88 protein-coding genes, 1 tRNA gene, 1 other RNA gene and 11 pseudogenes (2 of these 101 cut by a window edge) are annotated in these 115,343 nt (G+C 64.2%); 60 read left to right on the plus strand and 41 right to left on the minus strand.

Annotated elements, in window-relative coordinates:
- The 3 genes from CBP34_RS08030 to CBP34_RS08040 all read left to right on the plus strand — a co-directional run.
- Window positions 1-562, plus strand: the 3' portion of a protein-coding gene (locus CBP34_RS08030) for a hydroxymethylglutaryl-CoA lyase (RefSeq protein WP_094097725.1). Its footprint begins 380 nt before the window's first position; only the last 562 of its 942 coding nucleotides appear in the window; its start codon lies beyond the left edge, outside the window; the stop codon is at window positions 560-562.
- A gap of 210 nt (window positions 563-772) precedes the next feature.
- Window positions 773-1,528 carry an electron transfer flavoprotein subunit beta/FixA family protein gene (locus tag CBP34_RS08035; protein WP_094097726.1) on the plus strand — a complete coding sequence of 252 codons (756 nt, stop codon included), beginning with the start codon at window positions 773-775 and terminating at the stop codon, window positions 1,526-1,528.
- Window positions 1,529-1,540: 12 nt separating this feature from the next.
- Window positions 1,541-2,473, plus strand: a complete 933-nt coding sequence (locus CBP34_RS08040; protein WP_094097727.1) for an electron transfer flavoprotein subunit alpha/FixB family protein — start codon at window positions 1,541-1,543, stop codon at window positions 2,471-2,473.
- A gap of 246 nt (window positions 2,474-2,719) precedes the next feature.
- Here the strand turns inward: CBP34_RS08040 and CBP34_RS08050 are convergent, their stop codons facing one another.
- A complete protein-coding gene (locus CBP34_RS08050) occupies window positions 2,720-3,163 on the minus strand; it encodes a LexA family protein (protein WP_094097728.1) in 444 nt (147 codons plus the stop codon).
- Window positions 3,164-3,448: 285 nt separating this feature from the next.
- Between CBP34_RS08050 and CBP34_RS08055 the strand changes: the two genes are divergently transcribed.
- Window positions 3,449-4,180, plus strand: a complete 732-nt coding sequence (locus CBP34_RS08055) for a DNA/RNA non-specific endonuclease (protein WP_094099110.1) — start codon at window positions 3,449-3,451, stop codon at window positions 4,178-4,180.
- Between the two features lie 127 nt (window positions 4,181-4,307).
- Here the strand turns inward: CBP34_RS08055 and CBP34_RS08060 are convergent, their stop codons facing one another.
- Window positions 4,308-5,201 (minus strand): DUF72 domain-containing protein, encoded by an 894-nt coding sequence (locus tag CBP34_RS08060; protein WP_094097729.1) that lies wholly within the window; start codon window positions 5,199-5,201, stop codon window positions 4,308-4,310.
- Between the two features lie 60 nt (window positions 5,202-5,261).
- Between CBP34_RS08060 and CBP34_RS08065 the strand changes: the two are divergent.
- Window positions 5,262-5,549, plus strand: a pseudogene (locus CBP34_RS08065) (transposase); the annotation flags it as partial.
- A 205-nt stretch (window positions 5,550-5,754) separates the two neighbouring features.
- On the opposite strand, the gene istB reads toward CBP34_RS08065, so the two are convergent.
- Complete coding sequence (gene istB / locus CBP34_RS08070) at window positions 5,755-6,576, minus strand: IS21-like element helper ATPase IstB (protein WP_087745763.1); 822 nt, start codon at window positions 6,574-6,576, stop codon at window positions 5,755-5,757.
- Window positions 6,566-8,110 carry an IS21 family transposase gene (gene istA / locus CBP34_RS08075; protein WP_087748263.1) on the minus strand — a complete coding sequence of 515 codons (1,545 nt, stop codon included), beginning with the start codon at window positions 8,108-8,110 and terminating at the stop codon, window positions 6,566-6,568. The genes istB and istA overlap by 11 nt, the downstream gene beginning before the upstream one ends.
- Before the next feature lie 153 nt (window positions 8,111-8,263).
- Here istA and CBP34_RS08080 point away from each other — a divergent pair, with 153 nt between their 5' ends.
- Together CBP34_RS08080 and CBP34_RS08085 are read left to right on the plus strand one after the other, a co-directional pair.
- Window positions 8,264-9,349 carry an IS630 family transposase gene (locus CBP34_RS08080; protein WP_094099064.1) on the plus strand — a complete coding sequence of 362 codons (1,086 nt, stop codon included), beginning with the start codon at window positions 8,264-8,266 and terminating at the stop codon, window positions 9,347-9,349.
- A 256-nt stretch (window positions 9,350-9,605) separates the two neighbouring features.
- Window positions 9,606-9,866: pseudogene (locus CBP34_RS08085) on the plus strand (IS1595 family transposase); the annotation flags it as partial.
- 174 nt (window positions 9,867-10,040) lie between these two features.
- Here the strand turns inward: CBP34_RS08085 and CBP34_RS08090 are convergent.
- Window positions 10,041-10,589, minus strand: coding sequence for a phasin family protein (locus tag CBP34_RS08090; protein WP_087745329.1), 549 nt, complete (start codon window positions 10,587-10,589; stop codon window positions 10,041-10,043).
- Window positions 10,590-10,790: 201 nt separating this feature from the next.
- Between CBP34_RS08090 and CBP34_RS08095 the strand changes: the two genes are divergently transcribed.
- The 7 genes and pseudogenes from CBP34_RS08095 (at window position 10,791) to CBP34_RS08125 (ending at window position 19,380) form a co-directional block, all read left to right on the plus strand.
- Complete coding sequence (locus CBP34_RS08095; RefSeq protein ID WP_094097731.1) at window positions 10,791-11,732, plus strand: histone deacetylase family protein; 942 nt, start codon at window positions 10,791-10,793, stop codon at window positions 11,730-11,732.
- Window positions 11,729-12,241 carry an acyl-CoA thioesterase gene (locus CBP34_RS08100; protein WP_094097732.1) on the plus strand — a complete coding sequence of 171 codons (513 nt, stop codon included), beginning with the start codon at window positions 11,729-11,731 and terminating at the stop codon, window positions 12,239-12,241. The genes CBP34_RS08095 and CBP34_RS08100 overlap by 4 nt, the downstream gene beginning before the upstream one ends.
- 202 nt (window positions 12,242-12,443) lie before the next feature.
- Window positions 12,444-13,652: a nicotinate phosphoribosyltransferase gene (pncB, locus tag CBP34_RS08105; protein ID WP_094099111.1), complete on the plus strand. Its 1,209-nt coding sequence runs from the start codon at window positions 12,444-12,446 to the stop codon at window positions 13,650-13,652.
- Window positions 13,653-13,732: 80 nt separating this feature from the next.
- Window positions 13,733-15,150, plus strand: a pseudogene (locus CBP34_RS08110) (sodium:proton antiporter).
- 170 nt (window positions 15,151-15,320) lie between these two features.
- Window positions 15,321-16,310, plus strand: coding sequence for a 2-hydroxyacid dehydrogenase (locus CBP34_RS08115; protein ID WP_094097733.1), 990 nt, complete (start codon window positions 15,321-15,323; stop codon window positions 16,308-16,310).
- Between the two features lie 71 nt (window positions 16,311-16,381).
- On the plus strand, window positions 16,382-18,196 hold the full coding sequence (locus CBP34_RS08120; protein ID WP_094099112.1) for a DNA recombination protein RmuC: 1,815 nt from the start codon (window positions 16,382-16,384) through the stop codon (window positions 18,194-18,196).
- Between the two features lie 19 nt (window positions 18,197-18,215).
- Window positions 18,216-19,380, plus strand: a pseudogene (locus CBP34_RS08125) (MFS transporter).
- A 33-nt stretch (window positions 19,381-19,413) separates the two neighbouring features.
- On the opposite strand, the gene CBP34_RS08130 reads toward CBP34_RS08125, so the two are convergent.
- Together CBP34_RS08130 and crcB are read right to left on the minus strand one after the other, a co-directional pair.
- The gene (locus CBP34_RS08130) at window positions 19,414-20,277 is read right to left on the minus strand and encodes an LOG family protein (protein WP_086912117.1); all 864 of its coding nucleotides are present in this window, start codon (window positions 20,275-20,277) and stop codon (window positions 19,414-19,416) included.
- Window positions 20,278-20,474: 197 nt separating this feature from the next.
- Window positions 20,475-20,860, minus strand: a pseudogene (crcB, locus tag CBP34_RS08135) (fluoride efflux transporter CrcB).
- A 211-nt stretch (window positions 20,861-21,071) separates the two neighbouring features.
- Between crcB and CBP34_RS08140 the strand changes: the two are divergent.
- Window positions 21,072-24,738: pseudogene (locus CBP34_RS08140) on the plus strand (hydantoinase B/oxoprolinase family protein).
- A 99-nt stretch (window positions 24,739-24,837) separates the two neighbouring features.
- On the opposite strand, the gene CBP34_RS08145 reads toward CBP34_RS08140, so the two are convergent.
- The 16 genes and pseudogenes from CBP34_RS08145 to gyrA all read right to left on the minus strand — a co-directional run bounded on the left by CBP34_RS08145 (window position 24,838) and on the right by gyrA (window position 43,635).
- Window positions 24,838-25,209 carry a monovalent cation/H(+) antiporter subunit G gene (locus CBP34_RS08145; RefSeq protein ID WP_094097734.1) on the minus strand — a complete coding sequence of 124 codons (372 nt, stop codon included), beginning with the start codon at window positions 25,207-25,209 and terminating at the stop codon, window positions 24,838-24,840.
- Entirely contained in the window at window positions 25,206-25,442 is a 237-nt protein-coding gene (locus CBP34_RS08150) for a K+/H+ antiporter subunit F (protein WP_236748566.1), read from the minus strand. The genes CBP34_RS08145 and CBP34_RS08150 overlap by 4 nt, the downstream gene beginning before the upstream one ends.
- A 41-nt stretch (window positions 25,443-25,483) precedes the next feature.
- A complete protein-coding gene (locus CBP34_RS08155) occupies window positions 25,484-25,972 on the minus strand; it encodes a Na+/H+ antiporter subunit E (RefSeq protein WP_086912121.1) in 489 nt (162 codons plus the stop codon).
- Window positions 25,969-27,702 (minus strand): monovalent cation/H+ antiporter subunit D, encoded by a 1,734-nt coding sequence (locus tag CBP34_RS08160; RefSeq protein ID WP_094097735.1) that lies wholly within the window; start codon window positions 27,700-27,702, stop codon window positions 25,969-25,971. Before CBP34_RS08160 ends, CBP34_RS08155 begins: the two co-directional genes overlap by 4 nt.
- A 70-nt stretch (window positions 27,703-27,772) precedes the next feature.
- Window positions 27,773-28,138, minus strand: coding sequence for a Na+/H+ antiporter subunit C (locus CBP34_RS08165; protein ID WP_086912123.1), 366 nt, complete (start codon window positions 28,136-28,138; stop codon window positions 27,773-27,775).
- Window positions 28,138-31,089 carry a monovalent cation/H+ antiporter subunit A gene (locus CBP34_RS08170; protein WP_094097736.1) on the minus strand — a complete coding sequence of 984 codons (2,952 nt, stop codon included), beginning with the start codon at window positions 31,087-31,089 and terminating at the stop codon, window positions 28,138-28,140. Before CBP34_RS08170 ends, CBP34_RS08165 begins: the two co-directional genes overlap by 1 nt.
- A gap of 292 nt (window positions 31,090-31,381) precedes the next feature.
- A pseudogene (locus CBP34_RS20350) lies at window positions 31,382-31,531 on the minus strand (ComEA family DNA-binding protein); the annotation flags it as partial.
- A 101-nt stretch (window positions 31,532-31,632) separates the two neighbouring features.
- A complete protein-coding gene (gene lapB, locus CBP34_RS08180; protein ID WP_086927132.1) occupies window positions 31,633-32,790 on the minus strand; it encodes a lipopolysaccharide assembly protein LapB in 1,158 nt (385 codons plus the stop codon).
- Window positions 32,780-33,094, minus strand: a complete 315-nt coding sequence (locus CBP34_RS08185) for a LapA family protein (protein ID WP_086912127.1) — start codon at window positions 33,092-33,094, stop codon at window positions 32,780-32,782. The genes lapB and CBP34_RS08185 overlap by 11 nt, the downstream gene beginning before the upstream one ends.
- A 155-nt stretch (window positions 33,095-33,249) precedes the next feature.
- Window positions 33,250-33,555 carry an integration host factor subunit beta gene (locus CBP34_RS08190; RefSeq protein ID WP_086912128.1) on the minus strand — a complete coding sequence of 102 codons (306 nt, stop codon included), beginning with the start codon at window positions 33,553-33,555 and terminating at the stop codon, window positions 33,250-33,252.
- A 90-nt stretch (window positions 33,556-33,645) separates the two neighbouring features.
- The gene (gene rpsA, locus CBP34_RS08195; protein ID WP_008905636.1) at window positions 33,646-35,331 is read right to left on the minus strand and encodes a 30S ribosomal protein S1; all 1,686 of its coding nucleotides are present in this window, start codon (window positions 35,329-35,331) and stop codon (window positions 33,646-33,648) included.
- Between the two features lie 207 nt (window positions 35,332-35,538).
- Window positions 35,539-37,570: pseudogene (locus tag CBP34_RS08200) on the minus strand (bifunctional 3-phosphoshikimate 1-carboxyvinyltransferase/cytidylate kinase).
- 132 nt (window positions 37,571-37,702) lie between these two features.
- Window positions 37,703-38,575, minus strand: coding sequence for a prephenate dehydrogenase (locus tag CBP34_RS08205; RefSeq protein WP_094097737.1), 873 nt, complete (start codon window positions 38,573-38,575; stop codon window positions 37,703-37,705).
- 9 nt (window positions 38,576-38,584) lie between these two features.
- Window positions 38,585-39,682 carry a prephenate dehydratase gene (pheA, locus tag CBP34_RS08210; protein WP_086912132.1) on the minus strand — a complete coding sequence of 366 codons (1,098 nt, stop codon included), beginning with the start codon at window positions 39,680-39,682 and terminating at the stop codon, window positions 38,585-38,587.
- Between the two features lie 41 nt (window positions 39,683-39,723).
- Window positions 39,724-40,833: a 3-phosphoserine/phosphohydroxythreonine transaminase gene (serC, locus tag CBP34_RS08215; RefSeq protein WP_094097738.1), complete on the minus strand. Its 1,110-nt coding sequence runs from the start codon at window positions 40,831-40,833 to the stop codon at window positions 39,724-39,726.
- 99 nt (window positions 40,834-40,932) lie between these two features.
- Window positions 40,933-43,635, minus strand: coding sequence for a DNA gyrase subunit A (gyrA, locus tag CBP34_RS08220; protein WP_094097739.1), 2,703 nt, complete (start codon window positions 43,633-43,635; stop codon window positions 40,933-40,935).
- Window positions 43,636-43,859: 224 nt separating this feature from the next.
- Here gyrA and ompA point away from each other — a divergent pair, with 224 nt between their 5' ends.
- From ompA to CBP34_RS08260, 8 genes are all read left to right on the plus strand, one after another.
- Complete coding sequence (gene ompA / locus CBP34_RS08225) at window positions 43,860-44,501, plus strand: outer membrane protein OmpA (protein WP_086912135.1); 642 nt, start codon at window positions 43,860-43,862, stop codon at window positions 44,499-44,501.
- A 90-nt stretch (window positions 44,502-44,591) separates the two neighbouring features.
- A complete protein-coding gene (gene ubiG, locus CBP34_RS08230) occupies window positions 44,592-45,302 on the plus strand; it encodes a bifunctional 2-polyprenyl-6-hydroxyphenol methylase/3-demethylubiquinol 3-O-methyltransferase UbiG (RefSeq protein ID WP_094097740.1) in 711 nt (236 codons plus the stop codon).
- Between the two features lie 8 nt (window positions 45,303-45,310).
- On the plus strand, window positions 45,311-45,976 hold the full coding sequence (locus CBP34_RS08235; RefSeq protein WP_086927140.1) for an HAD family hydrolase: 666 nt from the start codon (window positions 45,311-45,313) through the stop codon (window positions 45,974-45,976).
- Between the two features lie 12 nt (window positions 45,977-45,988).
- Window positions 45,989-46,375: a transfer-messenger RNA gene (ssrA, locus tag CBP34_RS08240) on the plus strand.
- Window positions 46,376-47,051: 676 nt separating this feature from the next.
- On the plus strand, window positions 47,052-47,294 hold the full coding sequence (locus CBP34_RS08245) for a hypothetical protein (protein WP_094097741.1): 243 nt from the start codon (window positions 47,052-47,054) through the stop codon (window positions 47,292-47,294).
- Between the two features lie 59 nt (window positions 47,295-47,353).
- The gene (locus CBP34_RS08250; protein ID WP_094097742.1) at window positions 47,354-56,020 is read left to right on the plus strand and encodes a glycoside hydrolase family 94 protein; all 8,667 of its coding nucleotides are present in this window, start codon (window positions 47,354-47,356) and stop codon (window positions 56,018-56,020) included.
- Between the two features lie 134 nt (window positions 56,021-56,154).
- Window positions 56,155-56,874, plus strand: coding sequence for a Crp/Fnr family transcriptional regulator (locus tag CBP34_RS08255; RefSeq protein ID WP_208616382.1), 720 nt, complete (start codon window positions 56,155-56,157; stop codon window positions 56,872-56,874).
- Window positions 56,875-57,050: 176 nt separating this feature from the next.
- Window positions 57,051-57,752 carry a Crp/Fnr family transcriptional regulator gene (locus CBP34_RS08260; protein WP_094097743.1) on the plus strand — a complete coding sequence of 234 codons (702 nt, stop codon included), beginning with the start codon at window positions 57,051-57,053 and terminating at the stop codon, window positions 57,750-57,752.
- Between the two features lie 157 nt (window positions 57,753-57,909).
- On the opposite strand, the gene CBP34_RS08265 is transcribed toward CBP34_RS08260, so the two are convergent.
- Together CBP34_RS08265 and CBP34_RS19395 are read right to left on the minus strand one after the other, a co-directional pair.
- A complete protein-coding gene (locus tag CBP34_RS08265; RefSeq protein ID WP_094097744.1) occupies window positions 57,910-58,827 on the minus strand; it encodes a GGDEF domain-containing protein in 918 nt (305 codons plus the stop codon).
- Between the two features lie 121 nt (window positions 58,828-58,948).
- Window positions 58,949-59,122 carry a hypothetical protein gene (locus tag CBP34_RS19395; RefSeq protein WP_157896448.1) on the minus strand — a complete coding sequence of 58 codons (174 nt, stop codon included), beginning with the start codon at window positions 59,120-59,122 and terminating at the stop codon, window positions 58,949-58,951.
- 43 nt (window positions 59,123-59,165) lie between these two features.
- On the opposite strand from CBP34_RS19395, the gene CBP34_RS08270 reads away from it, so the two are divergent.
- Together CBP34_RS08270 and CBP34_RS08275 are read left to right on the plus strand one after the other, a co-directional pair.
- Window positions 59,166-59,678 carry a BON domain-containing protein gene (locus CBP34_RS08270; protein ID WP_094099114.1) on the plus strand — a complete coding sequence of 171 codons (513 nt, stop codon included), beginning with the start codon at window positions 59,166-59,168 and terminating at the stop codon, window positions 59,676-59,678.
- A 368-nt stretch (window positions 59,679-60,046) separates the two neighbouring features.
- A complete protein-coding gene (locus tag CBP34_RS08275) occupies window positions 60,047-60,256 on the plus strand; it encodes a hypothetical protein (protein WP_086927541.1) in 210 nt (69 codons plus the stop codon).
- A gap of 46 nt (window positions 60,257-60,302) precedes the next feature.
- Here CBP34_RS08275 and asd read toward each other — a convergent pair whose 3' ends face one another.
- Window positions 60,303-61,154 (minus strand): archaetidylserine decarboxylase, encoded by an 852-nt coding sequence (asd, locus tag CBP34_RS08280; RefSeq protein WP_094097745.1) that lies wholly within the window; start codon window positions 61,152-61,154, stop codon window positions 60,303-60,305.
- Between the two features lie 332 nt (window positions 61,155-61,486).
- On the opposite strand from asd, the gene CBP34_RS08285 reads away from it, so the two are divergent.
- The 4 genes from CBP34_RS08285 to CBP34_RS08300 all read left to right on the plus strand — a co-directional run bounded on the left by CBP34_RS08285 (window position 61,487) and on the right by CBP34_RS08300 (window position 64,192).
- Window positions 61,487-62,638: an HPP family protein gene (locus CBP34_RS08285; RefSeq protein ID WP_094097746.1), complete on the plus strand. Its 1,152-nt coding sequence runs from the start codon at window positions 61,487-61,489 to the stop codon at window positions 62,636-62,638.
- Between the two features lie 225 nt (window positions 62,639-62,863).
- On the plus strand, window positions 62,864-63,112 hold the full coding sequence (infA, locus tag CBP34_RS08290) for a translation initiation factor IF-1 (RefSeq protein ID WP_024815327.1): 249 nt from the start codon (window positions 62,864-62,866) through the stop codon (window positions 63,110-63,112).
- 96 nt (window positions 63,113-63,208) lie between these two features.
- A tRNA-Pro gene (locus CBP34_RS08295) sits at window positions 63,209-63,285 on the plus strand.
- 127 nt (window positions 63,286-63,412) lie between these two features.
- Window positions 63,413-64,192, plus strand: a complete 780-nt coding sequence (locus tag CBP34_RS08300) for an acetyltransferase domain-containing protein (protein WP_157896449.1) — start codon at window positions 63,413-63,415, stop codon at window positions 64,190-64,192.
- Between the two features lie 126 nt (window positions 64,193-64,318).
- On the opposite strand, the gene CBP34_RS08305 is transcribed toward CBP34_RS08300, so the two are convergent.
- From CBP34_RS08305 to CBP34_RS08325, 5 genes are all read right to left on the minus strand, one after another.
- The gene (locus CBP34_RS08305; RefSeq protein WP_086927537.1) at window positions 64,319-65,104 is read right to left on the minus strand and encodes a foldase protein PrsA; all 786 of its coding nucleotides are present in this window, start codon (window positions 65,102-65,104) and stop codon (window positions 64,319-64,321) included.
- Window positions 65,105-65,171: 67 nt separating this feature from the next.
- Window positions 65,172-65,447: a BolA family protein gene (locus tag CBP34_RS08310; protein ID WP_094097748.1), complete on the minus strand. Its 276-nt coding sequence runs from the start codon at window positions 65,445-65,447 to the stop codon at window positions 65,172-65,174.
- Window positions 65,444-65,998 (minus strand): septation protein A, encoded by a 555-nt coding sequence (locus CBP34_RS08315; protein ID WP_086912197.1) that lies wholly within the window; start codon window positions 65,996-65,998, stop codon window positions 65,444-65,446. Before CBP34_RS08315 ends, CBP34_RS08310 begins: the two co-directional genes overlap by 4 nt.
- A 34-nt stretch (window positions 65,999-66,032) precedes the next feature.
- Window positions 66,033-66,446 carry a peptide-methionine (R)-S-oxide reductase MsrB gene (gene msrB / locus CBP34_RS08320; RefSeq protein WP_086927535.1) on the minus strand — a complete coding sequence of 138 codons (414 nt, stop codon included), beginning with the start codon at window positions 66,444-66,446 and terminating at the stop codon, window positions 66,033-66,035.
- Window positions 66,443-67,927 (minus strand): protein adenylyltransferase SelO, encoded by a 1,485-nt coding sequence (locus CBP34_RS08325; RefSeq protein WP_094097749.1) that lies wholly within the window; start codon window positions 67,925-67,927, stop codon window positions 66,443-66,445. Before CBP34_RS08325 ends, msrB begins: the two co-directional genes overlap by 4 nt.
- A 426-nt stretch (window positions 67,928-68,353) precedes the next feature.
- On the opposite strand from CBP34_RS08325, the pseudogene CBP34_RS08330 reads away from it, so the two are divergent.
- From CBP34_RS08330 to CBP34_RS08370, 9 genes and pseudogenes are all read left to right on the plus strand, one after another.
- A pseudogene (locus tag CBP34_RS08330) lies at window positions 68,354-69,996 on the plus strand (3-(methylthio)propionyl-CoA ligase).
- A gap of 155 nt (window positions 69,997-70,151) precedes the next feature.
- Window positions 70,152-71,384: a branched-chain amino acid ABC transporter substrate-binding protein gene (locus CBP34_RS08335; RefSeq protein ID WP_086912201.1), complete on the plus strand. Its 1,233-nt coding sequence runs from the start codon at window positions 70,152-70,154 to the stop codon at window positions 71,382-71,384.
- A gap of 68 nt (window positions 71,385-71,452) precedes the next feature.
- Window positions 71,453-72,406, plus strand: a complete 954-nt coding sequence (locus CBP34_RS08340; protein ID WP_086912202.1) for a branched-chain amino acid ABC transporter permease — start codon at window positions 71,453-71,455, stop codon at window positions 72,404-72,406.
- Window positions 72,407-72,410: 4 nt separating this feature from the next.
- Entirely contained in the window at window positions 72,411-73,733 is a 1,323-nt protein-coding gene (locus CBP34_RS08345; RefSeq protein ID WP_086912203.1) for a branched-chain amino acid ABC transporter permease, read from the plus strand.
- 2 nt (window positions 73,734-73,735) lie between these two features.
- The gene (locus CBP34_RS08350) at window positions 73,736-74,518 is read left to right on the plus strand and encodes an ABC transporter ATP-binding protein (RefSeq protein ID WP_086912204.1); all 783 of its coding nucleotides are present in this window, start codon (window positions 73,736-73,738) and stop codon (window positions 74,516-74,518) included.
- Window position 74,519: 1 nt separating this feature from the next.
- Window positions 74,520-75,215, plus strand: a complete 696-nt coding sequence (locus tag CBP34_RS08355; RefSeq protein ID WP_094097750.1) for an ABC transporter ATP-binding protein — start codon at window positions 74,520-74,522, stop codon at window positions 75,213-75,215.
- A gap of 210 nt (window positions 75,216-75,425) precedes the next feature.
- Entirely contained in the window at window positions 75,426-77,525 is a 2,100-nt protein-coding gene (locus tag CBP34_RS08360; RefSeq protein ID WP_094097751.1) for a 3-hydroxyacyl-CoA dehydrogenase NAD-binding domain-containing protein, read from the plus strand.
- A gap of 89 nt (window positions 77,526-77,614) precedes the next feature.
- Window positions 77,615-78,790, plus strand: a complete 1,176-nt coding sequence (locus tag CBP34_RS08365; protein ID WP_094097752.1) for an acetyl-CoA C-acyltransferase — start codon at window positions 77,615-77,617, stop codon at window positions 78,788-78,790.
- A 433-nt stretch (window positions 78,791-79,223) separates the two neighbouring features.
- Window positions 79,224-80,489, plus strand: a complete 1,266-nt coding sequence (locus tag CBP34_RS08370) for an IS256 family transposase (protein ID WP_094097753.1) — start codon at window positions 79,224-79,226, stop codon at window positions 80,487-80,489.
- Between the two features lie 44 nt (window positions 80,490-80,533).
- Here CBP34_RS08370 and CBP34_RS19400 read toward each other — a convergent pair whose 3' ends face one another.
- A complete protein-coding gene (locus CBP34_RS19400) occupies window positions 80,534-80,740 on the minus strand; it encodes a hypothetical protein (RefSeq protein WP_157896450.1) in 207 nt (68 codons plus the stop codon).
- Window positions 80,741-81,307: 567 nt separating this feature from the next.
- On the opposite strand from CBP34_RS19400, the gene CBP34_RS08375 reads away from it, so the two are divergent.
- Window positions 81,308-83,173 (plus strand): acyl-CoA dehydrogenase, encoded by a 1,866-nt coding sequence (locus CBP34_RS08375; RefSeq protein ID WP_094097754.1) that lies wholly within the window; start codon window positions 81,308-81,310, stop codon window positions 83,171-83,173.
- A gap of 9 nt (window positions 83,174-83,182) precedes the next feature.
- On the opposite strand, the gene CBP34_RS08380 is transcribed toward CBP34_RS08375, so the two are convergent.
- The 3 genes from CBP34_RS08380 to CBP34_RS19740 form a co-directional block, all read right to left on the minus strand.
- Window positions 83,183-84,355 carry a VanZ family protein gene (locus CBP34_RS08380; protein WP_094097755.1) on the minus strand — a complete coding sequence of 391 codons (1,173 nt, stop codon included), beginning with the start codon at window positions 84,353-84,355 and terminating at the stop codon, window positions 83,183-83,185.
- A 233-nt stretch (window positions 84,356-84,588) separates the two neighbouring features.
- On the minus strand, window positions 84,589-85,011 hold the full coding sequence (locus CBP34_RS19980; protein ID WP_236748541.1) for a PEP-CTERM sorting domain-containing protein: 423 nt from the start codon (window positions 85,009-85,011) through the stop codon (window positions 84,589-84,591).
- Window positions 84,963-85,262, minus strand: coding sequence for a hypothetical protein (locus CBP34_RS19740; RefSeq protein ID WP_208616384.1), 300 nt, complete (start codon window positions 85,260-85,262; stop codon window positions 84,963-84,965). Before CBP34_RS19740 ends, CBP34_RS19980 begins: the two co-directional genes overlap by 49 nt.
- A gap of 404 nt (window positions 85,263-85,666) precedes the next feature.
- Between CBP34_RS19740 and CBP34_RS08390 the strand changes: the two genes are divergently transcribed.
- From CBP34_RS08390 to CBP34_RS08440, 11 genes and pseudogenes are all read left to right on the plus strand, one after another.
- Window positions 85,667-86,458 carry an SDR family oxidoreductase gene (locus CBP34_RS08390; protein ID WP_086927524.1) on the plus strand — a complete coding sequence of 264 codons (792 nt, stop codon included), beginning with the start codon at window positions 85,667-85,669 and terminating at the stop codon, window positions 86,456-86,458.
- 179 nt (window positions 86,459-86,637) lie between these two features.
- Window positions 86,638-87,063 (plus strand): PaaI family thioesterase, encoded by a 426-nt coding sequence (locus tag CBP34_RS08395; protein ID WP_094097756.1) that lies wholly within the window; start codon window positions 86,638-86,640, stop codon window positions 87,061-87,063.
- Window positions 87,064-87,180: 117 nt separating this feature from the next.
- Window positions 87,181-88,197, plus strand: coding sequence for an NADP-dependent oxidoreductase (locus CBP34_RS08400; RefSeq protein WP_094097757.1), 1,017 nt, complete (start codon window positions 87,181-87,183; stop codon window positions 88,195-88,197).
- Window positions 88,198-88,199: 2 nt separating this feature from the next.
- Window positions 88,200-88,667, plus strand: a complete 468-nt coding sequence (locus CBP34_RS08405; protein WP_094097758.1) for a GNAT family N-acetyltransferase — start codon at window positions 88,200-88,202, stop codon at window positions 88,665-88,667.
- A gap of 55 nt (window positions 88,668-88,722) precedes the next feature.
- Window positions 88,723-89,658 (plus strand): glutathione S-transferase family protein, encoded by a 936-nt coding sequence (locus tag CBP34_RS08410; protein ID WP_094097759.1) that lies wholly within the window; start codon window positions 88,723-88,725, stop codon window positions 89,656-89,658.
- Window positions 89,655-90,560 (plus strand): SDR family oxidoreductase, encoded by a 906-nt coding sequence (locus CBP34_RS08415; RefSeq protein ID WP_094097760.1) that lies wholly within the window; start codon window positions 89,655-89,657, stop codon window positions 90,558-90,560. Before CBP34_RS08410 ends, CBP34_RS08415 begins: the two co-directional genes overlap by 4 nt.
- 55 nt (window positions 90,561-90,615) lie before the next feature.
- Complete coding sequence (locus tag CBP34_RS08420; protein ID WP_094097761.1) at window positions 90,616-92,037, plus strand: MFS transporter; 1,422 nt, start codon at window positions 90,616-90,618, stop codon at window positions 92,035-92,037.
- 398 nt (window positions 92,038-92,435) lie between these two features.
- Window positions 92,436-93,227, plus strand: coding sequence for a LuxR C-terminal-related transcriptional regulator (locus CBP34_RS08425; RefSeq protein WP_094097762.1), 792 nt, complete (start codon window positions 92,436-92,438; stop codon window positions 93,225-93,227).
- A gap of 141 nt (window positions 93,228-93,368) precedes the next feature.
- On the plus strand, window positions 93,369-94,151 hold the full coding sequence (locus tag CBP34_RS08430; RefSeq protein WP_236748542.1) for a sensor histidine kinase: 783 nt from the start codon (window positions 93,369-93,371) through the stop codon (window positions 94,149-94,151).
- A 220-nt stretch (window positions 94,152-94,371) separates the two neighbouring features.
- A pseudogene (locus CBP34_RS08435) lies at window positions 94,372-96,761 on the plus strand (Tex family protein).
- A 48-nt stretch (window positions 96,762-96,809) separates the two neighbouring features.
- Entirely contained in the window at window positions 96,810-97,637 is an 828-nt protein-coding gene (locus tag CBP34_RS08440) for an HDOD domain-containing protein (RefSeq protein WP_094097764.1), read from the plus strand.
- Between the two features lie 79 nt (window positions 97,638-97,716).
- Here CBP34_RS08440 and CBP34_RS08445 read toward each other — a convergent pair whose 3' ends face one another.
- Window positions 97,717-98,853 carry an iron-containing alcohol dehydrogenase gene (locus CBP34_RS08445; protein ID WP_094097765.1) on the minus strand — a complete coding sequence of 379 codons (1,137 nt, stop codon included), beginning with the start codon at window positions 98,851-98,853 and terminating at the stop codon, window positions 97,717-97,719.
- 59 nt (window positions 98,854-98,912) lie between these two features.
- Here CBP34_RS08445 and CBP34_RS08450 point away from each other — a divergent pair, with 59 nt between their 5' ends.
- From CBP34_RS08450 to CBP34_RS08460, 3 genes are read left to right on the plus strand one after another with little or no spacing between them, the layout of a single operon-like run.
- A complete protein-coding gene (locus CBP34_RS08450) occupies window positions 98,913-99,782 on the plus strand; it encodes a 2-keto-4-pentenoate hydratase (protein ID WP_094097766.1) in 870 nt (289 codons plus the stop codon).
- Between the two features lie 54 nt (window positions 99,783-99,836).
- Window positions 99,837-100,799 (plus strand): alpha/beta hydrolase, encoded by a 963-nt coding sequence (locus tag CBP34_RS08455; protein ID WP_094097767.1) that lies wholly within the window; start codon window positions 99,837-99,839, stop codon window positions 100,797-100,799.
- Between the two features lie 8 nt (window positions 100,800-100,807).
- Window positions 100,808-101,668 carry a YbgC/FadM family acyl-CoA thioesterase gene (locus tag CBP34_RS08460; protein ID WP_094097768.1) on the plus strand — a complete coding sequence of 287 codons (861 nt, stop codon included), beginning with the start codon at window positions 100,808-100,810 and terminating at the stop codon, window positions 101,666-101,668.
- A gap of 120 nt (window positions 101,669-101,788) precedes the next feature.
- Here CBP34_RS08460 and CBP34_RS08465 read toward each other — a convergent pair whose 3' ends face one another.
- From CBP34_RS08465 to CBP34_RS08480, 4 genes and pseudogenes are all read right to left on the minus strand, one after another.
- Window positions 101,789-103,072 (minus strand): O-acetylhomoserine aminocarboxypropyltransferase/cysteine synthase family protein, encoded by a 1,284-nt coding sequence (locus tag CBP34_RS08465; RefSeq protein ID WP_094097769.1) that lies wholly within the window; start codon window positions 103,070-103,072, stop codon window positions 101,789-101,791.
- A 111-nt stretch (window positions 103,073-103,183) separates the two neighbouring features.
- Window positions 103,184-105,913, minus strand: a complete 2,730-nt coding sequence (locus CBP34_RS08470) for a cation-translocating P-type ATPase (RefSeq protein WP_094097770.1) — start codon at window positions 105,911-105,913, stop codon at window positions 103,184-103,186.
- A 213-nt stretch (window positions 105,914-106,126) separates the two neighbouring features.
- Window positions 106,127-107,155: an IS30 family transposase gene (locus CBP34_RS08475; protein ID WP_094097771.1), complete on the minus strand. Its 1,029-nt coding sequence runs from the start codon at window positions 107,153-107,155 to the stop codon at window positions 106,127-106,129.
- A 141-nt stretch (window positions 107,156-107,296) separates the two neighbouring features.
- Window positions 107,297-109,232 (minus strand): annotated as a pseudogene (locus CBP34_RS08480) (peptidase U32 family protein).
- On the opposite strand from CBP34_RS08480, the gene CBP34_RS19985 reads away from it, so the two are divergent.
- From CBP34_RS19985 to CBP34_RS08505, 6 genes are all read left to right on the plus strand, one after another.
- Window positions 109,116-109,418, plus strand: a complete 303-nt coding sequence (locus tag CBP34_RS19985; RefSeq protein WP_236748611.1) for a hypothetical protein — start codon at window positions 109,116-109,118, stop codon at window positions 109,416-109,418. The pseudogene CBP34_RS08480 and the gene CBP34_RS19985 overlap by 117 nt on opposite strands.
- A 93-nt stretch (window positions 109,419-109,511) precedes the next feature.
- A complete protein-coding gene (locus tag CBP34_RS08485; protein ID WP_094122703.1) occupies window positions 109,512-110,660 on the plus strand; it encodes a branched-chain amino acid ABC transporter substrate-binding protein in 1,149 nt (382 codons plus the stop codon).
- An 83-nt stretch (window positions 110,661-110,743) separates the two neighbouring features.
- Window positions 110,744-111,385 carry an FMN-binding negative transcriptional regulator gene (locus CBP34_RS08490; RefSeq protein ID WP_094097772.1) on the plus strand — a complete coding sequence of 214 codons (642 nt, stop codon included), beginning with the start codon at window positions 110,744-110,746 and terminating at the stop codon, window positions 111,383-111,385.
- A gap of 1 nt (window position 111,386) precedes the next feature.
- Window positions 111,387-111,638, plus strand: a complete 252-nt coding sequence (locus tag CBP34_RS08495; protein WP_094097773.1) for a hypothetical protein — start codon at window positions 111,387-111,389, stop codon at window positions 111,636-111,638.
- A gap of 65 nt (window positions 111,639-111,703) precedes the next feature.
- Window positions 111,704-113,098, plus strand: a complete 1,395-nt coding sequence (tadA, locus tag CBP34_RS08500) for a tRNA adenosine(34) deaminase TadA (protein WP_094097774.1) — start codon at window positions 111,704-111,706, stop codon at window positions 113,096-113,098.
- A gap of 70 nt (window positions 113,099-113,168) precedes the next feature.
- A complete protein-coding gene (locus CBP34_RS08505; protein WP_094097775.1) occupies window positions 113,169-114,146 on the plus strand; it encodes an LD-carboxypeptidase in 978 nt (325 codons plus the stop codon).
- Window positions 114,147-114,153: 7 nt separating this feature from the next.
- Here the strand turns inward: CBP34_RS08505 and CBP34_RS08510 are convergent, their stop codons facing one another.
- Window positions 114,154-114,504, minus strand: coding sequence for a hypothetical protein (locus CBP34_RS08510; RefSeq protein WP_086912234.1), 351 nt, complete (start codon window positions 114,502-114,504; stop codon window positions 114,154-114,156).
- A 266-nt stretch (window positions 114,505-114,770) separates the two neighbouring features.
- On the opposite strand from CBP34_RS08510, the gene CBP34_RS08515 reads away from it, so the two are divergent.
- On the plus strand, window positions 114,771-115,343 hold the 5' portion of the coding sequence (locus CBP34_RS08515; RefSeq protein WP_094097776.1) for an adenylate/guanylate cyclase domain-containing protein. It continues 357 nt past the right edge of the window; 573 of the gene's 930 nt are visible here — the first part of the coding sequence; it begins with the start codon at window positions 114,771-114,773; its stop codon lies beyond the right edge, outside the window.

Below are 115,343 nucleotides of genomic sequence, written 5' to 3' on the forward strand. Positions count from 1 at the left end.
CAGCCTGCGCGACAGCAGCGGATCGGCCTGCCTGATCGAAGTAGGCATGAGCACCGCATTCGGTTGCACGATCCAGGGCCTGGTGGACGAGAGCGAGGTCATGCGGTTGGTACAGGCCGTGCTCGATGCAGGCGCCGACCGGGTGGGCCTGGCCGACACGGTGGGCTACGCCGATCCGCTGCAGGTCAAGCGCCTGTTCGAAAAGGGCTTTGCCGTGGCCGGCCACCGCCTGGCCTGCGGGCACTTCCACGACACACGCGGGCTGGGCCTGGCCAACGTCTTCGCTGCCTGGGAGACCGGCATCCGCCGTTTCGACACCTGCACTGCAGGTATCGGCGGGTGCCCCCATGCGCCAGGTGCCAGCGGCAACGTGTCGACGGAAGATGTGGCTTACCTGTTCGCCAGCATGGGCCAACCTACGGGACTGGACTTCGACAGCTTGATCGCGCTGCGGGCCCGCGTCACCGGTTGGCTGGAGGGCGAGGCGTTCTACGGGTCGGTCTGGCGGGCAGGGCTGCCCAAGACCATGCAGCCGCAGGCCGTTGGCACGGCCTGCGCATAAGACTGGACGCGCGTCAATCGGCCAGGAACCGGTGCGCGTCCAGAGCGGCCATGCAACATTGCACCGCGTCCGTCGACATCACCGTCGTCGGCACGGGCAAAAAATTCGAGTGCCACTTCCGCGCCGTTTCCTTGGACGGGTGTCGACCATGCTTCCAACACTGTGCGCGGCAAACTGGTTGGCATGTCATTCAATAGTAGAAAAATGCCCATGAAAATCCTAGTCCCCGTCAAGCGCGTGGTGGACTACAACGTCAAAGTCCGCGTCAAATCGGACGGCACGGGTGTGGACACCGCCAACGTCAAGATGAGCATGAACCCCTTTGACGAAATCGCCGTCGAAGAAGCCGTGCGCCTGAAAGAAAAAGGCCTGGTCACCGAAGTCATCGCGGTCAGCTGCGGCGTGCAGCAGTGCCAGGAAACCCTGCGCACCGCCATGGCCATCGGTGCCGACCGCGCCATCCTGGTGGAAACCCCTGCCGATCTCGACCTGCAGCCCCTGGCCGTCGCCAAACTGCTCAAGGCCCTGGTCGACAAGGAACAACCCGGCCTCATCATCCTGGGCAAACAAGCCATCGACGACGACGCCAACCAGACCGGCCAGATGCTCGCAGCCCTGGCCGACCTGCCCCAGGCCACCTTTGCCAGCAAAGTCGAACTCACGGCCGACAGCGTCAGCGTCACCCGCGAAGTCGACGGCGGCCTGGAAACCCTGGCATTGAGCCTGCCAGCCGTCATCACCACCGACCTGCGCCTGAACGAGCCCCGCTACGTCACCTTGCCCAACATCATGAAGGCCAAGAAAAAGCAGCTCGACACCGTCAAACCAGAAGACCTCGGAGTGGACGTCACCCCGCGCCTGAAGACCCTGAAGGTCACCGAGCCCGCCAAGCGCGGTGCCGGCATCAAGGTGGCCGACGTGGCCGCCCTGGTCGAAAAGCTGAAAAACGAAGCCAAAGTCATCTAAGGAGTACAAGAAATGACCACCCTCGTTATTGCTGAACACGACAACGCCACCATCAAAGGCGCCACCCTCAACACCGTCACCGCCGCAGTCGCCTGCGGAGGCGACGTCCATGTGCTGATCGCCGGCCACAACGCCAGCGCCGCCGCCCAGGCCGCCTCCAAAATAGCCGGCGTCGCCAAAGTCATCCACGCCGAAGCCCCCGGCCTGGAACATGGCCTGGCAGAAAACGTCGCCGCCCAGGTCCTCGCCATCGCCGGCAACTACAGCCACATCCTCTTCCCCGCTACTGCCAGCGGCAAGAACGTGGCCCCCCGCGTGGCGGCCAAGCTTGACGTCGCCCAGATCAGCGACATCACCAAGGTCATTACCGCGGACACCTTCGAGCGCCCCATCTACGCCGGCAACGCCATCGCCACCGTGCAAAGCGCAGACAGCGTCAAGATCATCACCGTGCGCACCACCGGCTTTGACGCCGCAGCGGCCACCGGAGGCAGCGCAACGGTTGAAACCACCGCCGCCACGGCAGACAACGGCAAAAGCCGCTTCATGGGCAGCGAAATCGCCAAGAGCGACCGCCCCGAGCTCACCGCCGCCAAGATCATCGTCTCCGGTGGCCGGGCCCTCGGGAGCAAGGAAAAGTTCGACGAAGTCATGACCCCGCTGGCCGACAAGCTCGGAGCGGCCCTCGGCGCCAGCCGCGCCGCGGTCGACGCAGGCTATGCCCCCAACGACTGGCAAGTGGGCCAGACCGGCAAGATCGTGGCGCCGCAGCTGTACATCGCAGCGGGCATCTCGGGCGCCATCCAGCACCTGGCGGGCATGAAGGACTCCAAGGTGATCGTGGCGATCAACAAGGACCCGGAGGCGCCGATCTTCAGCGTGGCCGACTATGGGCTGGAGGCGGACCTGTTCACGGCAGTGCCGGAACTGGTCAAGGCGCTCTGACCCAAGGTGTTGAGTTTGGCGCAGCATGCGTGCTTCATCCGCCGTGCGCAGGTGCGACTGCAGGCGGCTGCGCAGATTGACGCTCTTGCCTATGTACAGCGGCAGGTCACCCTCTTGCCCATGAAAGATGTACACCCCGGGCGCCGACGGCATGTCCGAGATGGCCTCACGCAGGTGCACGGGGTATTCGTAGAACCGGGCCTCGTCGAATTCAGGCCGGCGGCGGGCAGGAATGTGCATGGCAGCTCAGGTCTTGAATTGCTTGATGCTGGCGATCACAACGCCCCAGACCTCAATGGTCTGGCCATCCTGGGGAATGATGTCCTCATAGGCTGGATTGGCGGCTTGTAATTTGAGTCTGCCACCCTGCAGCCACAGCTTCTTGCAGGTGTAGGCCCCGTCAACCACCGCCACGACGGTCATGCCATGGCGTGGCTTGATGGCCCGGTCCACCAGGATGATGTCGCCATCGAAAATGCCTTCGTCGCGCATGGAGTCTCCCCGCACTCGCAGGGTGTAGGTGGCCTGGGGATGCAGGATGATGTGCCGCAGCACGTCAATGCGCTCTGCCTGTAATTCCTCGGCCGGGGACGGAAACCCCGCATGCACGCAGGTATCAATCCCCAGGGCCGACAGGCCAAGGACATAGGGCTCGGGAGCCAGGCAGGGCAAATCAAGAACCGGGAGCATGGGGGCAGCGCCAGGGCGAGCGGGAAGAGGCACAGAAAGGAACGGAGAAGGCTGAACGCCAGAGAGGTATCAGTACTGTGATTAACAACAGTATATTGCCTACTGTCGTTCCAGAGCGATTCCCGACCATCGTGGTCTGCCCATCTTCCAAACCAGCGCGTTTCGACCCGAACCAAAGTAAGGGGCATTCCTGACCCGTATGCTCTCGCCCCTTTGATGAACCGACGAATTGAAGTGAAACAGACCACGACCTGGTCGCGCATGTTGCGCCTGACCGCTTTCTTCATGCTGGCCGTTGCCAGCACGGCCCATGCCCGTATCCCGATCTTTGAAGCCCTGGACAGTGCATCCGGCCACCCCACCAGCTTTGCGCAATGCCCGCAGTTCTTCGCACAAGGCAAGCCGCCAGCCGTGTCGCCACGACCCCAACTTCGTGAGCTGTGCTACGAGGCCTTTGCCATCCTGCACAGTGAAGAAACCAAGACCCCGGTCTTCGTGGCCCAACGCCTGAACCGCGAGAGCATCGAGGATGCCGACGAAAAGCGTGCGACCAGGTTCTTTGCCGATGCCCGGCTACCCCGGCGGGAGCGCGCTGAATTGGAGGACTACAAGCGCTCCGGCTATTCCCGGGGCCATATGGCACCAGCGGGGGATATGCCGACACCAACGGCCATGGCCCAGAGCTTCAGCCTGGCCAACATGGTTCCCCAGAACGCCCAGCACAACGGGGGTGCCTGGGCCAAGATCGAGCAGGACACGCGGCACTACGTGCGCCGGGCCAAGGGGGATGTGTATGTGATTACCGGGCCGGTGTTCACCGAGGGTTCGCCTCGTATCGGCAACAACGGGGTGATGGTGCTGACCTACCTGTTCAAGTTGGTGTATGACCAGCACACGAACAGGGCCTGGGCACACTGGCAGCAAAACCAGGAAGGCGAGCGAGTCGGCCGGCCTATCAGTTACGAGGAACTGGTGAAGCGCACGGGCGTGGAGTTCTTGCCGGGTGTGGGGATGTAGGGTTTTGGGTGCTAACGGGCGCCACGCTTTTGCACCCGGAATGCGAATGTCCTGGTTCGAACCGGAACGCTAACGGGCGCGGCCAGCGCGACGCGGTAGCAGTCGACATACCGCAAATGACCTGCGCTTAGTTCATCCCCATGAGCAGTGCCCGAAACGCTTTGGCATTGAGCTGCGACTTGTCTTCCATGCAGTTGTTGAACACGGAGTGGGCGTACTTCACTGACCGGGTAATGGGATTGAAGCGTTGGGCCAGGGCCTGCAGTTCATCAGCCGTGTAGGCGTAGTCGAATCGCTCGGCGGCCGTCTTGGCCGGCATCACGTAAGCCTGCACATTGCGCCCATGCAGGCGCAGCAGGGCGTGCTCCGGGTGGGTGGTCTCCCAGATGGCCGGCACGCTGTAGGGTGAGCCCTGTGGTCCATCCACGATGGTGTGCACCATGCCGAGCTCGCGCAGCATGGCCAGGGTCTCTGCCGTGGTCTCTGCGTTCTCCCACCAGCTGGGGTTGCGAAACTCGATGCTCAGTGTGTGGCCCGGGAGGTGCTCCAGGCAATGCTCGATGTGTTCGACGGCCGCTTTATGGCGGGACACCTTGGGTGAGAACTGAAAGTGAACCAGGCCCAGCTTGCTGTTGGCCCTGAGGGGCACCAGACAGGCAGCAAATCGGCGCCACAGTTCTTCCCTGAGCTCCTCGGCCATGTCCTTGTAGACCATCCTGCGACCGGCACCCAGGGCCTGCTTGATGTCTTTCGGCAGCACGTCCGTACTGGTCCACTGCCCGGTGAACAGGCTGAAGGCCTTCACGTTGAACACGAACCCTGGTGCCGTGCGTTCAGCCCAATGCTGGGCCGTGGTCACGGAGGGGATGGCGTAGTAACTGGTGTCCACCTCGACCAGGTTGAACTGCGAGGCGTAAAAGCGCAGACGCGCCTCGGGCGACTTCACGCTCTCGGGGTAGAACGTGCCGCTCTCCAGGAGCGTCCTGTCTGTCCAGGATGCCGTTCCGACCAGTAACGTCATGGGTGCCTCCGTGGGGTCATCCTACATTGAGGAAGCTCTTTTCTCTGAGAGGATTGAGCCATGAAGAAGTCGAACAAGTTCTTGCCCGAGGTCCGCGAGCGGGCGGTGCGGATGGTGCAGGAACACCGGGGGGATTACCCATCGCTGTGGGCAGCCATTGAATCTATTGCCCCCAAGATTGGCTGCGTGCCGCAGACGCTGCATGAATGGGTCAAGCGATTCGAAGTCGATGCTGGCGTGCGCGAAGGCGTCACTACCAGCGAGGCGCAACGGGTCAAGAATCTGGAGCGCGAGGTCAAGGAACTGCGCCGGGCCAACGAGATACTGAAGCTGGCCAGCGCGTTTTTCGCCCAGGCGTGTCGGCGCCGATCCAAATCTGAGCCACCGTGCCGACTGAATATTGAGCCAGGGGTGGAAGCCGACGTTTCAAGGGTCGGCTGTGGATAAGTGTAGGTGCTATCCTGGTTTGCTGATCTCCTTGCTGATGTGTTGAAGGCGCTGGGCAAGCCGCGAAGGGCGTAGCCCGTAGCGGCTTGCCCTGCGCGGTGCCTGCTCAGAATGGGTCGGGCTCAGCCTGCGTTGAGGCACTCTTTCGGTCCTGTTCCCGGGCCTTGATCCGCTTCTTCGCAGCGGCCGTGCTGCGGCTGAACCGGATCGACTCGTTGCCCGTCTCCACGATGTGGCAGTGGTGCGTGAGACGGTCCAGCAGCGCGGTGGTCATCTTCGCGTCGCCGAACACGCTGGACCATTCGGCGAAGTCCAGGTTGGTCGTGATCATCACGCTGGTGTGTTCGTACAGCTTGCTCAGCAGGTGGAACAGCAGCGCCCCGCCGGCCTGGCTGAACGGCAGATAACCCAGCTCGTCCAGGATGATCAGGTCCATGCGCAGCAAGCTGGTGGCGATGCGACCGGCCTTGCCCTGCGCCTTCTCCTGCTCCAGTGCGTTAACCAGATCGACCGTGGAGTAGAACCGCACCCGCTTGCCATGGCGGGTGATGCCCGAGACGCCGATGGCAGTGGCCAGATGGGTCTTGCCCGTGCCCGGGCCGCCCACCAGCACCACGTTGTGCGCCTCGTCGGTAAAGGCAGTGCCGGCCAGCGTGGTGACGAGCTTTCGGTCCACCGGCGAGACCGAGAAGTCAAAGCCCGCCATGTCCCGGTGCACCGGGAACTTCGCCGCGTGCATCTGGTGGCTGATCGAGCGCATCGCCCGGTCCGTGCCCTCGGCCTGCAGCAGGTGCTCGATCAGCCAGCGCGAGGTCTCGATGCCCAGGCCGCCGCCATCGCCACCGCCTTGCTCGACCAGATCAGCCCAGGCACCGGCCATGCCGTGCAGGCGCAGCGCCTTGAGTTCGACCAGCACATCAGTCTTCATGGCGGGCTCCTTCGGTGGTGGCGCCCACGGCACTGTCCGCGGTGTCGGCCCGAAGGCTGTCGTAGCGGGCCGTGTTTGCCAGCGGTGGCGTTGTCACCTTCAGCCGTGTGGCCGCCGTGGGAGGTGCCGGCTGCGCGTTGAGCCGGCTCAGCACGTTGACCACATGCTCCACGCTCACCTTGCCTGGCGCACCGCTCTCCAGCGCCAGCTCGATGGCCACCAGCACCGCGTCCAGACCGGCGCCAAGCACAATCGCCAGCACTTGCGCCATCACCCGGTCGCCTCCCGGGTTACGCAATAGCCCGCGGCGCAGCCGCTGCAGTGGCTCGGGCATGTCCGCAAAGGGCGCTCCGTTTCTCAGCGCCCCGGGCTTTCTCTGCAGCAGCGGGATGTAGTGCTGCCAGTCGTACCGGGTCTCGCCCGCGTTGCTCAGACGTTCGTGGCGGGCGATGACCTCATCATCGGCCACGATGACCACGCGGCCCGGGTACAGCCGCGTGCTCACCATCTGGCCCACGCGTTCGCACGGCACCGAATACCGGTTGCGCGCCACAGACACCAGGCAGGTGCTGGAAACCCGCGCGGGTTTCTCGACGTAGCCGTCGAAGGGCAGCGGCATGGGCATGAGGTGCGCCCGCTCGTGTTCGAGCATCTCCGACACGCTGAACTGCTTGTGCTCGGGGTGGCGTACCTCGTCCCACAACGCGCGGCAGCGCTGGCCCAGCCAGGCGTTGAGTTCGGTGAAGCTGCCGAACTTGATCTGCGCCGCGTCGATCCAGATGCGTCGGCGGCTGTCCTGCACGTTCTTCTCCACCACCCCTTTCTCCCAGCCGCTGGCCACGTTGCAGAAGTCCGGGTCATAGAGGTAGTGCGCGCACATGGTGGCAAAGCGCTCGTTGACGATGCGTCCCTTGCCCTTCTTGACCTTGTCTACAGCGGTCTTCATGTTGTCGTAGATGCCCCGGCGTGCCACGCCGCCCAGCGCGGCGAACGATCGGGTGTGGGCATCGAACAGCATCTCGTGACCCTGGCTGGGGTACGCCACCAGCCAGAAGGCCCGCGAAGCACACAGCTTCATATGCGAGACCTGCACCCGGTAGTAGATGCCGCCGATCACCATGCCTTCCTCGCTCCAGTCGAACTGGAAAGCCTCTCCCAGCTCGAAGGCCAGCGGCACGAAGGCATTGACGGCCGCCCCCTGACCCTCGCTCTGGCGCCACGCCCGGATGAAGTCGGTCACCCGCGTGTAACCCCCTTCGTAGCCCGCTTGCCTGATCTCGGCGTACAGCGCCTTGGCCGTGCGCCGCTCGTGTTTGGGCCGCCGTGCATCGGCCTTCAAGGCCAGCATGAGCGCGTCATGAAACGCCGTCAGTTTGTTGGGCTGTTCGCTGCGGCGGTACCTCGGTGGGCCGTCCACCTCGCCGTGCAGCCACTTCGCCACCGTGTTGCGCGATAGCCCTGTCATGCGCGATATCTCGCGCTCCGATTTGTTCTTGCGGGCATACAAATGCCGGATCCTGCCAATCATGTCCATGGTGATCACTCCTTGTCCTCTGCTGCACAAAAAAGCAGCAGATTAAGTTGTTCACCTGGCTCAGTTTTGGGTCGGCACTACCCTCAAAAGTGGCTCAGTTTTCGGTCGGCGCCAACAATCAGTCGTGTGGTGTCATTGCACGATGAGGTGGCCATGAGCGGAAGACCAAAGACTCCATTGGTGTTGAGCGTGACGGAGCGCGAACAGCTGATCGCGCTGACCAAGCGTCGCAAGACGGCGCAGGCTCTGGCGTTGCGAGCGCGCATCGTGCTGGCCTGTGCCGAAGGTTCGGATAACAAAGTGGTGGCAGCGCGCCAGCGGGTCACGCAGCAGACGGTATCGAAGTGGCGCGGTCGGTTTGTCCAGCTGCGGCTGGACGGTCTGCTTGACGCACCGCGCCCGGGTGCACCGCGTACGATCGACGATGCCCGAGTCGATGCCGTCATCGCCAAGACGCTGGAGTCCGTGCCCGCTGGTGCCACGCACTGGAGCACGCGCAGTATGGCGCGCGCCATGGATGTGTCACAGACGGCTGTGAGTCGAATCTGGCGGGCTTTCGGCTTGCAGCCGCACCGCCATGAAACCTTCAAACTCTCCAGTGATCCGCTGTTCGTCGAGAAGGTGCGCGACATTGTCGGCCTGTACATGGATCCGCCGCTCAAGGCGATGGTGTTGTGCGTGGATGAGAAGAGCCAGATCCAGGCGCTGGACCGTACACAGCCGATCCTGCCGCTGGCACCGGGCATCCCCGAGCGGCGAACCCACGACTACATGCGCCATGGCACGACGACGCTGTTTGCGGCGCTGGACATTGCCACGGGCGAAGTGATCGGGGAGTTGCATCGGCGCCATCGCAGCACGGAGTTCCTGCAATTTCTGCGAACCATCGAAGCCAACGTGCCTGCTGGCTTGGACGTGCATCTGGTGATGGACAACTACGGCACGCACAAGACCCCCTCAATCAGGGCATGGTTCGGCAGACATCCCAGGTTTCACGTGCACTTCACGCCCACCTCTGCATCCTGGCTGAACCAGGTCGAGCGCTGGTTCGCCACCCTGACCGAGAAGTGCATCCGTCGCGGCACGCACAGATCAACAAGACAGCTCGAACAAGCAATCCGCGAATACCTCGAACTCAACAACGCGGATCCAAAACCATTCGTCTGGGCCAAGTCCGCCGACGACATCCTTGCAAGCATCGAAAGATTTTGTCTGCGAATTTCTAACTCAGGACACTAGCTTGCCCAGCACAAACCCCGGATTCCGTGCGTACCGGCCTGCGCACCAGGTGATGCGTACCGGCTGAAAACATGGGTTTCCGTTGAAGCACCTTGGAAACCTGCGGCTGGAAACTGAGGTTTTCTCAGGCTCCAGAAATGCGCTGTTCGCTGTTACAGCGCCTGTTACGTGCTCTCCAGAAAAGTGCGCTTTCGCTGGTAACCGGCTTGTTAACCATGCGCTGGTAACCATCCAGCAAATGCCCGATTGCGTGGATTCCAGTGGCATCACGCATTGCGTTGTACATCCCCGACCGGGGCAGCGGGTTCTAGAGGGTGCTTTGCACATCCAGAACGTCAATGCCTATCACGGCAGGCTAAAGAACTGGATGGCCCGCTTTCATGGGGTGGCAACCAAATACCTTGCCAATCATCTGGGGTGGCGACGCATGCTCGAGCGGTATCGGCAGTCCATCTTGCCTGCGCATTGCTTGCAAGAAGCCCTGGGGCGCGCTTCGCAACACGTAATTGGGGCATAGCCAAAAAAAAGCCCGATCCTGAGATCGGGCTTTAAAGGGATCCCTGAAACGGGGGTTTCGAGAGGATCCAAGGAGACAACTGGCGGTCCCTGGCGCGGGACCATTGTTCAATTATCAGGGTAATCCCTGAACGCTGGCTAGAGTTCGCACTCAAAGCGCAGCGCGGTGCTCTGCTTAGCGCTTGCGGGGAGCGGCCGACTTGGCGGCGTCGGCAGCGGTGCTAGCGACGGCGTTGAAGTTGGCTTCTGCCACGTCAGAGGCTTGCTTGACAGCCTTTTGCACCGATTCAAATGCATTGTTGGCAGCGGCCACGGCGCTCTTCATCACGGCAACGGCGGTTTCGGAACCGGCGGGGGCGTTCTTGGCAGCGCTGTCCACCAGATTGGCGAATGCCTTTTGTGCGTCGGTGGTCTGGGTTTCCAGAGCCTTGCCAAATTCGGCGCCCGTGCCCGAAGCGATGTCATACAGGTGACGGCTGTAGGCGGCGGTCTTTTCAGCCAAGGGCTGGAACAGGCCAGCTTGCAGGGCCAGCAGTTCTTGTGCGTCCTTCACGCCCAGAACGGCCTGGGTGTGCTGTGCGGCTTCCGACAGGGCAGCGCGCGTAGCGGTCACGTTCAGTTCAACCAGCTTTTCCACGCCTTCGAAAGCCTTGGTGGTCAGGCCGAACAGGGTTTCGATGTTGGCTTTGTGGGATGCCAGGATTTGTTCTGCGGTCAGCGACATGTCATATCTCCTAAAAATGGAACCCGGATGGGTCAAGGTGGCTTACGAACATCTGCGCTGACCTTGACTCGGTAAAGTCATGTTGCAGTGCAGCATGGAATGAATTTTAGAGGGTTGCTGACCAATTGCAAGCAGTTTTTGCTGCAATGCAGCATATTAGGGGCGACTCCCCAGCGGCCGTGGGGTTGCCACAATCCCGTCATGCATGCCTATTACGCGGACCATTTTGTGTTGCCCCTTCCTGAGGGGCACCGCTTTCCCATGGCGAAATACCGGTTGTTGCGGGACCTACTGGCGCAGCAGTTGCCCCAGGTGCTGCTGCAGGTGGCCTCACCGGCATCGGATGGCGAACTGGCGCTGGCGCACACGCCGGGCTACATCCAGGCGATTGCTGCTGGCACCTTGCCCGCAGCCGCGCAGCGGGAGATCGGCTTTCCGTGGAGCGAGGCGATGGCCGAGCGTGCCCGGCGCTCCGTGGGGGCCAGCATCGCGGCATGCCGCGTGGCCCTGCGGGAAGGGCTGGCGGGCAATCTGGCGGGTGGCACGCACCACGCCTATACAGACAAGGGCAGCGGGTTTTGCGTGTTCAACGACATCGCCGTGGCTGCGCGTCTCATGCAGGCCGAAAGGGCGTCTGATCTCGACGGTGGCACGGGGCAGCCGCTGCGGGTGGCGGTGATCGATCTGGATGTGCACCAGGGCAATGGCACGGCACATATCTTTCGCAGCGATGCCAGTGTGTTCACGCTGTCACTGCACGGGGCTCGCAACTTTCCGTTCCGCAAGGAGGCCAGCGATCTGGATGTGGAGTTGCCCGACGGCTGCGCGGACGACGAATATTTGCATGCGTTGGAGCAGGCGCTGGACACGCTGGACCAGCGCTTTGCGCCCGGGCTGGTGCTGTATTTGGCGGGCGCCGACCCGCATCTGGGCGACCGGCTGGGCCGCCTCGCGCTGAGCCACGACGGCCTGGAGGCGCGTGACCGCCGGGTGTTCGACTGGGCCTGGCAGCGCCGCGTGCCGCTGGCCTTCACCATGGCCGGGGGCTATGGCCGTGACATGGCCGACACACTGCAGGCGCAGCTGACGACCTGGCGGGTGGCGCAGCAATACCATGCGCGCTGGCAGAATGCTCGGCCATGACCACTGCCGCCACTGCCGCCACTGCCACCACTTCCCAGGCTGACCAGCCCGCCCAACCCACCCAGTCAGCAGCGCGCCCCGCGCCGCAGCCGCGCAGCGCCTACCGGGCCTTCCGCCCCATAAGCACCCGCTGGGCCGACAACGATGTCTATGGCCATGTGAACAACGTCGTTTACTACAGCTGGTTCGACACGGCTGTGAACGCGCACCTGATCGAGCACGGCGTGCTCGATATCCACACCGGTGAAACCATCGGCCTGGTGATCGAAACCCAGTGCAATTATTTTGCCCCGCTGGCGTTTCCGCAGACCGTGGAGGCGGGCATTCGCGTGGCGCGGCTGGGTGGCTCCAGCGTGCGTTACGAGGTGGGTTTGTTTGCCCAGGGCGAGCCGCTGTGCGCCGCCGCCGGGCATTTCATCCATGTGTACGTGGACCGCGCCACGCGCCGGCCCGTGCCGGTGCCTGAGCCCTTGCGTGCCGTGCTGCAGGCGCTGGTGGTGGGTGGGTGAGTATTTTGCTATATAAAATATAGCTACTTGCGCTTTATGCGTAAGCACTAGAGCAATATTTGACATATATTTGCAACCGGGAATGTTCTGGGTCCTTTGGACAGTGGCTGCATGCGCCTGATGGCCTACACTCTGGAGCCCCTGGCTTCGCCAGCGATGGTTTTTGCATCCCCAGGCCGCCCTGCCGTGGCCCCGCCTCACCATGATCATCACCAGTCTGCTCGACACCGACCTGTACAAGTTCACCATGATGCAGGTGGTGCTGCACCAGTTTCCGGGTGCGCAGGTCGAATACAAATTCAAATGCCGCAACCCCGGCGCGCAGCTGGCGCCTTATGTGGCTGAAATTCGCTCGGAAATCCGCTCGCTGTGCAGCCTGCAGTTCCAGGACGACGAGCTCGATTACCTGCGCTCGCTGCGCTTCATCAAGAGCGACTTTGTCGATTTTCTCGGCCTGTTCCGGCTGAACGAGAAATACATCACCGTCACGCCGCAGCCCTCGGGCGAGATCGACATCACCATCCGTGGGCCCTGGCTGCACACCATCCTGTTCGAGATTCCGGTGCTGGCCATCGTGAACGAGGTGTACTTTCGCAACACGCAGAAAGTGCCCGATTTCCCCGAGGGGCGCCGGCGCCTGGACGACAAGATGGCGCTGCTGCAGGCCGAGGGCCTGGCCGACCTCAAGATCGCCGACTACGGCACGCGCCGGCGCTTCAGCCGCGCGTGGCACGAAGAGCTGCTGCGCGTGCTGGTGGCCCGTCTGGGCACCGGCGACCGCCGTCCGGGCGCGCCGCCCGGCCCCGGCCAGTTTGCCGGCACCAGCAATGTGCTCTATGCCATGAAGCTCGGTGTGACGCCGCTCGGCACCATGGCGCACGAATACCTGCAGGCCTGCCAGGCGCTGGGCCCACGCCTGCGCGACAGCCAGGTGTTCGGCTTTGAAATGTGGGCCAAGGAATACCGGGGCGATTTAGGGATCGCCCTGTCGGACGTGTATGGCATGAGCGCCTTTTTGCGCGATTTCGACCTGTATTTCTGCAAGCTCTTTGACGGCGCGCGGCATGACAGCGGTGACCCGTTTGCCTGGGGCGAGCGCCTGCTCGACCACTACCGCAAGCACCGCGTGGACCCGCTGACCAAGACGCTGATCTTCAGCGACGCCCTCACGGTACCGCGCACCATCGAGCTGTACCAGCAGTTCCGGGGGCGCTGCCAGCTGGCATTCGGCATTGGCACCAACCTCACCAACGATCTGGGTTACGAGCCGCTGCAGGTGGTCATCAAAATGACGCGCTGCAACGACCAGCCCGTGGCCAAGGTGTCTGACACGCCCGGCAAGGGCATGTGCGACGACGAGAAATACCTGGCCTATCTGCGCCAGGTGTTCGAGATTCCGTCGGTGCCCTGACTACGCTGTTGACGCTGCCCGCGCGGTGCGCGTGGCCCAAGCCCATCCAGCCCAACCCTCGACAAGAAGGAGACAAACCCATGACGATTTCCCGCTGGCTGACCGCAGCCGCCCTGTGCATGCTGCCCGGCCTGGCCTGTGCCGCCGATATCGACGGCAGCCGCCTCTCGATGCTGTGGGGTGTGCCGTTTGCCGGCATCTTGCTGTCGATTGCGCTCGTGCCCCTGCTGGCGCCGATTTTCTGGCACCACCATTTCGGCAAGGTGGCGGCGGCCTGGGGGCTGGCGTTCCTGGTGCCGTTCGCGTTGGTATTCGGGCCGGGCGTTGCGGGCGCAAGCTTCGTGCATGCACTGCTGGCCGAATACGTCCCTTCGTCATTTTGCTCACGGCGCTGTTTGCGGTGTCGGGCGGCATCTACATCCGCGGCAACCTGCATGGCAGTCCGGGGCTTAACACGGCCATTCTGGCCATTGGCGCCGTGCTGGCCAGTTTCATGGGCACCACGGGGGCATCCATGCTGCTGATTCGCCCGCTGATCCGCGCCAACGACAACCGCAAGCATGTGGCCCATGTGGTGGTGTTCTTCATCTTCATCGTCTCCAACGCGGGCGGATCGCTCACGCCGCTGGGCGATCCACCGCTGTTCCTGGGCTTTTTGAAGGGCGTGGATTTCTTCTGGACGGTGGCCCATATCTTTCAGGAGACGCTGTTCCTGGTGGGCGTGCTGCTGGTGCTGTTCTATGCGCTCGACAGCTGGTATTACCGCCGCAACAAAGAGATGACGCCGCAAGACCCGACCCCCGACACCCGCGACGCCCGCGATATCGGCTTTGATGGCAAGGTCAACTTTGCCCTGCTGGGCGTGGTGGTGGCGCTGGTGCTGCTCAGCGGTTTCTGGAAATCGCCGGTGGTGTTCAGCATTGTGGGCACCGAGGTCGGGTTGCCTGGCATCGTGCGCGATGTGGGCCTGGTCCTCGTCACGCTGGCCTCGCTTTGGCTCACGCCCAAAACAGTCCATGCCGACAACCAGTTCGGCTGGGGCCCCATGCAAGAAGTGGCCAAGCTGTTTGCGGGCATCTTCCTGACCATCATTCCCGTGATCGCCATGCTCAAGGCGGGCGTGAACGGGCCGTTTGGCGCCATCGTCGCCGCCGTGACCCGGCCCGACGGGTCGCCCGACCCGGCCATGTATTTCTGGGCCACCGGCGCGCTGTCGTCGTTTCTGGACAACGCCCCGACCTACCTGGTGTTCTTCAATACCGCCGGGGGCGACCCTGCGGTGCTCATGACCACGCTGGCCCCCACGCTGGCGGCCATCTCGGCCGGCGCTGTGTTCATGGGCGCCAACACCTACATTGGCAACGCGCCCAACCTTATGGTCAAGGCCATTGCCGAAGACCGCGGCGTGAGGATGCCCAGCTTCTTCGGCTACATGCTGTGGTCCTTCGGCATCCTGGTGCCGCTGTTCGTGGTGATGACCTTCATCTGGTTCAAGTGAAGTACATCCCCCAGAGCGACTTGGTCGCTTCCCCCTTCTCTCGCATCGCTACGCGCTGCGGGAAGGGGGACGCCGCCCTCGCTGCAGGGCGGCCCTTGCTCGGCGGCCCTGGCCTGGGTCGCGCCCGTTTCATCAGCTGTGATCGACGCACAACACATTGGAGATAAAAAATGAGCAAACCCCGCATCCTGGTCGCCCGCGCGATTTTTCCTGAAGTGGTTGCGCGCCTGGCGCAGCATTTCGAGGTCGAGGCCAACCCCGATGACGTGATCTGGTCGCCGCAGGAGCTGGCCGCGCGGCTGGCCGACAAGGACGGCGCCTTCACCACGGGCAGCCAGCGCATCGACGCGGCGCTTCTGTCCGCAGCGCCGAGCCTGAAAATCGTCGCCAACATGGCCGTGGGCTACAACAACTTTGACGTGGACGCCATGACCGCCGCCGGCGTGCAGGGCACCAACACGCCCGATGTGCTGACCGAAACCACGGCCGACTTCGGCTTTGCGCTGCTGATGGCCACGGCCCGGCGTGTTGCCGAGAGCGAGCATTTTCTGCGCGCCGGCAAGTGGACCACCTGGCGCTACGACATGTTTGCGGGCTCCGACATCCATGGCAGCACGCTCGGCATCATCGGCATGGGACGCATCGGCCAGGGCATCGCCAGGCGCGGCGCACACGGCTTTGGCATGAACGTGGTCTATCACAACCGCTCGCGTCTGCCTGCCGCGCTGGAGGCCGAATGCAAGGCCCGCTATGTCGAGAAGGATGAGCTGCTGCGCACGGCCGACCATGTGGTGCTGGTGCTGCCGTACACCCCGGCATCGCACCACACGATCGGTGCGGCCGAGCTGGCGCTGATGAAGCCCACGGCCACGCTCATCAACATTGCGCGCGGCGGCATCGTGGACGACGCGGCATTGGCCGTGGTCCTGCGCGAGCGGCGCATCGCGGCGGCGGGCCTGGATGTGTTCGAGGGCGAGCCCAGCGTGTACCCCGATCTGCTCACGGTGCCCAACGTGGTGCTCACCCCGCACATCGCCAGCGCCACGGTGCCCACGCGCCTGGCCATGGCCAACCTGGCCGCCGACAACCTGATTGCGTTTTTCGACGGGCGCGGCCCGCTCACACCGGTGAATCAGCCGGCTGCAGCGCGATCTGCCTGAGTTTTGAATGAAATCGGCCTCTGGCGCTTATTGGATAAGCGCTGGCAGCTATATAAATAATAGTGAATGCCTTGACTACTGACACGCTCGTTTTGCTGGTCGCGCTGGCCCTGGTGCTGGTGCTTTTGGTGCTGCTGCTGGTGCGCCGCCCGCGTGTGGACCTGCCGCCCGAATGGCTGGCGCGCCTGCAGGCGCTGGAGGGCACCACACAGGCCACGCAACTGGCCGTGGCCAAAAACGATGGCGCCATGGATGCGCTGGCTCACCAGCTCAGCGGCTTCACGCAGGCCACGCAAACCACGCTCGAAACCCTGCGCCACGCCGTGGACGAGCGCCTCGCCCAGGCCGTGACCGAGTCGCGCAACGGCCGTGCCGAGCTGCTGGCCGCGTTTGGCGTGTTCGAGGCGCGGCTGGAGCAGCGGCAGACAGCGCTCGATGTCTCGCTGGCCCAGCGCTTCGATGGCCTGCAGCAGGCCGTGGCCGGGCGCCTGGAAGAAAGCAGCAAGGCGCTGCTGGCGCACTTGGCGCAGGGCCAGGCCGATGCCGCAGCAGCGCGCACCGAGCTGTCGGCCACGCTGGTGGGCTTTCGCACCGAGCTCACCACCACCACGGCCGCGCTGGCCGCCGAGAGCGTCAAGTCGCGCGAGGCCATGGGCGAGAGCGCGGCGCTGTTTGAAAAGCGCATCCAGGAGCGCTTCGAGGCGCTGACGGCCGCCACGCGCCTCACACTCGACTCGCTCAAGACCGACATCCAGGCCCAGCTGGGCACCATGTCGAATGCGCTCAAGGACCAGCTCGAAGGCAACAGCTACCAGATCAAGAACCAGTTCTCGGTGCTGCAAGACGCGGTGTCGCAGCAGCTCACCGGCCTGGTGCAGGGCAGCCAGCACAACGCCGAGCAACTGCGCACCGCGCTGAACGAGCGGCTCGGCGCCATCCAGGCCGACAACGCCACCAAGCTCGAAGAAATGCGCCGCACCGTGGACGAAAAGCTGCACGCCACGCTGGAGCAGCGCCTGGGCGAATCGTTCAAGCTGGTGAGCGACCGGCTCGAACAGGTGCACAAAGGCCTGGGCGAGATGCAGACCCTGGCGGGCAGCGTGGGCGACTTGAAGCGCGTGATGACCAACGTGAAGTCGCGCGGCACCTGGGGCGAAATGCAGCTGGGCGCCATCATCGACAACGTGCTCACGCCCGACCAGTTCGCGCGCAACGTCAAGACCGTGCCGGGCAGCGACGAGCTGGTCGAATTTGCCATCCGCTTGCCCGGCAAGAGCGACGAGCACCCCGTGTGGCTGCCCATCGACTCCAAGTACCCGGTGGAGCAATACCAGCGCCTCATGGACGCGCAGGACGCCGCCGACAAGGCCGCCATTTTGTCGGCGGGCAACGCGTTCGAGACCTCGATCAAACTCGAAGCCAAGAAGATCTTCGCCAAATACGTCTCGCCCCCGCACACCACCGACTTTGCCGTGCTGTATTTGCCCACCGAAGGCCTGTTTGCCGAGGTCATGCGCCGCCCCGGCCTGGTCGAAGCGGTGCAGAACGACTGCCGCGTGATGATCACCGGCCCGGCCAACCTGGCCGCCATGCTCAACAGCCTGCAGATGGGTTTTAAAACGCTGGCGATCGAAAAGCGCTCGTCCGAGGTGTGGAGCCTGCTGGGCATGGTCAAGACCGAGTTCGCCAAGTTTGGCGATGTGGTCGAGGCCACCAAAAAATCCATCGACGCGGCGGCCCGCAAGTTTGACGAGGTGGGCGTGCGCACCCGCGCCATCCAGCGCCGGCTGCGCGATGTGCAGGACCTGCCCGCACCCGACACGGCCGTGCCCCTGGCGGGCACCAGCACGGCTGTGCTGCCCGGACTGGACCCCGAGGACGATTAGTGCACAACACGCTTTCACCGTGAACTGGGCGTTGGCGCGCCTGATTGCGGGCCAGATCTGCGTGCACGCCTGCATGGCGGGCATGCGCATGGCCGCGCCGCTGCTGGCGCTGCGCGAGGGCTATAGCGCTGCGGCCGTTGGGGTGCTGCTGGCGCTGTTTGCGCTCACCCAGGTGTTTCTGGCCCTGCCGGCAGGTCGCTATGCCGACCGCCACGGCTTGAAGCGCCCCGTGGGCCTGGCGGTGGCGGTGGCGTCGGTGGGGCTGCGCTGGCGCTGGTGTTGCCGGTCTTTCCCGTGCTGTGCCTGGCCGCGCTGATGACCGGGGGCGCCAGCGGCGCGGCCATCATTTCGCTGCAGCGCCATGTGGGCCGTGCCGCGCACGACGCCACGCAACTCAAGCGCGTGTTCAGCTGGCTGGCCATCGGGCCGGCTGTGTCCAATTTCATTGGCCCTTTCTGCGCCGGCTTGCTGATCGACCATGCCGGCAGCACCGCAGGCAGCCTGGAGGGCTACCGGGCCGCGTTTGCGCTGATGGCGCTGCTGCCGCTGGCCACCTGGTTCTGGGTGCGCGACACCGTGGAACTGCCTCCGGTGATTGCCGCCGCCGGCGGTGCCCGCAGCGGGCATGGGATCTGGTGAACGAACCCCGGTTTCGGCGCCTGCTGCTGGTCAACTGGTTCCTGTCGTCGTGCTGGGACGTGCACACCTTTGTCGTGCCGCTGCTGGGGCATGAGCGCGGCCTGTCGGCTTCGGTGATCGGCACCATCCTGGGGGCGTTTGCCATCGCGGCGGCCTTGATCCGGGTGCTGATGCCGCTGGTGGCAGAACATCTGCGCGAGGCGACTGTGGTCACCACCGCCATGCTGGTCACCGCGCTGTTGTTTGGCGTTTATCCGCTGTTGCCCACGGCGCTGGCCATGGGCGCCTGCTCGGTGCTGCTGGGCTTTGCGCTCGGGTCGGTGCAGCCCATGATCATGAGCATGCTGCACCAGATCACGCCGCACCACCGCCACGGCGAGGCGCTGGGGTTGCGGCTCATGACCATCAACGCCTCCAGTGTGCTCATGCCCGTGCTGTTTGGCTCGGCGGGGGCGCTGATTGGCGTGGCCGGCCTGTTCTGGGTGGTGGGCGCCAGCGTGGCTTTTGGCGCGCGGCAGGCGTGGCTGATGGGGCGGGACTCCTGAAGGGGCGGCCCCGTACCGGTGCCGGGGGCGCCTTCAGAGCTTGTAGAAAGCCCTGATCAGCCCCCAGGCCTCCTGCGGGTCGTCCGTGTAGTGGAACAGCTGCAGGTCCTTGGCCGAGATGGTGCCTTCTTCCACCATCACGTCAAAGTTGATCAGGCGCTTCCAGTAGTCGGTGCCAAACAGCACGATGGGCACCGGCTTGGCCTTGCCGGTTTGCACCAGGGTGAGCACCTCGAACAGTTCATCGAGCGTGCCAAAGCCGCCGGGGAACGCCACCAGGGCCTTGGCGCGCATCATGAAGTGCATCTTGCGCAGGGCAAAGTAGTGGAACTTGAAGCTCAGCGAGGGCGAGATGAAGCGGTTGCCGCTTTGCTCGTGCGGCAGGCCGATGTTCAGGCCCACGTTCAGTGCGCCCGCCTCGTGGGCACCCCGGTTGGCCGCCTCCATGATGCCGGGGCCGCCGCCCGTGCAGATATAGATGCGGTCGGTCGGGCGCTGGCGTTCGCTGTAGTCGGCCACATGGCCGGCAAACTGGCGCGCGAGGTCGTAATAGCGGGCATTGCGCACGGCCTGGCGTGCGCGCTGCAGTTGTGCTTCGTCGCCGCTGGCTTCGGCTGCGCTCAACTGGGCAGCCGCCTCGTCGGGCGCCTTAAAGCGGGCGCTGCCATACACCACCACCGTGTTCTCGATGCCTTGCTCGGCCTGGCCCAGGTCGGGCTTGAGCATTTCCAGCTGGAACCGGATGCCGCGCGTTTCACGGCGGAACAGAAACTCGGGGTCGGCAAAGGCCAGCCGATAGGCATCAGCGTGCAAGGGGTTGTCGTTGTTGGCGTGCGCGTGCAGTTCGGCCCAGGCATCGGCCAGGCGGCGTTCGTTGAGTTGGGTGTTGGCTTCCATGGGAATTCCAGACGTCGCGGCGGCTGCCGGACTGTGAGAGTGGGGTGTTGACAAGGGCCCGACCGTTGCGTTGGGAACTCTGCGGGAGTTTACAGGTGAAAGGCGCTGTTACGCTTTGCCGTTCTGCGCTGGAAGCTATGAAAACGATAGTAACCCAAGGTGCGGAAAGACCGGAGAATCACCGCGTGGGCAGCCCGTCAGGGCCGGGTGGCCAGCGCCAGCGCCACCGTCTGCAGGCCCAGCAAGGTCATGAGCAGCGAGCCCCCAGGTGCAGCCCGGTGGTGCCGGCCGCCAGCAGGTAGCGCTGCTGCTGCAGCATGGTTACCACCTCGGCCGAGAAGCTGGAAAACGTGGTCAGCGCCCCCAGAAAGCCAGTGACCAGCGCCAGTCGCCAGGCGGGGTCGATCTGGGGCAGGGCCTGGAAGGCCGCCACGCACACACCGATGAGGTAGCCGCCCACCAGATTGGCCGCCAGCGTGCCCCAGGGCAGCAGCGCACCGGGGCCGCTGAGCCACAACCCCAGCCGCCAGCGGGCCAGGGCGCCCAGGCTGGCGCCGATACAGATGGAAAGAACATTCAGCATGGCGCCATTGTCCACATCCGGTGGGCCGCAGCTGCCAAAATCTGCGCGAGCATGCAGACTGGTGCCGGGCGTTGCTGCGAGCGGCGTCGGCCCGCCACGGGTTTCAATCCACCCGCTTGAGCCGGTGGTTGTCGGGTTCCGTTTTTTTGATGAAACAAGGCTATGGCGCTTATGTGTCAAGCGCCAATAGCTATAAATTGAGTAGCAAAAAATGCCTATCCAAACTTCTTTCTCTCCCCGCTGGCAGTTCTGGATCGACCGGGGCGGCACCTTCACCGATGTGGTGGGCAAGCGCCCCGATGGTGCACTGGTCACGCACAAGCTGCTTTCCGAAAACCCCGGGCAATACAAGGACGCGGCCGTGGCCGGCATCCGCCACCTGCTGGGTTTGAAGCCCGGCGAAGCGGTCACTTCCGATCTGGTGGAGTGCGTGAAGATGGGCACCACCGTGGCCACCAATGCGCTGCTCGAGCGCAAGGGCGAGCCCACGCTGCTCATCACCACCAAGGGCTTCAAGGATGCACTGCGCATTGCCTACCAGAACCGCCCGCGCCTGTTTGACCGGCATATCGTGCTGCCCGAGCTGCTGTACAGCCGCGTGATCGAGGCGCATGAGCGCGTGGGCGCGCAGGGCGATGTGATCGAGCCGCTGGATGAGGCGCATCTGAAAGAACGCCTGTGGGCGGCCTACGATGCGGGCCTGCGCAGCGTGGCCATCGTGTTCATGCATGGCTGGCGCTACACCGCCCACGAGCAGGCGGCCGGCCGACTGGCCGAGCAGGCGGGTTTCACGCAGATCAGCACGTCGCACGCCACCAGCCCCATGATGAAGTTCGTGAGCCGGGGCGACACCACGGTGGTGGATGCCTACCTCTCGCCCATCCTGCGCCGCTATGTCGAGCAGGTCGCGGATGAGATGCCTGGCGTGCCGCTGTTCTTCATGCAGTCGTCGGGCGGGCTGGCGGATGCGAACCACTTTCAGGGCAAGGACGCCATCCTCTCGGGCCCGGCCGGCGGCATTGTGGGCATGGCACGGACAGCGGAGCTGGCCTTCGGCAGTGCGTCCGCGGAGCTGGCGGGGCACGCGCGTGTGATCGGCTTTGACATGGGTGGCACGTCCACCGATGTGAGCCACTATGCCGGCGCATTCGAGCGCGAGTTCGAGACGCAGGTGGCCGGCGTGCGCATGCGCGCGCCCATGATGGGTATCCACACCGTGGCGGCCGGTGGCGGCTCGGTGCTGGGCTTTGACGGCGCACGCTTTCGCGTGGGCCCGAGAGTGCCGGCGCCAACCCCGGCCCGGCCAGCTACCGCCGGGGCGGCCCGCTGGCCGTGACCGATGCGAACGTGATGGTGGGCAAGATCCAGCCCGCGCATTTTCTGCAGGTGTTCGGCCATGCCGCCAACGAGCCGCTCGATGCCGATACGGTGCGCGCCCAATTCGGCGTACTCGCCGTGCAGACCGGGCGTGCCCCCGAGGAAGTGGCCCACGGCTTCATCCAGATCGCCGTGCAGCAGATGGCCAATGCCATCAAGAAGATCAGTGTGGCGCGCGGCTACGACGTGACGCGCTACACCCTGCAGTGCTTTGGTGGCGCGGGCGGGCAGCACGCTTGCCTGGTGGCCGATGCCTTGGGCATGGAGCGTGTTTTTGTGCACCCGCTGGCGGGGGTGTTGAGCGCCTATGGCATGGGCCTGGCGGACCAGAACGTGATGCGCGAGCAGGCCGTGGAATGCACGCTGGTGCCCGAGGCGCTGGCGGGCATCGAAGCCACGCTGGATGCGCTGGCTGCTACTGCGCTGGCCGAGCTGCAGCGCCAGCAGGCGGGCAGCGGCAGCGCCGTGGTGCACCGCCGCGTGCATGTGCGCTACGAGGGCAGTGATTCCGCGCTGATGGTTCCGTTTGGCACCCCGGCCGAGATCACCGCCGCATTCGAGAACGCCTACCGCCAGCGTTTTGCCTTTTTGATGCAGGGCAAGGGTCTGGTGGTGGAGGCCGTGTCGGTCGAGGCCGTGTTGCCCGGCGATGCGCCGGTGGAGCCGCGCCACGCGCTGCAGCCGCTGCGCGAGGTGCCGCGCCGCAGCACTGTGCGCATGTACACCGTGGGCACCAGCGGCGCCCCGGGTGGCACGAGGCCGCGCTGGTGGAGCGTGAGGACCTGCGACCCGGCGATGTGATCCCCGGCCCGGCCATCATTGCAGAGAAGAACGCCACCACCATCGTGGAGCCCGGCTGGGAAGCGCAGGTGACCGACCTCAACCACCTGCTGCTCCAGCGCCGCGTGGCGCGCGCCGCGCAGCATGCGGCGGGCACGACGGTCGACCCGGTGCTGCTCGAAGTGTTCAACAACCTGTTCATGAACATCGCCGAGCAGATGGGGCTGCAGCTGCAAAACACCGCCTACTCGGTCAACATCAAGGAGCGGCTTGATTTCAGCTGTGCGCTGTTCGACGCGGCAGGCCACCTGATCGCCAATGCGCCGCACATGCCGGTGCACCTGGGCTCGATGGGCGAGAGCATCCAGACCGTGATCCGGGAAAACGCCGGCTGCATGCAGCCCGGCGATGTGTATGTGCTCAACGACCCCTACCACGGCGGCACGCACCTGCCCGACATCACGGTCATCACGCCGGTGTACCTTGCCGATGAGGCGCAGCCCAGCTTCTACGTGGGCAGCCGGGGCCACCATGCCGATGTGGGCGGCATCACGCCGGGCTCGATGCCGCCGTTTTCCACGCGCATCGAAGAAGAGGGCGTGCAGATCCACAACTTCAAGCTGGTCGAGCGCGGTGTTCTGCGCGAGGCCGAGATGATTGCCTTGCTGCAAAGCGGTGAATACCCTTCACGCAACCCGCAGCAGAACCTGGCCGACCTGAAGGCGCAGATCGCCGCCAACGAAAAGGGCGTGCAGGAACTGCGCAAGATGGTGCAGCAGTTCAGCCTGCCCGTGGTGCAGGCCTACATGGGCCATGTGCAGGACAACGCCGAGGAGTCGGTGCGCCGCGCCATCACGCGCCTCAAGGACGGCGCCTTCACGCTGCCGCTGGACAACGGCGCGCAGATCAGCGTGGCCGTGAAGGTGGATGCGGCGAGCCGCAGCGCCACCATCGACTTCACCGGCACCAGCCCGCAGCAGAGCAACAACTTCAACGCGCCCACGGCGGTGTGCATGGCGGCGGTGCTGTATGTGTTTCGCACGCTGGTGCAGGATGACATCCCGCTGAACGCCGGGTGCCTGAAGCCGCTGAAGGTGATCATCCCGCCCGGCTCCATGCTCAACCCGAACCCACCGGCCTCGGTGGTGGCCGGCAATGTGGAAACATCCACCTGCATCACCAATGCCTTGCTGGGTGCGCTGGGCGTGATGGCTGCCAGCCAGTGCACCATGAACAACTTCACGTTCGGCAACGCCCGCTACCAGTATTACGAAACCATTTCCGGCGGCAGTGGCGCGGGCGGCGTGTTCGATGCCGCAGGTGCCCTGGTGGGCGGCTTTGGCGGCACAAGCGTGGTGCAGACCCACATGACCAACTCGCGCCTGACCGACCCGGAGGTTCTTGAATTCCGCTTTCCGGTGCGGCTGGAAAGCTATGCCATCCGTGCCAACTCGGGCGGCGGCGGCCGCTGGGCGGGCGGCAACGGCGGGGTGCGGCGCATCCGCTTTCTGGAGCCGATGACGGCCAGCATCCTGTCGAACGGCCGCCTCCACGGCGCGTTCGGCATGGCCGGTGGCAAGGCCGGAATGCCCGGCGTCAACAAGGTGGTGCGCGCCAATGGCCGGGTCGAGCTGCTCGGCCACATCGGCCAGGCCGAGATGCAGCCGGGCGATGTGTTCGAGATCCACACCCCGGGTGGTGGCGGGTTTGGTGCTGCGTAAGCAATTTGTGCATCAAATATGTTGAAAACGCTTGATGGTAAAGCGCTTGCAGCTATTTAATCAGGAGCAAATCGTGGCAAGAACATGCCACGGAATCCATCACGAATCGCGCTCGACCGAGGCCGTGCTGCGGCTCAGGCTGGGGGGCACATCGCTGCCCGTACGCCGCGCGCGGAACAGGGCGGCACGCATGAGGAAGATGTTGGTCACGGGCACCGTGATGGCCACGAACAGCGCGATCAGCAGGGAGTGCAGTGCCAGGCCCTCTCCCTGTAGCGAAAAATACACGATGGTGCCGTGCATGATGCACCAGCAACCCATGGTGGCAATGATGGACGGCGCGTGCACGCGCTCGAAATAGGTTTGCAGGCGCAGCAACCCCCAGGAGCCCAGTAGCGCAATGGCTGCGCCCGCCAGCACCAGTACCGCGATGGTGATTTCTGCCCACAGCGGCAGCGCGGCATCGGTCATTCGATCACCTCGCCGCGCAGCAGGAATTTGGCCATGGCCGTCGTGCCGACAAAGCTGAACAGCGCGATCAGCAGCGCCCCCTCGAAATACGCGCTGCTGCCATAGTGAATGCCCAGCACCAGCGCCAGCAGCATGCCGTTGAGGTACATGCAGTCAAGGGCCAGCACGCGGTCTTGTGCCGAGGGGCCCTTGAGCATCCGCACCAGGGCGAGCACCATGGCCAGCACCAGCATGCCCAGGGCAATGGGCAGGGCCCAGGAAAGAACGGGGTGGTTCACTCAAAAATCTCCATCAACGGCCGCTCGTAGTACTGCTTGACGTGGTCGATCAGGGTCTGCGGGTCGTCCACCTCCAGGGCGTGCAGCATGAGCATCGAGCGGTCCAGCGAGAGCTCGGCCCAGGCCGTGCCGGGCGTGATGCAGACGATCATGGCCAGCACGGCCAGCGCATTGGGGTCGCGCAGTTCCAGCGGAATAAGCACAAAGTTGGCGCCATGGCGCGGTCGCCGGGGAGAAAGCAGCAGGCGCGCTACGGCAATGTTCGATGCCACCGTGTCGGCCACCACCGTAAAGCCCAGCCGCAGCACCGTGCCCGGGCGACGGATACGCACCGGCAACGGCCGCAGCCCGCGCGTGAACAACGGGATCAGCCATGCCAGCAACAGCGCCAGCACCAGGTTGCCGGGGCTGAGTGACTGGTTGAGCAGCAGCCATAGCAAGAACAGCGCAGCCGACAGCAGGGGGGCGGGCAGCAGGCGCTTCATGGGGCCTCCCGGGGCAGATTGGCACGGTCCGGTGTGACCGGACCAGGAACCGGCTTTGCCTGCATCACGGCGCGGATGTAGGTGCCCGGCGAATGCAGGGCGTCGGCCGTGGCCTGGGTGAACTGCATCACGGGCCCGGCGATCACGGTCAGTGCAATGCACAGCGCCAGCAGCACGGCGATGGGCAGGCCTTCCAGCACCCGGAGCTGCGGTGCAACGCGTTCATGGGTGGCCCAAAAGTGGCGGATGCCGGCCCGCGAGAGGGCAATCAGCGCCAGCAGGCCGGTGGCAATCATCAGGGCAAACAGCGTCCAGCCCGGCACGCCCGGCTGGGTTCCCGCCGAAGAGGCCAGGCCCAGCGGGTTGAGCAGGGCGCTGAGCATGGCGACCTTGCCGACAAAGCCCGACAGCGGCGGCAGGCCGGCAATCACCAGCGTGCAGACAAGAAAGGCCAGGCCCAGCAGGGCGGCGGCAGCGGGGATCACGCGGCCGATCAGCACTTCCTCATCCTCGTCGAGGTTCAGCCCCTCGGTGGGGACGAGTTCGGCGTTGAGAAAGGGTGCGTTGTCGGCCTGCTCGAACGGTGCGTAGCTGGCGCCGTCGTTGCGCCAGCGGTCGATCAGGTCGGCAGTCAGGAACAGGGCGCTGACGGCCAGCGTGGAGCTGGGCAGGTAATACAGCAGCCCGGCCGTGAGCAGGTTCTGGCCAAAGCCCGCCGCGGCCAGCAGGGTGCCGGATGACAGGATGGCCGCAAACCCCGCCAGGTGCGTCAGGCGCTGCGAGCCCAGCATGCCCACGGCACCAAAGCCCATGGTCAGCATGCCGCCGACGATCAGCCACAGGCTGCCGAACAGGGCCGAGGCGCCGGCCTCGCTGCTGAACAGCAGGGTCCACAGCCGCAAGATGGTGTAGATGCCTACCTTGGTCATCAGCGCAAACAGCGCGCCCACCGGCGCTGTGGCGGCGCTGTAGGCGGGCACGAGCCAGAAGTTGAGCGGCCACACGGCGGCCTTGATGAGGAATGCCGTGGCCAGGATGGCGGCGGCCGCGTGCAGCAGGCCGCGGTCGGCAGCGGCCACCAGTGGAATGGTCTGCGCCAGATCGGCCATGTTCAGCGTGCCGGTGATGCCGTACAGCATCGACACGCCCACCAGGAACAGCGAGGACGCTGCCAGGTTGATGGCGATGTAGTGCAGCCCCGCCTGCACACGCGGCCGGCCCGAGCCATGCAGGAGCAGGCCGTAGGACGCGGCCAGCATGATCTCGAAGAACACGAACAGGTTGAACAGGTCGGCCGTGAGAAAGGCGCCCGCCAGGCCCATGAGCTGGAACTGGAACAGCGGATGGAAATGCACGCCCGCACGGTGCCAGCGGGCCCCCGCAAACACGATGGAGGCCAGGGCAACCACGCTGGTCAGCACCAGCATCATGGCCGAGAGACGGTCCAGGGCCAGCACGATGCCGAACGGCGCCTGCCAGTTGGCCGCCAGGTACACGCCCATGCTGCTGGTGGCACCGGGCTGGTCGGACCACAGCAACAGGGCCAGCGCCACCAGCAGGCCAAGCGCGGTGGAAAGCACGTTGAGGGTGAGCTTCAGGCGATGGTGCTCCTCGCGCATCAGCAGCATGAGTGCGGCCGTGAGCAGGGGCAGGGCGATGGGGGCCAGCATCAGGTGCGGCATCAGTGCCGAGGTTGCTTGCACCACCAGTGCGGTCAGGCCTTCGGTCATGGGGTGACCCCGGTGCGCGGCGCGGCGGCGCGGGCAGGGCGCCGAGCGTGCGGGGAATGCGGCGCGGTGTTCATGGCATCTCCTGCAGGTCGCGGGCGCTGCTGCCGTCCACATGGTCGGTGCCCGACATGCCGCGGGAGGCCAGCAGTACCACCAGAAACAGGGCCGTCATGGCAAAGCCGATGACGATGGCCGTGAGCACCAGCGCCTGCGGCATGGGATCGGCGTAGTGCGCCAGATCATGCGGCAGGCCGGGCCGCAGCACCGGCTCCTTGTCGATCGCCAGGCCCAGTCGGCCCATGCTGAAGATGAACAGGTTGACGGCATACGACAGCAGCGACAGCCCCATGATGACCTGGAAGGTGCGTGGGCGCAGCAGCAGCCACACGCCCGAGCCTGTGAGCACGCCGATGGCGATGACCAGAACGATTTCCATCAGCGGGTGGCCTCCTGTGCGGATGTGTGGTCGGCATCGCGCTCGGCCGCTTCTTCGGCCAGGCGGGCGTGATAGCGGTGGCCGCGCACCGATTGGTGGGCAATGGCTGTGAGGATCAGCAAGGTGGAGCCCACCACCAGCGTGAAAACGCCGATGTCAAAGAACATGGCGCTGGCGACATGGATGTCGCCCAGCAGCGGCAGCGTCAGGTGGAAGGTGTGGCTGGTGAGAAACGGATAGCCCACCACGATCGCGCCGAGCCCCGTGGCCAGGGCGAAGAGCAGGCCGGTGCCGATCCAGCGCCGGGGGAGCAGCGGCATATGGGCCTCGACCCAGTGTGTGCCCGAGATGATGTATTGCAGCAGCAGCGCCACCGAAATCACCAGCCCCGCCACAAATCCGCCACCGGGTTCGTTGTGCCCGCGCATGAACAGGTAGAACGCCACCACGGTGGCAAAGGGCAGCAGCAGGCGCACCAGCACGGCAGGCACCATCAGATAGCCCACGGCAGTGTCGGTGGCGTGGCGCGGATTGAGCAGGTCGGTTTGCAGGTCGGCCGGCAAGTTGCGCTGCTGCTCGGGCAGGTCCATCGTTTCGCGCGCGGGGCGAAAGCGCCGCAGCAGTGCATATACGGTGAGGGCCACCACGCCCAGCACCACGATTTCACCAAAGGTGTCAAAACCGCGAAAATCCACCAGCATCACGTTGACCACGTTGGTGCCGCCGCCCTGGCTCAAGGCATTTTCCAGGAAGAAGGTGGACGTGCTGTCGGGAAAGGGGCGGCTCATCATGGCAAAGGCCAGCCAGGCCATGCCGCCGCCGGCTGCCAGCGCCAGCGCCATGTCGCGCTGGCGGCGCCAGCGGGTGGTGGCCTGCTCGGCAGAGGTGGCAACACGCAGGGTTTCGTCGCGTTTGGGTAGCCAGCGCAGGCCCAGCAGGATGAGCACCGTGGTCACGATCTCGACCACGATCTGTGTCAGTGCCAGGTCGGGCGCCGAGAACCACAGAAACGTGATGCAGGTGCAAAGTCCTGCTCCACCCGCCAGCGTGAGCGCCGCCAGGCGGTGGTATTTGGCCTGCCAGGCGGCCGCTACGGCGCAGACCATGCCCACGGCCCAGAGCAGCGCGAACGCGGGCGACAGCGGCAGCATGCTGCGCTGGCCCAGTTGCACACCCTGGCTCCACAGCGGAAGAGCGCCCGCGGCCAGCGCCGCGCTCACCAGCCACAGCATCTGCCACTGCAGGCGCTGGGTGGACAGCATGCGCCGGCCGTTGCGCCCCATTTGCGTGAACAGGGCCAGGCCGCCGTCAAACAGGCGCCGCCCCTGGATGTGGTGCATGAGCGGCGGCGCATCCACCTGGCCGGCGGCTCGCAGCGCCCGCAGCGCCAGATACAGCACGATGCCGCCGCCCAGGGCCACCAGGCTCATGACGAAGGGCGTGTTGAAGCCGTGCCACACAGCGAGGCTGAAGGCCGGCAGTTCTCCGCCCACCACGGGCCTTGCCGCCGCATCCAGAAAGCGGCCCACGGACCAGGCCGGCAGCATGCCCACCACGAGGCAGGCCAGCACCAGCAATTCGACCGGCACGCGCATCCAGTGCGGGGGTTCGTGCGGCGGGTGGGGCAGATCGGTGGCCGGCGGGCCAAAGAACACATCGACCGTGAAGCGCAGCGAATAGGCCACGCTGAACATGCCCGCCACGGTGGCGGCAACGGGCAGCAAAGCGGCTACCAGCGGCGTGGTGTCCACGAACACCGTTTCGGCGAAGAACATCTCCTTGGACAGGAAGCCATTGAGCAGCGGCACGCCCGCCATCGCGGCGCTGGCCACCATGGCCAGCGTGGCGGTGACCGGCATCATGGTGCGCAGCCCCGACAGGCGCCGGATGTCGCGCGTGCCGCTTTCGTGGTCCACGATGCCGGCGGCCATGAACAGCGAGGCCTTGAAGGTGGCGTGGTTCATGATGTGAAAGACGGCGGCCACGGCGGCCAGCGGGCTGTTCAGGCCCAGCAGCAGGGTGATGAGGCCCAGGTGCGAAATGGTCGAGTAGGCAAGCAGGCCCTTGAGGTCGTTCTGGAACATCGCCGCATAACCGCCCACCAGCAGCGTGGCCAGGCCCGCGCCGCCCACCAGCCAGAACCAGGGCTCGGTGCCGCCCATCACGGGCCACATGCGGGCCAGCAGAAACACGCCGGCCTTCACCATGGTGGCCGAGTGCAGATAGGCCGAAACGGGCGTGGGCGCGGCCATGGCATTGGGCAGCCAGAAGTGAAACGGAAACTGCGCGCTCTTGGTGAAGGCGCCCAGCAGCAACAGGACGAGGGCCGTGAGGTACAGCGGATGGTTGCGCACCTGCTCGCCGGCTGCGAGCACATGATCGAGGTCGTAGCTGCCCACGATGCGGCCGATGACCAGCATGCCGCCCAGCATGCACAGGCCGCCCGTGCCGGTCACGGTGAGCGCCATGCGTGCGCCGCGCCGCGCATCGCGCCGGTGGTGCCAGTAGCCAATCAGCAGGAAGGAAAACAGGCTGGTCAGTTCCCAGAAGAACGCCAGCTGGATGATGTTGCCCGCCAGCACCACGCCGGTCATCGCCCCCATGAAGGCGAGAAAAAACGAGAAGAAACGCGGCACCGGGTCGGCAGGCGACATGTAGTAGCGCGCATACAGCACCACCAGTGCGCCGATGCCCAGCACCAGCATGCAGAACATCCACGCAAAGCCATCCATGCGGATGACCAGGTTCAGCCCCAGCGCCGGGAGCCATTCAATTTCCTGGCGCAGCACGCCGCCGTCGGCGATCTGGGGAAAGTAGAGCGCGGCCTGCACGGTGCAGAACAGGGCAATCAGCCCCGCCACGGTCGATTCGGTGTTGCGGGCATTTGCAGGCAATACCGCCGCAAGGAAGCTGCCGATGAAGGGAAGAAGAATGAGGGTGATCAGGGGCATGCGCGGGCAATTTTACGGGGCGGCCTGCTCCCGTCATTGAAAAGACCATGCGTGCCCAGGCGTTTGCCCCGGGGTGCCGGTCCCCAAAGAAAACCCGCCGCAGCGGGCTTGGTGCCTGCGTGGGGCGCTTATTGTTTGGGAGCGCTGGCGGCAGCCCGCGTGGGGCCGCAGCAGAGGCCTTGAAGCCCCGGCCGTTCACCGTCATGCCTTCGGCAGAAAATTTGCCGGCATTGGCCTCGCCTACACCGCGCACCCGCTGGATGAAGTCGTTCCAGTCCTTGAACGCACCGTGCTTGCGCTCTTCGATGATCTTGCCCGACAGGCCCGGCCCGATGCCCTTGATGCCGTCCAGTTCAGCGGCCGTAGCCTTGTTCACATCGACCGCTGCAAACGAGGCGGCGGCATAAAGCATGGCGACAAGGGCCAGTATTTTCTTCAGCATGGATGGAGCTCCTGATGGATGAAGCGGCACGATGAAGCCGCGTGGTCATCATAGCCATGCCCGCCGCACACGCTGGATGACCACCTGCTCGTGCAGCCGGCTCAGAGCTCTTCGACCCGGCGCGCGGGGTAGCTGTCCCAGGTCTGGCAGCCCGGGCATTGCCAGAAATGCTGGCGGGCCTCGAAGCCGCAGGCTGCGCAGCGGTAGCGTGTGAGCGGTTTGACGGCATGGTCAAGCGCCCGCTGCACCTGGGGGTGGAACTCTTCGTGCTCCAGCCTTTCTTCTGCCAGCCACTTGGCGGCCGCCACCAGGGATTTTTCTTTGTCCAGATGCCGGACATACCACTGTCGCGCTGTGGCCTGCGCTGTGGCATCACGGGTCTGTAAGGCCACGATGCCTTCCAGAACATCCAGCGAAGGCGCCTCGGCGTAATGCGCTTGCAGCAATGCCTGCATCTCCGGCGCTGTGCCCGCTGCGATGGCCGCTTCGACCATCAGGGGCGTGGCCAGGGGCAGCGCGGCGGGAGACAGCCGGCTGAGTGCCTGCAGGGTGCCCAGGGCCGCACCGGTGTCACCCATCAGCTGCTGCAGCCGGGCGAGGTCGATGCGGGCGCGGGCAGCGTCGGGCGCGGTGTCCACGGCCTGGTTCAGCAGGGCCAGAGCGCCAGCGCGGTCGTTGCTGGCAATGCAGGCTTGCGCCTGTTCGCACAGGTAATGCGCCTGACGGGTGCTGAAATCGCCTTGGCTGGCGTCGTGCATCTTGCGGGCAATGCCGGCGGCGTGGGGCCAGTCGCGCGAACGTTCGTAGATGGCCAGCAAGGCAAGGCGGGCCTGGCTCTCGAAGGGCGTGCCTTCCAGCTGGTTTAACGCCGCTTCGGCCCGGTCGAGCAGGCCGGCTTTCAGAAAATCGAGCGCCAGGGCGTGTTGGGCGCGCTCCCGGTCAGCGCGGGACAGGTCGCCGCGCGACAGCAGGTGTTCGTGCACCCGCACTGCGCGGTCGTATTCGCCCCGGCGGCGAAACAGGTTGCCCAGGGCAAAGTGCAGTTCGGAAGTGTCGGGGTCGTTCTGCACCGCTTCGATGAAGGCATCGATGGCCTGGTCCTGCTGCTCGTTGAGCAGAAAGTTCAGTCCCTTGAAATAGGCCTTGGGAGCACGGCGGTTTTCCGCCCGCAGCTGGCGCAGGTCAAAGCGCGACGCCAGCCAGCCGAGTACAAATGCCAGGGGCAAACCCAGCAGGATCCAGCTGATATCAAATTCCATGGGGGGGCAGCATTTCGGCGGACGATGGCGCGGTGGTTGGTGCGGGAGCGGTTGGCGCAGGCGATGGGCTTGCAGACACATCGGCGCGGCGCGCCGCCCGGCGGTGCTTCCACCAGCGGGGCACCATGCCCAGAACGCCCACCACCAGGCCGGCAGCAAACGCGGTCAGCACCACCAGCACCAAAGGCGCACGCCACTGCGTGCCGAAGAAAAAATGCACGGTGGCGTCTTGCTGGTTGTTCAGCGCGAACGCAAACAGCGTAAAAAAAATGGCTGCCTTGAGCAGCCACAGGAGGTATTTCATGGAGCTCCCCGGTGGTGGGGAGATTCTAAGAGCTTGCTCATGGGACCTGGCCGCAATGGTGCGCGGCGGAGGTTACTCACGGGTTAAGCATGATTTGTGCCGCAAGCGCTTATCCATCAAGCGCAAGCCGCTATCAAATTTGAAGTAATGGTCTCTCAAAGACCTTTTTCCAGCTCGGCCGTGCGCTGGTCCACGGATTCGCGAAGTGCCTTTCCTGGCTTGAAATGCGGCACGCGCTTTTCCGGAATGGCCACCGCCTCGCCACTGCGCGGGTTGCGGCCCATGCGGGGTGGGCGGTGGTTCACAGAAAAACTGCCAAAGCCCCGGATCTCGATGCGGTGCCCCCGCACCAGGGCGTCACCCACGGCGTCCAGTATGGTCTTGACGGCGAATTCGGCATCTCGGTGCGTCAGTTGACCAAAGCGGGCGGCCAGTTCTTCAACGAGGTCGGAGCGGGTCATGGAGTCTTGGGGCATGGCGGGGAATCAGGGGCTGAAAGAGAAGCGGGCGCACAAGGCGCCCGCTGTCTGACCGTTTAACGGGTCAGCGCTTTACTTTTCCGAGTTGTCCAGCTTGGCGCGCAGCAGGGCGCCCAGGCTGGTCGTTCCGGCGCTTTCGCGGCTCGATTGCTGGCTCAGGTTGGCCATGGCGCCTTGTTCGTCGGCCATGTCCTTTTGCTTGATCGACAGCTGGATGTTGCGGGTCTTGCGATCCACATTGACCACCACAGCGGTGACTTCGTCGCCTTCCTTGAGCACGTTGCGGGCATCTTCCACGCGGTCGCGGGAGATTTCCGAAGCGCGCAGGTAGCCCACGATGTCTTCGCCGAGGTCGATTTCAGCGCCACGGGCGTCCACGGTCTTGACCTTGCCGGTCACCGTCTGGCCCTTGTCGTTCACGGTCACGAAGGTGGTGAACGGGTCGCCGTCGAGCTGCTTGATGCCCAGGGAGATGCGCTCACGGTCCACGTCCACGGCCAGCACGATGGCTTCGACTTCCTGGCCCTTCTTGTAGTTGCGCACGGCGGCTTCGCCGGCTTCGTTCCACGAGAGGTCAGACAGGTGCACCAGGCCGTCGATGCCGGCAGCCAGGCCCACGAACACGCCGAAGTCGGTGATCGACTTGATAGGACCCTTCACGCGGTCGCCGCGCTTCGTGTCCTGTGCGAATTCTTGCCATGGGTTGGCCTTGCACTGCTTCATGCCCAGGCTGATGCGGCGCTTGTCTTCGTCGATTTCGAGGACCATGACTTCGACTTCGTCGCCCAGCGAAACCAGCTTGGCGGGAGCGATGTTCTTGTTGGTCCAGTCCATTTCAGACACGTGCACCAGGCCTTCGATGCCGGGTTCGAGTTCGACGAACGCGCCGTAGTCGGCAATGTTCGTGATCTTGCCGAACAGGCGGGTGCCTTGGGGGTAGCGGCGGTTCACGCCCATCCATGGGTCGTCGCCCATTTGCTTCAGACCCAGCGAGACACGGTTCTTCTCGGTGTCGAACTTGAGGATCTTGGCGGTGATTTCCTGGCCAGCGGTCACCACTTCGGAAGGGTGACGCACGCGGCGCCATGCCATGTCGGTGATGTGCAGCAGGCCGTCGATGCCGCCCAGGTCCACGAACGCACCGTATTCGGTGATGTTCTTGACCACGCCCTGAACGATGGAGCCTTCCTTCAGGGTTTCCATCAGCTTGGCGCGCTCTTCGCCCATGGACGCTTCCACCACAGCGCGGCGGCTCAGCACCACGTTGTTGCGCTTGCGGTCCAGCTTGATGACCTTGAATTCCATGGTCTTGTTTTCGTACGGCGTCAGATCCTTGATCGGACGGGTATCGATCAGCGAACCGGGCAGGAATGCGCGGATGCCGTTGACCAGGACAGTCAGACCGCCCTTGACCTTGCCGCTGGTCGTGCCAGTGACGAATTCGCCGGATTCCAGGGCCTTTTCCAGGCTCATCCAGGAAGCCAGACGCTTGGCGGTGTCGCGCGACAGGATGGTGTCGCCGTAGCCGTTTTCGATGGAGCCAATGGCCACCGACACGAAGTCACCCACTTGGACTTCGACTTCGCCCTTGTCGTTCTTGAACTCTTCCAGCGGCACGTAGGCTTCAGACTTGAGGCCAGCGTTCACGACCACGAAGTTGTGCTCGACGCGCACGACTTCAGCGGTGATGACTTCGCCTGGGCGCATTTCCGTGCGCGTCAAGGATTCTTCAAAAAGGGCGGCAAAAGATTCGGACATGTGTTTCCTTGCCACAAACAGGATTCCGGCAGCACCATTGCTGTCGTTTTTATAGCTGTTTGCGGTGGTTTTTTGCGGTAGAACCGCGGGTTAGGTTATCGATCCAGGCAACCTGTGCGCTGGCGCGCGAAAGGGGCTGCATGGGCCTGTTGCAAGGCCTTTCGGCATTGCTTGCGGGGCCCACTTTTAACAAAGGCCCCGTACGTTTCAGCCCGGCGCAGAGACTGCGAAAGGCTGCCGCTCCTGCCACCAGGCCAACACCTGATTGACGGCTTCATCAATCGTCAAGGTGGAGTTGTCCAGGACCAGAGCGTCTTGCGCGGGCTTGAGCGGTGCGACGCTGCGGGTACTGTCCCGGGCGTCGCGTGCTTCGAGGTCTGCGCGAAGATCTTCGATACTAGCTGAAAAACCCTTTGAAATCAACTGTTTATGGCGGCGTTCTGCCCGACAGGCGGCGCTGGCCGTCAAATAAACCTTCAAAGGGGCGTCCGGGAAGATCACCGTGCCCATGTCGCGGCCGTCCGCGACCAGCCCCGGCAGACGCCGAAAGCTGTGCTGGAGTTGAACCAGGGCCGTGCGCACGGAGGGCAGGGCAGAGACGCGGGACGCGTTCATGCCGGCTTCTTCGGTGCGGATGGCATCGGTCACGTCGTCGCCACCGAGCAACACCCTGCCGCCTTCAAAGCGCACAGGCAGGTTCTGGGCCATCGCCGCAATGCGCGTTTCGTGGTCTGCTTCGATCGCCAGCCCAGCGCGCAGCGCGGCCAGTGCGGTGATGCGGTACATCGCCCCCGAATCCAGGAACCGGTAGCCCAGCCGCTGTGCCACGGCCGCCGCCACCGTGCCTTTGCCCGAGGCCGTGGGGCCATCGATGCATATCACCGGAATGTGATCCGTGGCTGTCTGGGTGACAGAGAACAGGGCTTCAAAGTAGTCCGGAAAGGTCTTGGCCACGCACTTGGGGTCTTCGATGCGCACGGGCAGGTGCGCCGGGTTGAAGGCTGCCAGCGAGAAACACATGGCCATGCGGTGGTCGTCATAGGTGTGGATGCTGGCGGGTTTCCAGACTTCCACACGGTCGGGTGGGGTCACGCGGATAAAATCGACACCCTCCTCGACCGTGGCGCCAAGCTTGCGCAGCTCGGTGGCCATGGCGGCGATGCGGTCTGTCTCCTTCACGCGCCAGCTGGCAATGTTGCGCAGCGTGGTGGTGCCATTGGCATACAGCGCCATGACGGCCAATGTCATGGCCGCGTCGGGGATGTGATTGCAATCCAGGTCGATGGCCTGGAGGGGCCATGCACCGCGTTCGATCTGCAGCCAGTTGGCACCACCGGTTACCACGGCGCCCATGGCCCGCGCCGCTTCGACAAAGCGGATGTCGCCCTGGATCGAATCCAGGCCTACGCCCTGAATCTTGATGCCTTTTTGACCTGTAGCGCTTGGTGCAATTGCGCCAAGCGCTATGAAATAGCTAGCGGATGAGGCATCGGCCTCCACATGGATGCTGCCAGGCGACTGGTATTTGCTGCCCGCCGGGATGGTGAATCGCTGCCAGTTCTGGTGCTCGACCACGATGCCGAAGCGCGCCAGCAGCTGAAGGGTGATGGCGATATAGGGCTTGGAGATCAGCTCGCCCACGACCTCGATCACCACCGCCTGCGTAGCGGCGGCCAGCGGCAGCGCCATGAGCAGCGCGGTGAGGAACTGGCTGGACACATCGCCGCGCACGCGGATCGGTGCGGACAGTGCCAATGCTGGAACACCTTGGGCATGGGCAATACGCAGCGGGGGTAGCCGTCGTTGCCCAGGTAGTCGATCTGGCAACCGAGCTGGCGCAGCGCATCGACCAGATCGCCAATCGGGCGCTCGTGCATGCGCGGCACACCAGACAGTTCGAATTCGCCGCCCAGCAGCGCCAGGGCTGCCGTCAGGGGTCGCATGGCGGTGCCAGCGTTGCCCATGAAGAGTTTGGCGGGCGACAGCGGTGCACGGCCACCCAGACCGGTAATGCACACAGTGCTGCCCCGGTTTCGTCCACCACACAGCCGATCTGGCGCAGCGCATCGAGCATCACGAGCGTGTCGTCGGAGGCCAGCAGGTCGTGCACGGTGGTGGTGCCACGGCTCAGGGCGGCCAGCAGCAGCACGCGGTTGGAAATGCTCTTGGAGCCGGGCAGGTGGACCTCGCCGGACACGGCTTGCATGGGAGGCAGATCTAAGAATGCGGTGCTGTACATCGGTGTGGTTTTCCGGTTAGGCCAATGTCGTGTGCACCGGCGTGTCCTAGGCCAGTGCCACCGTGGAACTGGCTTTGCCAGGCCACGGGTGGCGTCCCCCTTGGGGGAAGGCGCCGCAGGCGACTCAGGGGGTTATTTTCTCTTTGCGCCCATGCGCCAGTGGGCACGGGTCTCGCTGGCCAGGGTGAGCATGTCTTCAAGGCGCTGCGAGTCGCCTTTTTCCATGGCCTGCTCAAAGGTGTGCAGGGCCTGCTGGAACAGGCGCGACTGGGCGAGCAACTCTTCGCGGTTGGACAGCAGGATGTCGCGCCACATCTTGGGGTCGCCTGCGGCGATGCGGGTGAAGTCGCGAAAGCCCGGGCCCGCCAGCGACAGGAAATCGTCGCCGTTCGATTGACCGGTGATGCTGTTCATCATGGCAAACGCCAGCAGGTGCGGCAGGTGGCTGACCGCGGCAAAGGCCGCATCGTGCGATTCGGGCGACATGCTGGTCACCCGGCATCCCAAAGCCGCCCATACCTCTTCGGCTTTTTGCAGCTGCGCGGTGAGCGTTCGCTCGATGGGGGTGAGGATGACCTGGCGGCCGCTGTACAGCTCGGCATCAGCGTGTTCCACACCGGAAACCTCGCGCCCGGTGATCGGGTGCGCAGGCACGAACGAGCCCAGCTGGTCGCGCAGGGAGCGCCGGGCCGCCTGCACCACATCGGCCTTGGTGGAGCCCACGTCCATGATCAGCATCTGCGGCGTGACGAGGTGCTTGATGGCCTTGAGCGTGGCCTCCGTGGCAGCAACCGGCACGGCCAGCAGCACGATATCGGCCCCCGCCACGGCCAGCAGGGCCGAAGGGGCCTCGACATCGATCACGCCCAGCTGGCGGGCGCGGTCGGTGGTGGAGGGGGATTTGCTGTATCCGACCACGCGTTTGACGAGGCCGGCCTTCTTCATCGCGAGTGCAAAAGAGCCTCCCATGAGGCCGCAACCGATCAGTCCGAGTTGTTCAAACATGCCTGCTCCTCACGCTGAGACAGGGTAGGTTCCCAGAACCTTGTAGAACGCACACAGGCTGCGCAGCTCTTCCAGTGCCCGCGCGACATGGGGCTGGGCCGGATGGCCGTCAAGATCGATGTAGAAGTAATACTCCCACTGGCCCGTGCGGGCTGGGCGCGATTCAAAGCGCGTCATCGAGACGCCATGGGTCTTGAGCGGCACAAGCAAGTCATGCACGGCGCCTGGCCGGTTGGGCACGGACACTATGAGGCTGGTGCAGTCCTTGCCCGAGGGCGGCGGCGTCTGCAGCGTGTGGGGCAGGCAGATGATGGCGAACCGTGTGCGGTTGTAGGCATCGTCCTGAATGGCATGGGCCACGATGTGCAGGCCAAACTGCTGCGCTGCGCGCTCGCTGGACAAGGCGGCCCACGCGGGGTTGGTGGTGGCCAGGCGCGCGCCCTCGGCGTTGCTGGAGACCGGTCGGCGCTCGGCATGCGGCAGGTGCTTGGACAGCCAGGCCTGGCATTGGGCCAGCGCCTGCGGGTGGGCCAGCACCACCTCGATGCCATCCAGCGAATTGCTGGTGCGCAGCAGGTTGTGGCGCACCAGCAGGCTCACTTCGCCGACCACATGGGTGGGGGTGTGCAGGAACAGATCGAGCGAGCGCGTGACCACGCCTTCGGTGGAGTTCTCCACGCCCACCACGCCATACTGCGCACTGCCCGCCGCCGTGGCGTGAAAAACCTCGTCGAAATTGGCGCAGTACATCAGGTCAGCGGCGCCGCCGAAGAATTCAATCGCCGCCTGCTCGCAGAACGTGCCTTCCGGGCCCAGCACGGCCACGCGCTGGGGCGATTCGAGCGCCAGGCAGGCCGACATGATTTCGCGCCAGATGGCCGCTACATGGGCGTCTTTGAGCGGGCCGGGGTTGGCGGTCTGGATCTTCTCGATCACCTGTGCCACGCGATCGGGTCGGAAGAACGGCGTGCCTTCGCGTTTTTTGACTTCGCCCACCCGTTCGGCGACCAGCGCACGCTGGTTCAGCAGCGTGAGCAGTTGCTGGTCGATGTTGTCGATCTGCACGCGCAGGCTGGCGAGGTCGGGGGAGGCTTGTGGATTGTTCATGAATGACGGGGCGTTCGCGGAGCGTGCGGCTGAACGGGTGTTCAGGCGTGTTTTTGTTCAAATTCTCGCAGGTAGTCCACCAGCGCCTGCACGCCTGCCAGGGGCATGGCGTTGTAGATGCTGGCGCGCATTCCGCCCACCGACTTGTGTCCCTTGAGTTGCAGCAGTCCACGCTCCTTGGCGCCCGCCAGAAAGGCGTCATTGCGGCTCTCGTCGCGCAGGAAGAATGGCACGTTCATGCGCGAGCGGCAGTTGGCTGCCACCTTGTTGACATAGAACTGCGATTGATCGATGGCGTCGTACAGCAGGCGGGCTTTGGCGATGTTGCGCTGCTCGATCGCCGCCACGCCGCTGTGTTCACCCTCGCGCTGGCGCTTGAGCCACTGGAAGGTCAGACCTGCCACGTAGATGCCCCAGGTGGGCGGCGTGTTGTACATGGAATGGTTGTCGGCCACGATTTTGTAGTCGAACGCACTGGGGCAGGCCGGCAGGGCGTGGCCCAGCAGGTCTTCGCGCACCACCACCAGCGTAAGGCCCGCAGGCCCCAGGTTTTTTTGCGCGCCACCGAAGGCCAGACCCACGCGCGTCCAGTCCACGGGGCGCGAAGCCACATGGGACGAAAAATCGATCACCAGCGGGGCGTCGCTGCCCAGCGCCTTCAGGTCGGGCAACTGGTGGAACTCGATGCCGTTGATGGTTTCGTTACTGCAGATATGCAGATAGCTGGCACCCCGGCTGACCGTCCAGCCCGCAGGGTCGGGCAATGTGGTGAATCCATTGTCTTCACCCGACGCGATCACGTTGACTTCGGAAGCGTATTTGCGCGCTTCCTTTTGCGACTTTTGGCTCCAGCTGCCGGTCACCACGAAATCGATTGCGCCGGCACGCGACAGGTTCAGCGGCACGATGGCGTTCTCGGCCAGGCCGCCACCCTGCATGAACAGGATCTTGAAATGGGAGGGCACCGCCAGCAGCTCGCGCAGGTCGGCCTCTGCCTGCTCGTAAATTGACAAAAACTCTTTGCCGCGGTGGCTCATCTCCATCACGCCCATGCCGCTGCCGTGCCAGTCCAGCATTTCGGCTGCAGCCTGTTCCAGGACTTCGGTGGGAATGGCGGCCGGGCCGGCCGAGAAGTTGTGCGGGCGTGTCATCGAATTTTGATCAAAAAGGCTTCCAGCGCTTGCTGAATAAGCGCGAGCAGCTTCGTTTTTAATAGCGCTGGTAGCGCGCGGATCGTGCGATACGGGGGCTCAAGCGTCTGGCGAGTCCGGGGTGTCGGGCTCAGCGGTAGCACCACTGTCCGTGCCCGATCCGCCATCGGCTTGCTCGTCGGCCATGTTCGCATCGTTTTCGACAATGCGTTGCAGGCCACTGAGCTTGGAGCCTTCGTCCAGCGCAATCAGCGTCACGCCCTGCGTGGCACGGCCCAGTTCGCGGATCTCGCTCACGCGGGTGCGCACCAGCACACCCTTGTCGGTGATCAGCATGATCTCGTCGTCGGCATGCACCAGCGTGGCGGCCACGACCTTGCCGTTGCGCTCGCTTTGCTGGATGGCGATCATGCCCTTGGTGCCTCGGCCATGGCGGGTGTATTCGGTGATGCTGGTGCGCTTGCCGTAGCCGTTTTCGGTGGCGGTCAACACGCTGGTGCGTGTTGACTCGGAGCCCTCACGGTTTGCGTTTTCGTCTTCGGCCACCAGCATGCAGATCACGCTCTGGCCTTCTTCCAGCATCATCCCGCGCACGCCACGGGCCTGGCGGCCCAGGGGGCGCACGTCGTTTTCGTCAAAGCGCACGGCCTTGCCGCCGTCGCTGAACAACATCACGTCGTGCTGGCCATCGGTGAGGGCCGCGCCGATCAGGTAGTCGCCATCATCGAGGTTGACGGCAATGATGCCGCCCTTGCGCGGGTTGCTGAATTCGTCGAGCGCCGTCTTCTTCACGGTGCCCATGCTGGTGGCCATGAATACGTAGCGGTCGGCCGGGAAGGTGCGCATGTCGCCCGTGAGCGCCAGGACCACATTGATCTTTTCGCCTTCCTGCAGCGGGAACATGTTGACGATGGGGCGGCCGCGCGAGCCGCGCGAACCCGCCGGCACTTCCCAGACCTTGAGCCAGTACAGGCGGCCACGGTTGGAGAAGCACAGGATGTAGTCGTGCGTATTGGCGATGAAGAGCTGGTCGATCCAATCGTCTTCCTTGGTGGCCGTGGCCTGCTTGCCGCGACCACCGCGCTTTTGGGCGCGGTATTCACTCAAGGGTTGACTCTTGATGTAGCCAGTGTGGGACAGCGTCACCACCATGTCGGTGGGCGTGATCAGGTCTTCGGTGGAGAGGTCCTGGGCGCTGTATTCCACCACGCTACGGCGTGCGCCAAGCTTGTGCTGGCCGAATTCCTGCTTGATGGCGGTAAGTTCGTCGCCAATGATGACCGATACACGCTCGGGCTTGGCCAAAATATCGAGCAGGTCTTCGATGACTGCCATGACTTCCTTGTACTCGGCCACGATCTTGTCCTGCTCCAGCCCAGTTAGGCGCTGCAGGCGCATCTGCAGGATTTCCTGGGCCTGCGTGTCCGACAGGCGGTACAGGCCGTCCTGGCCCATGCCGAATTCCTTTTCCAGGCCTTCGGGGCGGTAGTCGTCAGCGTTGATCACGCCGCCGTCCGCACGAGTGCGCGTGAGCATTTCGCGCACCAGCTTGCTGTCCCAGGAGCGCGTCATGAGTTCAGCCTTGGCTACGGGCGGCGTGGGCGATTCGCGGATGATGCGGATGAAATCGTCAATGTTTCCGAGGGCGACGGCCAGGCCTTCGAGCACATGGCCGCGGTCGCGCGCCTTGCGCAGTTCGAACACGGTGCGGCGGGTCACCACTTCGCGGCGGTGCTGCAGGAAGACGCTGATCAGGTCCTTCAGGGTGCACAGGCGGGGCTGACCGTCGATCAGCGCCACCATGTTCATGCCGAAGGTATCCTGCAACTGCGTCTGCTTGTACAGGTTGTTCAGCACCACCTCGGGCACTTCGCCGCGCTTGAGTTCGATCACCAGGCGCATGCCGGATTTGTCGGACTCGTCCTGGATGTGACTGATCCCCTCGATCTTCTTTTCGTGCACCAGCTCGGCCATGCGCTCCTGCAGCGTCTTCTTGTTGACCTGGTAGGGGAGCTCGTCCACGATGATCGATTGGCGCTGGCCGCGGTCGATGTCCTCGAAGTGGCAGCGCGCGCGCATCACCACCTTGCCTCGACCGGTGCGGTAGCCGTCCTTCACGCCATTGATGCCGTAGATGATGCCGGCCGTTGGGAAGTCGGGCGCCGGAATGATCTCCATCAACTCGTCGATGGTGGTTTCCGGGTTGCGCAGCATGTGCAGGCAGGCATCCACCACTTCGTTGAGGTTGTGGGGCGGAATGTTGGTGGCCATGCCCACCGCAATACCGGCCGAGCCATTGACCAGCAGATTAGGGAGCTTGCTGGGCAGTACCAAGGGTTCTTTTTCACTGCCGTCGTAATTGGGGCCGAAATCGACAGTTTCCTTGTCAATATCGCCGAGCATCTCGTGCGCGATTTTGGCCAGGCGGATTTCGGTATATCGCATGGCGGCGGCGCTGTCGCCGTCCACCGAACCGAAGTTGCCCTGGCCATCCACCAGCATGTGGCGCAGTGAGAAATCTTGTGCCATGCGCACGATGGTGTCGTACACCGCCGAGTCGCCGTGTGGGTGGTATTTACCGATCACGTCGCCCACAATGCGGGCCGACTTCTTATATGGACGGTTCCAGTCGTTGTTGAGCTCGTGCATGGCAAAGAGCACGCGCCGGTGGACGGGCTTGAGGCCATCCCGCGCATCGGGCAATGCCCGTCCCACGATCACGCTCATGGCGTAGTCGAGATAGCTGCGCCGCATCTCCTCTTCAAGGCTGATGGGCAGGGTTTCTTTGGCAAACTGGGTCATTGGGGGCGGCGGTGACGGCAAAGGAGAGTCATTTTAGGGGCAAGTGCATGTAGCGGCTTAGCAACATATCGTGGCAATTGCGCTTTTGTCCTACGGAACCTTAACCGCCGTACCCTCACTTGCCCTGTTACGTATGGCACAATCGATTGAACGTTTTTGGTGATGGTCACCGATGACGTCCTGATTCGCAGCGCGGCTGCGGCTTTTTCCCCAAGAGGAGAACCATGAAGAAACTGAACAAAGTGGCGATGTTGTTTGCCTCCGCAGCGCTCGCAACCGCCGCTGGCGCACAAACCGTCGACAACTGGAAAAATGGCTCCAACGAGCTGGTCTGGAAGAACGGCACCAACGAATACTGCTGGCGCGATGCCAACTGGACGCCCGCAACGGCTGCTCCAGGCTGCGACGGCGCTCTGGCTGCTGCCCCAGCTGCTGCTCCAGCGCCTGCTGCTGCTCCAGCGCCTGCCGCCGCTGCACCTGCTCCCGCTCCAGCACCTGCTGTGGCCACCAAGGTGACCTACGCTGCCGACGCCTTCTTCGACTTCGATAAGTCTGTTCTGAAGCCCGAAGGCAAGGCAAAGCTGGATGATCTGGTTTCCAAGGTCAAGGACATCAACCTGGAAGTCATCATCGCTGTGGGTCACACCGACTCCGTCGGCTCCGATGCCTACAACCAGAAGCTGTCGGTACGTCGTTCCGAAGCCGTGAAGGCCTATCTGGTCTCCAAGGGTATCGAAAAGAACCGCGTGTACACCGAAGGCAAGGGCGAAAAGCAGCCTGTCGCTGATAACAAGACCAAAGAAGGTCGCGCAAAGAACCGCCGCGTCGAAATCGAAGTGGTCGGTACCCGCGCTGCTGCCAAGTAATCCTCGGATTGCTCACAAAAAGGGCCCCGGTTTCGGGCCTTTTTTACGTCTGTACTTTTCTCGTCTGGGGCTTGATGGACAATGACTGTCATGAGTGAATCTGTGAACGCCGATCCTGCCGAACTGGCCAAATTTTCTGAACTGGCCCACCGATGGTGGGATCCTGAGAGTGAATTTCGGCCCTTGCACCAAATCAACCCACTTCGTCTGGACTGGATTGACGGCTTGGCAGATTTGTCGTCAAAACGCGTGTTGGATGTTGGTTGTGGCGGCGGCATTCTTTCGGATTCCATGGCGCGCAAGGGGGCTACCGTCACCGGCATCGATCTGTCCACAAAAGCATTGCGTGTGGCCAGACTGCATGCATTGGAGGTGCAAACTGCCAACCTGGATTTCCGGGAAGTGAGCATCGAAGCGTTGGCTGCAGAGCAGCCCGAGAGCTTCGACGTGGTGACCTGCATGGAAATGCTTGAACATGTACCAGACCCTGCATCTGTTGTTCAGTCCTGCGCACGACTCGTGAAGCCGGGTGGATGGGTCTTTTTTTCCACTATCAACCGCAACGCCAAGGCCTTCATGTTAGCCATTCTGGGGGCAGAATACATTTTGAACATGCTGCCACGCGGCACGCACGAATACGCCAAGCTGATTCGTCCCAGCGAACTGGCTGCTAGCTGCCGCGCCGCTGGACTGGACGTCATGCACACCTGCGGCTTGGAACACAATCCGCTCACCCGCCGCTACTGGCTTGGTAACGATACCAGTGTCAACTATATGTTTGCCACTCGGCGTGCTTCTTGAGGCGCTGCATGTTTCACAACATTCGCGCTGTGCTGTTCGATCTGGATGGGACCTTGATTGATAGCGCTCCCGATCTCGGTGCCGCTGCTGACAAGATGCGCACAGACCGTGGTATGCCGTCCTTGCCTGCGGACCGTTACCGCCCCATGGCCGGTGCCGGAGCGCGGGGCATGCTGGGCGAAGCGTTTGGCCTGACGCCAGAACACCCTGACTATGAAGCGTTGCGTGAAGAGTTTTTCGTGAATTACGAAAGACGCATGACCCATCTGACCACTGTCTTTGATGGGGTGGGGCCACTGATTGAGCAGTTGCTACACAAACAAATGCTATGGGGTGTAGTTACTAATAAATCGGCCCGGTTTACTCAACCACTCACCCTTGCCATGCCGCTGTTCACTACAGCCAGCGCTGTTGTGAGCGGGGACACAACACCCCACGCCAAGCCGCACCCCGCACCCCTTTTGGAGGCTGCAGCGCGTCTGGGATTGGCTCCGGACCACTGTATCTATGTCGGTGACGATGAGCGCGATATCATCGCCGGCCTTGCCGCTGGCATGGGAACTGTGGCTGCAACGTATGGATATCTGGGAGCGAAGTCAGACCCTTTGCAGTGGGGAGCCCATGCGGTAATAAATTCACCGACCGAGCTCTTGCAATTGCTTGGAAGGGCCTAAAATAGCTGTCTTGGGGCTGTCCTGGTTTCGACGTGGGTTCGGAATCGGTGTGGTGCATGTCGAGCTTGAGTCACGCTCGTAAATCTCGATTTAAAAAACTAACTGCAAACGACGAACGTTTCGCACTCGCTGCTTAATTGCCAGTGAGCCTTGCAACAGTTGGCCGATGGGCTGGGCAAGGGGGTTCTGAGTAATCAGCGCCTCCCGGCTGCAAGGATAATTACATGGGCTGGCCTTGATCCGGGTACCTTGGATTGGGGTGAGAAAATAGGGTGCTGGCGGCCGGTGTAGCGTGCGACTGCGCGACAACGGTGGCGAGACTTAAATCAGATCGCTAAACATGTAGATCTGCCCGATGAAGGCTTGCGGACGCGGGTTCAATTCCCGCCAGCTCCACCATAATGTGAAATCCCAACCCTTATCCGGTTGGGATTTTTTTTGCCCGTTCCCCCACTGTTAGCGTGGCTTTAGAGCATGGCGTCTCGAGCGCCACCACTGCGAGCCCGGCAGTTCCATTGCGCTCTGCCGGGTCATCCCTGTGCCCGGTATTTCATTCGTAGATCGCCTGCGTAATCTGAGTATTGCCGTCCATGAGCCGAAGCCTATCGTCGCCACGTGGTGGTGCGCGACGATGTAAGAATTCGTGAACCCAGCGCATTGCACGTAATGAATCGGACCAATCGTGGCGATCACGTTAAATGCGAATTTCGTTCGATTACCATGGAAAGATGCACATTGAAAGGCCTTGCAAATCGCGTGCCTCCAAGTCCCACGGGGGCATGTTGAGGGCAAGGCTGATCTGATCAGAGGAATCGCCCTCAAAGTTTCCAATACAACGGTCGTGGGGTTCATTCAGTAGCTCTGATGAACGCCTTTTTCCACAGGTGTATCTACGCCATCGGCTGCGTGATGGCCGGTGGATGTTTGTGGACGGTCAATACTGATTATTGCGGGAGGGAGATCGGGGTAACTGCGTTTGTTCGACAGCGTACAGACTAAGTGCACTCCACCCAGGTAAAAAAGGATTTACGTGCCGCATTTTTCGCTGTGCGGTCCATTTGTCTAGGAGCCCTCCATGTCCCATTCATCCACCTTTGCCGCTGCGTGGGACACGTCTTGCGTGGGGCAGCCTGCAGACGTATCGCTGGTGGAGCTCTCCCACCTGGGCGAGCATCTGGCGCATTGTGCTGCGCTGCGCGGGCAACTGGAGCGGTTTGTCGCCGGGGCCGCATGGCTGCAGGCTGTTGTTGCGGGGCATGTGGTGACCGTGGCGCTGGTGACCGCGTTGTTGGTGGGGGCCGTATCGCTGGTGCAGTAGGGGCGGCGCGCATGGGTTTACGTACAGAATGGCCATGGATTTCTGACGCAATCGACCGCATGCTCGATGCCCGCAGGGGGCTGGTGCTGGAGCCCCTGCGGGCGGAAGTCTATGGCGTGGCCCGCTTTGATGAGCATGGCCGCCATCTGGGCGCCTCACACGACGCGGGCAAGGCGCCGTTTGGCCGGGCGACGTTTTATCCACGATTGCAGGGCAATGTCCGCGCGTTGCGGGCGGCGTATCGATATATCTTTGATGCGCCACACGACGAGCACGCCATCAGTCCGGCCGCCGAATGGCTCTTTGACAACTTTCACCTCATCGAAAGCCAGCTCAAAGAGATACGAGCAGGGCTGCCACCGCGTTACTACCGTTCGCTGCCGGTGCTGAAAGGTGCGCCCCTGGTGGGTCTGCCGCGCGTGTATGGCCTGGCCTGGTCGTTTGTTGCGCACACCGACAGTGCGTTTGACGAATCACTGCTGGTGCGTTTTCTCAATGCTTACCAGCAGACCCGCGAACTGACCCAGGGTGAGCTGTGGGCGCTGCCCACCACTTTGCGCGTGGTGCTTATCGAAAACCTGCGCCGCCTGGCCGAGCGCCTGGCCAGCCACAAGGCCGCGCAGGAGGTGGCCAGCCTGTGCGCCATCCGCTACAACGACCTCACCGTGCGGGCGTTGGACAGCGCATTTACCGCGATGGAGCAGCGCGGCGTAGGAACCGTGTTCCTGGTTCATCTTGCACAGTCCACTGCGGGGCGCAGAACGCCAGGTGAGTCTACGCCAGTGCAGCCGCTGTCGCCCGTGCAGCAGTGGCTGCAGACCGCCGTGCCCGACCTGGTCGCGTTGCAGAACCAGCAGCAGATCAATCAGGCGGCGGACCAGCTGAGCATGGGCAATGCGGTCACGGCGCTGCGGCTGATCGGTGCCGCCGACTGGTCCGACATCATCAGTCAGACCAGCCTGGTGTTGCGCGTCATGTTGCAGTCGCCCGTGTTCGCGGCCGAAGACGAAGCCACGCGCAACACCACGCTGCATGGCATTGAACGCCTGTCGGCCCGCAGTGGGCAGGGTGAGGCTGCCGTTGCGCAGGCGCTGTTGGCCCGGATGTCGGGCGCGGATGGTGATCGTGATCGTGATGGTGCGGATGCGCTGGCTGGCTACTGGCTGCAAGGCGCCGGACGCCGAGACCTGGAGCAGGCACTGGGCGCCCGCCGCCATGCCAGCGAGGCGGTGGCCCTGTGGCGCTCCGTTGTGGGCGTGTCGCGGGTGCCGTTGTACCTGGGCGCCTTGCTGCTGGGCTCGCTGGGGTTGCTGGCCTGGTTGATGTTGCACCCGTGGGCCGCGCAGGTTGGAGCACACGCCAGCGCCCCACGACTGGCGGGCCTGGTGCTGGTGGCCGCCCTGTTGCTTTTGCCCGTGTCCGAGATCGTGGTGGCGCTGGTCAACCGGCTCATCAGCGAATCCATCCAGCCTGCTCACATGCCGCGCTATTTGTTGCCTGCGGGTATCCCGGCATCGGCGCGGGTACTGGTGGCCATTCCGGCCCTGCTCAGCAGCATCGGCACTATCGACCGGCTGGTGCATCGCCTGCATCTTCACTTTCTGGCCAATCCCGAGCCCTGTGCGCAATTCGCGTTGTTGACCGATGGTGCGGATGCCGATGCGGCCGACCTGCCGGAGGACGGCCCGCTGCTGGCGCACGCCCAGGGCCTGATGCAGGCCTTGAACCAGCAGCACCCCTCTCCAGCGGGCAGTGCACCGCGTTTTGTGCTGTTGCATCGCGCCCGCACTTACAGCGCGACGCAGCAGCAGTGGATTGGCTGGGAGCGCAAGCGAGGCAAGCTGGAGCAATTGGTGGCAGAGCTGGCCACCGGTGGGGCTGGCGCTTTCATTGACCTGGGCGAGCTCTCGCGCTTGACCCCGCAGACTCGCTATGTGCTCACGCTCGACAGTGACACGCAGTTGCCACCAGGCCGCCTGCGCGCCCTGGTGGGTGTGGCCGAGCATCCCCAGAACGAGCCCCGGCTCGATGCTGCGGGCCAGCGCGTAGTGCAGGGCTACGGCATCCTGCAGCCGCGGGTGCTGGCACCGCTGCCCGCGCGCGCCACCACCTCGCTGTGGCAGTGGATGTTTGCGGGCCAGCAGGGGCTGGATCCGTACAGCGCCATGTCGTCCGACGTGTACCAGGACTTTTTTGCCGAAGGCAGCTTTACCGGCAAAGGCCTGCTGCACGTGGCCACGGTGCATGCCGTGCTGGGTGGACGGCTGCCTACAGACCAGGTGCTGAGCCATGACCTGCTCGAAGGCGCACTGGTGCGCTGCGCTGTGGTGAGCGACGTGACCCTGGTGGAGGCCGAGCCCGAGCACAGCGACACTGCCGCAGCCCGCCTGCACCGCTGGACGCGGGGCGACTGGCAGCTGTGGCCGTTTCTGGTCCATGCCCGACGCTGGGGCCTGTCGCCCATCAACCATTGGAAGCTGCTGGACAACCTGCGCCGCTCGCTTGTTGCGCCCGCATCGCTGCTGATGCTGGTGATGGCCTTGGCCGGTCTGGGCCTGCCACTGCTCACCACGCTGGCCGTGGTAGTGGCAGCGTATGCCGCGGGGCCCGTGATGGGTGCGCTGGCGGGCTTGGTGCCGCGGCGTTGGGGGGTAGTGGGCGTGCGCTATGTACACGAGGCCTCGGCCGACCTGCTGTGCGCCCTGGCCAGTGGCATATGGCACCTGGCCCTGCTGCCCCAGCAGGCCCTGCTGCTGTGCGATGCCATCGTGCGCACCGTGCACCGGCAGACCGTGAGCCGCTGGCACCTGCTGGAGTGGACCACGGCCGAGGCAGCACAGACCAGCTTGCTCACGGGCCTGGGCGCCACGCTGCGGCGGCATGTGGCCGCGCCTGCGCTGGCGGTGGGCTGTGCCCTGGTGCTTGTGGCATGGGGAGCGTCGGGCCCATGGGCCGTGGGGTGGCCGCTGCTGGCGCTGTGGGCACTTTCGCCGCTGCTGGTTTGGGCTGCCAACGCGCCTCAGCCCGGCCGGGACACGCAGCAGCTTGCTGCAGACGACCGGCGCCTGCTGGACGGCGTGGCACGCGACACCTGGCGATGGTTCGAGCGCTGCGTGGACGCGCAAAACCACCACCTTCCGCCCGACAACCTGCAGACGGCCCCCTATGAAGTGGTGGCACACCGCACGTCGCCCACCAACATCGGTCTGTACCTGCTGAGCGCCAGTTGCGCGCGCCAGTTCGGCTGGATCGGCACGCTGGAGCTGCTCGATCGGCTCGAAGCCACGCTGGGCACTCTCCAGGCGATGGAGCGGCACCGGGGGCATTTCCTGAACTGGTACGACACCGAAACCTTGCAGCCCCTGCACCCGCGCTATGTTTCCACGGTGGACAGCGGCAACCTCTGTGCCCACCTGGTGACCGTGGCGCAGGCCTGCAGCGCACTGGCAGCGCAGCCTCTATCGCCTGAGGCGGGCGAGCAGGCCATCCGCACTTCGCTGGCCCGGCTGCAACCCCGGCTGGGTGCGCTGCACCATGGCAAGCGGGGCCTGCAGCACCAGTCTGCGCTGAGCCGCCTGCTGGGCATGGCACCACCCAACCCCGCGCACCAGCCAGAGGCCACGGCGTTTCGCGCGCTGCTGGCGCAGGCGCAGGAAGAGCTGCGCGGCATGGCCGAGCCGAGGCACGCTGCCATCGTGCACACCCGGCCCACGGCCCACGACGAACTGTTGTGGCTGCTGGCCGACCATTTGGCTACGCTGCACTCGGTGGACCGCGACGCGCAGGCCGCACACAGCGGTGGCGCAACCGAGGCCACGCGGCGCCTCATGGCCCTGGCCGAGGCGCTGGATGCGCTCGCCTGGCAGGCTGACTTCCGGTTTCTGTACCACCCCCGGCGGCATCTGCTGCACATCGGCTACCGGCTGGAAGAGCAGCAGCTCGACACCTCGTTCTACGACCTGCTGGCCTCCGAATCCCGCACCACCAGCCTGATGGCCATGGCCAAGGGCGATCTGCCCGTGCGGCACTGGTCGGCGCTGGGCAGGCCATTTTTTGCCAACGGCTATCACGCGGTGCTGCGCTCGTGGTCGGGTTCGATGTTCGAGTACCTCATGCCCACCCTGGTGATCGCCGAGCCCTACCACAGCGCCCTGGGCGAGGCAGGGCGTTCGGCCTTGCATGAGCATGTGGCGTATGTGCAAGACCTGGACAAGGACATGCCCTGGGGCATTTCCGAATGCGCCTATGCCGGGCGCGACCACACGCTGGCCTACCAATACGCCCCGCAGGGCGTGCCCCGACTGGCATTGCGCCTCGCGCCCGTGGGTGAGCTGGTGATTGCCCCCTATGCCACGGCGCTGGCCACACTGGTGGATGCCCGTGCGGCCTGCGACAACTTGCGCACGCTGGCTGCGCTGTCGGCGCGCGGCCGCTACGGCTTTTACGAGGCGCTGGACTTCACGCCCGAGCGCCAGACCCATGGCGAGAAACTCACGCTGGTCAGCACTTACATGGCCCACCACCAGGGCATGACCATCGTGGCGCTGGCCAATGTGCTCATGGGCGGCGTGGCGCAGCGCTGGGGCAGGTCGCATTCACGCATAGAGGCCGTGCTGCCACTGCTTCAGGAGCGCGCCCCGCGCGAGCTGCCCACCTTGCTGACTACGCCACCGCGCCTGCCGCTGCACGCGCGCCAGCAAAAAACGCCCGACCATGTGCGCCCCGTGACGCCAGGGGCACAGGCGCTGGAGCCCACCCACCTGCTCAGCAACGGGCGATACAGCGTCACGCTGCGCGCCAACGGTGCGGGCTGGAGCCGTTGGCACCAGACCGGCATCAGCCGCTGGCGCGACGATGCCCTGCGCGACGCGCACGGCAGCTTTCTTTACGTGCGGCAAATGGGCTCCAGCGTGCCTGCGTCTGTCACCAGCCACCCCGCGCCCGATGCGCGTGCGGTGTACCGCAGCATCTTCCACACCGACCGCGTGTGCTTTGATGCGCTGTGGCCTGGGCTCAGGGCGCACACCACCGTGTGGGTGAGCCCGGAAGACGACATCGAACTGCGCAAGGTGGTGGTGAGCAACCTGGGCGACGAAGTGATCGAGCTGGAGCTGATCTCGGCCCTCGACATTACCCTGGCCACCCACGCGGCCGACGAGGCGCACCCGGCGTTCTCCAACCTCTTCATCACGGCCCAATGGCTGCCCGCACAGCAGGCACTGCGGTTTGTGCGCACCCCCCGCCTGCAAACCGAAATCACGCTGCAGGCCGCGCACTTTGTGGCCGGTGCAGAAGGGAATGTGCTGGGCCTGCGTTGCCAGACCGACCGGCGACTCTGGCTGGGACGCAACCACACGCCCGCCCAGCCGCTGGCGCAGATGACCCGCGTGCCCGAGATGCCTGCCGCGCTGGACACGGGCCTGGACCCTGTGGCCGCCCTGGGTGTGATGCTGCGCATTGCGCCCGGCGCGCACGCTTGCGTCACCTTTGCCACGGCGGCATCGCAAGACCCGGCCACGCTGATGGCCATCATCGACAAATACCGCCAGCCCAGCTACGTGGAGCGGGCCTCTGCCATGTCGGCCACGCTGGCCAGCATCCAGTGGGCGTCGCAGCGCCCGCACCGCGACTACCTGCCCGCAGTCCAGGCCCTGACCACGGCACTGGTGTTGACGTTGCCCAAGGTGGAAGCGGTGAATGCGGGCCTGCGCGCCACACCCATGGCACCCCATCGCGTGTGCGACCGCCGCGTGCTGTGGCAACTCGGAATTTCTGGCGACAGGCCTTTGGTGCTGGTCATGGCCGGATCGCGCCAGGGCCTGGGCCTGCTGCGCACACTGGCCCAGGCGCTGCGCGAATGGGCGCATGGCGGTGTGGCCTGCGACATGGTGGTGCTGAACAGTGAACCCCACTCCTACGACATGCCCTTGCAGCGCGAGCTCTCCCTGCTGCGCGAGCACCATGAGGCGGGCCTGCAGGTTCTCTCGGGCCCGGTGGTCACCAGCCTGCATGTGCTGCGGCTCGATGAGCTGTCGGCAGAGCAGCTCTGCACGTTTGCCAGCCTGGCCCGCATCACGCTGCAGGCCGATGGACATGCGCTCATGCACCAGGTGAAGGCCTGGGTGGCCGCCCATGGCGTGTCCATGGCCAGCCCGTGGCGCGGTGGCGCCAACGACGAGGTGCCCACGCACCAGCCCAGCACATCCGTGCCCGCGCCGGTGGGCACTTTTGCACCCATTACCGGCACCTTCGGGTTTGATGTATCGCAGGGGCTTCGGCCCTCCAAACCGTGGGTCAATGTGCTGGCCAATGCCCAGCTGGGAGCGCTGGTGTCCGAAAGCGGCGCGGGCAACACCTGGGCGCTCAACAGCCGCCTGAACCAGCTCACGACCTGGTCCAACGACCCGGTGGCCGACCCGCCCGCCGAATGGCTGTTGCTGCAGGACCGCCGCACGCGCGAAGTGTGGAGCCTGACGCCATCGGCCTGGGGCGCGGCCGATGCGGTGTATCGCGTGGAGCATGCCCAGGGCACCACCACCATCCGCCACCGCCGGGGCGCGCTGGACGTGGTGGTGCGCTGGTGTGTCGATCCCGTCACCGCCGTCAAGCAGGTGCATGTGCAGGTGCGCAACATGGGTACTCGGCGCGAGCACCTGCGCCTCATTGGCATGGTGGAGTGGATGATGGGCGAAAAGCGCGGCGACCGCGCCACGCTGGCCACCGCACCATGCTTTGCGCCGCTGCCTGGTGGCCGCTTGCTGGGCCTGCTGTGCACGCAGGCCGAGGCGGCCGCAGGCTTTGGCGGTGGCACCGCGTTCTTCTGCGAGGCCTCGGTCGGGCCGGACACGGACGACCGCGCCAACGACAGCCTGGACTGGACCTGTGACCGCCGCGAGTTCTTCGACGCCCAGGGCGACCTGGTGGTGCCCTTGCAACTGGGGCAGCGCAGCGGGTTTGGGCTGGACCCCTGCGCGGCCTTGTCGCGCATGGTCACGCTGCGGGCCGGGGCGGCGTTCGAGCGCGTGTACCTGATGGGCTACGCCCCCACCGAAGCGGCGGCACTTGCGCTGGTCCATGAGGCCATGGCCGTGGGCGCCATTGCGCGTGAAGATGCGTGCATAGAGCACTGGAATGCGCTGCTCGGTGCCACCGAGGTCACCACGCCCGATCCGCTGTTTGATGTGCTGGTCAATCGTTGGCTGCTCTACCAGACCGTTGCGTCGCGCCTGCATGCCAAGGCCGGCTTTTATCAGGCAGGCGGCGCCACAGGCTACCGCGACCAGTTGCAGGACGCCATGGCCCTGGCCTGGGCGCGGCCGGACACCTTGCGCGCGCAGATCATGCTGTGTGCGTCGCGCCAGTTTGAAGCCGGTGATGTGCAGCACTGGTGGCACACGCCGGGCGGGGCCGGGGTACGCACGCATTTCTCGGACGACCTGTTGTGGTTGCCCTTTGCCTGCACGCACTATCTGGAGCGCACGGGAGACCACAGCGTGCTGGACGAGCAGGTGGAGTTTCTGGAAGGCTCGGCGATCCCCGAGGGGGCAGAAGACATCTATGAATCCCCCAGCGCCAGCGCCACCACGGCGAGCGTCTACGAGCATGCCGCCCGCGCCATCGACCGCAGCCTGCGCACGGGCGCGCACGGCCTGCCGCTGATGGGCGGCGGCGACTGGAACGATGGCATGAACCGCGTGGGCGACGGCGGGCGTGGCGAATCGGTGTGGCTGGCGTGGTTCCTGTGCGCCATCGTCACCGACTGGGTTCCCCTGGCCCACGCGCAGGGCGATCTCGCGCGGGTGCAGCGCTGGGACGCCGCGCTGCGCGGCTGGCGCGCTGCGTTGGAGACCGAGGCGTGGGATGGCGACTGGTACCAGCGCGCCTTCTTTGATGATGGCACCGCCCTGGGCAGCCACACGCGGACGGAAGGGCGCATCGACCTCATTGCGCAGGCGTGGGCGGTGCTCTCGGGCGCTGCACCGCCTGCGCGGCAACGCAGCGCGATGGACGCGGTTGAGGCCCATCTGGTCGACCCCGCTGCAGGGCTGATCCAGCTGCTGACCCCCCCGCTGCGCCACGCCGAGCCCAGTGCGGGCTACATCCAGGCCTATCCACCTGGCGTGCGCGAAAACGGCGGGCAGTATGCCCATGGCGGCGTCTGGGCGCTGATGGCTGCCGCCGCGCTGGCGGTGCGGGAGCCCGGGCAGCCCGGTGCGTTGGACGTGCCCTACCGCTACTTCACCTACCTGAGCCCGGCGCACCGCGCGCAGCACGTCGCATGGGGCCCGCCCTATGGGGTGGAGCCGTATGTGATGGCCGCCGACATTTACAGCCAGCCGCCCTATGTGGGGCGCGGCGGCTGGAGCTGGTACACGGGCGCCGCGGGCTGGCTGCACCGGGCGGCGGTGGAGTCCATCCTGGGGCTGCAGATGCGGGCGCAGGAGCTGTTCTTCACACCTTGCCTCCCATCCCACTGGCCAGGCGCAGAGATCACGCTGGTGCGCGAGTTGCGCACCCTGCGGTTTGTGCTGGTGCGGGTCGAGTCCGTGGCGGCCCAGCGTGTTTTGCCCGGCGATGCGCCCCCAGGTGCACGCCTGCTGCAGGTGGGGGAGCCCCTGCGCTGGCGGAATTTGCCCGCTGACGCATGCTTCGTGATCCCGCTCTGGGCCGGAGCAGAGCCGGACACCGACCCGCCCATGCCTGCGCCGGCCCCTGTTGCCCGGTAATTGTTTGTATGTGCGATAGCGCACATACTGCGTAGGGATGCCGTGGGAGACTTGTCGTTTTGCACGGCGTCCCTCCAGGGGCGACGTGGTCGTGTGCCGTTTTTGGACCGGAGAAGTTGAACGAAGGGGCTACCGTGAAACCAACAAACTCCCCCTTGCATAACCAGTTGCTGGCCGCTTTGCCTGACGCAGATCTGAAGCGGTGGTTGCCTCACCTGGAACCCGTAGCGCTGAATCTGGGGCAGGTGCTGTACGAGTCCGGTGCGGCCATGCCCTATGTGTATTTCCCGACCAATGCCATCGTGTCTTTGCTTTACGTGCTGGAGGATGGGGCCTCTGCCGAGATTGCGGTGGTGGGCTTCGAGGGTCTGGTGGGAATATCGATTTTCATGGGCGGCGGCACAACGCCCAGCCGCGCTGTGGTGCAGAGCGCCGGTTCGGGTTATCGGCTGCGCGCGGATGTGATCAAGGCCGAATTCGACCACGCCGGTCCGGCCATGCACCTGTTGCTGCGCTACACCCAGGCACTGATCACCCAGATGGCGCAGACGGCCGTGTGCAACCGCCACCATTCGCTGGACCAGCAACTGTGCCGCTGGCTGCTGCTCAGCCTCGATCGCCTGCAAAGCAATCAGCTCGTGATGACCCAGGAGCTGATCGCCAACATGCTGGGCGTGCGCCGCGAGGGCGTGACCGAAGCAGCACTCAAGCTGCAGCGGGCGGGGCTCATCAGCTACGCGCGTGGGCACATCAATGTGCTTGACCGACCGGGCCTGGAGGGCCGCACCTGCGAGTGCTACGACGTGGTAAAAAAAGAATACGACCGCTTGCTGCCCATAAGACCCGCCAGCTAGCTGGCTGGGCGCATGAACTGTGGGTGGGCCCACGGTGGCCCGCTGTGTGCGCTGGCAGACAGTCACGCCGCAAAGGGGCGCCCACACTGCGCACAGACCTGCGCAAGACAAGCTCCTGTGCAGGCGTCATGACGCCGCTTCTTTGAGCGGCGCTGACCGACCCGTGAGACGCCCTGATGCATCGCCCTGAAAATTCTCTTCTTTGCCAATTGCCGCCCGAGGCACGCGAGCAGTTGCTGGAGCATTGCGAGCCGTTTGAGCTGGTGCTTTCGGCTGAGTTGAGTACGCGCGGCGAACCCCTGAGTCACGCCCATTTCCCTATCGAAGGGTTTCTTTCCTTGGTGATTGATGTGGACAGCCATCCGCCGCTGGAAGTGGGCATGGTGGGTGCGGAATCCATGCATGGGTCGGAGCTGATTCTGGGCCTGGCCGCCACCCCCTGGCGGGCACTGGTGCAGGGGGCGGGGTCGAGCTGGCGCATTGGCGCCCAAGAGCTCAGGGCCCAGATCGATGCGATTCCAGCGTTGAAAGCCTTGCTCCAGGCCTGCTTGCTGACGCGCTTGCACCAGCAGACGCTGGCGGCCGCGTGCCAGCGCTACCACCTGATCGCACCACGCCTGGCACGCTGGTTGTTGATGAGCCAGGATCGGTCGCGCTCTGAGCGGTTCCACGTCACCCAGGAATTCATGGCCTTGATGCTGGGCGTGCGTAGGGTCGGCGTGACCGAGGCGGCCAGCCAGTTTCAGGACAGCGGGCTCATTGCCTACCACCGGGGCGAACTGACGGTGCTCAACCGCAAGGCGCTGGAGGCCGAAGCCTGCAGCTGCTATGTCGCCGACAAGGAGATCTACAACCGGTTGATGAAGGTCAAAACCTGACCCAGCCGCTGCTGCACGCCCGTTGTGTTCTTGTGCTTCCACGGGTGCGTGACTGCCTGCACAGCCTGGCGTCCTGAATAGCGCCCGTTTCCGGCACGTTGCGGGTCAATCTCGTCGAACAAGTCAGGGGCTGCAGGCCCCGCAGGGCCGGGCATTTTCAGTGCCTGGCAGATGCGTTGGGAATGTTGCAGGAACTCGTGGCGGTAAATTCCGATGCGGCCGATTCGCCATAGAACGCAAATCCGCTTCGGCCGCGTTTTGCTGCATACATCGCGGCATCGGCGCAGGACAGCAGGTTTTCTGCCGTAGTGCCTGGACGGGAGCAGGTGGCAATCCCAATGCTGGGGCGCACCAGCAGTTGCAGGCTGTCGATCTTCATGGGGCAGGACACGGCGTCCAGCAGTTTGGCGCACAACTGGCGCAGTGGCGCGGGGTCGGCCACGCCCTGCAGCAGGCAAGCAAACTCGTCGCCGCCCAGGCGCACCACCATGTCGCCGTGGCGCACTGCCGCACTCAGGCGTGCGGCGGTGATGCGCAGCACTTCGTCGCCTACGCCATGCCCGTGGGTGTCGTTCACGGCTTTGAAGTCGTCGAGATCGAGGTACAGCACCGTGGGCCCCATGTTGTTGGGGCCATGCCGGGCGAGGGCATGGCCCAGTTGCTGCAGCAGATGGCGGCGGTTGGGCAGGGCAGTCAGATCGTCGTGCAGAGCCTGGTGGCGCGCATGGCGCTCGCCGCTGCGCACACAGGCCAAGTCGGCCTCAGCCTGGGCAAGCGCCGTCCTCGCATCGTGAAAAGCGCGCTCCAGTTCCTGTCGCTGCGCGGTTTCGCGTTCGAGCGCCTGGTGCAGCATCTCCAGCGCAGCCACGCATTCAGGCACGCTGAAATCCGGGTCGGATGGGGCGCGTGTGGCACACGCCAGCTGGGGGAGGGGGTTGCCGTTGTACAGGCCGCGGTAAATCCACTGCACCCGAAGCGCCCGGAACACCTGGCTCCAGTGACGCACCTGCACGGCGGTGGGCCACGTCACGGTGAGGGCCTTGCCCGACAGGAACTGTCTGTGGTTGATCGCCATACGCAAAACCTTTTGTGTCGCTGCATTCACTCAGGTGTGGGCGGGGCAGCAGGGCGCCCGTACGGGCACACAATCAGACAGTGCCCTTCATGCAACCGAGTTTGGGTCGGAGGGGGTTTCGTCACTGTCTGCCACCGCACATAACCGATGCGGGATTGAAACCAGGTGTTTCGCGGTAATCCTGCGGCAGCATCACTGCGCGCATCAGATTGATTGACCGGGCGCAAGGAATCTCCCCGCCATCGGTGCGGTTACGAACAGACGGACCCATTGCCGCATGGGACAGTGATTTCATCGGTCATCCACTTGGTGGCCAGCGTTCCATGGGCCTGTTTCACATGCTTCACCATTCCCGTTCCCGCTGCCTGTCCGGTGCCTTTCTGGGTGCGCTGGCCATGGTGTCATTGCAGGGCTGCCGGCGCACCGATATGGTCAGCACCTGGGTGCCCCCCAGCCCCGCATCCACGGTGTACGTGGCAGACGGTGTGCTTGCGTCGCGCGTGCGCGCCGCGCTAATCCTCTCGCCCGTGCAGCACAGCATCGACATCAACATCGAATCGCACCAGGGGGCGGTGCTGCTCAGCGGCATGATGGTCGACAAGACGCAGATGGATCTGGCGGTGTTCGTGGCGCAGACCGTGCCGGGCGTGAACCGGGTGGACAGCCTCATGATTGCCGCCGGCGTCGAGCCGGTCACGGACAACCGCAGCAACTATTCCCCGGATTTCAGGGAGCTGCGGGCCCGGCGCCTGCTCCAAAGCCAACACCACATCGAATCCGTCAGCCTGGCGGTGCCCCGGCACGACGCGACCCTCGGCCCGCTGCCCATGGGCAGTGAGCAAACCCGCTGAGACGCCATTGCGCAGTACAAGCCGGCCGGTGCACCGGGCCAATGGGGTGTTTGGGCATTGGCAGCAGGCGAGACGAACTGCAGGCCAAGCCGCGGCGATTGCGCCCGGTATCAGAAGAAATATGGGTCAAATCGACCTCAAGCGCTTGTTCTATAAGCGCCAATAGCTATTAAATAAATAGCAATCATGTTTATGAATGCACCGGCATGGCCATGCTGGTTGGTGCGCAGGGCACCCGCAGGCAACGATATCCAGTGCTTGCGCCAGGCCGCACAAGCCCGACTTCCCGCGCAGGTGCTAGGATGGCGCGCGCCTTCCAGCCTGGAGTGCTGCGCCAATCATGCAGACAGCGGGGGGAGCCGCATACGATGGACGATGCGGTTTACTACTACATGCCCCTGTTCCGACAGGGCGTTTCGGTGCAATTCGGACAAAGCCGCGAGACGGTGAGCCATGTCGTGATCCGCCGCAATGCCATGAGGGTCTATCTGGTGGGCCACGACGCGCCCGTGCACCCGGACATGCTGACTCTTGAACCCACTGCGTTTTCCCTCGCACGCGTTCCCGATCACTTCTGACAGCGGGCCGGCATGGGTCGTGCGGACCGCATCCCCTGTGGGTGCGTCAGGTGCTCACTCGCCGGGCCATGGCTTCGCCCAGCTGGATGGGGCGTGCTGCCGCCCAGTCGGGGTTGAACTGCAGCGGCCCCTGTGGGAACAGCATCACCACGGTAGAGCCCAGCAGAAAACGGCCCATTTCCTCGCCTTGCTGCAGGTTCACCGCGCCCGGTGCGTAGTCCCATTGCCGCAGCTCGCCCACGCGGGGCGGATTCACCTGGCCATGCCATACGGTGGCCATGCTGCCGACGATGGTGGCACCCACCAGCACCAGCACAAAAGGCCCGTGGTCGGATTCGAAAACGCACACCACGCGTTCATTGCGTGCAAACAGGCCCGGTACACCGCGCGCCGTGGTGGGGTTCACGGAAAACAAGTCGCCTGGCACATGCACCATGCGCGTAAGCTGGCCCGCGCACGGCATGTGGATGCGGTGGTAGTCGCGTGGGCTCAGGTACAAGGTGGCGAAATGGCCGTGCTCAAAGCGTGCGGCCAGCGTGGCATCGCCTCCGACCAGCGCGGTGGTGGAGTAGTGGTGGCCCTTGGCCTGAAAGATCTGGTCTTTGTCCACAGGGCCGAACTGGCTGATGGTTCCATCCACCGGGCATACCAGATCGGCCGCTGCCAGCGGGCGGGCGCCAGGCTTGAGTGCGCGCGTGAAGAAATCGTTGAATGACGCGTAGCTGGCGATGTCGGGGTTGGCAGCCTCTGCCATGTTCACGTTGTAGCGGGCCACGAAGCGGCGTATCACTGTGGTGGTCAAACCGCCCAGCTGCGCTGAGGCAAATTTTCCGGCCAGGGTGGTGAGGGCCCGTTTGGGCAAGAGGTATTGCGGCAGAACTGCCAGGCGATCGGACACGGCGGAAGCCCTCAGGGACGAAAGCGGCTGATTCTATCGGCCGCATGCCGTGCGGCATGGTGCCCGTGCATCCACGCATCCCATGGCTACGGCCCGGGTCGGTTCCATGCCTTCTTGCTGCAGCAAAATCCCAGTGCGGCAGACTTCGGCAAAATCCTGGACCGCCTGGTGCTTCCCGCGCGATCTTCTCCAAACGGGTACAGGCCACGAACAAGATAAGCTCAGGCGCGACAGTGCTCCAGCGTTTTTGCGATTGCGTCATGCCCACTCCCGATTCCGGCCTTCCGCCCACTTCTAATGCCACGCTCCCGACATCGCCTGGAGTGCGGTGGATGCACTGGCTGCGCCGTTTCTGGCCCGCGCCGGTAGGCATTGATGGCCGCGAAAGGCTCCGGGTGATTGTGGGTGTCTCCCTTGGTGTATTGCTTGCCGCGTCGCTGAGTCGCTGGTGGGCGCTGGACCACGCAGCGGGTCCCTGGATGGTGGCCTCGCTGGGGGCCAGCGCCATCCTGGTGTTTGGCATGCCGTCCAGCCCATTGGCCCAGCCGTGGCCGGTGCTCGGTGGCAGCACGCTGTCGGCATTGGTGGGCGGTATTTGCGCTGCCTTCATACCGGACCCCGCCGTGGCTGGCGCCCTGGCTGTGGGGCTGGCCATGGCGCTCATGGTACCCCTGCGTTGCCTGCACCCACCCGGGGGTGCCATGGCTTTGTATATGGTGATTTCCCAAGGCAACGGTTTGCAGCAGGCGGTGTTCCCCATTTGCTTCAACGCCCTGGTCCTGGTTATTCTGGGCGTGGCCTACAACACCCTGACAGGGCGCCAATATCCCCATTCGCAAGGGTGGCGCGAAACGGCGGGCAAGCGCCCATCGGGCCACTTTGTCGCATCGGACGTGGATGCTGCGTTGGCTCATTACAACCAGCTTTTGGATGTGAGCCGCGAGGACCTTGAGGGGCTATTGCATCTGGCCGGGCGGGCGGCCTTTCAGCGCACGCTGGGCGACCTGCGCTGCTCGGACATCATGTCCAGGCCGCCTTTGGCCGTGGAGGCGGGGGCTTCGCTCAAGGACGCCTGGGCATTGATGCGCAGCCGGCAGGTCAAGGCGCTTCCGGTGGTGGATGCGCATCGTCTGGTGGTGGGAATTGTCACCGTCGCAGACTTCATGCGGCTTGCCAATCTCGATGTACACGAAGGTCTGGGTCAGCGATTGCGGACGCTGGTGATGGGCCGCGCCGGCCAGCCCACATCGGTTGGCGAAATCATGTCACACCCCGTTCAGGTGGTGGAAGAAAAGCAGCACGCCATGGATCTTGTGCCCCTGTTTTCGCAGGGCGGGCACCATCACATGCCGGTCGTTGACGCCCGCCAACAGCTCGTGGGCATCATTACCCAGACGGATCTGGTACGCACGCTGGCTGGCGCCTTGCACATTCCGAAAGAGGCAGGCGTGGCCCCTGCGACTCCGTTTGGCGCGCCAGCATAGGCAGGATGGGGACATCGCGCTACAATTGACAGGCTCATGCACAGCGCCTCGCCTGTCCATTGAAGCCGTCTCCCCGGCCTCTTTTCTGATCTGCGCCCCGGGTGCAGCGACTCCCCCGCCCGCAAAGCACCGTGCTCCGAGCCCCCTGAAGGCACGGCGACGGCGGTTGTGGATGCACGATGTGCTGGCGCGCCAACCACAGAATATTGTTTTTAAGAGATAACCATGGCCAAAGAAGAACTGATTGAAATGCAAGGCTCCGTGACGGAAGTTTTGCCGGACTCGCGTTTTCGCGTCACCCTGGAAAACGGCCACCAGCTGATTGCCTACACCGGCGGAAAGATGCGCAAGCACCACATCCGTATCCTGGCGGGCGACAAAGTGTCGCTGGAACTGTCGCCCTACGATCTGACCAAGGGCCGCATCACGTTCCGCCATCTGGCCGGCCGTGGCCCAGGCCCTTCCAGCCGTTGATGCGTCAATAAGTGGGTCGTGTCGCAGGAAAGACGTGAAAAAAGAAATGCGACAGATCCCAAACCCGTCCGATTTACGGGATAGAATATTAGCTGTCGGAGCGTAGCGCAGCCTGGTAGCGCATCTGCTTTGGGAGCAGAGGGTCGCGAGTTCGAATCCCGCCGCTCCGACCATTGTTCAAAGGACTTGCAGCACATGCTGCAAGTCCTTTTTTATTGCCTGTTCGATATTCACCCAGTCAGACCACACCGGGCGGGGCGATTCGGCCGCTATGCTGGCGATTGCATTGCCGCGCTACCTATGACCGTCCTTCACCCGCACTCCATTGCCACCAGCCCATCCGTACGCTACGACAGCGTGGATGCCCTTCGGGGCTTTGCCATGCTGTGGATGACCGTGTTTCATTTTTGCTTTGATCTCAGCCATTTTGGCTACTGGCCGCAGAACTTTCGCGCCGATCCTTTCTGGACTTTGCAGCGCGCCGCCATCGTGAGCCTCTTTCTATTCTGTGCCGGTCTGGGGCAGGCCATCGCCTTGCAGCAAGGGCAGGAGTGGGCCCGGTTTGGCCGGCGCTGGCTGCAGATTGCGGGGTGCGCGCTGCTGGTGACGCTCAGCTCGTTCGTGATGTTTCCGCAGAGCTTTATTTATTTTGGCGTGCTGCATGGTATGGCGGTCATGCTGCTGGTGGCGCGGTGCACGGCGGGCTGGGGGCGCTGGCTGTGGCCGGCGGGGCTGCTTGCGCTGGCGCTGCCGTGGTGCGCGCAGCTGCTGCTGACTGGTGTGTGGGCAGAGTGGGCGCCGCTATTGAATGCACGCGCACTGAACTGGCTCGGCCTGGTGTCGCGCAAGCCGTTTACCGAAGACTACGTGCCGGTGCTGCCCTGGCTGGGGGTGCTTTGGTGGGGGCTGGCGGCGGGGCAATGGATGTTGTCCCGGTCAGCGCACTGGGTGCCGCGCAAGGTGCCACCGTTTTTGCGACCGCTGGCATCGCTGGGGCGGTGGAGCCTGAGCTACTACATGGTGCATCAGCCAGTGATGATTGGTGGGCTGATGGCGCTGGGCTGGGTGCTGAACCGCTAGCGCGGTGCTGGCCGCAGGGGCATTCACGCGGGAATCAGGACGGGCCTCGCCACCATGAAGAAACGCGGCCTGGGCCGCGTTTTCTCTGGATCGGCGTGCGTTCAAGGCGAACGCCGCTACGGCCTTTTATTCCACCTTGGCTTTGGCGCGCAGATCTTCCTGGAACTTCGCCAGCTTCTGCTGTTGCAACTGTTGCGCCACCTGGGGCTTGACTTCTTCCAGCTTGGGCAATTGGGCCTGGCGCGTATCGTCCAGACGGATCACATGCCAGCCAAACTGGCTCTTCACGGGGGTGTCGGTCATCTTGCCCTTGCTGAGCTTGATCAGGGCCTCGGTGAATTCGGTCACATAGCTGGCAGGGTTGGCCCAGTCCAGATCGCCGCCTTTGGCGCCAGAGCCTGGATCCTTGGACTGCTTTTTGGCGATGTCTTCAAACTTGGCGCCCTTCTTGATGGAGGCAATGATGGCCTTGGCATCGGCTTCCTTGTCCACCAGGATGTGGCTGGCCTTGTATTCCTTGCCGCTGTTGGCCGCCGCGAACTTGTCGTATTCGGCCTGGATTTCGGCGTCGGTAACGGGGTTGTTCTTCTGGAAATCGGCAAACAGCTCGCGGATCAGGATGGTCTGGCGGGCCAGTTCCATTTGCGCCTTGTATTCGGGAGATGCTTCCAGGCCCCGCTTTTGCGCTTCCTGCAGGAAGATTTCGCGGGCGATCACTTCTTCCTTGATCTGGCCTTCCATTTCAGGCGTCACGGGGCGGCCGGACCGCTCTACCTGCTGGCGCAGGACTTCGGCGCGCTCTTTGGGCACGGCCTTGCCATTCACGATGGCAATGTTCTGGGCAGACACAGGCAGGGCCATTGAGCCCAGCACGGCAGCGGCCACGAGGCCGGACAGGAGCTGTTTCTTCATGCGGAATCCAAAAAATGAGAAGGTGATTGCTGGCTGAAGGCCAGCAACCCGATAGATGGTGGCCGGCTCAGAGAACTTCAATGGCGATGGCGTGAACGCCCTGGTCAATAAATTCTTGCAGCGCATCATACACAAGGCGATGTTGCGCCAAGCGGCTGCGGCCGGTAAACAAAGGTGACGCAATGCGCACCCGGAAATGGGTGCCAAAACCCGTGCCGTTGGCGCCCGCGTGGCCCGCGTGGGCGGCACTTTCATCCAGCACGTCCACCTGCGTGGGAGAGAGCTTTTCGCACAGGCGCTGCTGCATCGCCTGGGCCAGGGTGTGGGTGGCTTGGGTGGTCATGCCTGCGGCCCCTTGGTGTCGTCGGTGTCCTTCATGTAGCGGCTGAGATAAAGCGCCTGCGCCAGCACAAACACCAGCATCAGGCCCATGCCACCGAACAGCTTGAAGGTGACCCAGGTGTCGGTGTCGAAGTTGTAGGCCACCCAGAGGTTGAGCACGCCCATCACGGCAAAGAAGCCCGTCCAGCTCCAGTTCATGGTGCGCCACGCGGACTCGGGCAGATCCATCTGGGCGCCCATCAGCGACTTGAGCAGGTTCTTGCGGAAAAACAGCTGCCCGACCAGCAGCGCGCCACCCATCAGCCAGTACAGCACCGTGGGCTTCCATTTGATGAAGGTGTCGCTGTGCGACAGCAAGGTGGCGCCGCCAAACAGCACGATCACCCCCAGGCTGAGCCATTGCATGGGCTCGACCTTGCCGTGCTTGTAGTGCAGGTAGCCGATCTGCACTACCGTGGCTGCAATGGCCACCGCCGTGGCGATGTAGATGCCCCAGATCTTGAATGCTGCGAAGAACAGGAAGATGGGGAAGAAGTCGATCAGGAGTTTCATGTAGCCAGAGGTTGGGGGTGGGGGCAGGGCCGGTTCAAGGCGATTCTGGTTCGAAATCGAGCGAGGCCGAATTCATGCAGTAGCGCAGGCCTGTCGGCGCCGGGCCATCTTCAAACACATGGCCCAGATGCGCCCCGCATTGTGCACACACGGTTTCAGTGCGCACCATGCCATGGCTGCGATCGACGATTTCGGTGATGGCGCCGGGCACTGCCTGCGAGAAGCTGGGCCAGCCGCAGCCGGCATCGAACTTGGTGACCGCATCAAACAACTTGGCACCGCAGCAGATGCAGTGGTAGCTGCCGTCGGCCCAGTGGGCTTCGTATTTGCCGGTGAAGGGGCGTTCGGTGGCGGCATGGCGCGTGACCTGCAAGGCCCCGGGCTCAGCGCCCTTGTCCTTGAGCAGCGCTTGCCATTCGGCGTCGGTTTTCTGGATGGGAAAGCTCATGATGAACAGCTGATTTCGATGGAAGAAGCCCAGTCGGGCGGGAAGTCGGCCCAGGCGTCATGGCCGGGATGCTCGTCAAAAGGATGCTGCAGCAGGCGCTGCAGGGTTTGCAGTTCGGAGAAATCGCCTTGCTTCGCGGCCCGTATGGCCTGCTCACCCAGGTGATTGCGCAGCACGAACTTGGGATTGCTGCTCAGCATCAAATGTGCAGAAACCGCTTTATCGGTAAGCGCTAGTAGCTCTGAATAAGATAGCAACCATTGGTCCCAACCCGCCCGGTCGGCAAACAGGTCGCGCACGGGTTCGAAGTCGTTTTGCGCCACGGCGTGCGACAGGCGCCGCCAGAAGATGGTGTAGTCCACCCCGTTTTTTGCCAGCAGCAGCAAGATGTGATCGATCAGTTCCGCATCGCCGGCACGCTGGGCAGTCAGGCCGAGCTTGGCGCGCATGCGGGCCATGAAGTCGTCGGAGAAAACGGTCTTGTACGACACGAGGGCCGCCTGGGCCTGCTCCTCGTCGCCGATCAGCGGCAGCAGTGCCTGGGCCAGGCAAAACAGGTTCCAGTACGCCACGTTGGGCTGGCGGTTGTAGGCATATCGGCCCTGGGTGTCGCTGTGGTTGCAGACATGGCCGGGCACAAAGGCGTCCAGAAACTGGAAGGGGCCATAGTCGATCGTCAGGCCCAGAATGCTCATGTTGTCGGTGTTCATCACGCCGTGGCAAAAGCCCACGGCCTGCCAGTGCGCCATCAGCGTGGCGGTGCGCTCGCTCACGGCCTGCAGCAGGGCCGCGTAGGCGTTGCCACCAGGCTGCTCAGTGCTGCGGCAGGCCGGGTAATAGCGGTCGATCACATAGTCGGCCAGCAAGCGCAACTCGTTCACCTGGCCACGGGCAGCGAAATGCTCGAAATGGCCGAAACGCACGAAGCTTTGCGCTACCCGGGTCACCACGGCGGCGCTTTCGATCTCTTCGCGGCGCACGGGGGCTGGCGACCCGGTGACGCACAAGGCCCGCGAGGTGGGGACGCCTAGCGCGTGCATGGCTTCACTGCACAGAAATTCGCGGATGCTCGAACGCAGCACGGCGCGCCCATCGCCCATACGCGAATACGGGGTGCGGCCGCTGCCTTTGAGCTGCACTTCCAGTCCGCCCGGGGTTTCACCCAGCAGGATGGCCCGCCCGTCGCCCAGCTGCCCGGCCCACACGCCAAACTGGTGGCCGCTGTAAACACTGGCCAGGGGGGTGCTGCCCGGCAAACGGGCATTGCCCGTAAAGACCTGCAGTGCCTCGTCAGACGCCATCCAGCCGGCATCCAGCGCCAGCAAATCCGCGACGTCGGTGCTGACGCCGATCCAGTGCGGCTGGGGCAGGGGGGTGGGCTGCAACGCGGTAAAGAATGCGGGCCCCAGGCTCGCGAATCCACCCTTCCCAGTCAGATCCAGAGGCGGGATGGCAGCAGTGCTGGCGGCAAGCGGGTTCATCGCTGCATTGTCTCGCAGCCGCGATGCCCCGGCGACCGCAGGGCCTTGCATGAGGGGGTGCTTTGGCGCCTCGTGGTCCAGCCTTTTCGTTGCGCCCTTCGGCTGGGGAGGTTGCATCGGCCTTCGGGGGCAGGCGGCATCTGTCTCGGCGGTGCAGCCAGCACACTCCGACCCGCAGGGAGGGTCGCCAGAGGGTAGGGAAGCCCTTGGCTCCTGTCAGGCGCGCGACACAGGTGGGTGCGTGGGGAAAAAACGCCGCAGACCGTCGCCCAGCCCGCAGTGCGCGCGCACGCTCGCATCCCGGCGGGTTGGCCATGCGTTCGGCGGCGGCCGACGGTCACTCGCCGGGCCGGGCCGCAAGACCGTTTCTTGCCCCCTGCCACGGTAGGATAAGAACTCCACCAACACAATATTCAAGGAGCGCACATGCTGGGCCTGATGCAAAGTCAACCACTGCTGATTTCTTCGCTGATCGAGTTTGCCGAGCGGCACCACGGCGATGCAGAAATCGTTTCCCGCAGGGTGGAGGGAGACATCCATCGCTACACCTACCGCGACCTTGCCCGCCGTGCCAGGCAATTGGCCAATGTGCTGGACGGCATGAAGCTGCAGTTCAGCGACCGCGTGGCCACGCTGGCCTGGAACGGCTATCGACACATGGAGATGTATTTTGGTGTGAGCGGATCGGGCCGCGTGCTGCATACCGTCAACCCGCGCCTGCACCCCGACCAGATCGCGTGGATCGTCAACCATGCGGAAGACCAGGTGATGTGCTTTGACACCACCTTCCTGCCATTGGTGCAGGCGGTACATGCGCGCTGCCCCACGGTCAAGAAGTGGGTGGCACTGTGCGATGCCGACAAGCTGCCAGCGGACACCGGCATTCCGGGGCTGGTGAGCTACGAGGCATGGATTGGCGGCGCCTCCAGCGACTACGCCTGGCCCGTGTTTGACGAAAATTCGGCATCGAGCATGTGCTACACGAGCGGCACCACCGGCAATCCGAAGGCAGCGCTCTACAGCCACCGCTCGACCACGCTGCATGCCTATGCGGCCGCCTTGCCCGATGTGATGAACCTCTCGGCGCGCGACGCGGTGCTGCCCGTGGTGCCAATGTTCCACGTCAATGCCTGGGGCATTCCCTATTCGGCGCCGCTCACCGGCTGCAAGCTGGTGTTTCCGGGCCGGCGCTCGATGGCAAGTCGGTGTATGAGCTGATCGAATCGGAAGGGGTGACCTTTGCCGCCGGTGTGCCCACGGTCTGGCAGATGCTGCTGAACCACGTCAAGGCGGGTGGCCTCAGGTTCAGTACCCTCAACCGCACGGTGATCGGCGGCTCGGCATGCCCGCCCGCCATGATCCATGCCTTCCAGGATGAGTTTGGTGTTTCGGTCCTGCACGCCTGGGGCATGACCGAAATGAGCCCGTTGGGCACGCTGTGCACGCTCAAGAACAAGCACCTGGCAATGCCGCGCGACGAACAGATGAAGATCCTGCAAAAGCAGGGGCGCGCGATCTGCGGGGTGGACATGAAGATCGTGGACAGCGCCGGTGCCGAGCTGCCCTGGGACGGCAAGACCTATGGCGACCTGCTGGTGAAAGGGCCATGGATCGTGGCCGATTACTACAAGAGCGAAGGGGGCAGCCCCCTGATTGCGGACGCACAGGGGCGGGGCTGGTTCCCCACGGGGGATGTGGCCACGATTGACGCCGATGGCTACATGCAGATCACTGACCGCAGCAAGGACGTCATCAAGTCCGGTGGCGAGTGGATCAGCTCGATCGATATCGAGAACATCGCGATGGCGCATCCGGCCATTGCCATGGCTGCCTGCATCGGCATGCCGCACCCCAAATGGGACGAGCGCCCAATCGTTGCGGTGGCGCTCAAACCGGGCGTCCAACTGAGCCGCGAAGAACTGCTGGCCTTCTACGAAGGCAAGACCGCCAAGTGGCAGATTCCCGATGACGTGGTGTTTGTTGACGCCATCCCCATCGGTGCTACCGGCAAGATGCTCAAGGCCAAGCTGCGCGAGCAACTCAAGGATTACCGGCTTCCCGGCCTCTGACCCGGGGTGGATGCGGCGCTCGGGGGAGCGCTGCATCCGTGTCACGACAGCCGCGCACCAGTCGCATGCGCGATAGCTGCTAGGGGCAATCCCTGAGCGGTGGTGTGTTGCAACGCGGTACGCTGCGTCCGGTTGATTCAACAGGAGACAAGACTATGAGATTTGCTATCAAAGCAGTAGCTGCATCCGTCATTCTGGCAAGCGCGGGTGGCGCCTTCGCCCAAAAGGGCGAGACCGTCAAGATCGCCTGGCTGGATCCCCTTTCGGGTCTCATGGCCGCAGTGGGAACGAACCAGCTCAAGAGCTTTCAGTTTCTGGCGGAAGAGTTCAACAAGAAGAATGCAGCCGGCGTCAAATTCGAAATCATCGGCATCGACAACAAGCTGAGCCCTCAAGAGACCACCAGCGCACTGCGCTCGGCCATGGACCAGGGTGCCCGCTATGTGGTGCAGGGCAACGGCTCGGGCCCCGCACTGGCCATCATCGATGCGCTGGAAAAGCACAACGCCCGCAACCCCGGCAAGGAAGTGCTGTTCCTCAACTACGCCGCCGTGGACCCGGATCTGACCAACAGCAAATGCAGCTACTGGCATTTCCGTCTGGATGCCGACACCTCCATGAAGATGGAAGCGCTGACCACCTACATGAAGGATCTTCCTGAAGTCAAGAAGGTCTACCTGATCAACCAGAACTATTCGCACGGCCACCAGGTTTCCAAGTTCGCCAAGGAAATGATGAAGCGCAAGCGCCCCGATGTGCAGTTTGTCGGCGACGACCTGCACCCGCTGGCGCAGGTGCGTGACTTCTCGCCCTACATCGCCAAGATCAAGGCCTCGGGTGCCGACAGCGTGATCACCGGCAACTGGGGCTCCGACCTGGCGCTGCTCATCAAGGCCGCCAACGATTCGGGCCTGAACAACGTCAATTTCTACACCTACTACGGCTCCGTTACCGGCAGCCCCACCGCCATGGGCGCCGCTGCCGACGGCCGTGTGTACCAGGTGGCCTATGCCCACCTGAACCTGCCGGGCCCGCTGAACCAGATCGTGGTGGACTACAAGAAGAAGTTCAACGACGACATGTACACCGGAGCCGTCTACCACGCCTTCGCCATGCTGTCCGAAGGCTTTGTCAAGGCCAAGTCAACCGATCCCGTCAAGGTGGCTTCCGTGCTCGAAGGCATGAAGTTCAAGAGCTTCAATGGCGAGGTCGAAATGCGCAAGACCGACCACCAGCTGCAGCAGGGGCTGTTCATCTCGAAGTGGGAAAAGGCCGGCGGCAAGTACCCGCTCGATTCCGAGAGCACTGGCTACACGTTCGTTCCAGTGAAGTACTACGAGCCCTATGTGGCCAGCACGCCCACCTCGTGCCAGATGAAGCGTCCGTAACCTCGGCTCCATCGCTTTGAGGCCCGACCTACTCGGGCCTTTTTTTTACCCAGCATTGAAAAATTCCAATGAATCCTGAGTTTTTCGTGATCTCTTTGCTGAACGGCGTCAGCTATGGGCTGCTGCTGTTCATGCTGAGTTCAGGCCTCACGCTGATCTTCAGCATGATGGGGGTGCTCAACTTTGCGCACACCAGCTTTTACATGCTGGGGGCTTACTTCGCCTACACCATCTCCAACGTGGTGGGGTTCTGGCCCGCGCTGGTGCTCGCCCCGTTGGCGGTGGGCGTGCTAGGGGCCGTTTTTGAACGCTACAGCCTGCGTCGCGTGCACAAGTTCGGCCATGTGCCGGAGTTGCTGGTGACCTTCGGGCTGTCCTATCTGATCCTGGAGCTGGTGCAACTGGTGTGGGGGCGTTCGACGGTTCCCTACGGCCTGCCCACGCAGCTGCAGGGGCCGTTGTTCACGCTGTATGGCACGCAGTTTCCCAAATCGCGCTCGTTTGTAATGCTGGTGGCGCTGCTGATGCTGGTGTCTGTGTGGCTCCTGCTGACGCGCACCCGCATCGGGCTGGTCATCCAGGCGGCCCTCAAGCACCCCGAAATGGTGGAGGCCTTGGGCCATAACGTGCCCCGCGTGTTCATGCTGGTGTTTGGGGGTGGATGCGCACTGGCGGGCCTGGCCGGGGTGATTGGCGGCAACACCTATGTCACCGAACCCGCCATGGCCGGCTCGGTGGGCTCCATCATCTTCGTGGTGGTGGTGGTCGGGGGCATGGGCTCGCTGGCGGGCGCTTTTCTGGCCTCGCTGCTGATCGGCCTGGTGCAGACCTTTGCCGTGGCCATCGATTACTCGCTGGCGTCAGCGCTGCAAGGCATGGGCCTTGCAGTGTCGGAGGCCACCTTTGGCTGGCCTTTGCTCAAGCTAACGGTCTCTCAGGTGGCACCCATCCTGCCGTATCTTTTTCTGGTTCTGATTTTGATCTTCCGCCCCAAGGGCCTGCTGGGTACACGGGAGGACTGATGCCATGAAGTTCACCACATCATCTGTTTCTCCGGCCACGCAATACTATCGGTTCAAGCCATGGAACGTGGGCCGTCTGGTCGTCTGGAGCCTGTTTGCGGTCATGCTCATCGTTGCCCCCATGCTGTTTCGCAGCAGTCTGGCGCTGACCATGCTTTCGCAGATCGGCTATCTCATCATCATCTGCCTGTCCTACAACATGCTGCTGGGGCAGGGCGGCATGCTGAGCTTCGGGCATGCGGTGTACACGGGCCTCGGCTCGTTCATCGCCATCCATGCGATGAACCTGGCCGGCAAGGGCGCGCTGCCCGTTCCGCTGGTGCTGATTCCGCTGGTGGGCGGCCTGGCCGGCATGTTCTTCGCCATCCTGCTGGGGTTTGTCACGACCAAGAAATCGGGCACGACGTTTGCCATGATCACGCTGGGTATTGGCGAGCTGGTGGCGTCGATGGCGCTGATGTTCCCCGAGTTTTTTGGCGGGGAGGGCGGCATCACCACCGACCGTGTCTATGGCCAGTCGTTCTTTGGCATCACGTTCGGCCCGGCGATTCAGGTGTATTACCTGATCGCGGCGTACTGTTTCATCTGCACCGCGGCCATGTTTGCTTTCACGGGCACACCGCTGGGCCGCATTCTCAACGCCGTGCGCGACAACCCGGAACGCGTTGAATTCATTGGCTACAACACGCAGCGTGTGCGCTATTTCGCCTTCATCATTGCCGGCTTCTTTGCCGGCATCGGTGGCGGGCTGGCGGCGATCAATTTTGAGATCGTCACAGGTGCCGACAGCGTGAATGTGCTGCGCTCGGGGGGCTATCTGCTGTTCACCTTCCTGGGCGGCGCCACCTTCTTCTTCGGGCCCATCATCGGAGCGGTCTTGCTGGTGCTGGCATCGGTGCTGCTGTCCGAGCTTTCCAAGGCCTGGTTGCTGTACCTGGGGCTCGTCTTCCTGTTCATGGTGATGTATGCGCCCGGCGGTATTGCCAGCCTGATCATGATGAATCTGCGCCTGGCGAAGTTTGGCAAGCTGCGCGCCCTGTGGCCGTCGTACCTGGCGCTGGGCGGCACGGCACTGGTGGCAGTGCTGGGGGCTGCCGCCATGGTGGAAATGACTTACCACCTCCAGCTCAATGCGGCCCTGGGGCCACAGCTGAATTTTCTGGGGGCCACTTTGCAGGCCAACTCGGTGGGCAGCTGGTTTGGCGCAGCGTTCGTGCTGGTCACGGGGCTGGGGCTGTTCGAGTTGTGCCGGCGCCAGTTTGTGCGCCAGTGGGGATCGATCCAGGAAGAGATCGAACACGAAATCAAGCGGGGGGAAGCGCTGTGACTATGGCGACAAACGCACCTTGTGCGCTCGAACTGCGTGATCTGCGCAAGAGTTTTGGCAAGACAGAAATCATCCGTGGGGTGAACCTGGCCGTGCAGCCCGGCGAGCGGGTGGCCATCATCGGCCCCAATGGCGCGGGCAAGTCCACGTTGTTCAACCTGATCAGCGGCCGCTTTGGCCCCACCAGCGGCGAAGTGCTGCTCAATGGCCAGCGCATCGACGGCAAGGCGCCCTACGAGATCAACCGAATGGGGTTGTCGCGCAGCTTCCAGATCACCAACATCTTTCCCAAGCTGAGCGTATTCGAGAACCTGCGCTGCGGCGTGCTCTGGAGCATGGGCTACAAGTACACCTTTCTGCGTTTTCTCTCGAAGCTGGATGACGCCAATGAGCGCGCCAAGCAGCTCATGGAAATGATCAAGCTCGACAAGAAGCGCGACACGCTGGCCGTCAACCTGACCTATGCCGAGCAGCGTGCGCTGGAGATCGGCGTCACCATTGCCGGGGGCGCCAATGTCATCCTGCTCGACGAGCCCACCGCCGGCATGAGCCGCAGCGAAACCACGCGCTTCATCCACCTCATCAAGGAAGTGACCGAGGGGCGCACCTTGCTCACGGTGGAGCACGACATGGGCGTGGTGTTCGGACTGGCCGACAAGATTGCCGTGGTGGTGTATGGCGAGGTCATCGCCTTTGACACCCCCGACAAGGTGCGCGCCAATGCGCGGGTGCAGGAGGCCTACCTGGGCTCCGCCGTGGCTGATGCGCAGGCGGGGGGACACTGACATGCTGAAAATCGACAATCTCCACGCCTATTACGGCAAAAGCCATGTGCTGCATGGTGTCTCCTTCGAGGTCCAACCCGGTGAAATCGTGGCCCTGCTGGGGCGCAATGGTTCAGGCCGCTCCACCACCGCCAAGGCCATCATGGGCCTGGTGGATTGGGAGGGAAGCCTGCAATGGAAGGGGCAGGCGCTCAAGGGCAAGAAGGCCTACGAAATTGCGCACCTGGGGCTGGGCTATGTGCCCGAAAGCCGCGACATCTTCCCCAACCTCACGGTGCACCAGAACCTCATGCTGGGGCAAAAAGGCAAGGGCAAGGGCAGCCGCTGGTCGTTTGACGACATGTACAACATGTTTCCCCGCCTCAGGGAGCGCCAGCACATCGAAGCTGGCGTGATGTCGGGCGGCGAGCAGCAGATGCTGACGCTGTGCCGCACCCTGATGGGCGACCCCGACCTCATCATCATTGACGAACCTACCGAGGGCCTGGCCCCCAAGATCGTTGAACTGGTGGGGCAATACCTGCAGACCATCAAGTCGCGCGGTATTTCGGTGCTGCTGATCGAGCAGAAGCTCACCATCGCCATGACCATTTCTGACCGCACGCTGGTCATGGGGCATGGGAGCATTGTTTTCCAGGGCACGCCGGAAACCTTGCGGGCCGACAACTATGTACGCAAGGAATGGCTGGAAGTCTGACGCGCCGCGCCACGGTGGCCGCGGTGTGGCAGGCAACGGGTTGCCTGCGATGTGTTCGCGGCCCTGTGCCGGCAGCCGTTGGTGCCCTGGTGTGAATGGCCGGCACGCTTTTGTCCCGGGCGGGACAAATCAGTGCAGGCAAGGTGGGCAGAACTCTCTACAATCAAAATCGCACGACCGTTCTTTTTCTAATTTCCAAGGAACAACAGCATGACCGCTGAATACAAAGTCCACGGCTCCGTTGCCGTGATCACGCTGGCCAATCCTCCCGTCAACGGGCTCGGCCTGTCAACGCGCCAGGGCATTGTGGACGGTCTGAACCGTGCCAATGTCGATGCCGCAGTGACGTCCATCGTCATTACCGGCGCGGGTGGTGCGTTTTCCGGTGGCGCTGATATCAAGGAGTTCGGCACCGACAAATCCCTGCAAGAGCCCAACCTGCATTCCGTGATCGCCGCCGTGGAGAACTCGCCCAAGCCTGTGGTGGCTGCGATCCACTCGGTCTGCATGGGCGGCGGGCTGGAGCTGGCCCTGGGCTGCCACTACCGCATCGCGGCGCCTGGCTGCAGCGTGGCCCTGCCCGAAGTAAAGCTGGGCATCCTGCCCGGCGCCGGCGGCACGCAGCGCCTGCCGCGCGTGGTGGGCGTGGAAGCGGCCCTGAACATGATCGTGAGCGGCGAGCCGGTCAAGAGCGAGCTGATCGGCTCCATGCCGGGCCAGAAGCTGTTCGACAAGCTGGTGGCGTCGCCCGAGGTGCTGGCCGCCGAGGCCCTGGCCTTCGCGCAAAGCGTGGCCGACGTGCGCCCGCTCCCACTGGTGCGCAACCTGCCCTGCAAACACCCCCAGGGCGACGCGTACTTTCAGTTTGCGCGCAACATGGTCAAGGGCATGAGCAAGAACTTCCCGGCGCCCGCCAAGTGCGTGGACGCCGTCGAAGCCGCCACCAAGCGCAAGTTTGCCGACGGCCTGCTGTTCGAGCGCGAGCTGTTCATCAACCTGATGTGGACGCCCGAGTCGCGCTCGCTGCGCCACCTGTTCCTGGCCGAGCGCGCTGCGAGCAAGATTCCCGACGTACCGTCCGATACGCCCAAGCGTGACATCCAGGCTGTGGCCGTGATCGGCGCGGGCACCATGGGCGGCGGCATCGCCATGAACTTCCTGAACGCCGGCGTCCCCGTAAAGATGCTGGAGATGAAGCAGGAGGCGCTGGACCGTGGCATCGCCACCATTCGCAAAAACTACGAAGCCCAGGTGAAGAAGGGCAAGCTCAAGCAGGATAAATACGAGCAGCGCATGGCCCTGCTGAGCACCACGCTGAGCTACGACGAACTCAACGATGCCGACCTCGTGATCGAGGCCGTGTTTGAAGAAATCGGCGTCAAGGAAGCCGTGTTCAAGGAACTCGACCGCGTGATGAAGCCCGGCGCCATCCTGGCCTCCAACACCTCCACGCTGGACGTGAACAAGATCGCCCACTTCACCAAGCGCCCGCAGGAAGTGGTGGGCCTGCACTTCTTCAGCCCCGCCAACGTGATGAAGCTGCTTGAAGTGGTGCGCGGCGACGCCACCGCCAAGGACGTGCTCGCCACCGTGATGGCAACCGCCAAGAAGATCAAGAAGACCGCCGTGGTCTCCGGCGTGTGCGACGGCTTCATCGGCAACCGCATGATCGAGCAATACGGCCGCCAGGGCGGTTTCCTGCTCGACGAAGGCTGCACGCCCGAGCAGGTGGACAAGGCGATGGAAAAATTCGGCATGGCCATGGGCCCGTTCCGCATGGGCGACCTGGCCGGCAACGACATCGGCTGGGCCATCCGCAAGCGCCGCTACACCGAAAAGCCCGACATGAAGTACAGCAAGACCGCTGATTTGCTGTGCGAGAAGGGGCGCTTTGGCCAGAAGACCGGCGCCGGCTGGTACGACTACGTGCCCGGCAAGCGCGACGCCATTCCGAATGCTGAAGTGGTCAAGATGATCGAAGACCACCGCGCCTCGCTGGGCATCACGCCGCGCAAGATTTCGGACGAGGAAATCGTGCAGCGCCTGGTGTTCAGCCTGGTCAACGAAGCCGCGCACATCCTCGAAGAAGGCATTGCCAACAAGGCCAGCGACATCGACGTGGTCTACATCTTTGGCTACGGCTTCCCGGTGTATCGCGGTGGCCCGCTGAATTACGCCAACGAGGTCGGCCTGTTCAACGTGGTGCAGGCCATGAACCGCTTTGCCAGGAACCCGCTGGACGATGCCGCGTTCTGGAAGCCCGCGCCGCTGCTGGCCAGGCTCGCTGCCGAAGGCAAGGCGTTCAACTGATTGATGCGAAGCCGCACCGCTTGTGCGCGAGCCCTGCTTGCATATAGCCAGGCCGCCACAGGTGCGCTCCAACCCTGAAAGGATTTTCCATGACCTCCGCAGTGATTGTTTCCACCGCCCGCACCCCGCTTGCCAAAAGCTGGAAGGGTTCCTTCAACATGACCCATGGCGCCACGCTGGGCGGCCATGCCGTGCAGCACGCCGTGCAGCGCGCCGGCGTTGACCCGGCTGACATCGACGACGTGCTCATGGGCTGCGCCACGCCCGAAGGCGCCACCGGCGCCAACATCGCGCGGCAGATCGCCCTGCGTGCCGGCCTGCCCATCACCGTGTCGGGCGTCACCATCAACCGTTTTTGCTCGTCCGGCCTGCAGACCATCGCCATGGCCGCGCAGCGCATCATTGCGGGCGAGGCCGATGTGTTCGTGGCGGGCGGTGTTGAAAGCATCTCCTGCGTACAGCAGGAAATGAACACCCACATGTTGCAAGACCTGGCTTTGGCCAAGGCCAAGCCCGAGATCTACTGGAGCATGCTGCAGACTGCCGAGCAGGTGGCCAAGCGCTACCACATCGGCCGCGAAGCCATGGACGAATACGGCGCCGCCAGCCAGCAAAAGGCCTGCGCCGCCCAGGCCGCTGGTTTGTTCGACGCCGAAATCGCCCCCATCACCGTGACGGCTGGCGTTGTGGACAAGGTCATGGGCCTCACCACCAGGCAAGTTACCGTCAGCAAGGACGAAGGCACGCGCGAAGGCACCACCGTGGAGGCTATTCAAGGGCTGCGCTCGGCGCTGCCGGGCGGCCTGATTTCGGCTGGCAACGCCAGCCAGTTCAGCGATGGTGCCGGCGCCTGCGTGCTGACCAGCGAAGACTACGCCAGCAAAAAGGGCCTCAAGCCCTTGGGCCGCTTCCTTGGTTTCGCCGTGGCCGGCTGCGAGCCCGACGAGATGGGCATTGGCCCGGTGTTTGCCGTGCCCAAGGTGCTCAAAAAACTGGGCCTCATGGTGCAGGACATCGACCTGTGGGAGCTGAACGAAGCCTTTGCCGTGCAGGTGCTCTACTGCCGCGACAAGCTGGGTATCCCCGCTGACCGCCTGAACGTGAATGGCGGCGCCATTGCCGTGGGCCACCCCTACGGCGTATCGGGCCAGCGCCTCACGGGCCACGCCCTTATCGAAGGCAAGCGCCGCGGTGCCAAGCGCGTCTGCGTGACCATGTGCATCGGCGGCGGCATGGGCGCGGCCGGCGTGTTTGAAGTGCTGTAAGCGCTGACGACGTTTTGCACATCGACGCCCCGCGCAGACCAGAAGGTTTGCGCGGGGCGTTTGCTATATTGTTGATAGCTACTGGCGCTTTGTGGGTGAGCGCTGGAGGTCAAATACTTTTTGCCAGTTCCTCGAATAATGAAAATGGCTGCTTGATGCTTGGAGGGGCGGGTTGCCGGAGTGACTGCGCTCGGCCAGGAGCGAACTTTCGACGTGTCGGGATGGCCGACCGCTTCAGAGCCGAACCGGACACAGGCGTATTCAATCCGCCTTCTCCCAACCGAGCATTGGAAGGTCAATAGTGAACCTGGAGAGGCCCGATTTTTCCGGATCAGTCAGTGCTTTACTTTTCTCAGTGCGGAACTTGCCTTGTGTTCATCGAGCCTGTCAGAAACTTTGTGTGTGAGGCATAGCATGTCAACAAGGAGCATGAATGCCACGCAAGACGAAGACAACCGCTGCGGCGGACAAGGCGGCGCAGCCGCAATTCTCAGCCGAGCTGCTGGAGCAACTCATCCCCGGGCCGGTAACGCCGGCCGAGCTCGAAGGCATCTTCCAGCAGTTCAAGAAGTCGGTTCTTGAGCGCGCCCTGGGCGCCGAGATGAGCCATCATCTGGGCTACACGCCCGGCCAGGCCAAGCCCGAAGGGGCTGGCGCCAATCACCGCAACGGCAAGAGCGCCAAGACGGTGCTGACCGATGCGGGAGCGCTGCGCATCGACGTTCCCCGCGACCGCGAGGGCACTTTCGAGCCACAACTCATCGGCAAGCACGAACGGCGCTTCACCGGCTTCGATGACAAGATCATCGCCATGTACGCCCGGGGCATGACGGTGCGCGAGATCCAGGGCTTCCTGGCCGAGATGTACTCGGTGGACGTCTCGCCCGACCTCATCAGCAGTGTCACCGACGCCGTGATGAGCGAGGTCACGGCCTGGCAGACGCGCCCGCTGGAGGCGATGTACCCGGTGGTGTTCTTTGACGCGCTGCGGGTCAAGATCCGCGAGGATGGCGTGGTGCGCGCCAAGGCCGTGTACCTGGCGCTGGGTGTGCTGCCCGATGGCAGCCGCGACATCCTGGGCATCTGGATCGAGAACACCGAGGGTGCCAAGTTCTGGATGAAGGTGTTCAACGATCTGAAGACACGCGGCGTCCATGACATCCTGATCGCCGTCACCGACGGGCTCAAGGGTATGCCAGAGGCGCTGGGCGCGGTGTTCCCGGCCACGACGCTGCAGACCTGCATCGTGCACCTGATCCGCAATAGCCTGGACTTCGCAAGCTGGAAGGACCGCAAGAGCCTGGCGGCGGCCATCAAACCCATCTACACAGCAGTGAGCGCCGAAGCGGCCCAGACTGAGCTCGATGCGTTTGAAAAGGGGCCCTGGGGCCAGAAATTTCCCACGGTCGTGGGCGCCTGGCGCAGGGCCTGGGACAAGGTGATCCCATTCTTCGCCTTCCCGCCCGAGGTGCGACGCGTGATCTACACGACCAATGCGATTGAAAGCGTGAATGCGCGGCTGCGCAAGATCATCAAGACCAGAGGACACTTCCCCAGCGACGATGCGGCCACCAAGCTGATCTGGCTGGCCCTGCGCAACATCACCGAGGACTGGGGGCGAGCAGCCAACCATTGGAAATCAGCGATGAACCAGTTTGCAATCCTCTACGAAGAACGATTCATGAAACCGAGCACGTAAGATATCCAACCAGCTTCACGAAATCGGTGAAGGTTCAATGAGCCTCACACACGGAAATTCGGACACGCCCTGTTCATCGTGCGCACATCTTTCGGCTGAGAAGCACGCAACATCCACTTTTCGAACAATTCTTCATTTTGCTTGTGCTTGATGATTTCAGCTTGTAGCTCTCGCACCAGATCGTCATCAGAACCATAACGAAGTTGAAATTTATTGAACAGTCTTTCGACCCGTGCCGATTGCTTGATCATGGAGTCCTCATCTGGGTGTTGGATGCGTGGTTTTCATTGTCACGTCTCAGACACTTGTGTCAACCTAAACCATCGGGCCTCAAGCTGATTTAGCTATGGCGCTGATCGAAAAGCCTGTTGCCCCAAGGAAGTGATTTTGGCCAATCGCCTCTACGGCCTGTCGAATGCGTCTCGTCGACCGATGATTAGTTGGTCAGTAAAACCAGCAAATTGACTTGCCCGATAGCAGGTGCACTCGACAAACTACTTGCGCTGCACAAGCGAGGGTTGCACGTCGGACCCGAGTGTCAGCAGCGGGTCGATTCCAGCCAGTCGCAACCAAATTCAGTCTTGGTTGCTGCGATTTGCTTCAATAACCATAGCTGGCAGCGCTTTTCCCATAAGCGTCAAGGCCTACAACGATACAGCCCCACACCGCGGCAGCCGTTTTCGCAGCCTCCCGCTCCAGCCTTCACCCGGCGCGCGAGCGTGCAACCCGTTGCGCGCGGCGGCACGCAGACTGCACCCCCTTCGCGGCGTCGCGCAGCTGACATGTTGGAACGGGTGCCCCCACCCATAATTTGCCGCATGACGACCTCCCTGCGCTCCACCCTCGATTTCCTGCTCTACGACTGGCTTCAAGCCGAAACGCTGAATGCGCGCGAGCGCTTTGCCGACCATTCGCGCGAGACGTTTGATGCCGTGCTTGACACCTGCGAGCGCATCGCGCGCGAGAAGTACGCGCCGTTCAACCGCACGGTGGACATGCAGGAGCCGCATTTCGACGGCGAGCGCGTCACGCTGCCGCAGGCCACCAAGGATGCGTATGACGCCTATGCCGCCTCGGGCATGCTCAGCGCGGCGCAGGATTACGACATTGGCGGCATGCAGCTGCCCTACACGGTGGACGCGGCGGCCAATGCCTTTTTTGCCGTGGCGTCGATCAGCATCAGCTCCAGCCTGCTGAGCGTGGGCAATGCCAACCTGCTCATGGTGCATGGCACCGATGTGCAGAAGAAGGTGTTTGCACTCAACGAGTTCTCGGGGCGCTTCTCGGGCACCATGTGCCTGAGTGAGCCGCAGGCGGGCTCATCGCTCAGCGATGTGGCCACGCGGGCAGTTCCTGACGAGGCCCCTTCGGTAGCCCCGGACGGCTCGGTGCCTTGGGATCAAGACCCGCTGGGTCCACGCTATCGCCTCACGGGCAACAAGATGTGGATTTCGTCGGGCGAGCACGATCTGTCGGAGAACATCGTCCACCTCGTGCTGGCCAAGATTCCGGGGCCCGACGGCAAGCTGGTGCCGGGCACGCGCGGTATTTCGCTGTTCATCGTGCCCAAGAAGCTGGTGGATACCGAGGGCCAGCTGACCGGCGTGCGCAATGATGTGGCGCTGGCGGGCCTGAACCACAAGCTGGGCTGGCGCGGCACCACCAACACGCTGCTCAACTTTGGCGAAGGCAAATACCCGGTGCAGGGCAGGGCGGGGGCTGTGGGCTACCTGGTGGGCCAGCCGGGCAAGGGCCTGGCGTGCATGTTCCACATGATGAACGAGGCGCGCATCGGCATCGGCATGGCGGCCACCATGCTGGGCCTGGCCGGCTATTACGCCAGCCTGGACTACGCCAAAAACCGCCCGCAGGGCCGGCTCATGGGGGCGAGTGGCAAGGACGCTGGCCAACCGCAGGTGCGCATCATCGAGCACGCCGACGTCAAGCGCATGCTGCTGGCGCAAAAGAGCTACGGCGAGGGTGCGCTGGCGCTCAACCTGTTCTGCGCCCGCCTGGTGGACGAGCAGCACACCGGCGTGTCCGAGGCCGCCGACGAGGCGCGCCTGCTGCTGGAAGTGCTGACCCCCATCGCCAAGAGCTGGCCCAGCGAGTTCTGCCTGGAGGCCAACTCGCTGGCCATCCAGATCCACGGCGGCTACGGCTACACGCGCGACTTCCCCGTGGAGCAGTACTGGCGCGACAACCGCCTGAACATGATCCACGAGGGCACGCACGGCATCCAGGCGGCCGATCTGCTGGGCCGCAAGGTGCTGATGGAAAACGGCCGGGGCATGCAACTGCTGGCCGCGCGCATGCAGGCCACCATGGCGCAGGCCGCCGCCGTGCCTGAATTGGCGGCCTGTGCGGCGCAGCTGGGCGATGCCTTGCAGCAGGTGGGCGCCGCCACGCAAGCCGCCTGGGCCACGGGCAACCCGGCCGAGGCGCTGGCCAATGCCGTGCCCTACATGCAGGCCTTTGGCCACACCGTGCTGGCCTGGGTGTGGCTCGATGTGGCCTTGGCCACACTGCGTGTTGATGCTACGCTTTCAGTAGCTGCTAGCGCAGGAAGGATGGGCGCTGCACGCTATTTCTACCATTATGAGCTGCCGAAGATTGCGGCCTGGCTGAATGTGGTGAACGGCCGCGATATGACCTGTGCCGCGCTCAGCGAAGAGGCGTTTTAGGCTGCGTGCTCACGCACCCACTTTGCGGGGTCTACGTGCGGTGGTGCATGCCGACAGCAGCCAGCCCATGCCGATGGCAAGCAGCACCGAGGTGATCTCGGCCGTGCGTGTGGGCAAATAGCGCTGTGTCCATTCGCAGGCAAAAGCGAGCACTGCGGTGCAGATGGTCATGCCCCCCAGCAAGGCACCGTTGCGCACCGTGCTCCAGAGGATTGCGCCAAAGCACAGGCATTCAAACGCGCGCGCCGTGATTGCAGACTGCACCCAGGTCGAGAGCGACGAGGCAAAAGGTATCCATTCCATGTTGGCCGGTGGCGTGCGCCAAGCCCAGGGCCAGATCGCGTCGAGCAGATAGGTGGCCAGGGCCACCCATGCCGTGGCCCCCCAGCGTGCCCCCGGCGCCCACGAATCCAGCCAGCGCCACAGCAACCAGCCGCCCCCAATGCCCAGCACCACGGCCATTCCTGGCGACTGGCCCACGACCACGAATTTGCCGGCCAGCACCGCGACCGTAGCCACCAGGGCCGATGTCCGCGCGCGGTGCGCCAGATGGGCGCTGCGCGCCAGGTGCGCCACGGCCGACAAGCCGATCACCGCCATGCCCACATGCGTCAGCATGCGCCGCGGCTGCCACAGGTCTTGTTGCCACAGGGACTTGACGTTCTGCGCCACCGAAGAAACGTCGAGCGTCGGTATCAGCGGGTACAGCTCTGCCACCCACCACAGGGCGACCAGCACCAATGTGAACCGGTCTGCATCGGCCCAGCCCTGGTGCCGGTGCAGCAGGTGCCCCACACGCCAGCGCGCGGCGAACCCGGCGGCCCAGCCCAGCGCGTAGCCCGCCATGTTGAAGATCACATCCGAAAGGGCAGGGGTGCGGGGCAGGTATTTTTGCAGCCATTGCAGCGCGCTGGCCAACACCAGCGATGCCACCAGCCAGGCAGCAAAAAAGGCCCACTTGCGCGGCCGCCCCTGCCCGGCCCAGCCCAGCAGCCCACCCAGGGGCATAAACAAAACGATGTTTTCGACCAGATCCACCAGACCGATGCGGCCGCTCCAGATGAACGGCTGCGGCGCAGTGAAGTTCCACTGAAAAGGGAACAGCGAGCCATAGGCAATGAGCAATAAAACCAGCGCCAGCGCGACCGGGAGGCTGCGCGAGCGATCATCGACAGATTTCATGGGCGCCTCGGGTCACTGAATCCTGGATCACACCATACAACACCGTGTGGTGCACTTTGGTGCTGACCGCCCCGAGCTCAGATGCTTTGAAACTTATAGCTGTCAGCGCTTGCTGGTTGGGCGCTACACGCTGTTTTTGCCCTGATGAATTGCCGCGGGTAGATGCCTGGCTGACATGGGTGCACACGCCCGGCGATGCTCTCCGCGCGCCGGGCGGGCGGTCACGTAACCGGTCAACGCTGGTTGCGGCGGCGAACCGATGCGAGCCCTGCGAGGGCTACACCGAGCAAGGCCAGTGAGCCAGGCTCGGGCACATTGTTGGGGTCGCCAGGGTTGTTGGCCGACCGGCCGAAACGCAGGTCGTCAAAGCCGAGGATGTCGTTCGTCGCATTGAACGTGACGCTGGAGATCAGCTGGCCGTAGTCAATAAAGCCAATGAAAGCGCCGCCACCGTTGATCGCCGAGGGCATGTTGATGGTCTGCGTGACCGAGGAACCATCCACGTAATTGATGGTTTGCTGCGGAACCAGATTGGTCTGCAGGCCGTTCACGAAAAAGCCGAAAGCATCCACTGCGTTGACGAAGGAAAAAGTGACCGAGCCGCCACTTACGGTTCGGAAGAAGGCGCCACCCGCAGTGGTGTTGAATCCGCACACGGCGCCACATCCGGGGTTCCGGTGTTGGTCGTGCCGCCGGTGATGGTGAGGTTGGCAGGCAGGGGGGATTCGAAATCCACGGTGTTCAGGGCGCCAGCCACCGAAAGGAACGATGCCGCGGCTGCGGTCGAGTTCACCATTTGCGCAAGCGTGGACACGTTGTCGTCTGCGGCCAGATAGGTCACTGGTGCAGCTTGCACAGCAAGGCAGGCACCCGACAGAATGCCTGCAATAGCGAGTTTTTTTGTCATCGACATAATGGTTTCTCCTGGGAGGGTTTCTCAAGCCGTTGTTACAAAGCATACTTTGTGCCAATGGGGAAAAACGTTATAAATCAACGACTTGATGATTTTTCTGCCTGCGGTAACGTCTCAGCTGTAAATAAATTCGACAGGTCGACAGGGGGGCGCCAGCCGAGTCGGGCGAAGGGCTGGCGGCGACGCTTCGACAATGGCAACGGCAACGGCAACGGCAACGGCAACGGCAACGGCAACGGCATCGCATGCCAGGCCGATTTTTGTCACACACTGTTCTCATCCGCGCTTCCCAATCGCCCAGGCGACAGATTCCGTTGCCTTGCCCACGCACAATGCGGCGCTGCGCAGTGCCAGGCCGATTGCTGGCAGCGGCCCCATTCAAACCAGGAGACGACGACATGACCCGCACCATCCAACAATTGTTTGACCTCACCGGCAAGACGGCCCTTGTCACCGGTGGCTCGCGCGGGCTGGGCCTGCAACTGGCGCATGCGCTGGGGGAGGCTGGCGCCAGGATCATGCTGAGTTCGCGCAAGGCCTCGGATCTGGAGGAGGCCACGGCCGACCTGCAGGCCGCCGGCATCGACGCGCGCTGGATCGCGGCCGACTGCGCGCAGGAGGCTGACATCCGGCGCCTGGCCGATGAAACCCTGCAACGCATGGGCAATGTGGACATCCTGGTCAACAATGCCGGCGCGGCCTGGGGTGCGCCCGCCGAAGATCACCCGGTCGAGGCCTGGGACAAGGTCATGAACCTCAACGTGCGCGGCTACTTCATCCTGAGCCAGCACATCGCCAAGCACAGCATGATCGCGCGGCGCAGCGGCAGCATCATCAACGTGGCGTCCATCGCGGGCCTGGGCGGCAACCCCAGCGGCATGAACACCATTGCCTACAACACCTCCAAGGGTGCAGTCATCAATTTCACGCGGGCGCTGGCCGCCGAATGGGGCAAGTACAACATCCGCGTCAATGCCATCTGCCCGGGGTTCTTTCCCAGCAGGATGACGGTGGGCACCCTCAAGGCCATGGGCGAGGAAGCGCTGGCCGCCCACGCCCCGCTGGGCCGCCTGGGCGATGACGAAGACCTCAAGGGCCTGTGCGCGCTGTATGCATCTGACGCGGGCAAGCACATCACCGGCCAGTGGCTGGCGGTGGATGGCGGTGTGAGCGTGGTCACCGGTGGATGAGTGGGCGGGCGCCGCCTGTTGAGCGCGGCGCGTGCTGCCTGGGGGCTGCTTTGGCGGCGTAGGCGCGCGGTCGTGCCGTTCGCCACTGCAGGGGGCACTGTGCCAAGACGTCCCGCCAACGCTGCCGCAGCGGAACAGGGGCTATCCTTTCTGCCTTTTGATGAACCCTGGAGTTGCCTGTGTTGAATTTTGGTGCCGAAATCCCGTTTGTCAGCCATCTTGGTTTCACGCTGCACCGCATGTCGGGGGGCGAGTCCGAGCTGCATTTCGAAGCGCGCCCCGAGCACCTGAACTCATTTGAGGTCACCCATGGTGGTGCGACGATGACCTTGCTGGACGTGACCCTGGCCACGGCGGCGCGCAGCGATACGCCCGACTTTGGCGTGGTCACCATCGAGATGAAGACCAGTTTCATGCGGCCCGCGCGCGGGCCTCTGGTGGCCAAGGGCCGGCTTGTCCATCGCACTGCCAGCATGGCGTTCGCCGAAGGCACTGTGTTCGATGCCGAGGGTCGCATCTGCAGCCACGCCACGGGCACCTTCAAGTATGTGCGGCGCCAGCCCGCCGAAGCCGCCAACGGGCAGCGGGTGATTTCGACGGATTGATGGGCGCTCCGGCACAAGAATGCACTGGAGTGGAGCCCCTTTTGAGCCAAATCGGGCTCTTGCGCAGGATGGATAAGCGCAAGCAGCTATTAAAAAAGTAGTAACAAGGAGTCTTCCATGCCACGCAATCAACAAATCGTTCTCGACAACCGCCCCCAGGGCGAAGCCGTGGCCAGCAACTTCAAGCTGGTCGCCACCGACACGCCCGCGCTCCAGGATGGCGAGGTGCTGGTGCGCCACCACTACCTGAGCCTGGACCCCTACATGCGCGGCCGCATGAACGACAGCAAGAGCTATGCGGCCAGCCAGCCGCTGGGCGAGGTGATGATTGGCGGTACCGTGGGCGAGGTGGCCGAAAGCAAGAACGCCAAGTTCGCGGTGGGCGACAAGGTGGTGGGCATGGGCGGCTGGCAGGAATACAGCGTGGTCGATGGTAATGCCGTGGGCGCGCTGCGCAAGGTGGAAACCACCCATGTGCCGCTGTCGCACTACCTGGGCGCCGTGGGCATGCCGGGCGTGACGGCCTGGTATGGCCTGGTGAAGATCATTGCGCCCAAGGCGGGCGACACCGTGGTGGTGAGCGCCGCCACCGGCGCCGTGGGCAGCGCCTTTGCCGCGCTGGCCAAGGCCCGCGGCTGCCGCGCGGTGGGCATTGCCGGTGGCACAGAGAAGTGCCGTTATGCGGTGGAAGAGCTGGGCTTTGACGCCTGCATCGACTACAAAGAGCACAGCGACGCGCGCGCCATGTCCAAAGCCCTCAAGGAAGCCTGCCCCAACGGCATCGACGGCTACTTCGAGAACGTGGGCGGCTGGATCATGGACGCCGTGATGCTGCGCATGAACGCCTTCAGCCGCATTGCCCTGTGCGGCATGATCGCCGGCTACGATGGCGCGCCCCTGCCCATGGCCAACCCCGCGCTGATTCTCATCAACCGCATGAAGATCGAAGGCTTCATCGTCAGCGAGCACATGGAAGTGTGGCCCGAGGCCCTCAAAGAGCTGGGCACGCTGGTGGGCACCGGCAAGCTGCGCCCGCGCGAGACCATTGCGCAGGGCATTGCCGCTGCGCCCGAGGCCTTTCTGGGCCTGCTCAAAGGCAAGAATTTCGGCAAGCAATTGGTGAAACTGATCTGAACATGAGCACCTCGCCTCCTGCACTGCGCTGGACCTGGGCCCGTTTCGATGACCTGGGCGTTCACGCCCTGCATGACACGCTGGCCTTGCGCTGCAAGGTGTTTATCCTGGAGCAGGGCCCTTACCAGGACCCGGACGGCGCCGACAAGCAATCGTGGCACTTGCTGGGGTACGACGAGGCTGGTGCCTTGCAAGCCAGCCTGCGTGTGGTGGACCCGGGGGTGAACTACCCCGAGCCCTCCATCGGTCGCGTGGTAACGGCCAGCGAGTCGCGCGGCGGCGGTGTGGGGCGCGCGTTGATGGAGCAGGGCCTGGCCCGCTGCCACCAGGTGTGGCCGGGCAGGGCAGTGCGCATCAGCGCGCAGGCGCATCTGCAGCGCTTTTACGGCAGCCTGGGGTTTGTGGCGGTGTCCGCGGTTTACCTGGAAGACGACATTCCCCACATCGAGATGCTGTGGAGTCCGCGCTGAACAGGGGCGCGGCGTCCGAGCCGTTCGTTTTCGATCATTTATCAGGAGATTGCCCATGACCGCCTTGATCCTGCACCATTACCCCTCATCACCCTTCTCGGAAAAAATCCGGCTGGTGCTGGGCTTCAAGCAGTTGCCCTGGAAGTCGGTGGTCATTCCCAGCATCGCGCCCAAGCCCGATGTGGTGGCCCTCACGGGTGGCTATCGCAAGACGCCGGTCCTGCAGATCGGTGCCGACATCTATTGCGATTCCACGCTGATCTGCGAAGTGCTTGAACACGAGCATCCCGAGCCGGTGCTGTATCCGCCCCACCTCAAGGGCGTGGCGCGGGTGTTTGCCCAGTGGGCTGACAGCACGTTGTTCTGGGCCGCCATGGCCTACAACCTGCAGCCGCGCGGTGCCCAGGCGCTGTTTGCCAATGTGGCGCCCGAGGCGGCCCAGGCCTTTGGCGAGGACCGCCGCCAGATGAGCGTCGGCATGCAGCGCCTGCGCCCCGCCGATGCCACGGCGGCCTACCGCTCGTACCTGCGGCGCCTGGCGCACATGGTGGAAGAGCACGACTTCACGTTCGGGGCCGAACCCTGCGTGGCCGACTTTGCCGCCTACCACCCGCTGTGGTTCACGCGCCAGTGCGTGCCGATGATGGCCGACATCTTCCAGGCCACGCCGGCCGTGCTGGAGTGGATGGACCGGGTGGCCGCACTCGGGCATGGACGCATGGAGAAATTCAGCGCGGCCGATGCCATCACGGTGGCTGCGGGCGCCGAACCCATGCCGGTGGTGAGTGACGTCTTTCAGGACGAACACGGCATTGCGCTGGGGAGCGAGGTCACGGTGGCTGCCGAGAGCTTTGGCACCGAGCCCACGGCGGGAACCCTCATCGCCGCCACACGCACGCGCTACACCGTGCGCCGCACCGATCCGCGTGCCGGCACGGTACATGTGCACTTTCCGCGTATCGGTTATGTATTACAAAAGGCACAAGCATGATTGAAAATTTTCAGGGCAAGACCGCGGTTCTGACGGGCGCGGGCTCGGGCTTCGGGCTGGAATGCGCGCGCATCGGCGCTCGCCTGGGCATGAACCTGGTGCTGGTGGATGTGCAGCAGGACGCGCTCGATGCGGCCGCTGCCGAGATGCAGTCAGCCGGCGCCCAGGTGCTGGCCCGCAAGGTGGATGTGTCGAGCGCCACCCAGATGGAGCAGTTGGCCGCAGAGGTGGCCCAGCGCTTCGGCCCTCCGCACCTGGTGTTCAACAACGCGGGCGTGGGCGCGGGCGGTCTGGTGTGGGAGAACTCCGTCAAGGACTGGGAATGGGTGCTGGGCGTGAACCTCATGGGCGTGGTGCACGGCGTGCGGGTGTTTACCCCTTTGATGCTGGCGGCGGCGAAGAACGACCCGGCGTGGCGCGGCCACATCGTCAACACCGCCAGCATGGCGGGCCTGCTGGCGCCGCCCAACATGGGCATCTACAACGTGAGCAAGCACGCGGTGGTCAGCCTGTCGGAGACGCTGTACCAGGATCTTTCGCTGGTGACCGACCAGGTGGGTGCCAGCGTGCTGTGCCCCTATTTCGTGGCCACGGGCATCAACGACAGCCAGCGCAACCGCCCCGGCGGGCTGGCGGGTGACAAGCCCACCAGAAGCCAGCTCATTGGCCAGGCCATGACCGACAAGGCCGTCAGTTCCGGCAAAGTGACGGCCGCCGAAGTGGCGCAAAAGGTGTTCGACGCCGTGGCGGCCAACCAGTTCTACATCTACAGCCATCCCAAGGCGATAGGCGCCGTGCAGACGCGCATGCAAGACATCCTGCAGGCCCGCAATCCCACAGACCCGTTTGCGGACAAGCCTGAGCTGGGGGCGCAACTGCGCGCTGCCTTGCGCGCCGAGTGAGCGGGCTAGCCAACCGGGGCACCAAGCTTGGCGCCGTGCAGTGGTGTCTGAACTGATGGATCACGTCAACGAAGCCAGTCAGGCCGCCGACGAGCCCGGCGATGGCCTGCCCCAGTCGGCGCGCAACCGCGCCATGCTGGTAATCATCCTGGGTATTGCGATGGCGGTGCTCGATGGCAGCATCGTCAACTTGGCGCTGCCGGGCATTGCGCGCGAGCTCAACGCCAGTGCGGCCCATGCGATCTGGGTGGTCAACGCCTACCAGATCGCCACGCTGGTCATGCTGCTACCGCTGGCGGCGCTGGGCGAGCGCCTGGGGTATCGGCGCGTGTATTTCGCTGGCATGGCGCTGTTTGCGGTGTCGTCTGTGGGGGCCATGCTGGCCGATTCGCTGGCCACCCTGATCGTGGCGCGGGCCCTGCAGGGGCTGGGTGCGGCCGGCATCATGAGCGTAAATGCCGCCCTGGTGCGCCTGACCTACCCGCGCGCGCAACTGGGGCGTGGCCTGGCGATCAATTCGATGGTGGTGGCGCTGGCTTCGGTGGCCGGCCCCTCGGTGGCGGCGGGCATCCTGTCGGTGGCACCGTGGCCCTGGCTTTTTGCACTCAATCTGCCGCTGGGGGCCTTTACGCTGTGGCTGGGCTGGCGGGCGCTGCCGTTCAATCCACCCAGCGCGGTGGTGCAGCCTCGCCCGGCGGCGCTGGATGTGGTGCTCAACGTGCTGATGTTCACGCTGATCTTCGTGGGCGGCGAGCGGCTGGGCGCTGCCACCAGCAGCGGGCGGGGTGTGGCCTCGCCCGCAGCCTGGGCCCTGCTGGCAGCGGGTGTAGCAGTGGGCTGGGTTTACCTGCGCCGCCAGTGGCGCCAGGCCGCGCCCCTGTTTCCGGTGGATCTGTTGCGCATTCCAGTGTTTGCGCTGTCCATGGGCTCGTCGGTGGGGGCGTTTTGTGCCCAGACCCTGGCCTATCTGGCGCTGCCTTTTTTGCTGCTGGAGGGGTTTGGCCGCAGTCCCCTGGAGGCGGGGTTGCTGATCACCGCCTGGCCCCTGGCCATTGTGGTGACGGCACCGATTGCGGGCCGCCTGATCGGCCGCTACGCCGATGGACTGCTGGGGGCCATCGGCATGGGGGTTTTTGCCTGTGGCCTGCTGCTGCTGGCGGCCCTGCCGGCCGACCCATCCCCTATCGACATGGTCTGGCGCATGGCCCTGTGCGGCGCCGGTTTTGCGCTGTTCCAGTCGCCCAACAACCACACCATCGTCACCTCGGCGCCGCTGGAGCGCAGTGGCGCGGCCAGCGGCATGCTGGGCACGGCCCGTTTGACGGGGCAGACCTTGGGGGCGGTGATGCTGGCAGCCATCTTTTCCGTGTGGCCCTCGCACGATGGCACGGGCGAGTGGGTGGCCTTGCTGCTCGCGGCGGCCTTTGCGCTGGCGGCGGGCGTTTGCAGTTCGCTGAGGATGCGCACAACGCACTGAAAATCGAACGTCTCAGCGCGCGCGAGGGATTGATGTGATGACCACGGCGGTCCAGCGTGTGCTCTTCTGGCTTGCTCTTGGCTACGGAATGCTCCCGACTTCTTCGGGCATGGCTAATTCCTGCACGCCCCCGTCCTGCAGCCAACTGCATCGCAATCGCTGGATGCCTGCGGGTGTTGGGCATAACGGACCTGGCGATAGGGTTTGCCTATGAAGCCCGTATGACCACTCATGAACTTCCGCAGCAATCAGATGGTATTAATATGTAACTTACGAAACGTATGTAAATTGCCATTTTTGGGTGTAGATGTTTGTTGCTGTTTCTTTTAGTGTCGGTAACTAGAAATCGCGCGCAATAGTGCCCCTTCTTGGGGCTTGTGCACCAACGTGGAGGTTTTATGACCGTTATTCCCGCTGAGTCCCGCATGGCTGGGCTGTCTTCCAGGTCGCAGGACAGTGGTGCCGGTGAGGGATACCTGGGCGGGCAGGGCAGCCCGTCATCCATTTGGCCTGATTTCATGGTCGGTCAGACCGATCGCCCGGTGCGGGTGCTGCTTGTGGACGATGACGCGCACATCCGCCTGGTGATTGCGCAAGAGCTCATGGCGGATCCCCGCACCCTGGTGGTGGCGCAGGCGTCCAGTTTGCGCGAGGGGCGCAAGGCCATCAAGCAGCATGAGTTCGATGTGTTGCTGGTGGATTTGCATCTGGGTGACGGCGAGGGCTTCGAGCTGCTGGATTACCTCAAGACCGTGCGCCCGTCGGCCGAGGCCGTGGTGATTTCGGTCATGGAAAACGACGACGAAGTGTTGCGCGCCTTCGAGTTGGGTGCCACTGGGTATCTCAGCAAGAACTCGTGGTTTGGCAACTATCCGCAGGCCGTGTTGCAGGTAGTGAACGGCGGGGCGTCCATCACGCCGAACCTGGCGCGGCGCCTGCTGCAGCGGTTTGACAAGACCCATGCCGAGACCCCCAAGCGCCATGAGCCTGCCGAGGCCGACCGGTTGTCCGACCGCGAGAAGGAAGTGCTGCGCATGGTAGCTGGTGGTTACACCACTGCCGAAATTGCGTCCCGCATGGAGATCAGCAACATGACGGTGAATACGCACATTCGTAACATCTATCGCAAGCTGCAGGTGCGCACCCGTGCCCAGGCCGTGCGATTGGCATCGTTGCGGGGGCTGTTCTAGGCGCATCCATGGCTTACCGGGGCCGCTGCGCAATGTGCTTTCATGTTTCGTAACCGTCCGCCCCATTTCGCCCTGGCCTGCCTCGCACTCTGTGTAGTGCAACTGGTCTTGAGCCTGCTGCTGGTTCGATATATTTGGGCCTTGAGTTCACCCGCCATGCAGTGGCTGACGGGCACGCTGATTGTTATCCAAACCTTGCTCGGATTGCTGATCTTGGTGCAGGTGCCGCGCGCCCTGCAATGGCGGCCACGGCGCAATCCCCGCCCCAGCGCAGAGTTGCAGGCCGAGCGCCAGCGCATCGCAAGGGAGCTGCACGACAACGTCGGCTCGCAGCTGGTCAGCACCATGGGCTTGCTGGACCCCAAGTTGCCCGCCCATTCGCAGGCTCTGCGTGCTTTGGAGCAGTGCCTGCTGGATCTTCGTCTGGTCGTGGATTCGATGGACAGCGCTACCGACTCGCTCGAAGATCGCCTGGCGCGCCTGCGCCACCGCATCCAGCCGGTGCTGGACCGGCGCGGGATTCAGATGGCCTGGGATGTCAAAACCGCAGATGGCGTGGAGGCGCCATGCGCCGAGCGCGCCCAGCACATGGTCGCCATCGTGCAGGAATCCTTGAGCAACGTGCTGCAACACGCTCAGGCCACGCAGGTGAAGGTGCGCCTGGACCATGACGCGGAGCAGGGTGCGTGGTGCCTGGAGGTCTGCGACAACGGGCGTGGCCTGCCCGAAGTATCCTCGGCGTCGGGCGCCCGGCCCTCGGGCTTCGGCCTGGAAGGCATGCGCCGCCGTGCGCTGCAGATGGGCGGTGCTCTGGAGCTGATCCGGCCCGAGCAGGGGGGCACCTGCATACGCGTGGTGGTGCCGAACCAAGGCCAATGCGCGCGCGAGTACGCGCACGCTGTGCTGGAAAGCCAGAGCCCCTGAAGGTGGACCTGCGCGCAGTGTGATGTGCCGCCTTTGCGCCGCAAGGTAGGGTGCAATTTGACGCCAAAATGGCCTCAACCGCTTTGCAGATAAGCGCTGACAGCTATCAAAAATGGAGTTTGTTATGGCAAATCTCCTGCCTGCTCCGTTCCTGCCTGGTCTGCCGCATGTGGCAAACTCGCCCGCTTTTCCCGTCCATGTGCCCGCAGGATAGAACGCAATGCAAAAGATCGTCCGGCAGATTGCCGAAGAAATCCGGATCACCGAGCAACAGGTCAAGGCCGCCGTCGAGTTGCTGGATGGTGGTGCCACCGTGCCCTTCATCGCACGCTACCGCAAGGAAGTGACCAATGGGCTCGACGATATCCAGCTGCGCGAGCTGGAGGCGCGACTTTCTTACCTGCGCGAGCTGGACGACCGCCGCGCGGCCGTGCTCAAAAGCATTGACGAGCAGGGCAAGCTGACCGACGCATTGCGCGTGGCGATTGCCGCCGCGCCAACCAAGCAGGAACTTGAAGACATCTACCTGCCGTTCAAGCAAAAGCGCCGCACCAAGGGCCAGATGGCCCGCGAATTCGGTATTGAGCCGCTGGCCGACAAGCTGTTTGCCGACCCCACGCTCGACCCTGCTGTCGAGGCCGCCGCCTTTACCAGGCCGCCCGAAGTGCTGGACGACGGCAAGGCGGGCGCCGACTTTTCCACCGTGCCTGCCGTGCTCGACGGTGTGCGCGACATTCTGTCGGAGCGCTGGGCTGAAGACGCCGTGCTGGTGCAGTCCTTGCGCGAGTGGCTGTGGGCCGAGGGCCTGTTGCGCAGCAAGAAGGTCGAGGGCAAGAACGAGAACGACCCCGAGGTGTCGAAGTTCCGCGATTACTTTGAATACGACGAACCCATTGGCCGTGTGCCTTCGCACCGCGCGCTGGCCGTGTTCCGTGGCCGGGGCCTGGAAATCCTCGAAGCCAAGCTGGTGCTGCCTGAGCCACAGGCGAATTCCACGTCCCAGCCCGACCCGCGCCAGCCCAGCATCGCCGAAGGCAAGATCGCGTTGCACCTGGGCTGGAGCCATGCAGGCCGCCCCGCCGACGACCTGATCCGAAAATGCGTCGCCTGGACTTGGCGCGTGAAGCTGAGTCTTTCGACCGAACGCGACCTGTTCGCCCGCCTGCGCGACGACGCCGAGAAGGTAGCGATCAAGGTGTTTGCAGACAACCTGCGCGACCTGCTGCTGGCCGCACCCGCCGGCCCGCGCGTGGTGATGGGGCTGGACCCTGGCATCCGCACCGGTGTGAAGGTGGCCGTGGTGGACGCCACGGGCAAGCTGGTGGAAACCGCCACCGTGTATCCGCACGAGCCACGCCGCGACTGGGAAGGCTCGCTCCACACCCTGGCCAAGCTGGCTGAAAAACACGGCGTGAACCTGATTGCGATTGGCAACGGCACCGCGAGCCGCGAGACCGACAAGCTGGCGGCCGACCTGATCAAGCTGGCCGCCAAGGTGGACCGCGTGATTGAAAAGGTGGTGGTCAGCGAGGCTGGCGCGTCCGTTTACAGCGCCAGCGAATACGCGTCGCAGGAGATGCCCGACGTGGACGTGAGCCTGCGCGGTGCCGCCAGCATTGCGCGCCGCCTGCAAGACCCGCTGGCCGAGCTGGTGAAGATCGATCCCAAGAGCATCGGTGTGGGCCAGTACCAGCACGACGTGAACCAGAGCGAGCTGGCGCGCACGCTGGGCACGGTAGTAGAAGACTGCGTGAACTCGGTGGGCGTGGACCTGAACACGGCCAGCGTGCCGTTGCTCAGCCGCGTGTCGGGACTGTCGGGCAGTGTGGCCAAGGCCGTGGTGCGTTGGCGCGAGGCCAATGGCGCATTCAAGAGCCGCAAGCAGCTCATGGACGTGGCGGGCCTGGGCGCCAAGACGTTTGAGCAAAGCGCAGGCTTTTTGCGCATCCGCGGCGGCGAGAACCCGCTCGACATGACCGGCGTGCACCCGGAGACCTACCCCGTGGTCGAGCAGATCATGGAAAAGACCGGCAAACCTGTGGCCGAGCTGATGGGCCGCGCCGACATGCTCAAGACGCTCAAGCCCGAGCTTTTTGCCAACGAGAAGTTTGGCGTGATCACCGTCAAGGACATCCTGGCCGAGCTGGAAAAGCCCGGCCGCGACCCGCGCCCGGACTTCAAGGTGGCGCGCTTCAATGACGGCGTGGACGACATCAAGGATTTGAAGGAAGGCATGATCCTGGAGGGCACGGTGAGCAACGTGGCTCAGTTTGGTGCTTTCGTCGACCTCGGGGTGCACCAGGACGGCCTGGTGCATGTAAGCCAGCTGGCGCACAAGTTCGTGAACGATGCGCGCGAAGTGGTCAAGACCGGTGACATCGTCAAGGTCAAGGTCATGGAGGTGGACGTAGAGCGCAAGCGCATCGGGCTGTCGATGAAGCTGGGCGATGCGCCTGCGCGCCAGAGCGGCGACCGGGGCGCGCCGCGCGACAACCGGTTTGAGGGGCAGGCCGCGGGTATGCGCAACCGCAGCGCCGCGCGCCCGAACCTGCGGCGCAGTCGGCCATGGCCTCGGCCTTCGCCAAGTTGCAGCAAACCAAGAATCGGTAACAACCGGGTACATAATCGCCAGCATCTCAACCGGAGGCGCTGTACCCCATGGAGCTGAACGCATTGCTGGCCCACCCTGTGGCTTTGCCAAGTCTTCCGCGCGCCGTGGCGTTGCTGATGACCGAGCTGGCCCATGATGAGCCCAGCCTGCGTCGGATCAACCAGCTCATTGGCACCGATCCGGCACTGGCCGCCCGGCTGCTGGAGATGGCCAATGCGCCGGCGTTCCAGATGCAGCGCCAGATTCTCGGCATTCCCGAGGCGCTGGGGCTGCTGGGCGTGGCACAGTTGCGCTCACTGGTCAGTTCCGCACCGCTGGGCACCACTTCGCGTTCGGTGCCGGGCATCAACATGCAGCAGTTCTGGCGCTACAGCCTCAACACCGCCAAGCTGGCCCGTTCACTGGCGGGCATCGGCCACCACAACCAGATTGCCGCCTATACGGCGGGGTTGGTGCATGCGGTGGGCGAACTGTTGATGCACCTGGCCGCACCGGACATCATTTTGTCGATCAACGCGCTGGTATCCCCCCTGGATCTGCGTCGGGCCAAGATCGAGCAGCGCATTCTTGGCTATTGCTACGGCAATGTGAGCGCCGGGCTGGCGCAGCGCTGGCAGTTTCCCGAAGTGGTGGTGGATGCCCTGCAGCATCAGAGCGCCCCTCTGGACAATAACGCCTATGAGCCGTTGGCGGGGGTAATCCATCTGGCATCGTGGCGCGCCCGAGCCCGCGAGGCCGATATGGGTGAGAAGGAAATGGCCGTGTCCTTTCCCGGCGAGGTGGGGCTGATGCTGGGCCTGGATATCGACATGGTGCTCCAGCAAGACCCCATTGACTGGACGGCCCGGCCCGAAGTGTCTGACTACGTGGTCTGAGCGCCGGAGTGGCTGTAGCGGCTTGATTTGCGCGCCGTGTAGTTCTTACAGCTTGCGGACACCCACTCCACGCACACGCTCAGAGCGACTGCGCCAGCATGTCCCGATATTCCTCGGGCGTGGCAACGCGGGGATTGGTTTTGTGGCAGTGGTCGGCCATGGCGCCCTTGATGATGTCGTCAAACATGTCTGCAGTCACACCCATTGCGGCGAGGCCGGTGGGCAGGCCCAGGCGGGCGTTCATGTCGCGAATGGCTTCGGGGATGTCGCCGGCGGCGGCCAGGCCCATGGCATGGGCCATACGCTCCAGGCGTTTTTCCTTTTTCACTGATTCGGCCTGCGCATTGAAGCGGATCACAGCGGGCAGGAACATGGCGTTGAGCGTGCCGTGGTGCAGGCGCGGGTTCACGCCGCCCAGGCTGTGGCTCAGCGAATGCACGGCGCCCAGGCCTTTCTGGAACGCCATGGCGCCCTGCATGCTGGCACTCATCATGTGCAGGCGCGCGTCGCGGTCTTGCCCCAAGCGGGTGGCCTGCTCGATGTTCGCCCAGCCACGTTCCAGCCCATCCAGCGCAATGCCATCGGCCGGCGGGTTGAAGGCGGCGGACATGAAAGTCTCCATGCAGTGCGCGATGGCGTCCATGCCTGTGGCCGCCGTCAGCATGGGTGGCAGGCCCAGCGTGAGCTCGGGGTCGCAGATGGCCGTCTTGGGCACCAGGTTCCACGAGTGAAAGCCGAGCTTGCGATGGTCATCCACGATGATGATGGCGCCGCGTGCCACCTCACTGCCCGTTCCGCTGGTGGTGGGCACGGCGATCAGCGGCGCGGCGCGTTCGGTGATGCGCGGTGAGCCGCCTTCGATGGTGGCGTAGTGCGTGAGCGGCCCCTCGTGCGTGGCGGCAATCGCAATGCCCTTGGCGCAGTCGATGGCCGAGCCGCCGCCCACGGCGATCAGGCCGTCGCAGCCCTGGGCCTTATACATCTCTACCGCTGCGCGCACGGCGGCTTCGGTGGGGTTCGATGGGGTCTGGTCAAACACCGCCACGGTCATGCCGGGCAGCGCATCGAGCGCCTTTTGCAGCACGCCTGCGGCCTTCACGCCGGGGTCCGTCACGATCAGCGGGCGCGTGATGCCCACCCGTTCGCATTCCTGCTTGAGCAGTTGGACGGCGCCGAATTCAAACTGGATCTGGGTGACGTAGTAGATGAAAGCCATGGTGGTGGGGGAAGTTGCGTTTACGATTGCTCCAAAGACTTTACAACCAGGAGATACGCATGACCACGAAGCAAACCCTCATTGCGCTGGCGGTTTCCGTCGCATTTGCGACAGCCGCGCAGGCCGAATGCCTGTCCGATGCGCAGGCCGCCGACCTGGTGGCCCACTATGTGGCCAAGACCCCGGCCGCCAACCCCGAAAACCTCTCGGACGCCGATGGCGCCTGCACGCGTGGCAAGCTCAACCAGCTCTTGGCGCAGCGCCTGGGCAAGGTGATTGGTTACAAGGCGGGCCTGACCAATCCAGCCGTGCAAAAGCGCTTCAATACCGACAAGCCCGTGTGGGGCAAGCTGTACGAGGGCATGGTGCTTCCCAGCGGTGCCACGGTGGACGCCGCGTTTGGCGCCCGGCCTTTGTTCGAGGCCGACATGCTGGTGCGCGTGAAAAGTGCGGCCATCAACCACGCCAAGACCCCCATGGACGTGCTGGACGCCGTGGACCAGGTTATCCCCTTCATCGAACTGCCCGACCTGATGGTGCAGGCGCCGCCCAAGCTCAATGGCGCCGGTGTGACGGCCATCAACGTGGGCGCACGCCTGGGCGTAGCCGGTGCGCCGTTGGCCGTGCCAGCTTATCGGGCCGAGCGCTATGCCCTGCTCAACGCCCTGGCCGACATGAACGTGTCGCTGACCGACGGCACGGGTGCGCGCCTGGGCGGTGGCAAGGGCAGCGACATCCTGGGCCATCCCCTCAACGCCGTGGTGTGGCTGGCGGGCGCCCTGGCGCAGGAAGGCCTGGCCATGCAGCCGGGCGACCTGATCAGCCTGGGTTCGTTCTCGCCGCTGCTGCCACCCAGGGCGGGTCTGTCGGTGACAGCCACTTACGACGGCTTGCCCGGCGCTGCGCCCGTGTGGCTGAGCTTCAAGTAAACCCTTTATCCGCCTGCGCGCACCGCGTGGGCGTCCACTTCAGAGACTTGACCGTTGACTGACCTGCACATCCACCACACCCGCCTCACCCCCCAGATGCGCAGCGTGCTCGAGCGCATGGCCCGAGCAGGCCATCCACCGCTGCATACCCTCTCGCCCCAGCACGCCCGTGTGGCTTACGAAGCCGGGGCCGGCGTGCTGGAGGTGCCCAAGGCCACTCTGGCGCGCGTGGAAGACCTGCACATCCCGGCCCGTGACGGCCATGGGTTGCCGGCGCGGCTTTATGCACCATCCACGCATGCCGGGCTGCCGCTGCTGCTGTACCTGCATGGGGGCGGCTTCACCATTGGCAGCATTGCCACGCACGACATCCTGTGCCGCGAACTGGCTCGACTGGCCGGGTGCATGGTGGTGTCGCTCGACTATCGGCTGGCGCCGGAAAACCGCTTTCCCACCGCCAGCAACGATGCCTGGGATGCCTTGGCCTGGCTCGCCGGCAACGCGCAGACCCTGGGGGCCGACCCCGCGCGGCTGGCCGTGGGCGGCGACAGTGCCGGCGGCACCCTGGCCGCGGTCAACGCCATCCTGGCGCGGGACGCAGGCTTGCCACTGGCGCTGCAGCTACTCATCTACCCCGGTTGCGCGGCTCATCAGGACACGCCATCCCACGCCACATTTGCGCGTGGCCTGGTGCTGGAGGAGCCGGCCATCAGCTGGTTCTTCGGCAACTATGTGCAAAGCCGCGCGGAGCGCGAGGACTGGCGCTTTGCCCCGCTGTTGGCACCGGACGTGGAGGGGGTGGCACCCGCCTGGATCGGCCTGGCCGAATGCGACCCGCTCGTGGACGAGGGCGTGGACTACGCCGACAAGCTGCGCCTGGCCGGTGTGCCGGTGGATCTGGATATCTACCGGGGTGTGACCCACGAATTCATCAAGATGGGCCGCGCCATTCCCGAGGCGCGCCAGGCCCATGCCGACGCAGCCCGGGCGCTGCGCCAGGCATTTGGAATGGAGTGAAGCAAAGAATGCAACAACGCAGTGACTTCCGTTGTGTTCACCGCCTGCGCGTGCGCTGGGCTGAGGTGGACATGCAAAAGATCGTCTTCAACGCGCACTACCTCATGTACATCGACAACGCCATGAGCGACTACTGGCGCGCGCTGGCCCTGCCGTATGAAGCGAGCATGCTGGCACTGGGCGGTGAAATGTATGTGAAGAAGGCCACGCTCGAATACCACGCTTCGGCGCGGCTCGATGACACGCTGGATGTGGGCCTGCGCTGTGCCCGCGTGGGCAATTCGTCGAGCCTGTTCGAGGCGGGCATTTTCACTGGCGACCAGTTGCTGGTGTCGGGCGAACTGGTCTATGTGTTTGCCGACCCCGCCACACAAAAGTCACGGCCCGTGCCGCCTGTGTTGCGCGCCATCTTTGAAGATTTCGAGGCCGGCGCCGAGATGGCCGAGGTGCGCACCGGCGACTGGAACGCATTGGGCCGCGATGCGGGCCGCCTGCGCACTGCCGTGTTCGTGCGCGAGCAGGGCATTGCGGCAGACATCGAGGCCGATGCGCTCGATGCCACAGCGCGCCATGCGGTCGTTTACAACCGCCTGGACATGCCGGTCGCCACGGGCCGCCTCCTGCAGCAGGCGCCCGGCGTGGGACGCATCGGCCGCATGGCGGTGGACCGTTCGGTGCGCGGCGCGCAGTGGGGGCGGCAATTGCTGGACGCGTTGGTTGAAGCCGCCCGTGCCCGCGGTGACAGCGAGGTGCAGTTGCACGCACAGCGCAGCGCCGAAGGGTTTTATCGTCGGGCGGGTTTTGCCGTGACGGGCGAGCCGTATGAGGAAGCGGGCATTGCGCACATCGCCATGGCGCGCAGCGTGTAAGCGACGGCTTTTGAAAAGGAAGCCGCTGGCGCCCCACCCTTGGCGCTGCCCAGCCCCGTCCCAGAAAACATCAAAAACACCGGCCACGCCCTTCAAACCGCGTGGCCCGGAGTGCTTCGATTACACCTTCTCCAGCGCCTGAACCAGGTCGGCCTGCAGGTCGTTGATGTGCTCGATCCCCACCGACAGGCGCACCATGTTCTCGCTCACGCCGGCCTTGGCCAATTCGGCGGGGTTGAGCTGGCGGTGGGTGGTGGAGGCCGGGTGGGTGGCCAGGGATTTGGCGTCGCCGATGTTCACCAGGCGCGTGAACAGTTGCAGGGCGTCGAGGAAACGGGCCCCTGCGGCGCGCGGGTCGGCGTCACTGGCTTTCAGGCCGAACGACAGGATGCCCGATGCCCGCCCGCCCATCTGGCGCTGTGCCAGCGCGTGGTCGGCATGGTCGGGAAGGCCCGCGTAGCGCACCCATTCCACCTTGGGGTGGTTTTGCAGGAATTTCGCCAGCGCCAGGGTGTTGTCGCAGATGCGGTCCATGCGCAGCGGCAGGGTTTCGATGCCTTGCAGCGTGAGCCAGGCGTTGAACGGCGACAGCGCCGCGCCCATGTTGCGCAGCGGCACCACGCGGGCGCGGCCGATGAAGGCAGCGGCGCCCAGGGCCTCGGTGTAGACCACGCCGTGGTAGCTGACGTCGGGCTCGTTCAGGCGCTTGAAGCGGGCCTTGTGCTCGGCCCACGGGAACTTGCCGCTGTCCACGATGATGCCGCCGATGCTGTTGCCGTGGCCATTCATGTACTTGGTGAGGGCGTGCACCACGATGTCGGCGCCATGCTCGATGGGGCGGCACAGGTAGGGGCTGGGGACGGTGTTGTCCACGATCAGTGGCACGCCATGGTCGTGCGCCACCTTGGCCAGCGCGGCGATGTCGGTCACGTTGCCCAGCGGGTTGCCAATGGATTCGCAGAACACGGCCTTGGTTCGGGCGTCGATCAGCCCGGCAAAACTGGCGGGGTCGCGCGGGTCGGCAAAGCGCACCTCAATGCCCTGCTGCGGGAAGGTGTGGGCGAACAGGTTGTAGGTGCCGCCATACAGCGTGCTGGCCGAGACGATGTTGTCGCCAGCTTCGGCAATGGTCTGGATCGCTGCCGTGATGGCCGCCATGCCCGAGGCCACGGCCAGTGCGGCCACGCCGCCTTCGAGGGCCGCCACGCGCTGCTCCAGGACATCGGTGGTCGGATTCATGATGCGCGTGTAGATGTTGCCCGGCACCTTCAGGTCGAACAGGTCGGCACCGTGCTGCGCACTGTCGAACGCGTAGGCCACTGTTTGGTACAGCGGCACAGCGGCGGACTTGGTGGTGGGGTCGGGCGTGTAGCCCGCGTGGACGGCAAGCGTTTCGATGTGCATGGTTGGCAGTCTCTCTGTCGTGAAATGTTGTGGATGGCCCGCATGGTGGGTTGCCAGCGCACATTCTTGCACCGGCAGCCGTGGCGCCCCATCGAATCGTTTGCTATGTGCTTATGCGACGGGGTCGTCGATGGCGCTGGCACTGGCCCGACGCTTGCGCCGCCACGCCTTCTCCAGCTCGACCACGCAATACACCACCAGCGCCGCAGCCACGCAGATGCCCAGCTCGCCCAGGCTCAGCGGCTCGGTTCTGAAAATGGGGTTGAGAAACGGCACATAGATGGTGGCCATCTGCAGCGCAAACGTCAGCAGCACGGCGCCCAGCAGGGGCCGGTTGCTGGCCAGCCCCAGGCGCCACAGCGGCTCGCTTTCGGAGCGGATGGCCATCACATGGGCCATTTGCGCAAGGGTGAGCACGGTGAACACCATGGTCTGCCAGTGTGCGTGGCCGGTGTGCAAGGCCCAGGCCTGCACGGCCAGGCACAGGCCGGCGATCAGCAGGCCCATGCCCAGGATGTGCTGCCACATGCCCTGGGCAAACAGGCTCTCGTTCGGCGGGCGGGGCGGGCGCTGCATGATGCCGCGCTCGGCCGGTTCTGCCGCCAGGGCCAGGCCGGGCAGGCCATCGGTCACCAGGTTGACCCACAGGATGTGGATGGGCAGCAGTGGAATGGGCAGCAGCAGCAATGGGGCGAGAAAGATGGTCCAGATCTCGCCCGAGTTGCCGGTCATGGCGTAGCGCACGAACTTGCGGATGTTGTCGTAGATGCGCCGGCCTTCCCGGACGGCCGCGACGATGGTTGCGAAGTTGTCGTCCAGCAGCACCAGGCTGCTGGCCTCGCGTGCCACATCGGTGCCGCCTTTTCCCATGGATACGCCGATGTCGGCGCGCTTCAGTGCCGGAGCGTCGTTCACGCCGTCGCCCGTCATGGCCACGAAATGGCCCTGGGCCTGCAGCGCTTCGACGATGCGGATCTTTTGCGCCGGGTCCACGCGGGCATACACATGCACCTGCTCCACCCGGGCACGCAGGGCCGCGTCGTCCAGCTGGGCCAGGTCGGCACCGGTGAGCACGGGAGCATCGGCATGGGCCACGATGCCCAGGCGGTGCGCAATGGCGCGCGCTGTAGCGGGGTGGTCGCCCGTGATCATCACGGGGGTGATGCCCGCGCTGATGCAGTCGTGCACAGCGGCCTGGGCTTCGGGGCGCGGCGGGTCGATGAGGGCGATCAGGCCCAGCAGCTCCATCTGGCTTTCCACGTCATCCAGGGCATTGGTGTCGGGCAGGCGTGCGTGGTCACGGCGTGCCAGGGCCAGTACCCGCAGGCCTTGCGTGGCCAGCTGGTTGGCCGTGGCCAGCACGGCGGCGGTATCCAGCGGCTGCCCGCCTTCGGGTGTCCACTGCGCCGTGCAGCGCGGTAGCACCGACTCGGGGGCGCCCTTGGTGTAGGCCACGAAGCCACCGCCGCCGCGGTGGAAGGTCGTCATGCGTTTGCGGTCAGAGTCGAAGGGCTGTTCCTGCACGCGCGGGGTGGCGGCATCGAGCTGGGCCTTGTCCAGCCCGCCTGCATGGGCGGCCAGCACCAGGGCAGTTTCGGTGGGATCGCCCTGCCAGTCGGTTGGGTGGGCGTCAGGTTTGGGGGTAGTGGTGGCGGTGCCGTCGTCGTCAACACGGGCGTGGCGTGCGGCATCGTTGCACAGCGCAGCGGCGCGCAGGGCCTCGGCGTGCACGGGGCCGGGTAACGGGTCGCCAGGTGCCCAGCGCTGGCCCTGGGCCAGCAGCAGCTCTGCGTGCATGTGGTTCTGGGTGAGGGTGCCGGTCTTATCGGAGCAGATGGTGGTGACCGAGCCCAGCGTTTCCACCGAAGGCAGCCTGCGCACCAGCGCCTTGACCGCCACCATGCGGCGCGCGCCCAGCGCCAGCAGCACCGTGACCACGGCGGGCAGCGCCTCGGGGATGGCTGCCACGGCCAGGCTGATGGCGGTGAGGGCCATCAGCAGGGGGGATTCCCCGCGCAACACGCCCACCGCAAAGATCACGATGCAGATGGCGATGACCCCCAGGGCCAGGCGCTTGCCGAAGGCCGCCAGGCGCAGCTGCAGCGGCGTGCTGCGGTCCTCGCCGCCCAGCAGGCGGGCCACCTTGCCCAGTTCGGTGTGCATGCCGGTGGCCACCACCAGACCGCGCGCGCGGCCGTGGGTGGCTGTGGTGCCCTTGAAGGCCATGTTGACGCGGTCGCCCAGGGCGCTGGTGTCCTGTGCGGCCAGGGTGTCCGTTTGCTTGGCCACGGTGACGGATTCGCCCGTGAGGGCCGATTCGTCCACCTGCAGTTGCGCGATCTCGATCAGGCGCAGGTCTGCCGGAATCTGGTTGCCTGCCTCCAGCAGCACGATGTCGCCGGGCACCAGCACGCTGGCGGGCACCACCTGCACTTCGCCGCCGCGCAGCACGGTGGCATGGGCGGCGGATAGCTGGCGCAGTGCGGCCATGGCCTGGTCGGCACGCCAGGCCTGCACAAAGCCGATGATGGCGTTGAGCACCACGATGACCAGGATGACCAGCGTGTCGGTGAGGTCTCCGATCACGCCCGAGATCACGGCTGCGCCAAGCAGAACCAGCACCATGAAGTCCTTGAACTGGTCGGCCAGAAGCGCCAGGGGGCCGCGCCGTGCGTGGTCCTGCAGTTCGTTGGCGCCGTGCTGATGTGCGCGCTGCGCGGCTTCGTCATCGCGCAGGCCGGTGCGGGGATTGACGCGGTACGTTGCGGCAAGCTCCTGGGCGCTGCGCAGGTGAGCTTCAGAGGGGGTGACGTTGGCAGGGTAAGTGGGATCGGTCTGCATGCAGTATTTCCGTAGAGGCAATGAACGATGCCCGAGTGGGCTCAGGCATGGTGCGGTGCATTCACGGCGGGATGCTGCTGAACCATAGCCCAAATGCATGACAGCCGTGCAGCGCTGCCGTAGCGTGGTGCAAGAAAAAATTGCTATACAAAATATAGCTGCTTGCGCTAAGTTGATAAGGGCGGATTCAAGTCCAAGTGCAACAAATATTCATTAATGCACTGAATCAGGCTGTAGGGTCAGCCGGGCCAAATGTTCGGCATAAACCTCAATGGGCTTGCTCCACCCCAGAGTCATCCTGGGGCGCCCATTGAGCTCATCGGCTACGGCATCCAGATACTCCTGGCTATAGCCGCTCAGATCAGTCCCCTTGGGGAAGTACTGCCGCAGCAATCCATTGGTGTTTTCGTTGGAGCCCCGCTGCCAGGGGCTGTAGGGGTCACAGAAGTACACCTTCATGCCCGTGTTCTCGGTGAGCTTGGCATGCTCTGCCATCTCACTGCCACGGTCATAGGTCAGGCTCTGGCGCATCGGGCTGGCAATGCCATTGAGCTTGTCGCTGAAGGCCTGCAGTACATGTGCCGCTGTCGCCGGGTTGGGGTGCGGCAGCTTGACCAGCACCACCAGGCGGGTCGTGCGCTCGACCAGCGTGCCAATGGCACTGGCATTGCCTTTGCCCTTGATGAGGTCGCCCTCCCAGTGCCCGGGCAACTGACGATCCTCAATCTCGGGTGGGCGCACATGGATGCTCAGCAGGTCGGTGATTTGCCCACGCCGATCCTCGCCTTTGGAGCGCGGCCAGCGCTTGGCGCGGGCCATGCGCAAGCAGGCCACCAGCTCCTTCTTGAGCTCTCCCCGGGGCTGGGCGTAGATGCAGGTGTAGATGCTCTCGTGGGACACTTGTTTGCGCTTGTTGTCAGGGTGCAGTTTCTTCAACTGCCCAGCGATTTGCTGGGGAGACCAGTGCCGGAGCAGATAGTCGCGAACGATCTTGAACAAAGGTCCATCGCGGTGCAGTTTGGGCTGGGGACGGGCAAAGCATCTGCGCCTGTCGCTGCGTTGCTGGGCGAACTTGGAGGTGTAGGCCTTGGCGCCCGCATTGCGTTGGCATTCCCGGCTGATGGTGCTCTTGCAGCGCCCCAAGGCCCGCGCTATGGCGCTGAGGCTTTGCTTTTGCTGAAGCCCCAAGGCGATCGCATGGCGCTCGCTCTCGCTCAACTGCTGGTAATTCTTCTTTGTCATCTTGATCTCAATTCTCGGTGTTGCACTTCGGAATTGAGGCCGCCAAGCGTTTCATGGCGTTTTCAACAAAACGCGTGGCTGACCGCACACAGTCTGCCAGACGAGCAAATCGCTCGGCACTGGACCATGTCGGGAGGTCTTTCAGGGGCGAGCCTTGTAAAAAGCCACGGGGGCTTCGGGTATCTGCTGCAGTACAGCGCGCTTGATCTTGCCCACGACATGCATTTCACAGGGCTTGCAATCAAAGCGCAAGGTCAGCTTTTCCTTGCCGTTGATGAGCATCAAGGGTTCGGCCTTGATCGTGCCCTGCACACCGGTCACGCCCTTGGCCTGTTTGGGGCACAGGCTCATCGAAAAACGCACGCAGTGCTTGGTGATCATGAGGCTGACATCGCCTTCTTCCTCGTGTGCCTCATAGGCTGCTGCGATTACCTTCACGCCATGGCGCGCATAGAAGTCGTGCGCCTTGTGGTTGAACACGTTGCCCAGGAACGAGAGCGTGTCCTCGGGGTAGGGCGCCGGGGGCTCCACCGGCGTGGCACGCGGCAGGCGGGCAAAGTTGCGGGCGCGGTTGGTCTCCAGGTCGGTCACGGCATCGCGGCGCAGGGCGTTGAGTACCGAGGCGGGCACGAACCAGGGCTGCGACAGCTGCAGCGCAATGTCATGCACCGCGAACACCGTGGCGCCAAAGCGGCCGAGCTGCTCGCGCAGGCTGGCTTCGGCCTTGGCGGCATCGGTGGCGCTTTGGTGGGGCTGCTGCACGTCGGCACAGCCCACGTTGCCGTCCTCGTCGGTCAGCATCAGGCTGAAGCCGGAGGGCGTTTCGCTCAGGTGCGCCCACAGGCCGATGCGGCGGTCGCTGGACTTCTTCTCCAGCGTGCGCACCCAGTCCATGTCGCGGTTTCGGTTGATCTCGGTGCCCTTGCGCAGGTCCTTGAAACCCTCCATCGGGTCCTTGGGGTACACGCGCCACTGGCCCACGCTGCGCGCCGACACGGGCTCGGCCACGTTGATGGCCAAGCCGATCAGTTCCTTTTGCAGGTCGTAGTAGCACAGGCCGTCGCCGTTGTGTAGCACGGTGGCGGGGTCGCTCACCTCCAGCTCGACAAAATTGGCGCCCATTTTGGTCACCCAGCCGATGGCCTGGCCGGGGTTCTTGGGGCTGTCAAAGGCGCCGATGTTGTCCTTGCGGCCGGTCACGAAGTAGTCGGTGAACTCGCGGTTGAAGTTCTGCAGCGGGTCGGGCGTAAAGGTGAAGGTGGTGCGCCCGCTGGACGAGCGCGACAACGGGTGGCCCGAGGCCTCGCGTTCTTCCAGGATTTCATCGAGGAGCGTGCGGTAGTGGGCCGTGATGTTCTTCACATAGCCCATGTCCTTGTAGCGCCCTTCGATCTTGAAGCTGCGCACGCCCGCATCGATGAGGGCGCGCAGGTTGTCGCTCTGGTTGTTGTCCTTCATCGACAGCACATGCTTGTCGTGCGCAATGAAGCGGCCCTGCGCATCGGTCACCTGGTAGGGCAGGCGGCAGGCCTGGCTGCAGTCGCCCCGGTTGGCGCTGCGGCCGGTCTGCGCATGGCTGATGTTGCACTGGCCGCTGTAGGCCACGCACAGCGCACCGTGGATGAAGAATTCGATGTTGGCGCGGCCGGGGCATCCACCGGGCCCAGCGCCTTGTGCACGGCCGCAATCTGCTGCACCGTGAGCTCGCGCGCCAACACCAGCTGCGACAGGCCGGCATCCTGCAGGAAGCGCGCTTTTTCAGGGGTGCGGATGTCGGTCTGGGTGCTGGCGTGCAGCTGGATGGGGGCAGGTCAATCTCCAAGAGACCCATGTCCTGGATGATGAGGGCATCGGCCCCGGCCTCGTATACCTGCCAGGCCATCTGGCGCGCGGCTTCCAGCTCGTCGTCGCGAAGGATGGTATTGAGGGTGATGAAGATGCGGCTGTTGAAGCGGTGCGCATGCGCGATCAGGCGCTCCAGATCACGGATGTCGTTGCCTGCACCGGCCCGGGCACCAAAAGCGGGGCCGCCGATGTACACCGCATCGGCGCCGTGGTTCACGGCCTCAATGCCAATATCGGCGTCGCGGGCAGGGGAGAGCAGTTCGATCTGGTGGGGCAGCAAGGACATGGCGGGGATTATCCCAGCGCCAATTGCCGGGTGCCGTTTTCCGCAGCAGATTGGAGGGATGCTGGCTTCGGCGCTGGCGGGCCAGTTATTAGCAAAATTTATACCGATGAAAATGCCTTGCTTGTTTGCTAATGAGGGGGCTGCACCCGAACGCGGGCGTACGATGCGGGGCTTTTCACAGCCTTGCAGGCTGCGTATTTTTATATGAATGGAGATGAAGCCGTGATGTCTACTTACCGCCTGCGTTTTTCCCTGCAATGGACGGCTGCTGCCGCCCTCGCCGTGGCCTCTAGCGCCACGCTGGCCCAGGATGTGCAAACCGTCAAGATCGGCCATGCCGGCCCGATTTCTGGCGGCATTGCCCACATCGGCAAGGACACCGAGAACGGTGTGCGCATGGCCGTGGATGACCTGAACACGCAGAACCTGGTCATTGGTGGCAAGAAGATCAAGTTCGTGCTTGCCGCCGAAGACGACGCGGGCGACCCACGCCAGGCCACCGCCGTGGCACAAAAGCTGTGCGACCAGAAGGTGGCGGGCGTGGTGGGGCACCTGCAGTCGGGCACCTCCATTCCTGCATCGTCGGTTTACAACAAATGCGATCTGCCGCACATCACGGCATCGGCATCCAACCCCGACCTGACCAAGCCTGGCTACAAGACGTCCTTCCGCCTCATCGCCAACGACAACGCCCTGGGTGCCGCGCTGGCCCTGTTTGCGGCAGACGCCCTCAAGCTCAAGAACGTCGCCATCATTGATGACCGCACGGCCTACGGCCAGGGCGTGGCCTCGGTGTTCAAGGCCACGGCCCTGCAAAAGGGCCTGAAGGTGGTGGGCGAGGAGTTCACCAACGACAAAGCCACCGACTTCATGGCCATTCTCACGGCCATCAAGAACAAGAAGCCCGATGCCATCTTCTACGGTGGCCTGGATGCACAGGCTGGGCCCATGCTGCGCCAAATGGAGCAACTGGGTCTGGGCGATGTGAAGTATTTCGGCGGCGACGCGCTGTGCACGCCCAAGCTGCCTGAGCTGGCCGGCAAGTCGCCCTCCGTCAAGAACGTGACCTGCGCGACCGGCGGCGCATCGGTCGACAAGATGCAGGGCGGTGCGGAGTGGAAGAAGCGCTACGACGCCAAGTTCCCCGGCCAGTTCCAGATCTACAGCCCCTACGCCTACGACGCAGCCATGGTGCTGGTGGATGCCATGAAGCGCGCCAATTCGGTCGACCCCGTGGTGTACGGCCCCTTCCTGAGCAAGACGCAGTACAAGGGGGTGACGGCCAACATCAGCTTCACGCCCAAGGGTGAACTGGTGACACCTGCCGTCACGCTCTACACCTACAAGGACGGCAACCGCGTACCGCTCAACTGATCGACGCTGGATGCACCGGGGCCTACCCGGCGTAGGCCGGGCGCCACCCGTGGCCGGGGTTTTTGCCACTACAGTGGGGCCCCATGTACCTGCCGCCCCAGTTCCATTCCAACGAGCCGGCCCATGCCCGCGCGCTGATGCGCGAGCACCCGCTGGCCAGCCTGGTCTCTACCGACGACGATGGTTTTCCCTTCGTCACCCACCTGCCGCTGCATGTGCAGGAGCGGGGCGACGCGCTGGTGCTGCTGGGCCATTGCGCGCGGCCCAACCCGCACTGGCGCTATCTGCAGGCGCGGCGCGAGGCCCTGGTCACATTCATGGGGCCGCAGGCCTATCTTTCGCCGTCGGTGTACCCCGATCTGGCCCGGGTGCCCACCTGGAACTATCTGGCCGTGCACTGCCGCGTGCACGCCCGCCTGATCGAGCAGCCCGCCGCCAAGGATGCACTGCTCAAGCAGTTGATCGGCGACCATGAGCCGCCCTATGCGCAGCAGTGGCGCGGCCTGGGTGAAGCGTTCGCTCACAAGATGCTGGCGGGCATCGTGGCGTTTGAGCTGGAGGTGGTGGAGTTGCAGTGCAAGCTCAAGCTCAACCAGCATCGGCACGAATCCCACGCTGCCATGCACGCGCAGTACCTGCAAGGCAGTCATGATGCCCAGGCACTGGCGAAATGGATGGAGCGGCTGGGCATGGTGCCCGAGTCCGCAAGCAAACCGGAGGTCTGAAATGCGTGCTGTTTTTGGATTGGTGGGCCTGGTGGTGGCGCTGGCCATTGTGGGTGTTCTGGCCAAGAAGCAACTGGCGGCCACCCGCACCCCGGTGCCCTCGCTGCAATTGCCTGCAGCGTCGGACGGTGCAGCCAGCCCGGCGCCGACGGGGACGGTGCGCGAGCAAAGCCAGCAGGTGCAGCAGCAGGTCAGGCAGCAGATGGAAGGCCTGATGCAGCAAGCCCGGCCCATGCCCGACGACTCCAAGTAAATATTGAATGAAAAAGGCCTGTAGCGCTTATCCATAAAGCGCTGTAAGCTATTAAATATATAGCAATGCAGTTGCAGCAAGACGAGCACTGGATGCGCCAGGCACTGGCCCAGGCCCAGGCCGCCGCATTGGCGGGCGAAGTGCCGGTGGGGGCGGTGGTGGTGAAGGACGGCCAGGTGATTGCCACCGGCCGCAACGCCCCGGTGTCGGGGCACGACCCCACCGCGCACGCTGAAATCGTGGCGCTGCGCGCCGCGGCGCGGCAGCTGGGCAACTACCGGCTTGATGGCTGCACGCTTTACGTCACGCTGGAACCCTGCGCCATGTGCAGCGGCGCCATGCTGCATGCGCGCGTGCCGCGCGTGGTGTTTGGCGCAACCGACCCCAAGACCGGCGCCGCGGGTTCGGTGCTCAACCTGTTCAGGCATGCCGAGCTCAATCACCACACCGAGGTGCATGGCGGGGTGCTCGCACACGATTGCGGCGCGCTGCTAAGTGCGTTTTTCCGCCACCGGCGCACCCAGCAACGCGCCCAGGCGCTGGCAAGCCACCCGCTGCGCGACGACGCCCTTCGCACGCCCGACGTGGCCTTTGTCAGTCTGCCCGACTACCCCTGGGCGCCGCACTACACCAGCGACCTGCCCAGCCTGGCGGGTCTGCGCATGCACTATCTGGACGAGGGGCCCTCTTCGCAGGCGCCGCGCACCTGGCTGTGCCTGCACGGCAACCCGAGCTGGAGCTATCTTTACCGCCGCATGATCCCCGTGTTTCTGGCGGCGGGAGACCGCGTGGTGGCGCCTGACCTGATTGGTTTTGGCAAGAGCGACAAGCCCAAGAAAGACAGTTTTCACCAGTTCGCATGGCACCGGCAGGTGCTGCTGGAGCTGATCAACCGGCTGGATCTGCGCAACACGGTGCTGGTGGTGCAGGGTGCGGGGGGCATGCTGGGCCTGACCTTGCCCATGGCCATGCCCGAGCGCTTTACGGGCCTGCTGGCCATGAACACCTTGCTGGCCACGGGCGATGCACCGCTGCCACCCGGCTTGGTGGCGTGGCGCGCGATGTCTGCCAAAAAACCGCTCTACAGCGTCGCGCGCCTGCTGGCACGTGGCAACCCCCATCTGCGCGATGAGGAATGCGCCGCTTACGACGCGCCGTTTCCCGACCGCGGCTACCGTGCCGGGCTGCGCGCCTTTCCGGCGCTGGTGCCCGGTCATCCGGACGCCGAGGGCGCTGCCGTTTCGCGGACAGCGCGTGGCTTCTGGCAGCACGAATGGCAGGGGCGCAGCCTGATGGTGGTGGGCGCGCAGGACCCGGTTCTGGGCATGCCTGTCATGCAGGCGTTGCAGCGCAACATTCGGGGCTGCCCGCCACCCATGGTGCTGCCCCACGCAGGACACTTCGTGCCGGAGCATGGCCAGGCGATTGCCGCGCAGGCTGTGGAATACTTCTCATCCTGAAGGCGTACGCCCCCCGAGGCGGCGCACCCCCGATTTCTTACGGAGCAGGCCGCTGTCCGGCCTGAACGCTTTGCCCCAACACCACGACCCGTCGCACTGCGAACACGACCACGGCCCCCAGCACATCTACATCTACTCGCCCGCAGGCTCCATCCGCGACAAGGCCGCTTTCAGGCGCGCCATTGCGCGCCTGAAGGCCATGGGCCATGAGGTGGAAGTGGACCCCGACGCCCAGGCGGTGCACACGCGCTTTGCCGGCGACGATGCCACGCGCCTGGCGGCCATTCACCGCGCTGCAGCCAGCGGGGCCGACGTGGCGCTGATCACCCGCGGCGCTTACGGCCTCACGCGCATCCTGCCGGGCATTCGCTACAAGGCAGTGGCCAAGGCCATTGATGGCGGAACGAAATTCGTAGGCCTGAGCGATTTCACGGCGTTCCAGATGGCCGTGCTGGCACAGACCGGTGCCGTGACCTGGGCCGGCCCCGGGTTGATCAGCGACTTTGGCGTGGAGGGCGAGCCCGACGACATCATGCTGGCCTGCTTTGATGACCTGCTGACGGGCCACGGAGAGGGTGCCGGCTGGCGCATGGCGCGCGAAAAGCCGCTGGCCGACGGCAAGCCGGCTGTGCCCGATGCGTATGTGAAGAATGCCACCCTCTGGGGCGGCAACCTGGCCGTGCTCACCGGCCTGGTGGGCACGCCCTACCTGCCCGCGGTGCGCGGCGGAATTTTGTTCGTGGAAGACGTGGGTGAACACCCCTACCGCATCGAGCGCATGCTCACGCAACTGCTGCACGCGGGCATCCTGGCCCAGCAGAAGGCGGTGGTGCTGGGCCAGTTCACCAACTACAAGCTGGCGCCCCACGACAAGGGCTTCAAACTGCAATCGGTGGTGGACTGGCTGCGCAGCCAGATCAAGGCGCCCGTGTTGACCAACCTGCCATTCGGCCATGTGGAGACAAAGGTGGTGTTGCCGGTGGGGGCGAAGGTGTCGCTGTCGGTGGAAGACCGCGATGCGCTGCTGTACTGGGGCCACCAGCACTGACCGCAGATCAGTGGCCTGCGGGCCGCGATGCACCACCGCCCAGTGCGCGGGGCAGCTGCCCCTGAAACAGCGGTGTCAGCTGGGTCAGCGTGGCATGGGCAAGGGCCTCACCCCGCAGCGGAACCAGCAGCGTGCGCAGGTCACTGCGCAGATACCACAGGGCCTCGATGTCGCTGGCATAGCGCAGCCGCATGTTCATGCGGGCCACGTCACTGCCACTGAGGCCCACCAGGCATTCGATCATCGCGTGACGGACTTCTTCGAGCCCATGATTGCGTACCCAGGATGTCGAAGCAGGCGCATCGCGGCCCAGAAGGCCGTGCAGACTGTTGCGAAGATTGGGTTTGTTCCAGCGCATGAAAAATTGGCAGGCATTTCTGCGAGTGGCAGGATGGCTCAAGTTACGCGGGAGCGAGACAGCGCGCAAGGGGGATGCTCCTTTTTTTGCATAAAGACAACACGCTCGTCCTTTTATTGCCAAGTTTTTTCATCATCGCGCCAACGCCGCCATGCGTGGCTACCCTGTCTACCTGAACGGGGCAGTGTGCTATGCCATTTAGGGCGTGCGCTGGCGCGCGTCATGCTCTAGACTGGTCTGAGTAATGCAATGAGAGGCTTGTGTCCATGAGTGTTTTGTCGACGGTCGTGTTTGCGGATATTTCGGGCAGCGCGTCGTTGTATGAAACCCTGGGCAATGAGCGCGCCACCGAGGCCGTCACCCGGGTCACCCATTGGATCGGTGGAACCATAGAGGCGCACCACGGGCGCATCGTCAAGAACCTGGGAGACGGTGTTCTGGCGATTTTTGGTGACGCAGCCAGTGCCGTTTCCGCCGCAGCGGCGATGCTGCGCGGACACCAGGAACGGGTGAGCCGGTGGCCCCTGCCGCTGCGCATGGGCATACGCGTAGGCGTGGCCAGCGGCGAGGTGGTGGATGTGGATGGCGACTGCTACGGCGACGCCGTGAACGTGGCCTCCCGGTTGTGCGAGCGCGCCGGGCCCGCAGAAATCTGGGCCACGGAAACCGCCGTACTGCTGTCAGGCGCCGCGCCCTCGGTGTGGTATCGCAAGCTCGGGATGATGGAGATCCGCGGCAAGGCCGAGATGCTGATGCTGTACCAGGTGGAGTGGCGCGAAAACGAAGAGCCAGACTCGCTGACCATGCAGGCCACGCTGGCCAGCAACTTTGCGCCCGTG

This window comes from Acidovorax carolinensis (genome assembly GCF_002157145.1).
GTDB classification, from domain to species: domain Bacteria; phylum Pseudomonadota; class Gammaproteobacteria; order Burkholderiales; family Burkholderiaceae_C; genus Acidovorax; species Acidovorax carolinensis.

Bases quoted from the DNA above. Each gene is read 5' to 3' on its own strand.
- CBP34_RS08150 (WP_236748566.1), bottom strand. From the start codon at position 25,442: ATGCTGGTGCTGGCCATGGTGCTCGCCCTGGTGCGGATGCTCAAGGGC.
- pncB (WP_094099111.1), top strand. From the start codon at position 12,444: ATGATCATCACCAGTCTGCTCGACACCGACCTGTACAAGTTCACCATG.
- CBP34_RS08400 (WP_094097757.1), top strand. From the start codon at position 87,181: ATGCCACGCAATCAACAAATCGTTCTCGACAACCGCCCCCAGGGCGAA.
- gyrA (WP_094097739.1), bottom strand. From the start codon at position 43,635: ATGACCCAGTTTGCCAAAGAAACCCTGCCCATCAGCCTTGAAGAGGAG.
- CBP34_RS08060 (WP_094097729.1), bottom strand. From the start codon at position 5,201: ATGACGTTACTGGTCGGAACGGCATCCTGGACAGACAGGACGCTCCTG.
- CBP34_RS08365 (WP_094097752.1), top strand. From the start codon at position 77,615: ATGACCTCCGCAGTGATTGTTTCCACCGCCCGCACCCCGCTTGCCAAA.
- CBP34_RS08260 (WP_094097743.1), top strand. From the start codon at position 57,051: ATGCATCGCCCTGAAAATTCTCTTCTTTGCCAATTGCCGCCCGAGGCA.
- serC (WP_094097738.1), bottom strand. From the start codon at position 40,833: ATGACACGCCCGCACAACTTCTCGGCCGGCCCGGCCGCCATTCCCACC.
- CBP34_RS08440 (WP_094097764.1), top strand. From the start codon at position 96,810: ATGGAGCTGAACGCATTGCTGGCCCACCCTGTGGCTTTGCCAAGTCTT.
- CBP34_RS08475 (WP_094097771.1), bottom strand. From the start codon at position 107,155: ATGACAAAGAAGAATTACCAGCAGTTGAGCGAGAGCGAGCGCCATGCG.
- CBP34_RS08155 (WP_086912121.1), bottom strand. From the start codon at position 25,972: ATGAAGCGCCTGCTGCCCGCCCCCCTGCTGTCGGCTGCGCTGTTCTTG.
- CBP34_RS08050 (WP_094097728.1), bottom strand. From the start codon at position 3,163: ATGCTCCCGGTTCTTGATTTGCCCTGCCTGGCTCCCGAGCCCTATGTC.
- CBP34_RS08245 (WP_094097741.1), top strand. From the start codon at position 47,052: ATGTCCCATTCATCCACCTTTGCCGCTGCGTGGGACACGTCTTGCGTG.
- CBP34_RS08370 (WP_094097753.1), top strand. From the start codon at position 79,224: ATGCCACGCAAGACGAAGACAACCGCTGCGGCGGACAAGGCGGCGCAG.
- CBP34_RS08390 (WP_086927524.1), top strand. From the start codon at position 85,667: ATGACCCGCACCATCCAACAATTGTTTGACCTCACCGGCAAGACGGCC.
- CBP34_RS08495 (WP_094097773.1), top strand. From the start codon at position 111,387: ATGCGTGCTGTTTTTGGATTGGTGGGCCTGGTGGTGGCGCTGGCCATT.
- CBP34_RS08425 (WP_094097762.1), top strand. From the start codon at position 92,436: ATGACCGTTATTCCCGCTGAGTCCCGCATGGCTGGGCTGTCTTCCAGG.
- CBP34_RS08445 (WP_094097765.1), bottom strand. From the start codon at position 98,853: ATGGCTTTCATCTACTACGTCACCCAGATCCAGTTTGAATTCGGCGCC.
- CBP34_RS08265 (WP_094097744.1), bottom strand. From the start codon at position 58,827: ATGGCGATCAACCACAGACAGTTCCTGTCGGGCAAGGCCCTCACCGTG.
- CBP34_RS08355 (WP_094097750.1), top strand. From the start codon at position 74,520: ATGCTGAAAATCGACAATCTCCACGCCTATTACGGCAAAAGCCATGTG.
- CBP34_RS08360 (WP_094097751.1), top strand. From the start codon at position 75,426: ATGACCGCTGAATACAAAGTCCACGGCTCCGTTGCCGTGATCACGCTG.
- CBP34_RS08130 (WP_086912117.1), bottom strand. From the start codon at position 20,277: ATGGAAGCCAACACCCAACTCAACGAACGCCGCCTGGCCGATGCCTGG.
- CBP34_RS08340 (WP_086912202.1), top strand. From the start codon at position 71,453: ATGAATCCTGAGTTTTTCGTGATCTCTTTGCTGAACGGCGTCAGCTAT.
- CBP34_RS08380 (WP_094097755.1), bottom strand. From the start codon at position 84,355: ATGAAATCTGTCGATGATCGCTCGCGCAGCCTCCCGGTCGCGCTGGCG.
- CBP34_RS08415 (WP_094097760.1), top strand. From the start codon at position 89,655: ATGATTGAAAATTTTCAGGGCAAGACCGCGGTTCTGACGGGCGCGGGC.
- lapB (WP_086927132.1), bottom strand. From the start codon at position 32,790: ATGGAATTTGATATCAGCTGGATCCTGCTGGGTTTGCCCCTGGCATTT.
- CBP34_RS08310 (WP_094097748.1), bottom strand. From the start codon at position 65,447: ATGACCACCCAAGCCACCCACACCCTGGCCCAGGCGATGCAGCAGCGC.
- ompA (WP_086912135.1), top strand. From the start codon at position 43,860: ATGAAGAAACTGAACAAAGTGGCGATGTTGTTTGCCTCCGCAGCGCTC.
- CBP34_RS19740 (WP_208616384.1), bottom strand. From the start codon at position 85,262: ATGACAAAAAAACTCGCTATTGCAGGCATTCTGTCGGGTGCCTGCCTT.
- CBP34_RS08035 (WP_094097726.1), top strand. From the start codon at position 773: ATGAAAATCCTAGTCCCCGTCAAGCGCGTGGTGGACTACAACGTCAAA.
- istA (WP_087748263.1), bottom strand. From the start codon at position 8,110: ATGGACATGATTGGCAGGATCCGGCATTTGTATGCCCGCAAGAACAAA.
- CBP34_RS08470 (WP_094097770.1), bottom strand. From the start codon at position 105,913: ATGCAGACCGATCCCACTTACCCTGCCAACGTCACCCCCTCTGAAGCT.
- CBP34_RS08205 (WP_094097737.1), bottom strand. From the start codon at position 38,575: ATGTTTGAACAACTCGGACTGATCGGTTGCGGCCTCATGGGAGGCTCT.
- CBP34_RS08095 (WP_094097731.1), top strand. From the start codon at position 10,791: ATGCATGCCTATTACGCGGACCATTTTGTGTTGCCCCTTCCTGAGGGG.
- CBP34_RS08465 (WP_094097769.1), bottom strand. From the start codon at position 103,072: ATGCACATCGAAACGCTTGCCGTCCACGCGGGCTACACGCCCGACCCC.
- CBP34_RS08235 (WP_086927140.1), top strand. From the start codon at position 45,311: ATGTTTCACAACATTCGCGCTGTGCTGTTCGATCTGGATGGGACCTTG.
- CBP34_RS08460 (WP_094097768.1), top strand. From the start codon at position 100,808: ATGCAACAACGCAGTGACTTCCGTTGTGTTCACCGCCTGCGCGTGCGC.
- CBP34_RS08285 (WP_094097746.1), top strand. From the start codon at position 61,487: ATGCACTGGCTGCGCCGTTTCTGGCCCGCGCCGGTAGGCATTGATGGC.
- CBP34_RS08300 (WP_157896449.1), top strand. From the start codon at position 63,413: ATGACCGTCCTTCACCCGCACTCCATTGCCACCAGCCCATCCGTACGC.
- CBP34_RS08345 (WP_086912203.1), top strand. From the start codon at position 72,411: ATGAAGTTCACCACATCATCTGTTTCTCCGGCCACGCAATACTATCGG.
- CBP34_RS19985 (WP_236748611.1), top strand. From the start codon at position 109,116: ATGCGCGATCAGGCGCTCCAGATCACGGATGTCGTTGCCTGCACCGGC.
- CBP34_RS08335 (WP_086912201.1), top strand. From the start codon at position 70,152: ATGAGATTTGCTATCAAAGCAGTAGCTGCATCCGTCATTCTGGCAAGC.
- CBP34_RS08375 (WP_094097754.1), top strand. From the start codon at position 81,308: ATGACGACCTCCCTGCGCTCCACCCTCGATTTCCTGCTCTACGACTGG.
- CBP34_RS08350 (WP_086912204.1), top strand. From the start codon at position 73,736: ATGGCGACAAACGCACCTTGTGCGCTCGAACTGCGTGATCTGCGCAAG.
- CBP34_RS08325 (WP_094097749.1), bottom strand. From the start codon at position 67,927: ATGAACCCGCTTGCCGCCAGCACTGCTGCCATCCCGCCTCTGGATCTG.
- CBP34_RS08165 (WP_086912123.1), bottom strand. From the start codon at position 28,138: ATGGAAATCGTTCTGGTCATCGCCATCGGCGTGCTCACAGGCTCGGGC.
- CBP34_RS08250 (WP_094097742.1), top strand. From the start codon at position 47,354: ATGCTCGATGCCCGCAGGGGGCTGGTGCTGGAGCCCCTGCGGGCGGAA.
- CBP34_RS08090 (WP_087745329.1), bottom strand. From the start codon at position 10,589: ATGTCGCTGACCGCAGAACAAATCCTGGCATCCCACAAAGCCAACATC.
- CBP34_RS08055 (WP_094099110.1), top strand. From the start codon at position 3,449: ATGCTGGCCGTTGCCAGCACGGCCCATGCCCGTATCCCGATCTTTGAA.
- CBP34_RS08490 (WP_094097772.1), top strand. From the start codon at position 110,744: ATGTACCTGCCGCCCCAGTTCCATTCCAACGAGCCGGCCCATGCCCGC.
- CBP34_RS08115 (WP_094097733.1), top strand. From the start codon at position 15,321: ATGAGCAAACCCCGCATCCTGGTCGCCCGCGCGATTTTTCCTGAAGTG.
- CBP34_RS08275 (WP_086927541.1), top strand. From the start codon at position 60,047: ATGGACGATGCGGTTTACTACTACATGCCCCTGTTCCGACAGGGCGTT.
- CBP34_RS19395 (WP_157896448.1), bottom strand. From the start codon at position 59,122: ATGAAATCACTGTCCCATGCGGCAATGGGTCCGTCTGTTCGTAACCGC.
- CBP34_RS08315 (WP_086912197.1), bottom strand. From the start codon at position 65,998: ATGAAACTCCTGATCGACTTCTTCCCCATCTTCCTGTTCTTCGCAGCA.
- CBP34_RS08080 (WP_094099064.1), top strand. From the start codon at position 8,264: ATGAGCGGAAGACCAAAGACTCCATTGGTGTTGAGCGTGACGGAGCGC.
- CBP34_RS08305 (WP_086927537.1), bottom strand. From the start codon at position 65,104: ATGAAGAAACAGCTCCTGTCCGGCCTCGTGGCCGCTGCCGTGCTGGGC.
- CBP34_RS08160 (WP_094097735.1), bottom strand. From the start codon at position 27,702: ATGACCGAAGGCCTGACCGCACTGGTGGTGCAAGCAACCTCGGCACTG.
- msrB (WP_086927535.1), bottom strand. From the start codon at position 66,446: ATGAGCTTTCCCATCCAGAAAACCGACGCCGAATGGCAAGCGCTGCTC.
- CBP34_RS08145 (WP_094097734.1), bottom strand. From the start codon at position 25,209: ATGACCGATGCCGCGCTGCCGCTGTGGGCAGAAATCACCATCGCGGTA.
- tadA (WP_094097774.1), top strand. From the start codon at position 111,704: ATGCAGTTGCAGCAAGACGAGCACTGGATGCGCCAGGCACTGGCCCAG.
- CBP34_RS08270 (WP_094099114.1), top strand. From the start codon at position 59,166: ATGCTTCACCATTCCCGTTCCCGCTGCCTGTCCGGTGCCTTTCTGGGT.
- CBP34_RS08410 (WP_094097759.1), top strand. From the start codon at position 88,723: ATGACCGCCTTGATCCTGCACCATTACCCCTCATCACCCTTCTCGGAA.
- ubiG (WP_094097740.1), top strand. From the start codon at position 44,592: ATGAGTGAATCTGTGAACGCCGATCCTGCCGAACTGGCCAAATTTTCT.
- CBP34_RS08185 (WP_086912127.1), bottom strand. From the start codon at position 33,094: ATGAAATACCTCCTGTGGCTGCTCAAGGCAGCCATTTTTTTTACGCTG.
- pheA (WP_086912132.1), bottom strand. From the start codon at position 39,682: ATGAACAATCCACAAGCCTCCCCCGACCTCGCCAGCCTGCGCGTGCAG.
- CBP34_RS08190 (WP_086912128.1), bottom strand. From the start codon at position 33,555: ATGACCCGCTCCGACCTCGTTGAAGAACTGGCCGCCCGCTTTGGTCAA.
- rpsA (WP_008905636.1), bottom strand. From the start codon at position 35,331: ATGTCCGAATCTTTTGCCGCCCTTTTTGAAGAATCCTTGACGCGCACG.
- CBP34_RS08420 (WP_094097761.1), top strand. From the start codon at position 90,616: ATGGATCACGTCAACGAAGCCAGTCAGGCCGCCGACGAGCCCGGCGAT.
- istB (WP_087745763.1), bottom strand. From the start codon at position 6,576: ATGAAGACTGATGTGCTGGTCGAACTCAAGGCGCTGCGCCTGCACGGC.
- CBP34_RS08170 (WP_094097736.1), bottom strand. From the start codon at position 31,089: ATGCCCCTGATCACCCTCATTCTTCTTCCCTTCATCGGCAGCTTCCTT.
- CBP34_RS08405 (WP_094097758.1), top strand. From the start codon at position 88,200: ATGAGCACCTCGCCTCCTGCACTGCGCTGGACCTGGGCCCGTTTCGAT.
- CBP34_RS08510 (WP_086912234.1), bottom strand. From the start codon at position 114,504: ATGCGCTGGAACAAACCCAATCTTCGCAACAGTCTGCACGGCCTTCTG.
- CBP34_RS08100 (WP_094097732.1), top strand. From the start codon at position 11,729: ATGACCACTGCCGCCACTGCCGCCACTGCCACCACTTCCCAGGCTGAC.
- CBP34_RS08485 (WP_094122703.1), top strand. From the start codon at position 109,512: ATGTCTACTTACCGCCTGCGTTTTTCCCTGCAATGGACGGCTGCTGCC.
- infA (WP_024815327.1), top strand. From the start codon at position 62,864: ATGGCCAAAGAAGAACTGATTGAAATGCAAGGCTCCGTGACGGAAGTT.
- CBP34_RS08450 (WP_094097766.1), top strand. From the start codon at position 98,913: ATGACCACGAAGCAAACCCTCATTGCGCTGGCGGTTTCCGTCGCATTT.
- CBP34_RS19400 (WP_157896450.1), bottom strand. From the start codon at position 80,740: ATGATCAAGCAATCGGCACGGGTCGAAAGACTGTTCAATAAATTTCAA.
- CBP34_RS08040 (WP_094097727.1), top strand. From the start codon at position 1,541: ATGACCACCCTCGTTATTGCTGAACACGACAACGCCACCATCAAAGGC.